The organism is Limibacillus halophilus (genome assembly GCF_014191775.1).
Classification (GTDB): Bacteria; Pseudomonadota; Alphaproteobacteria; order Kiloniellales; family CECT-8803; genus Limibacillus; species Limibacillus halophilus.
This window is the reverse complement of record NZ_JACHXA010000002.1, coordinates 344,315-459,049: the sequence shown is the minus strand read 5'-3', so window position 1 is coordinate 459,049 and position 114,735 is coordinate 344,315. Positions and strand designations below refer to the sequence as shown.

The 114,735-nt window shown below is 58.5% G+C and carries 107 protein-coding genes and 2 tRNA genes (2 of these 109 only partly in view); 69 read left to right on the top strand and 40 right to left on the bottom strand.

Annotated elements, in window-relative coordinates; genetic code table 11:
- The 6 genes from ftsH to FHR98_RS05250 all read left to right on the top strand — a co-directional run.
- Positions 1-1,663 carry the 3' portion of an ATP-dependent zinc metalloprotease FtsH gene (ftsH, locus tag FHR98_RS05275; RefSeq protein WP_183415583.1) on the top strand. 284 nt of this gene lie to the left of the window's left edge, so only the last 1,663 of its 1,947 coding nucleotides appear in the window; the start codon falls outside the window, past its left edge; its stop codon occupies positions 1,661-1,663.
- 112 nt (positions 1,664-1,775) lie between these two features.
- On the top strand, positions 1,776-2,876 hold the full coding sequence (gene folP / locus FHR98_RS05270) for a dihydropteroate synthase (protein WP_183415582.1): 1,101 nt from the start codon (positions 1,776-1,778) through the stop codon (positions 2,874-2,876).
- 104 nt (positions 2,877-2,980) lie between these two features.
- Entirely contained in the window at positions 2,981-4,339 is a 1,359-nt protein-coding gene (gene glmM, locus FHR98_RS05265) for a phosphoglucosamine mutase (protein WP_183415581.1), read from the top strand.
- A 9-nt stretch (positions 4,340-4,348) separates the two neighbouring features.
- Positions 4,349-5,158, top strand: coding sequence for a bifunctional hydroxymethylpyrimidine kinase/phosphomethylpyrimidine kinase (thiD, locus tag FHR98_RS05260; protein WP_183415580.1), 810 nt, complete (start codon positions 4,349-4,351; stop codon positions 5,156-5,158).
- 11 nt (positions 5,159-5,169) lie between these two features.
- Positions 5,170-6,003, top strand: coding sequence for a PhzF family phenazine biosynthesis protein (locus tag FHR98_RS05255; protein ID WP_183415579.1), 834 nt, complete (start codon positions 5,170-5,172; stop codon positions 6,001-6,003).
- 26 nt (positions 6,004-6,029) lie between these two features.
- The gene (locus tag FHR98_RS05250; RefSeq protein ID WP_183415578.1) at positions 6,030-6,476 is read left to right on the top strand and encodes a MaoC family dehydratase; all 447 of its coding nucleotides are present in this window, start codon (positions 6,030-6,032) and stop codon (positions 6,474-6,476) included.
- 14 nt (positions 6,477-6,490) lie between these two features.
- Here FHR98_RS05250 and FHR98_RS05245 read toward each other — a convergent pair whose 3' ends face one another.
- Complete coding sequence (locus FHR98_RS05245; protein WP_183415577.1) at positions 6,491-8,269, bottom strand: SLC13 family permease; 1,779 nt, start codon at positions 8,267-8,269, stop codon at positions 6,491-6,493.
- Positions 8,270-8,480: 211 nt separating this feature from the next.
- Between FHR98_RS05245 and FHR98_RS05240 the strand changes: the two genes are divergently transcribed.
- Positions 8,481-9,668 (top strand): phosphoserine transaminase, encoded by a 1,188-nt coding sequence (locus FHR98_RS05240; protein WP_183415576.1) that lies wholly within the window; start codon positions 8,481-8,483, stop codon positions 9,666-9,668.
- 72 nt (positions 9,669-9,740) lie between these two features.
- Positions 9,741-11,330 (top strand): phosphoglycerate dehydrogenase, encoded by a 1,590-nt coding sequence (gene serA, locus FHR98_RS05235; RefSeq protein WP_183415575.1) that lies wholly within the window; start codon positions 9,741-9,743, stop codon positions 11,328-11,330.
- On the opposite strand, the gene FHR98_RS05230 is transcribed toward serA, so the two are convergent.
- Entirely contained in the window at positions 11,315-11,854 is a 540-nt protein-coding gene (locus FHR98_RS05230; protein WP_183415574.1) for a paraquat-inducible protein A, read from the bottom strand. The two genes, serA and FHR98_RS05230, sit on opposite strands and share 16 nt — an antisense overlap.
- Positions 11,855-12,022: 168 nt before the next feature.
- Between FHR98_RS05230 and FHR98_RS05225 the strand changes: the two genes are divergently transcribed.
- Together FHR98_RS05225 and FHR98_RS05220 are read left to right on the top strand one after the other, a co-directional pair.
- Positions 12,023-13,180 (top strand): ATP phosphoribosyltransferase regulatory subunit, encoded by a 1,158-nt coding sequence (locus tag FHR98_RS05225; RefSeq protein ID WP_183415573.1) that lies wholly within the window; start codon positions 12,023-12,025, stop codon positions 13,178-13,180.
- A gap of 4 nt (positions 13,181-13,184) precedes the next feature.
- Positions 13,185-14,477, top strand: a complete 1,293-nt coding sequence (locus FHR98_RS05220; RefSeq protein ID WP_183415572.1) for an adenylosuccinate synthase — start codon at positions 13,185-13,187, stop codon at positions 14,475-14,477.
- A 72-nt stretch (positions 14,478-14,549) separates the two neighbouring features.
- On the opposite strand, the gene rpoH is transcribed toward FHR98_RS05220, so the two are convergent.
- On the bottom strand, positions 14,550-15,455 hold the full coding sequence (gene rpoH / locus FHR98_RS05215) for an RNA polymerase sigma factor RpoH (RefSeq protein WP_183415571.1): 906 nt from the start codon (positions 15,453-15,455) through the stop codon (positions 14,550-14,552).
- A 109-nt stretch (positions 15,456-15,564) separates the two neighbouring features.
- The gene (locus tag FHR98_RS05210) at positions 15,565-16,542 is read right to left on the bottom strand and encodes an RluA family pseudouridine synthase (RefSeq protein ID WP_183415570.1); all 978 of its coding nucleotides are present in this window, start codon (positions 16,540-16,542) and stop codon (positions 15,565-15,567) included.
- Positions 16,543-16,588: 46 nt separating this feature from the next.
- Between FHR98_RS05210 and FHR98_RS05205 the strand changes: the two genes are divergently transcribed.
- The 7 genes from FHR98_RS05205 (at position 16,589) to FHR98_RS05175 (ending at position 21,667) form a co-directional block, all read left to right on the top strand.
- A complete protein-coding gene (locus FHR98_RS05205) occupies positions 16,589-16,921 on the top strand; it encodes a hypothetical protein (protein WP_183415569.1) in 333 nt (110 codons plus the stop codon).
- 3 nt (positions 16,922-16,924) lie between these two features.
- Complete coding sequence (locus FHR98_RS05200; protein ID WP_183415568.1) at positions 16,925-17,983, top strand: threonine aldolase family protein; 1,059 nt, start codon at positions 16,925-16,927, stop codon at positions 17,981-17,983.
- Between the two features lie 32 nt (positions 17,984-18,015).
- A complete protein-coding gene (locus tag FHR98_RS05195) occupies positions 18,016-18,510 on the top strand; it encodes a tetratricopeptide repeat protein (protein WP_183415567.1) in 495 nt (164 codons plus the stop codon).
- Between the two features lie 126 nt (positions 18,511-18,636).
- A tRNA-Glu gene (locus FHR98_RS05190) sits at positions 18,637-18,712 on the top strand.
- A gap of 390 nt (positions 18,713-19,102) precedes the next feature.
- On the top strand, positions 19,103-19,420 hold the full coding sequence (locus FHR98_RS05185) for a hypothetical protein (protein WP_183415566.1): 318 nt from the start codon (positions 19,103-19,105) through the stop codon (positions 19,418-19,420).
- A 475-nt stretch (positions 19,421-19,895) separates the two neighbouring features.
- Complete coding sequence (locus tag FHR98_RS05180) at positions 19,896-21,251, top strand: glycosyltransferase family 39 protein (protein WP_183415565.1); 1,356 nt, start codon at positions 19,896-19,898, stop codon at positions 21,249-21,251.
- A gap of 182 nt (positions 21,252-21,433) precedes the next feature.
- On the top strand, positions 21,434-21,667 hold the full coding sequence (locus FHR98_RS05175) for a hypothetical protein (RefSeq protein ID WP_183415564.1): 234 nt from the start codon (positions 21,434-21,436) through the stop codon (positions 21,665-21,667).
- Positions 21,668-21,698: 31 nt separating this feature from the next.
- On the opposite strand, the gene FHR98_RS05170 is transcribed toward FHR98_RS05175, so the two are convergent.
- The gene (locus tag FHR98_RS05170; protein ID WP_322091214.1) at positions 21,699-23,435 is read right to left on the bottom strand and encodes an adenylate/guanylate cyclase domain-containing protein; all 1,737 of its coding nucleotides are present in this window, start codon (positions 23,433-23,435) and stop codon (positions 21,699-21,701) included.
- A gap of 207 nt (positions 23,436-23,642) precedes the next feature.
- On the opposite strand from FHR98_RS05170, the gene FHR98_RS05165 reads away from it, so the two are divergent.
- From FHR98_RS05165 to FHR98_RS05140, 6 genes are all read left to right on the top strand, one after another.
- Positions 23,643-24,125, top strand: a complete 483-nt coding sequence (locus FHR98_RS05165; protein WP_221205730.1) for a MarR family winged helix-turn-helix transcriptional regulator — start codon at positions 23,643-23,645, stop codon at positions 24,123-24,125.
- A 71-nt stretch (positions 24,126-24,196) separates the two neighbouring features.
- On the top strand, positions 24,197-24,895 hold the full coding sequence (locus FHR98_RS05160; protein WP_183415562.1) for a DUF8737 domain-containing protein: 699 nt from the start codon (positions 24,197-24,199) through the stop codon (positions 24,893-24,895).
- Positions 24,896-25,154: 259 nt separating this feature from the next.
- A complete protein-coding gene (gene ectA, locus FHR98_RS05155; RefSeq protein WP_183415561.1) occupies positions 25,155-25,793 on the top strand; it encodes a diaminobutyrate acetyltransferase in 639 nt (212 codons plus the stop codon).
- Positions 25,794-25,897: 104 nt separating this feature from the next.
- On the top strand, positions 25,898-27,220 hold the full coding sequence (gene ectB, locus FHR98_RS05150; RefSeq protein WP_183415560.1) for a diaminobutyrate--2-oxoglutarate transaminase: 1,323 nt from the start codon (positions 25,898-25,900) through the stop codon (positions 27,218-27,220).
- Between the two features lie 52 nt (positions 27,221-27,272).
- Positions 27,273-27,677, top strand: a complete 405-nt coding sequence (locus tag FHR98_RS05145) for an ectoine synthase (protein WP_183415559.1) — start codon at positions 27,273-27,275, stop codon at positions 27,675-27,677.
- A gap of 54 nt (positions 27,678-27,731) precedes the next feature.
- Complete coding sequence (locus FHR98_RS05140) at positions 27,732-29,198, top strand: aspartate kinase (RefSeq protein ID WP_183415558.1); 1,467 nt, start codon at positions 27,732-27,734, stop codon at positions 29,196-29,198.
- 11 nt (positions 29,199-29,209) lie between these two features.
- Here the strand turns inward: FHR98_RS05140 and FHR98_RS05135 are convergent, their stop codons facing one another.
- Positions 29,210-30,199 (bottom strand): succinylglutamate desuccinylase/aspartoacylase domain-containing protein, encoded by a 990-nt coding sequence (locus tag FHR98_RS05135; RefSeq protein ID WP_183415557.1) that lies wholly within the window; start codon positions 30,197-30,199, stop codon positions 29,210-29,212.
- A 263-nt stretch (positions 30,200-30,462) separates the two neighbouring features.
- On the opposite strand from FHR98_RS05135, the gene FHR98_RS05130 reads away from it, so the two are divergent.
- From FHR98_RS05130 to FHR98_RS05110, 5 genes are all read left to right on the top strand, one after another.
- Positions 30,463-30,690, top strand: coding sequence for a YMGG-like glycine zipper-containing protein (locus FHR98_RS05130; protein WP_183415556.1), 228 nt, complete (start codon positions 30,463-30,465; stop codon positions 30,688-30,690).
- Positions 30,691-30,743: 53 nt separating this feature from the next.
- Positions 30,744-31,334: an RT0821/Lpp0805 family surface protein gene (locus FHR98_RS05125; RefSeq protein ID WP_183415555.1), complete on the top strand. Its 591-nt coding sequence runs from the start codon at positions 30,744-30,746 to the stop codon at positions 31,332-31,334.
- Between the two features lie 110 nt (positions 31,335-31,444).
- The gene (locus tag FHR98_RS05120) at positions 31,445-31,930 is read left to right on the top strand and encodes a hypothetical protein (RefSeq protein ID WP_183415554.1); all 486 of its coding nucleotides are present in this window, start codon (positions 31,445-31,447) and stop codon (positions 31,928-31,930) included.
- Positions 31,902-32,684 carry a response regulator transcription factor gene (locus FHR98_RS05115; protein ID WP_183415553.1) on the top strand — a complete coding sequence of 261 codons (783 nt, stop codon included), beginning with the start codon at positions 31,902-31,904 and terminating at the stop codon, positions 32,682-32,684. Before FHR98_RS05120 ends, FHR98_RS05115 begins: the two co-directional genes overlap by 29 nt.
- On the top strand, positions 32,684-34,204 hold the full coding sequence (locus FHR98_RS05110) for a sensor histidine kinase (RefSeq protein WP_183415552.1): 1,521 nt from the start codon (positions 32,684-32,686) through the stop codon (positions 34,202-34,204). Before FHR98_RS05115 ends, FHR98_RS05110 begins: the two co-directional genes overlap by 1 nt.
- Before the next feature lie 28 nt (positions 34,205-34,232).
- Here FHR98_RS05110 and FHR98_RS05105 read toward each other — a convergent pair whose 3' ends face one another.
- The 3 genes from FHR98_RS05105 to FHR98_RS05095 form a co-directional block, all read right to left on the bottom strand.
- A complete protein-coding gene (locus FHR98_RS05105) occupies positions 34,233-34,598 on the bottom strand; it encodes a hypothetical protein (RefSeq protein ID WP_183415551.1) in 366 nt (121 codons plus the stop codon).
- A gap of 40 nt (positions 34,599-34,638) precedes the next feature.
- Complete coding sequence (locus tag FHR98_RS05100; RefSeq protein WP_183415550.1) at positions 34,639-34,899, bottom strand: hypothetical protein; 261 nt, start codon at positions 34,897-34,899, stop codon at positions 34,639-34,641.
- 130 nt (positions 34,900-35,029) lie between these two features.
- Positions 35,030-37,405 (bottom strand): mechanosensitive ion channel domain-containing protein, encoded by a 2,376-nt coding sequence (locus tag FHR98_RS05095; RefSeq protein WP_183415549.1) that lies wholly within the window; start codon positions 37,403-37,405, stop codon positions 35,030-35,032.
- Between the two features lie 602 nt (positions 37,406-38,007).
- On the opposite strand from FHR98_RS05095, the gene FHR98_RS05090 reads away from it, so the two are divergent.
- The 3 genes from FHR98_RS05090 (at position 38,008) to FHR98_RS05080 (ending at position 40,326) form a co-directional block, all read left to right on the top strand.
- Positions 38,008-38,784: an alpha/beta fold hydrolase gene (locus tag FHR98_RS05090; protein ID WP_183415548.1), complete on the top strand. Its 777-nt coding sequence runs from the start codon at positions 38,008-38,010 to the stop codon at positions 38,782-38,784.
- 150 nt (positions 38,785-38,934) lie between these two features.
- Complete coding sequence (locus tag FHR98_RS05085) at positions 38,935-39,642, top strand: cyclic nucleotide-binding domain-containing protein (RefSeq protein WP_183415547.1); 708 nt, start codon at positions 38,935-38,937, stop codon at positions 39,640-39,642.
- Between the two features lie 114 nt (positions 39,643-39,756).
- Complete coding sequence (locus FHR98_RS05080) at positions 39,757-40,326, top strand: carboxymuconolactone decarboxylase family protein (protein WP_183415546.1); 570 nt, start codon at positions 39,757-39,759, stop codon at positions 40,324-40,326.
- Positions 40,327-40,618: 292 nt separating this feature from the next.
- Here the strand turns inward: FHR98_RS05080 and FHR98_RS05075 are convergent.
- The 8 genes from FHR98_RS05075 to FHR98_RS05040 all read right to left on the bottom strand — a co-directional run bounded on the left by FHR98_RS05075 (position 40,619) and on the right by FHR98_RS05040 (position 49,845).
- Positions 40,619-40,694: transfer RNA gene (locus FHR98_RS05075), tRNA-Lys, on the bottom strand.
- A gap of 122 nt (positions 40,695-40,816) precedes the next feature.
- Entirely contained in the window at positions 40,817-42,433 is a 1,617-nt protein-coding gene (locus tag FHR98_RS05070; RefSeq protein WP_183415545.1) for a gamma-glutamyltransferase, read from the bottom strand.
- A 5-nt stretch (positions 42,434-42,438) separates the two neighbouring features.
- Entirely contained in the window at positions 42,439-43,596 is a 1,158-nt protein-coding gene (gene rodA, locus FHR98_RS05065) for a rod shape-determining protein RodA (protein ID WP_183415544.1), read from the bottom strand.
- Positions 43,597-43,600: 4 nt separating this feature from the next.
- Positions 43,601-45,481: a penicillin-binding protein 2 gene (gene mrdA / locus FHR98_RS05060; protein WP_183415543.1), complete on the bottom strand. Its 1,881-nt coding sequence runs from the start codon at positions 45,479-45,481 to the stop codon at positions 43,601-43,603.
- Between the two features lie 10 nt (positions 45,482-45,491).
- Entirely contained in the window at positions 45,492-46,001 is a 510-nt protein-coding gene (gene mreD, locus FHR98_RS05055) for a rod shape-determining protein MreD (RefSeq protein WP_183415542.1), read from the bottom strand.
- Positions 46,002-46,018: 17 nt separating this feature from the next.
- A complete protein-coding gene (mreC, locus tag FHR98_RS05050; RefSeq protein WP_183415541.1) occupies positions 46,019-46,969 on the bottom strand; it encodes a rod shape-determining protein MreC in 951 nt (316 codons plus the stop codon).
- Positions 46,970-47,112: 143 nt separating this feature from the next.
- The gene (locus FHR98_RS05045; protein ID WP_183415540.1) at positions 47,113-48,153 is read right to left on the bottom strand and encodes a rod shape-determining protein; all 1,041 of its coding nucleotides are present in this window, start codon (positions 48,151-48,153) and stop codon (positions 47,113-47,115) included.
- 135 nt (positions 48,154-48,288) lie between these two features.
- Complete coding sequence (locus FHR98_RS05040) at positions 48,289-49,845, bottom strand: 2-isopropylmalate synthase (RefSeq protein ID WP_183415539.1); 1,557 nt, start codon at positions 49,843-49,845, stop codon at positions 48,289-48,291.
- A 384-nt stretch (positions 49,846-50,229) separates the two neighbouring features.
- On the opposite strand from FHR98_RS05040, the gene FHR98_RS05030 reads away from it, so the two are divergent.
- The 3 genes from FHR98_RS05030 to FHR98_RS05020 are packed head-to-tail and all read left to right on the top strand — an operon-like array spanning position 50,230 to position 53,969.
- On the top strand, positions 50,230-51,609 hold the full coding sequence (locus tag FHR98_RS05030; protein ID WP_183415537.1) for an MATE family efflux transporter: 1,380 nt from the start codon (positions 50,230-50,232) through the stop codon (positions 51,607-51,609).
- A gap of 24 nt (positions 51,610-51,633) precedes the next feature.
- Complete coding sequence (locus FHR98_RS05025) at positions 51,634-52,713, top strand: DmpA family aminopeptidase (protein WP_183415536.1); 1,080 nt, start codon at positions 51,634-51,636, stop codon at positions 52,711-52,713.
- Positions 52,714-52,757: 44 nt separating this feature from the next.
- The gene (locus tag FHR98_RS05020; protein ID WP_183415535.1) at positions 52,758-53,969 is read left to right on the top strand and encodes an amidase; all 1,212 of its coding nucleotides are present in this window, start codon (positions 52,758-52,760) and stop codon (positions 53,967-53,969) included.
- 12 nt (positions 53,970-53,981) lie between these two features.
- Here FHR98_RS05020 and serB read toward each other — a convergent pair whose 3' ends face one another.
- Positions 53,982-54,857 carry a phosphoserine phosphatase SerB gene (serB, locus tag FHR98_RS05015; RefSeq protein ID WP_183415534.1) on the bottom strand — a complete coding sequence of 292 codons (876 nt, stop codon included), beginning with the start codon at positions 54,855-54,857 and terminating at the stop codon, positions 53,982-53,984.
- A gap of 44 nt (positions 54,858-54,901) precedes the next feature.
- Between serB and miaA the strand changes: the two genes are divergently transcribed.
- From miaA to ilvN, 3 genes are all read left to right on the top strand, one after another.
- The gene (miaA, locus tag FHR98_RS05010) at positions 54,902-55,885 is read left to right on the top strand and encodes a tRNA (adenosine(37)-N6)-dimethylallyltransferase MiaA (protein WP_183415533.1); all 984 of its coding nucleotides are present in this window, start codon (positions 54,902-54,904) and stop codon (positions 55,883-55,885) included.
- Positions 55,886-56,003: 118 nt separating this feature from the next.
- On the top strand, positions 56,004-57,764 hold the full coding sequence (locus FHR98_RS05005) for an acetolactate synthase 3 large subunit (protein ID WP_183415532.1): 1,761 nt from the start codon (positions 56,004-56,006) through the stop codon (positions 57,762-57,764).
- Between the two features lie 67 nt (positions 57,765-57,831).
- On the top strand, positions 57,832-58,371 hold the full coding sequence (gene ilvN / locus FHR98_RS05000) for an acetolactate synthase small subunit (RefSeq protein ID WP_183415531.1): 540 nt from the start codon (positions 57,832-57,834) through the stop codon (positions 58,369-58,371).
- Positions 58,372-58,398: 27 nt separating this feature from the next.
- Here the strand turns inward: ilvN and FHR98_RS04995 are convergent, their stop codons facing one another.
- Positions 58,399-58,680: a TMEM165/GDT1 family protein gene (locus FHR98_RS04995; protein ID WP_183415530.1), complete on the bottom strand. Its 282-nt coding sequence runs from the start codon at positions 58,678-58,680 to the stop codon at positions 58,399-58,401.
- Between the two features lie 205 nt (positions 58,681-58,885).
- Between FHR98_RS04995 and ilvC the strand changes: the two genes are divergently transcribed.
- The 6 genes from ilvC to FHR98_RS04965 all read left to right on the top strand — a co-directional run bounded on the left by ilvC (position 58,886) and on the right by FHR98_RS04965 (position 65,879).
- Positions 58,886-59,905, top strand: coding sequence for a ketol-acid reductoisomerase (gene ilvC / locus FHR98_RS04990; RefSeq protein WP_183415529.1), 1,020 nt, complete (start codon positions 58,886-58,888; stop codon positions 59,903-59,905).
- Between the two features lie 135 nt (positions 59,906-60,040).
- Positions 60,041-60,166 (top strand): type B 50S ribosomal protein L36, encoded by a 126-nt coding sequence (ykgO, locus tag FHR98_RS04985; RefSeq protein ID WP_183415528.1) that lies wholly within the window; start codon positions 60,041-60,043, stop codon positions 60,164-60,166.
- A 242-nt stretch (positions 60,167-60,408) separates the two neighbouring features.
- Positions 60,409-61,896 carry an FAD-linked oxidase C-terminal domain-containing protein gene (locus FHR98_RS04980; RefSeq protein ID WP_183415527.1) on the top strand — a complete coding sequence of 496 codons (1,488 nt, stop codon included), beginning with the start codon at positions 60,409-60,411 and terminating at the stop codon, positions 61,894-61,896.
- A 12-nt stretch (positions 61,897-61,908) separates the two neighbouring features.
- Positions 61,909-63,132 carry an FAD-binding protein gene (locus FHR98_RS04975; RefSeq protein ID WP_183415526.1) on the top strand — a complete coding sequence of 408 codons (1,224 nt, stop codon included), beginning with the start codon at positions 61,909-61,911 and terminating at the stop codon, positions 63,130-63,132.
- Positions 63,133-63,159: 27 nt separating this feature from the next.
- Positions 63,160-64,512, top strand: coding sequence for a glycolate oxidase subunit GlcF (gene glcF / locus FHR98_RS04970; RefSeq protein WP_183415525.1), 1,353 nt, complete (start codon positions 63,160-63,162; stop codon positions 64,510-64,512).
- A 62-nt stretch (positions 64,513-64,574) separates the two neighbouring features.
- Positions 64,575-65,879, top strand: coding sequence for an MFS transporter (locus FHR98_RS04965; protein ID WP_246377462.1), 1,305 nt, complete (start codon positions 64,575-64,577; stop codon positions 65,877-65,879).
- A gap of 36 nt (positions 65,880-65,915) precedes the next feature.
- Here FHR98_RS04965 and FHR98_RS04960 read toward each other — a convergent pair whose 3' ends face one another.
- Entirely contained in the window at positions 65,916-67,007 is a 1,092-nt protein-coding gene (locus tag FHR98_RS04960) for a M14 family metallopeptidase (RefSeq protein ID WP_183415524.1), read from the bottom strand.
- A gap of 44 nt (positions 67,008-67,051) precedes the next feature.
- Between FHR98_RS04960 and FHR98_RS04955 the strand changes: the two genes are divergently transcribed.
- From FHR98_RS04955 to rarD, 3 genes are all read left to right on the top strand, one after another.
- Positions 67,052-67,666, top strand: coding sequence for a tetratricopeptide repeat protein (locus FHR98_RS04955; RefSeq protein ID WP_221205728.1), 615 nt, complete (start codon positions 67,052-67,054; stop codon positions 67,664-67,666).
- A gap of 94 nt (positions 67,667-67,760) precedes the next feature.
- Positions 67,761-68,993, top strand: a complete 1,233-nt coding sequence (locus tag FHR98_RS04950; protein WP_183415523.1) for an MFS transporter — start codon at positions 67,761-67,763, stop codon at positions 68,991-68,993.
- 3 nt (positions 68,994-68,996) lie between these two features.
- Positions 68,997-69,920, top strand: coding sequence for an EamA family transporter RarD (gene rarD, locus FHR98_RS04945; RefSeq protein ID WP_183415522.1), 924 nt, complete (start codon positions 68,997-68,999; stop codon positions 69,918-69,920).
- 4 nt (positions 69,921-69,924) lie between these two features.
- On the opposite strand, the gene pyk is transcribed toward rarD, so the two are convergent.
- From pyk to FHR98_RS04925, 4 genes are all read right to left on the bottom strand, one after another.
- Positions 69,925-71,343: a pyruvate kinase gene (gene pyk / locus FHR98_RS04940; RefSeq protein WP_183415521.1), complete on the bottom strand. Its 1,419-nt coding sequence runs from the start codon at positions 71,341-71,343 to the stop codon at positions 69,925-69,927.
- A gap of 105 nt (positions 71,344-71,448) precedes the next feature.
- Positions 71,449-72,726, bottom strand: a complete 1,278-nt coding sequence (locus tag FHR98_RS04935) for a glycerate kinase type-2 family protein (RefSeq protein ID WP_183415520.1) — start codon at positions 72,724-72,726, stop codon at positions 71,449-71,451.
- Positions 72,716-73,993 carry an MFS transporter gene (locus FHR98_RS04930; RefSeq protein WP_183415519.1) on the bottom strand — a complete coding sequence of 426 codons (1,278 nt, stop codon included), beginning with the start codon at positions 73,991-73,993 and terminating at the stop codon, positions 72,716-72,718. Before FHR98_RS04930 ends, FHR98_RS04935 begins: the two co-directional genes overlap by 11 nt.
- A gap of 6 nt (positions 73,994-73,999) precedes the next feature.
- On the bottom strand, positions 74,000-74,758 hold the full coding sequence (locus tag FHR98_RS04925) for a FadR/GntR family transcriptional regulator (RefSeq protein WP_221205727.1): 759 nt from the start codon (positions 74,756-74,758) through the stop codon (positions 74,000-74,002).
- A gap of 389 nt (positions 74,759-75,147) precedes the next feature.
- On the opposite strand from FHR98_RS04925, the gene FHR98_RS04920 reads away from it, so the two are divergent.
- The gene (locus FHR98_RS04920) at positions 75,148-76,149 is read left to right on the top strand and encodes a hypothetical protein (RefSeq protein ID WP_183415518.1); all 1,002 of its coding nucleotides are present in this window, start codon (positions 75,148-75,150) and stop codon (positions 76,147-76,149) included.
- Between the two features lie 319 nt (positions 76,150-76,468).
- Here FHR98_RS04920 and FHR98_RS04915 read toward each other — a convergent pair whose 3' ends face one another.
- Positions 76,469-77,428: a ribonucleotide-diphosphate reductase subunit beta gene (locus FHR98_RS04915; protein ID WP_183415517.1), complete on the bottom strand. Its 960-nt coding sequence runs from the start codon at positions 77,426-77,428 to the stop codon at positions 76,469-76,471.
- A 57-nt stretch (positions 77,429-77,485) separates the two neighbouring features.
- Positions 77,486-79,300 (bottom strand): ribonucleoside-diphosphate reductase subunit alpha, encoded by a 1,815-nt coding sequence (locus FHR98_RS04910; RefSeq protein WP_437126612.1) that lies wholly within the window; start codon positions 79,298-79,300, stop codon positions 77,486-77,488.
- A 389-nt stretch (positions 79,301-79,689) separates the two neighbouring features.
- Between FHR98_RS04910 and FHR98_RS04905 the strand changes: the two genes are divergently transcribed.
- The 4 genes from FHR98_RS04905 (at position 79,690) to FHR98_RS04890 (ending at position 83,189) form a co-directional block, all read left to right on the top strand.
- Entirely contained in the window at positions 79,690-80,529 is an 840-nt protein-coding gene (locus FHR98_RS04905) for an SOS response-associated peptidase (protein ID WP_221205726.1), read from the top strand.
- Positions 80,530-80,709: 180 nt separating this feature from the next.
- Complete coding sequence (locus FHR98_RS04900; protein WP_183415515.1) at positions 80,710-81,141, top strand: helix-turn-helix domain-containing protein; 432 nt, start codon at positions 80,710-80,712, stop codon at positions 81,139-81,141.
- A gap of 317 nt (positions 81,142-81,458) precedes the next feature.
- Positions 81,459-82,532, top strand: a complete 1,074-nt coding sequence (locus FHR98_RS04895) for a 2OG-Fe(II) oxygenase family protein (protein ID WP_183415514.1) — start codon at positions 81,459-81,461, stop codon at positions 82,530-82,532.
- Positions 82,533-82,589: 57 nt separating this feature from the next.
- A complete protein-coding gene (locus FHR98_RS04890) occupies positions 82,590-83,189 on the top strand; it encodes a hypothetical protein (RefSeq protein ID WP_183415513.1) in 600 nt (199 codons plus the stop codon).
- Between the two features lie 9 nt (positions 83,190-83,198).
- Here the strand turns inward: FHR98_RS04890 and FHR98_RS04885 are convergent, their stop codons facing one another.
- The 11 genes from FHR98_RS04885 to FHR98_RS04835 all read right to left on the bottom strand — a co-directional run bounded on the left by FHR98_RS04885 (position 83,199) and on the right by FHR98_RS04835 (position 92,488).
- Positions 83,199-83,927, bottom strand: a complete 729-nt coding sequence (locus tag FHR98_RS04885) for a hypothetical protein (protein ID WP_183415512.1) — start codon at positions 83,925-83,927, stop codon at positions 83,199-83,201.
- A 142-nt stretch (positions 83,928-84,069) separates the two neighbouring features.
- Positions 84,070-84,684, bottom strand: a complete 615-nt coding sequence (locus FHR98_RS04880) for a hypothetical protein (RefSeq protein ID WP_183415511.1) — start codon at positions 84,682-84,684, stop codon at positions 84,070-84,072.
- Positions 84,677-85,270: a type II secretion system protein GspM gene (gspM, locus tag FHR98_RS04875; protein WP_183415510.1), complete on the bottom strand. Its 594-nt coding sequence runs from the start codon at positions 85,268-85,270 to the stop codon at positions 84,677-84,679. Before gspM ends, FHR98_RS04880 begins: the two co-directional genes overlap by 8 nt.
- Entirely contained in the window at positions 85,267-86,379 is a 1,113-nt protein-coding gene (locus FHR98_RS04870; RefSeq protein WP_183415509.1) for a PilN domain-containing protein, read from the bottom strand. Before FHR98_RS04870 ends, gspM begins: the two co-directional genes overlap by 4 nt.
- 2 nt (positions 86,380-86,381) lie before the next feature.
- Positions 86,382-87,377, bottom strand: coding sequence for a type II secretion system minor pseudopilin (locus FHR98_RS04865; protein WP_183415508.1), 996 nt, complete (start codon positions 87,375-87,377; stop codon positions 86,382-86,384).
- Entirely contained in the window at positions 87,374-88,159 is a 786-nt protein-coding gene (locus FHR98_RS04860) for a prepilin-type N-terminal cleavage/methylation domain-containing protein (RefSeq protein WP_183415507.1), read from the bottom strand. The genes FHR98_RS04865 and FHR98_RS04860 overlap by 4 nt, the downstream gene beginning before the upstream one ends.
- Positions 88,156-88,569 (bottom strand): type IV pilus modification PilV family protein, encoded by a 414-nt coding sequence (locus FHR98_RS04855; RefSeq protein WP_183415506.1) that lies wholly within the window; start codon positions 88,567-88,569, stop codon positions 88,156-88,158. The genes FHR98_RS04860 and FHR98_RS04855 overlap by 4 nt, the downstream gene beginning before the upstream one ends.
- Positions 88,556-89,050, bottom strand: a complete 495-nt coding sequence (locus FHR98_RS04850) for a GspH/FimT family pseudopilin (protein ID WP_183415505.1) — start codon at positions 89,048-89,050, stop codon at positions 88,556-88,558. The genes FHR98_RS04855 and FHR98_RS04850 overlap by 14 nt, the downstream gene beginning before the upstream one ends.
- Positions 89,016-89,480 carry a type II secretion system major pseudopilin GspG gene (gspG, locus tag FHR98_RS04845; protein ID WP_322091213.1) on the bottom strand — a complete coding sequence of 155 codons (465 nt, stop codon included), beginning with the start codon at positions 89,478-89,480 and terminating at the stop codon, positions 89,016-89,018. Before gspG ends, FHR98_RS04850 begins: the two co-directional genes overlap by 35 nt.
- A gap of 26 nt (positions 89,481-89,506) precedes the next feature.
- A complete protein-coding gene (locus FHR98_RS04840) occupies positions 89,507-90,736 on the bottom strand; it encodes a type II secretion system F family protein (protein WP_183415503.1) in 1,230 nt (409 codons plus the stop codon).
- Between the two features lie 51 nt (positions 90,737-90,787).
- Positions 90,788-92,488 carry a GspE/PulE family protein gene (locus FHR98_RS04835; RefSeq protein ID WP_183415502.1) on the bottom strand — a complete coding sequence of 567 codons (1,701 nt, stop codon included), beginning with the start codon at positions 92,486-92,488 and terminating at the stop codon, positions 90,788-90,790.
- 304 nt (positions 92,489-92,792) lie between these two features.
- On the opposite strand from FHR98_RS04835, the gene gspD reads away from it, so the two are divergent.
- Complete coding sequence (gspD, locus tag FHR98_RS04830) at positions 92,793-95,063, top strand: type II secretion system secretin GspD (RefSeq protein ID WP_221205725.1); 2,271 nt, start codon at positions 92,793-92,795, stop codon at positions 95,061-95,063.
- Positions 95,064-95,104: 41 nt separating this feature from the next.
- Positions 95,105-95,908, top strand: coding sequence for a prepilin peptidase (locus FHR98_RS04825; RefSeq protein ID WP_183415500.1), 804 nt, complete (start codon positions 95,105-95,107; stop codon positions 95,906-95,908).
- Positions 95,909-95,919: 11 nt separating this feature from the next.
- Here the strand turns inward: FHR98_RS04825 and FHR98_RS04820 are convergent, their stop codons facing one another.
- Positions 95,920-96,360, bottom strand: a complete 441-nt coding sequence (locus FHR98_RS04820) for a Rap1a/Tai family immunity protein (RefSeq protein WP_183415499.1) — start codon at positions 96,358-96,360, stop codon at positions 95,920-95,922.
- Between the two features lie 191 nt (positions 96,361-96,551).
- On the opposite strand from FHR98_RS04820, the gene FHR98_RS04815 reads away from it, so the two are divergent.
- Both FHR98_RS04815 and FHR98_RS04810 read left to right on the top strand, forming a co-directional pair.
- Complete coding sequence (locus tag FHR98_RS04815; RefSeq protein WP_183415498.1) at positions 96,552-98,474, top strand: methyltransferase domain-containing protein; 1,923 nt, start codon at positions 96,552-96,554, stop codon at positions 98,472-98,474.
- 101 nt (positions 98,475-98,575) lie between these two features.
- On the top strand, positions 98,576-99,616 hold the full coding sequence (locus FHR98_RS04810) for a rhamnan synthesis F family protein (RefSeq protein WP_183415497.1): 1,041 nt from the start codon (positions 98,576-98,578) through the stop codon (positions 99,614-99,616).
- Between the two features lie 22 nt (positions 99,617-99,638).
- Here the strand turns inward: FHR98_RS04810 and FHR98_RS04805 are convergent, their stop codons facing one another.
- Entirely contained in the window at positions 99,639-100,691 is a 1,053-nt protein-coding gene (locus FHR98_RS04805) for a glycosyltransferase family protein (RefSeq protein ID WP_183415496.1), read from the bottom strand.
- Complete coding sequence (locus FHR98_RS04800; RefSeq protein WP_183415495.1) at positions 100,688-101,662, bottom strand: glycosyltransferase family 2 protein; 975 nt, start codon at positions 101,660-101,662, stop codon at positions 100,688-100,690. Before FHR98_RS04800 ends, FHR98_RS04805 begins: the two co-directional genes overlap by 4 nt.
- A gap of 190 nt (positions 101,663-101,852) precedes the next feature.
- Here FHR98_RS04800 and rfbC point away from each other — a divergent pair, with 190 nt between their 5' ends.
- From rfbC to fdh3B, 14 genes are all read left to right on the top strand, one after another.
- Entirely contained in the window at positions 101,853-102,416 is a 564-nt protein-coding gene (gene rfbC, locus FHR98_RS04795) for a dTDP-4-dehydrorhamnose 3,5-epimerase (protein ID WP_183415494.1), read from the top strand.
- Positions 102,417-102,436: 20 nt separating this feature from the next.
- Complete coding sequence (gene rfbB / locus FHR98_RS04790; RefSeq protein WP_183415493.1) at positions 102,437-103,498, top strand: dTDP-glucose 4,6-dehydratase; 1,062 nt, start codon at positions 102,437-102,439, stop codon at positions 103,496-103,498.
- Positions 103,491-104,432 (top strand): dTDP-4-dehydrorhamnose reductase, encoded by a 942-nt coding sequence (gene rfbD / locus FHR98_RS04785; RefSeq protein WP_183415492.1) that lies wholly within the window; start codon positions 103,491-103,493, stop codon positions 104,430-104,432. The genes rfbB and rfbD overlap by 8 nt, the downstream gene beginning before the upstream one ends.
- Positions 104,429-105,334 (top strand): glucose-1-phosphate thymidylyltransferase RfbA, encoded by a 906-nt coding sequence (gene rfbA, locus FHR98_RS04780; RefSeq protein ID WP_183415491.1) that lies wholly within the window; start codon positions 104,429-104,431, stop codon positions 105,332-105,334. The genes rfbD and rfbA overlap by 4 nt, the downstream gene beginning before the upstream one ends.
- Positions 105,335-105,341: 7 nt before the next feature.
- Complete coding sequence (locus FHR98_RS04775) at positions 105,342-106,103, top strand: glycosyltransferase family 2 protein (RefSeq protein ID WP_183415490.1); 762 nt, start codon at positions 105,342-105,344, stop codon at positions 106,101-106,103.
- 26 nt (positions 106,104-106,129) lie between these two features.
- Positions 106,130-106,459: a lipid-A-disaccharide synthase N-terminal domain-containing protein gene (locus FHR98_RS04770; RefSeq protein WP_246377456.1), complete on the top strand. Its 330-nt coding sequence runs from the start codon at positions 106,130-106,132 to the stop codon at positions 106,457-106,459.
- A gap of 6 nt (positions 106,460-106,465) precedes the next feature.
- Positions 106,466-108,163 carry an ArnT family glycosyltransferase gene (locus tag FHR98_RS04765; protein ID WP_183415489.1) on the top strand — a complete coding sequence of 566 codons (1,698 nt, stop codon included), beginning with the start codon at positions 106,466-106,468 and terminating at the stop codon, positions 108,161-108,163.
- Positions 108,160-108,921, top strand: a complete 762-nt coding sequence (locus FHR98_RS04760) for a phosphatase PAP2 family protein (protein ID WP_183415488.1) — start codon at positions 108,160-108,162, stop codon at positions 108,919-108,921. Before FHR98_RS04765 ends, FHR98_RS04760 begins: the two co-directional genes overlap by 4 nt.
- Before the next feature lie 78 nt (positions 108,922-108,999).
- The gene (locus FHR98_RS04755) at positions 109,000-109,527 is read left to right on the top strand and encodes a DUF3305 domain-containing protein (RefSeq protein ID WP_183415487.1); all 528 of its coding nucleotides are present in this window, start codon (positions 109,000-109,002) and stop codon (positions 109,525-109,527) included.
- A gap of 24 nt (positions 109,528-109,551) precedes the next feature.
- Complete coding sequence (locus FHR98_RS04750) at positions 109,552-110,289, top strand: DUF3306 domain-containing protein (RefSeq protein ID WP_183415486.1); 738 nt, start codon at positions 109,552-109,554, stop codon at positions 110,287-110,289.
- Positions 110,290-110,494: 205 nt separating this feature from the next.
- Complete coding sequence (locus FHR98_RS04745) at positions 110,495-111,100, top strand: TorD/DmsD family molecular chaperone (RefSeq protein WP_246377454.1); 606 nt, start codon at positions 110,495-110,497, stop codon at positions 111,098-111,100.
- 123 nt (positions 111,101-111,223) lie between these two features.
- On the top strand, positions 111,224-111,424 hold the full coding sequence (locus tag FHR98_RS04740; RefSeq protein WP_183415484.1) for a formate dehydrogenase: 201 nt from the start codon (positions 111,224-111,226) through the stop codon (positions 111,422-111,424).
- 34 nt (positions 111,425-111,458) lie between these two features.
- Positions 111,459-114,329, top strand: coding sequence for a formate dehydrogenase subunit alpha (locus tag FHR98_RS04735; RefSeq protein ID WP_183415483.1), 2,871 nt, complete (start codon positions 111,459-111,461; stop codon positions 114,327-114,329).
- A gap of 13 nt (positions 114,330-114,342) precedes the next feature.
- A protein-coding gene (fdh3B, locus tag FHR98_RS04730; protein ID WP_183415482.1) for a formate dehydrogenase FDH3 subunit beta crosses the window boundary here: on the top strand, positions 114,343-114,735 show its 5' portion. It continues 204 nt past the right edge of the window; the window shows 393 of its 597 coding nt (coding positions 1-393); it begins with the start codon at positions 114,343-114,345; the stop codon falls past the right edge of the window.

The following is a 114,735-nucleotide window of genomic DNA, read 5'->3' as shown; positions in this document are numbered from 1 at the left end:
GCCGGAAGAAGAACCCAATGCACTGCTTTCGATCCTGGTCTCTTGGTTCCCGATGCTGCTTTTGATCGGCGTTTGGATATTCTTCATGCGGCAGATGCAGTCCGGCAGTGGCAAAGCCATGGGTTTTGGCAAGTCACGCGCGCGCCTGCTGACCGAGAAAACCGGCCGTGTCACGTTCGAGGATGTGGCGGGTATCGAGGAGGCCAAGCAGGAGCTGGAGGAGATCGTCGAGTTTTTGCGCGATCCGCATAAGTTCCAGCGGTTGGGCGGGCGCATCCCCAAGGGTGTGCTGCTTGTTGGCCCGCCGGGGACTGGCAAGACGCTTCTGGCCCGCGCCATCGCAGGTGAGGCGAATGTGCCTTTCTTCACCATTTCGGGCTCCGATTTCGTTGAGATGTTTGTGGGTGTTGGCGCAAGCCGCGTCCGCGACATGTTCGAGCAGGGTAAGAAAAATGCACCCTGCATCATCTTCATCGACGAGATCGATGCGGTTGGCCGTCATCGCGGCGCCGGCCTTGGCGGCGGCAATGACGAGCGCGAACAGACCCTCAACCAGCTGCTGGTCGAAATGGACGGTTTTGAGTCCAATGAGGGCGTTATTCTGATCGCTGCGACCAACCGCCCCGATGTTCTCGACCCGGCCTTGCTGCGCCCGGGCCGCTTTGACCGTCAGGTGGTGGTTCCCAACCCCGATGTTTTAGGCCGCGAGCAGATTTTGCGGGTGCACATGCGCAAGGTCCCGCTTGCACCAGATGTCGAGGCCAGGGTTCTGGCCCGGGGTACACCGGGCTTCTCCGGCGCCGACCTCGCTAACCTGGTAAACGAGGCGGCTTTGATCGCCGCCCGTTCCGGTAAGCGCGTGGTGACGCAGTCGGATTTCGAATCCGCTAAAGACAAGGTTCTGATGGGGGCCGAGCGGCGCTCGATGGTGATGACCGAGGACGAAAAGGAACTGACCGCCTACCACGAGGCGGGCCATGCGTTGGTCGGGCTCTTCGTGCCGGGCAACGATCCTCTGCATAAGGTAACCATCATACCGCGCGGACGGGCGCTGGGCGTGACCATGAATCTGCCTGAGCGTGATCGCTACGGCTTCAAGAAGAACGAGATCATGGCCAAGCTCGCGATGATGTTCGGCGGTCGTGTCGCAGAAGAACTGATCTACGGCAATGCAAACATTACCACGGGCGCGGGCAACGATATTCAGCAAGCAACCAATCTCGCGCGGCGCATGGTAACGGAATGGGGTATGAGCGAGAAGCTCGGTCCGTTGCGTTACGAGGACAATCAAGAGGAAGTCTTCCTTGGTCATTCGGTGGCGCGCGCGCAACACATTTCAGAGGCGACAGCCAAGCTGATCGACGAAGAAATACGCCGTATCATCGACACCTCAGAAGTCAAGGCGACGGAAGTCTTGAAGGAGCACATCGACGATCTGCACAAGATCGCCAAGGGATTGCTGGAGTTCGAAACGCTTTCCGGGGCGGATGTCCAGGCTCTCCTGCGGGGCGAGACCATCGATCGGTCGGACCCAGGTGCCGGCGATGCTGCCGCGGGTGGCAGTGCGGGGCGACGCGCCTCGGTTCCCAGCAGCGGCCATCCCAAGGGTAGCGACAAGGGCGCCCCCGGGGGGCTTTCGCCTGAGCCGCAGCCCGGTAGCTGACGTACAAGGCCACCGGTTTCGAGCGTGTTGAAGAGCATTGTTTTGTGAAAGAAGCGACTGATTGTGTGTCAGTCGCTTCTTTGCTTTCGGGGAGGCCTGTTAGGTGGGGGAGATGACTGAACGATCGGGGGGCGCAACGCTTGCGCGAACAGTTCTACTGCTGCCGCTTGGTCTGGCCAGGGGCGACCACCAACGCGCCGGCGCCCTACCGCTGGTCGGTGGTCCGATGGCGTTTACCCATTGCGAGGTCACGGTGCGCCAGGGCAAAGCAGAGATTGCGCGCGCCATCCTGCCAACGGATGAATTGCTTGCTTGGGCCACGCTGCAGTGTCCGTTGGAGAAGGATACCATCGCGGCGTTGCTGCGGAACCTGACCCAACCGCGTGCAGCTTTTGCGGATCTCGACCTCGGTCGCCCGAAGATCATGGGTATCATCAATGTGACGCCGGATAGCTTTTCCGATGGCGGTGATCGCTATGATGGCGGCGTGGCGATCGAGGCTGGCTTGGCGATGCTGGAGGCCGGCGCGGATATACTGGATATCGGCGGTGAGTCGACGCGGCCCGGTGCGGCCCCGGTTTCCGTCGAGGAAGAGTTGCGTCGGGTACTGCCTGTCGTGCGCGGCTTAGCTGAACGGGGGGCAGCGGTGTCCATCGACACCCGCCGGGCTATGGTCATGCGCGAGGCGGCTGCGGCTGGGGCAAGTATTATCAACGACGTTACTGCATTGAGCTACGACCCGGACAGTCTTTCTGTTGCGGCGGAGCTGGCTCTGCCGGTCATTCTGATGCACATTCAGGGTAAGCCTGAAACCATGCAGAAAGATCCGCGGTACGACGATGTAACGGCCGAGGTCTTCGATTATCTCTGCCAGCGGGTGGCGGCCTGCGAGGCAGCCGGAATCAGCAAGGATAAAATCGCCGTAGACCCGGGTATCGGTTTTGGCAAGACGGTGGGCCATAACTTGACGTTACTTGACCGGCTGGCGGCTTTTCACGGCACAGGTTGTGCCGTGCTGTTGGGTGCTAGTCGGAAGCGCTTCATCGGCGGTTTGAGTCGTGACGAAGCACCCAAGGACCGCTTGGCCGGGTCGCTGGCCTGTGCTCTTGCTGGGGTGGAGCGCGCCGTGCAGATGGTTCGGGTGCATGATGTGGCTCAAACCCGCCAGGCTTTGACCCTTCAGCAAGCCATTGCATCTGCGCCTAGCTCTTAATCGCGATCCGGGCTTGCCTTGCAGTGGCCTTATTGCTGCTATAGGGCTTCATTCAATCTCTTGTCGATTGAGCTTTTCCGGATGACGGGTCCATAGGGCGGACGATGACCAAGACGCGAAATCTTTTTGGAACCGACGGAGTGCGAGGGCGCGCCAACAGCGAGCCGGTGACCGCCGAGATGGCGCTTTCCCTTGCCATGGCAACAGGCTCGCGGTTTCGGCGTGAAAGACACGCGCTGGCGGTGATCGGCAAGGATACGCGTCTATCCGGCTACATGCTCGAACCAGCGCTGACCGCGGGGTTCATCTCTGTGGGTATGGACGTTGTGCTGTTGGGTCCAGTGCCGACGCCAGCGGTGGGTATGCTGACACGCACGCTGCGCGCGGACCTGGGCGTTGTGATCTCTGCCTCCCACAACCCCTTCGCCGATAACGGGATCAAGTTCTTCGGTCCCGATGGCTTCAAGTTGTCCGATGCCGAGGAGAGCGCCATAGAAAACCGCATCGCGCAGGGCACAGCCGACCTGCGCGTTCCGGCGGAAGACCTAGGGCGTGCCCGTCGGTTGGATGACGCCAGAGGCCGTTACATCGAGTTCGTCAAACAATCCTTTCCGCGTCAGATGACTCTCCAGGGCCTCAAGGTCGTCGTCGATTGCGCTCATGGTGCCGCTTACGCCGTAGCGCCGCGCGTCTTCTACGAATTGGGCGCAGAAGTGGTGGCAATCGGTGTGACACCGGATGGCATCAACATCAATGCCGGATGTGGTGCGACTGCGCCGCAAGCCCTGGCAGAACGGGTGGTTGCCGAAAAGGCCGACCTTGGCGTCGCGTTGGATGGCGATGCGGACCGGGTGATTCTGGTGGACGAACGCGGTCAGGTGATCGATGGCGATCAGGTGATGGGCTTGATCGCAGCCCTATGGCAGCGCCAGCAGCGATTGCGTGGCAGTGCCGTTGTGGCGACGGTAATGTCCAATCTGGGTCTTGAGCGCTTCCTGGCAACGGAAGGTATCGCGCTGGAGCGCACGCCCGTGGGTGATCGCTATGTCGTGGAGCGTATGCGCGGCGGCGGTTTTAATCTGGGCGGCGAGCAGTCGGGCCATATCGTTATGACCGACTACACGACGACCGGCGACGGTCTGATCGCGGCGCTGCAAGTTCTGGCTGCCCTGGTCGAACGGCAACGACCGGCCAGCGAGGTTGTGCATGTTTTCGAGCCTTTGCCTCAACTCCTTCGTTCGGTCAGAGTCGTGGACCGTTCCGTCTTGAATGCCCCGTCAGTGAAGGCTGCGATTGCAGAGGCCGAGGCGAGCTTGGGAAAAACCGGACGTTTGGTGATCCGTCCCTCGGGCACCGAACCGGTGATCCGCGTCATGGCCGAAGGCGATGACATGATTAGTGTGGAAAAGGTTGTGATCGGGCTTTCCGAGATGATTGCCGCTGCAGGCGTTAGCAAGGGATAAAGAGATAACATGCACTGTAATGGACGCGTCCTGATCGTAGCAGGGTCGGACTCGGGCGGTGGCGCGGGCATACAGGCCGATATCAAGACTGTGACGGCGCTGGGTGGATTTGCGGCGACAGCCATAACGGCTTTGACGGCTCAGAATACCCAGGGTGTTTTCGGTGTTGAAGCTATCTCGCCGACCTTCATCCAGCAGCAGATGCAGGTTGTACTGGAAGATATCGGCGCCGATGTCATCAAGACCGGCATGCTGCATGATGTGGCGACCATAGAAGCGGTCGCTGAAGTCCTGGAGACGGCAGGCGCCGGTATTCCGCTCGTTGTCGATCCGGTGATGATTGCCCAAAGCGGTGCCTCATTGCTGGCGGATTCCGCGGTTGCGACCCTGGCAGCACGGATGCTGCCGCTGGCGGCGCTCATCACACCGAACATTCCAGAAGCCGAAGCATTGACCGGGCTTTCCATCGGTGATCCGGATGCAATGGAGCGCGCCGGTCTGCAGTTGCATGCCATGGGCGCGGCGGCGGTACTGGTCAAAGGCGGTCACATGAAAGGCGACGTTCTGACCGACGTACTTGTAACCCGATCAGGTGTGGAACGCTTTACGGACAGCCGGATCGACACGCAGGAGAATCATGGAACCGGCTGTACCTTGGCCTCGGCGATAGCAACGGGTCTGGCGCAGGGTATGACCCTGTCCGACGCGGTGGCCCGCGGACGGCGATATCTGCGTGCAGCCCTGGCCAGTGCGCCTGGGCTGGGACGTGGCAGCGGGCCGGTCAATCATTGTGTCACCGTTAGACCGGATGATCTCTAGGGAGCAGTGTCATGGCGGAAAGGCAGCTTGATCTCTACCAGATAGACGCTTTCGCCGAGCGCAGTTTTTCAGGTAATCCAGCCGCTGTCGTGCCTTTGAAACATTGGTTGAGCGACGAGCAGATGCTGGCTATCGCGGCAGAGAACAACCTCTCCGAAACGGCTTATTTCGTGCGCCAGGAAACCGGCCGGTATGCCCTGCGTTGGTTTACGCCAGCCCACGAGGTGGATCTTTGCGGCCACGCAACCCTTGCCAGCGCCTATGTCATCGGCCGTTTCCTCGATCGTGACGCTAAGCGGATAGCATTCGATACGCTTGCCGGTGAATTGCTTGTCACATTGGAGGGTGACAACCTGACGCTCGACTTTCCAAGTCGGCCACCGTTGCCCGCGAGCGCTGAACGGCGTCAGCAGGTGGAGCAGGCCCTGGGCAGCGCCCCGCTGGCCGTCTTACAGGCGCTGAACGGCACGGGTAAGTTGATGGCTGTTCTTGCCGACCCCGCTGCGGTGGCGGCGGTGGCCCCTGATTTCCGCCAGGTCGCTGGCTTTGCAAGTGACGGCTTGATCGTGACCGCGTCGGGCGTTGATCCGTCGAGCGCGGTGCACTGCGATTTCGTATCGCGATATTTCGCGCCGCATGCGGGCATCGACGAAGATCCGGTTACGGGCTCCGCGCACTGTGTGCTTGTGCCTTACTGGGCGCAAGAGTTGGGTAAATCCCGTTTGGTGGCGCGACAGATATCGAAGCGCGGCGGCACGCTTGCTTGTGTCCTGTCGGGTGACCGTGTGCTGCTGACCGGCAAAGCCGCGCTCTACATGACCGGCAAGATCCATTTGTCGGACTGATGACAGGCTCGGAGGACGTAAAATCGATGACCGCACTCTACTTCGAAGATTTCACGCCGGGGCGCAGTTTCACAGCGCCGCGTTGCAGCCTGAGCGAGGCTCAGATTCTGGATTTTGCCTTCACCTACGACCCGCAACCTTTCCACATCGATACGACGTGCCTGGATAACCCCTATGGCGGCCTGATCGCCAGTGGGTTTCAGACCCTGCTGGTCGCCTTTCGGATGTTTTACCAGGCCAATGTGATCAACCACTGCTCAATGGGTTCACCCGGCATGGACGAACTGCGTTGGCTGAGGCCGGTTCGGCCCGGCGATACACTCGGTCTCACCGCGGAGGTCGTTGAACAGCGTGCGAGCCGGAGCAAACCCGACCGCGGCATCGTGGTCATGAAGTATAGGGTCGATAATCAGCATGGCGAGACGGTGATGACCTATAACATCACGCACATGTTTCGCTGCCGTACGGTCTAAGCCGGGCGCTGGTGCTACAGCGGCCAGACCAGCAGGATCAAGGGCACTGAGACCACCAGAATCAGCAAGTCAAGCAACAGACCCATGCGCCAGTAGTCGCTGAAGCGATAGCCGCCCGGGCCCATGACAAGCAGATTGGATTGGTGCCCGATTGGCGTCAGGTAGGTTGAAGAGGCACCAACGGCCACGGTCATTAGAAGGGGGTCGGCGCTGACCCCTAGGCCGCTCGCCAAAGTGATTGCGATGGGGGCCATCAGAACGGCAGTGGCGGCATTGTTCATGATGTCGGTCATCAACATCGTGACTGCCATCAGCAACATCAGGATCAACCAAATTGGCGCACTATCCTGTAGGGCAAGAATGGGCGCGGTGATGCTGGCTGCGGCACCACTGGTCTCCATGGCTAGCCCAACGGGGATCATTGCTCCCAGCAAGACGACGATCGGCCAGTCGATCGCTTCGTAAACTTCACGCAAAGTGATGTCGCCGAGCAGCACCAAGGCGACGACCGCCAGGACGAAGGCAACTTGTGGCGGCAGCAATCCTGTCAGAAGCAAGACAATCGAGGCCGCGAACACCGCCAGGCTTCGCCAAGCGAGTCCATCCGGCCGCCGTACCGGCAGCTCGCGCTGTGCGAGAGGCAAGACACCCAGCAATGCAAAGGTTGCCGACAGGGCCTCGATCTCGCCTTGGAGCAGGAGCACGTCACCGGCGTGAAAGCGTACTTGTCCCAAACGGTCGGTGATGCGCTCGCCGCGCCTCGAGACGCCGAGCAGGTTGAGCCCGTAGCTGGTATGCAGACGCAAGTTGCGGACGGTACGGCCCTCGAAACGCGATCCTGGCGTGACCACGACTTCCACCAGCCCGACACGGTCGCTGCGGAGCGATTTGGCAGTCGACTCCGGCGCACCCATCAATTCCAGGCCCGCCGATTCCATTGTGCGTTTCAATGTGGCGGGGTCGGTCTCCAGCACCAAAACATCACCGACTTGCAGACGTAGATAGGGCGAGGGGGCAAGCATCCGGTCCTTACGGCGTTCCAGCGCCACCACCGCCAAGTCGGATTGCGCCATCGTTTCCAAGTCCACAAGTCGACGCCCGGCCAGGGTCGAACCTTCGGTAATCCGTACTTCCGTGATGTAGTCTTCTATTTCAAAACGCTCCGCTGCCGGGGCGCTTTCGTTCTCCCGGCCCGGCAGCAATCGCCACCCAAGGAACGCGATGTAAAGCAAGCCCAACCCGGCAATTCCCAAGCCGACCGGTGAAAAGTCAAACAATCCGAAGGCCACGCCGGTTTCGCGCTCCCGGTACGCCGCTATGATGATATTGGGTGGTGTGCCGATCAGCGTTAGCGTGCCACCCAGAAGTGACCCGAAGGATATGGGCATCAGGAGCTGGCTGGGCGGGCGTCCGCTGATATGTGCCGCGTTGATAGCGACCGGCAACATCAAAGCCAGAGCGCCGACATTGTTCATGAAGGCCGAAAGCAGCATCGTTGTCCCGGTCAAGACAAAGACCTGACCGACAGGGTAGCGCCCCGCTGGATTTAGAATGCGGCCGATGCCGGCAACCACGCCTGAGTTCTGGAGGCTGTGGGAGATCACCAAAATGGCGGCTACCGTTATTACCGCCGGGTGGCCAAAGCCGGAAAAGGCGTCTTCTCCTGGCACCAATCCAAGCGTGACACTGGCCATGAGTGCTACGACCGCAACAAGATCATATCGCCAGCGGCCCCAGGCGAAGAGGAGCAGAGTCGCAGCTATGATGCCTAGCAGCAGTATCTGTTGCGTCATGTATGGATTCTTCCCTGTTCCAACCTAGTGTCCCCTAGTCCGATACCTCTTAGGAAGGTAAATTTATTTTGCAACGCAGCAAAATTATGAGATTGCTCCGCTGCTGCCCAAGATAAAATTTGGTTCGGCTGCGTTGACGCGCCGCAACATGGCTCCTAAACTCCGCGCCGAAACTGTCAGATAGCGACCATCTAATGCAAGGGAACGACAGATGAATCCGACGGCACGACCCCTGACATCCGTGCAACCGCCCGCGGTTAAGCCGCAGAACCCGAACTTCTCCTCGGGTCCCTGTGCAAAGCGGCCGGGCTGGTCGACGGAGGTGCTGTCCAATGCCTTTCTGGGACGGTCGCACCGCGCCAGGGAAGGGAAGGCCAGATTGGCCGAGGTAATCGAGCTATCCAAGCGGTTGCTCGGGTTGCCCGAAGGCTGGCGTTTGGCGATCGTTCCAGCCTCCGACACCGGCGCCATCGAGATGGCCTTGTGGAACCTGCTGGGCCCAAGAGGGGTGGATATGCTCGCTTGGGAATCCTTCGGCAGCGCCTGGGTGACGGATGTGGTCAAGCAACTCAAGCTTTCCGATGTTCGCGTATTGAAGGCCGATTACGGGTCCTTGCCGGATCTCTCTGCCGTTGATGGTGAGCGTGATCTTGTCTTCACCTGGAATGGCACGACATCCGGTGTCCGATTGCCCGACGGCGATTGGATTCCCGATGGACCGGGCCTCAAGATTTGCGATGCGACCTCGGCGGTCTTCGCGATGGATTTGCCGTATGATCGCTTGGATGTCGTGACCTGGTCCTGGCAGAAGGTTATGGGGGGCGAAGCGGCGCACGGCATGCTGGCCTTGAGCCCACGCGCGGTCGAGCGCATGGAGAGCTATCAACCCGAGTGGCCGATGCCGAAGATTTTCCGGCTTTCCAAAGGCGGTAAATTGGATGAGGCGGTGTTCGAGGGCGCCACGATAAACACTCCCTCGATGCTTTGCGTCGAGGATCAGTTGGATAGCCTGCGTTGGGGGGTGGAGATCGGCGGACTCCCGGCTTTAAAAGCGCGCGCGGAGGCCAACCTGTCTGCAGTCGCCCGTTGGGTATCGACAAGCGACTGGGCCGATTTCCTGGCAACCGAGCCCTCTCAGCGCTCCTGCACGTCGATTTGCATCAAAATCGTATCGCCCTGGTTTGCGGCGCTGTCTGAAAAGGAACAGGCATCCGTTCCCAAGAAGATTGCGGCCCTGCTGGAGGCCGAAGGCGTCGCATACGACATCAACGGCTACCGCGACGCACCTCCGGGGCTGCGGCTGTGGGGTGGTGCTACGGTCGATAGCGGCGATATGACACGGCTCCTTCCCTGGTTGGATTGGGCTTATGCCGCCGTTAAGGGTGAGATGTCCGCCTGAACGCACCCATGTAGTACACAAGGTACCTGAGCCCCGCTTAATTCATAGCTTGGAGAGGATTGAACAAGCACAATGCCTAAGGTTCTGATCAGCGATAAAATGAGCCCCCTTGCGGCCGAGATTTTTGAAGCGCGCGGCATCGAGACGGTGGTGGCCACCGATCTGACGCCAGCAGCACTCAAGGAGAAAATCGCGGCGTTTGATGGGCTGGCCGTGCGCTCGGCGACCAAGGCGACCGCCGAGATTATTGCCGCTGGGACGAACCTGAAGGTGATCGGGCGCGCTGGTATTGGTGTCGATAACGTCGATATTGCCGCCGCCACCGGACGCGGCATTGTCGTGATGAACACGCCGGACGGAAACTCCATCACCACCGCCGAGCATGCATTGGCCCTTCTCTTCACGCTGGCGCGCCAGATTGCTGAAGCCAACAGTTCGACGAAGGCCGGAAAGTGGGAAAAATCCCGCTTCATGGGCGTCGAGTTAACCGGCAAAACGATCGGCATTGTGGGGTGCGGAAATATCGGCTCCATCGTCGCCGAGCGGGCACTGGGCTTGCGAATGAAGGTGGTTGCCTATGACCCCTTCCTGAGCAACGAGCGCGCCGACGACCTGGGGGTCAGAAAGGTTGAGCTGGATGAACTTCTAGGGGCGGCGGATTTCATCACCCTTCATGTTCCCTTGACCGAACAGACGCGCGGTATCTTGAATGAGGAATCACTCGCCAAGACCAAACCTGGTGTTCGCATCATTAACTGCGCGCGCGGTGGGCTGGTCGACGAAGCCGCGCTCTACAACGCCATCCAGTCGGGACAGGTGGCGGGCGCTGCCCTTGACGTATTCGAGACGGAACCGGCGCGCGAAAGCCCGTTATTTGGATTGGAACAGGTGGTGTGCACGCCGCATCTGGGCGCCTCGACCAGCGAAGCACAGGAAAAGGTGGCCTTGCAAATCGCCGAACAGATGGCGGATTTTCTGCTCACCGGCGCGGTACGCAACGCTCTCAATACGCCGTCGTTGAGCGCGGAGGACGCCAAACGCCTGAAGCCCTACATGCAGCTCGCCGAACAGATGGGTTCCTTTGCCGGGCAATTGACCAGAACCGGCCTGACTTCAGTCAACATCGAGTACGAAGGCCACGTGGCTGAACTCAATTGCCGGCCCCTGACGCAAACCGTCCTAACGGGCTTGCTACGTCCCATGTTGGACAGTGTCAACATGGTCAACGCACCGGTCCTTGCGCGCGAGCGCGACATCGCTTTGTCGGAAACCAAGCGTGACGGTGATTGCGACTATCAGACACTAATCCGTGTGACGGTCAAGACTGACCGTGGGCAACGGTCGGTCGCGGGAACCCTGTTCGGTGGAACCAAGCCCCGGGTCGTGGAAATCAAAGGCATTCAGGTCGAGGCCGAGTTGGGCCCGCATATGCTCTACATCACCAACAAGGATAAGCCCGGTCTGATCGGGCGCCTGGGCACCATCCTATCGGACGCGGGTGTCAACATCGCCACGTTCCATCTGGGACGCAGCAGTCCCGGCGGTGACGCCATCGCACTTCTCGAGTTGGATCAAAGTCTAAGCGCTGAGACCTTGAAGAAAGTGCGGGCATTGGATTTGGTGGAACGGGCGGAACCCTTGAGCTTTCAACCCTTGCTTTGAGTCCTGTCCAAGCGTTGGGCGAGGGTTTCCATGCGGCGTAGTACCAGCATCGATAGCAGGATTGCGGCGGTGAAGACGTAGAGTCCGGCGTGCAGGGCGACATCGTCGATCAGCGATATCTGGATGGCGACTACGATCAATGCCACCACGAAGACATCCAGCATCGACCAGCGCCCTAGCATTTCCAGACCGGCAAGCCAGCGGCGCCTGCGAATGGCGTGTCGCGAGCGATACCAAAGGAGCAAGCCTATACCGACCTTCAACGCGGGAAAGACCACAGAGAAGGTTGCAATGACCAGGAAGAGAAATATCTCATCGGCATCCCAAAGCTGGCCGATGGCACGGAGAATTGAGACCTCTTCCGATAGGAAAACGAAGCGGGATACCGTCATCATTGGCAGAGTCCAGCCGAACGCGAGCAGAACCCCGGATAACAGCAGCACCGGGCCTAGAAGTTTGTCCAAACCCAAGGCACAGCTAGCCAGTGAGGGCGGATCATCAGGGGGACTAACCTTATCGGTCATGATCTCTCCGGTTGGTTTCGCGACCGAAGCTAGCGGGTTTTCCTGGCTGGCTCCATCGTGGAAAGGCATTTTCCCTTTCAGCCGCCCAACAAAAAGGCTAGTACAACGCGGGTTTGTGGCTACGCCCGCTAGGGGCCTAGTACCGTTTAATTGGATAATGCCGATAGCATGACGGAAAAAGGCGAAAAAGCTCTGTTGCCAGCAGGCATGGTGGATTTGTTGCCGCCGGAAGCCGCTCAGGAGTCGGCGGCCATTTCGCGTATCCTCGATCTCTTTTCAGCCTGTGGCTACCAACGCGTCAAACCGCCGATGCTTGAGTTCGAGGAAACACTGTTCGACGGTGCGGGCGCGGCTTTATCGCAGCAGACCTTCAGATTGATGGACCCGCTCAGCCAGCGAATGATGGGTCTGCGTGCCGACATGACCACCCAGGTCGTACGCATCGCCGCCACGCGGCTTTCCGGTGAGCCGAGGCCGTTGCGTCTCTGTTATGCTGGTCAGGTACTGCGGGTGAAGGGCAATCAGCTCCGCAACGACCGTCAGATTGCTCAGGTCGGAGCCGAATTAATCGGTAGCGAAAGCAGCGGCGCCGACGCCGAGATAATCGCATTGGCGGCCTCGGCATTGGAAAAGATCGGCGTCACGCGGCTTAGCGTTGATATAGCGCTGCCGACGCTGGTTCCTGCCATAGCGCGCACGCTAGGATTGTCGCCATCGGAAAGCGCCGACTTGCGTGAAGCGTTGGATCGCAAGGATGCTGCGGCCGTCAAGGCCATTTCGAAAGAGCACGGAAAGCTTCTGAGTGCGCTTTTGCGCGCTGCTGGACCGGTAGAACGGGCGGTTGCGGCGCTGTCGCGCCTGACAGTGCCGGAAGATGCGCAGGAAGAGCTTGAACGGCTGCTGGCGGTTGTCGAGCGGCTGCGGGAATTGAAGCCGGATTTGCGCATCACCGTCGACCCGACGGAACATCGCGGATTCGAGTATCAGACGGGTGTGTCGTTTGCGTTCTTTGCGCGCGGTGTACGCGGCGAATTGGGACGCGGCGGCCGCTACGCGGCGCGCGCGGCGGGCGGCTGCTTTGAGCCTGCGACGGGTGTCACCCTGTATATGGATAGTCTGCTCAGGGCCCTGCCAGAACCGGATGCGCCATCGCGCGTCTACCTGCCGGCGGGTCATGACCCTAAAATTGCGACTGCGCTGCGTGAAAAAGGCTTTGTCACCCTGGCCGGACACGATCCGGTAGAGGAAGATCGCAAGGAGGCCCGCAGGATGGCCTGCGATTACTGGCTGTCCGGCGAAACGCTCCGAAAAGTGGAGGAAAACTGAAATCATGGCCAATGTCGTCGTCGTCGGCTCCCAATGGGGCGATGAAGGGAAGGGCAAGATTGTCGACTGGTTGTCGGAGCGCGCTGACGTGGTGGTACGTTTCCAGGGAGGCCACAATGCCGGCCATACCCTGGTAATCGGTGGCCAGACCTACAAATTGTCGCTGCTCCCGTCCGGCGTGGTGCGCCCGAACAAGCTGGCGATCATCGGCAATGGTGTCGTGGTCGATCCCTGGGCCCTGATGGATGAGATTGAACGGATCAAAAAGCAGGGTGTCGATATCTCCCCCGACAATCTCAAGATTTCCGATACCTGCGCCTTGATTTTACCGATGCACGGGGCCGTGGACCGGGCTCGCGAAGCTGCGCGCGGCAAAGAGAAGATCGGCACGACCGGCCGGGGTATCGGGCCCGCCTACGAGGACAAGGTCGGACGCCGGGCCATTCGCATCTGCGATATCGCCGACAAAGAGAATCTGCTGCGCCGGATCGAAGGCATGCTGCTGCATCACAATGCCTTGCTGCGGGGCCTGGGCGAACCTGAGGTGGACGGCGACCAACTGGTAAAGGACCTGCTGGAGCTGGCACCGCGTATCCTGCCTTATGCCCAGCCGGTCTGGCGGACGCTTGATACGGCCGTGCGTCAGGGTAAGCGCATCCTTTTCGAAGGCGCACAGGGCGCCATGTTGGATGTCGACCACGGGACCTATCCTTATGTGACTTCCTCCAACACGGTTTCCGGCCAGGCAGCCGCCGGTTCGGGCGTCGGACCGAAAGCCATCGGTACCGTGCTGGGAATCACCAAGGCTTACACGACGCGGGTCGGTTCGGGACCTTTCCCGACCGAGCTGAGCGACGAGATCGGCCGCACGCTTGGTGAGCGCGGTCGCGAGTTCGGAACCGTGACCGGGCGCCAGCGCCGCTGCGGCTGGTTCGATGCCGTGATGGTGAAGCAGGCCGTGAAGGTTGGCGGTATCGACGGGATTGCCTTTACAAAGCTGGACGTATTGGACGGCTTGAAGGAATTGAAGGTCTGTGTTGCCTATGAGTTGGACGGCAAGCGGATCGACTATTTACCGGCCATGACCGAGTATCAGGCAAAGGTGACGCCGGTCTACGAAACGATGGAAGGCTGGCAGGAGAGTACCTACGGCGCGCGAAGCTGGGCCGATCTGCCCGCAACCGCAATCAAGTATGTTCGCCGGGTCGAGGAGTTGATCAAGGCGCCGGTTTCCTTGCTGTCCACCAGCCCTGAGCGTGACGATACAATCCTCATGAAGGATCCTTTCGCCGGATAAGAAAGAGGCGGCGCTGCTTGTACAGCAGGCCGCCGCTTACTTGACTCAGGTATCTTGCGTCGCTTGCCGGGATCAGGAGTCCGCTTCGGCCAATTGTTGTTCGCTGGCGAGCCGTTCCTCAATCGCAGCATTACGGATCGATTTCTGCAGCTTTTCGAAAGCGCGCACCTCGATCTGGCGCACACGTTCGCGGCTGATACCGTAAACCTGACTTAGGTCTTCCAGCGTCGTGGGTTCGTCCTGTAAGCGTCGTTCCGTCAGGATATGCCTTTCGCGTTCATTCAGCGTGGCCATGGCGTGCTTGAGCAGCGCACGTCGCTTGCCAAGTTCCTCGCTTTCGGCGAGCTGGGATTCCTGGCTCTCGCTTTCGTCCTCCAGCCAATCCATCCACTCTCCGTCGCCGTCCTGGCGCAGCGGCGCGTTCAGCGAATGGTCCGGGGCAGCGAGGCGGCGGTTCATCGAGACCACGTCAGCCTCGGGAACGCCTAGCTCGGTCGCGATATAGGTTACCTGTTCAGGATGCAGGTCGCCCTCGTCAATGGCCTGGATCTTGCCCTTCATCTTACGCAGATTGAAGAACAGCTTCTTCTGCGCGGCGGTCGTACCCATCTTCACCAAGGACCAGGAATGCAAAATGTATTCCTGGATGGCGGCGCGGATCCACCACATCGCATAGGTTGCCAGGCGGAAACCGCGCTCCGGGTCGAAGCGCTTGACCGCCTGCATCATGCCGACATTACCCTCGGAGATCAATTCGGAGACCGGCAAGCCATAGCCGCGATAACCCATGGCGATCTTGGCCACCAACCGAAGGTGGCTGGTCACCAGCTTGTGGGCAGCCTCGACGTCGTCATGCTCACGCCAGCTTTTGGCGAGCATGTACTCCTCGTTCTGCTCCAGCATCGGAAATTTACGGATTTCCTGCAGGTAGCGGGTCAGGTTGCTCTCGGATACCGACGGCATTCTGGGCGCGGCCATGATGTCGCTGCTCCCCTTTCGAACAGATGTTTCTTGTACTGGGAACCTGAAGCCGAGAGCCACCTTGCCATCTTGGCGTCAGCCCCCACCGTATCAAGTTCCTACTATATTAAAGTGCTTCTAAACTATCTTTCAAGGCTTGGATATCGGATGGCAATTCTGTGGCAAATTCAAGGCATTCGCAGCTCGCCGGGTGCCGAAATCCAAGGCTGGCTGCATGCAGGGCCTGACGCGGAAATGCTTTGACGGCGCTCTGAGCCGCCGCGGTGAGCGCCCGCATCCGGGCTTGCGATGCGCGTCCATATAGCGGATCGCCGATCAGGGGGTAACCCGCTTCGGTCATGTGCACGCGAATTTGATGCGTTCTCCCGGTCTCTAGCTTGCACTCCACCAGCGCCGCCGTCCCTTGAGCGAGGCTCTCCAGGACCCGGTAGCGCGTGGCGGCTTCGCGCCCGCCACTGGTCACGACGGCCATTTTCTTGCGATTGCGCGGGCTGCGGCCGATGTTGCCTTCGATGCGCCCGCTGGAGGGGGCAGGCAAGCCCCAGACCAAAGCGAGATAGCGACGCTCCAGGTCGCGCTTGGCGAAGGCGTCGACCAGCGCCTTGTGGACCGCTTCGGTCTTGGCGACCACCATGACCCCGCTGGTGTCCTTGTCCAGACGATGAACGATCCCGGGCCGTTTGATTCCGCCGATGCCCTTCAGGCTGTCGCCGCAATGAGCGATCAGCGCGTTTACCAGGGTGCCCGTCATGTTGCCGGGCGCAGGGTGGACGACCAGCCCGGCGGGCTTGTTTAGCACCAGCAGGTGTTCGTCCTCGAAAAGGATATCCAGGGGGATGGCCTCGCCCTCGGGCAGAGCCGGTGCGGCCTCGGGAACGTGGAGTTCCAGACGCTGACCCTGTTTGACCCTGGCGGAGGGCTGCATTATCGTCGCGCCGTCCACCTGCAGGTGGCCGTCTTCGATCAGCGCCTTCAAGCGCGAGCGGCTGAGGTCGGGGAGATGGGCGGTCAGGAATCGGTCCAGACGTTGGCCGGCTTCCTCGGCGCTCACTTCCAGTTTCTGCCGTGTGTCGTCTACGGTCATGCTGGCCAGGTTCCAGTTGATTGTCGAGCGTAATGGATAGCATAGCGTGAAGGCTCTGAAAGTCCTTGTTATTGGAATGGCTGTGCTGATCGTGGTCGGCTTTGCCGTAATCGTGTTCACCATCGCAGGCCGTGTAAGCACACCCAAGGACGGTGACGGGACCGCAGTCATCGTCACGCCGGGGCTGGATACCGCTTCATGGCAAGCCGATTTGCCACTGCCCAAGGGTTGCCGCCTTGGCGATGTTCAGCTTGACGGAGGCCTCTTGCTGGTGCGCCTGGAGGGGCCGTCAAGCCTGGGCTGCGACGACCTGTTGCTGGTCAGTCCGGACAATGGCCGGATAGTCGGCCGCATCAGCCCGCAGTTACAGGAGCCCTGAGCGATGAACCAGAACTTCGCGTCGGACAACACAGCCGGGGCCGCCCCGGAAATCCTGGAGGCTCTGGCCGAGGCCGCGACCGGTCGCGCCATGCCTTATGGTGGCGATGACTGGACGGCTCGTGTCGAGCGGCGACTGGCCGAGGTGTTCGAGGCCGACTGTGCCGTCTTTCCGGTGGCGACCGGGACGGCTGCCAACACCCTGGGGCTGTCGATCATCACGCCGCCCTGGGGGGCGATCTACTGTCACGAGCATGCACATATCATTCTGGACGAAAGCAGCGCGCCCGAGCTGTTCACCGGTGGTGCGCGCCAGATCGGCTTGCCCGGCGCTGTCGGCAAGCTTGATCCGGAGACGCTGGCCCGCAAGCTCGCCAATTCAGGTCAGGGCGATGTACACCACGTGCAGCCCGCCGTACTGGCACTGACGCAGCTCACCGAGTGGGGCACGGCCTATAGTCCTTCCGAGATCGCCGCCCTTACCGAGGTGGCCCGGCATGCCGGAATGCGGGTGCAGATGGACGGTGCGCGCTTCGCCAACGCCTTGGTCGGCCTGGGCTGCAGCCCCGCCGAGATGACCTGGAAGGCGGGAGTCGATGTGCTTTCTTTCGGCGCCACCAAGAATGGCTGTCTGGCCGCCGAGGCTGTGGTGGTTTTTGATCGCGGCCTGGCGGAAAGTCTGCCTTTCCGTCGCAAGCGGGCGGCGCAGCTTTACTCCAAGATGCGTTTCATATCCGCTCAGCTCGAAGCCTATCTGGCCGACGATCTGTGGCTCCGTTTGGCTGCCCGCGCCAACGATACCGCCAGTCTGCTGGCTGACGGCTTGCAGGCCCTGGAGGGGATCGAACTGGTAGCCCCGGTGCAGGGTAACGAGATATTCCTGCGCCTGTCCGATGCCGTTGCTGCCGGCCTGGCCGAGCGCGGCTTCATTTTCTACCCCTGGACCTTTGGCGGGGCCGGGGTCTATCGTTTGGTGACAGCCTTCGACAGCGAGGTCTCCGAGATCGAGGCCTTCGTCGCGGCGGCGCGGGACCTGACCGGGAAACGGAGCCAGGCATCCTAGCGCCCATGCGTTGGTGAGAGGAGCGGAGCAACATGCATCTCCAAGAAAGAGCCTTTTCTGTAGGCGCTCTGGCGTCGGCGGTTCTCCTGGCCTTGCTTATCGCATTGCCGGGGGCCGGGGGAGGCGCACGCGCCGATTTGGGCGGCGACAGCGGGACGAACGATCCCTTCAAGGAGGTTCGCGCCCTGATCGTCAATGAGCAGTACGAGGCGGCGCTGGTCAAGCTGGATGGCCTGCAGCAGAGTCAGGCCAAGAACGCCGATCTTTATAGTTTGAAGGGTTTTGCCACCCGCAAGCTCGGACGGTACCAGGAGGCGGAGGGTTACTACGATCAGGCTCTGGCGATCGACGACGAGCATATCTACGCCCTGGAGTATCTGGGTGAGCTTTATCTGGAGACCAACCGTCTGGCGGAAGCCGAGAAGGTTCTTGAACGCCTGGACGACGCCTGTGGCTTCTTCGGTTGCGAGGAAGAAGAGGAACTCAAGCAGGCCATTGCCGCCTACAAGGCCAAGAAGGGTGGGTAAGGGCGTACGGCGGGGCTCAACAGTCGCGCCGCCGCGTTATGGCCGCCGCGCAATATTCGTCGGCGCGGTGGATTGCCCTTGTCAGGGCCGCGGTCTTTGGTTATATCACCGCCCTGCGCCGGCCACGTCCCCTTCGTCTAGTGGCCCAGGACGCCGCCCTCTCACGGCGGAAACAGGGGTTCGACTCCCCTAGGGGACGCCAACGGTTCCGCCGACCGGCGATTTCAGATTTTCCATGACGACCGAGCCGCCCCTTGGGCGGCTTTTTGGTCTCCGCCCTGTCGTGCGGTACGCGGACCGCGCACCACTATTACGAGAGGGGGCGTCCATAGCTTCTGAAAGATGCCCGCAAAAATAGTAAAAAATATAAGTAACTATCGTTTTTCTTGACCTCCACGGAAAAAATTTGTCCCATACGCAATGATAGGTGGCAGGACGCCGCGCTCAATGTAGGGAAAAGGTACGGTACAGATTTCTAACGGCTGTCTCCTTCTGTACGACCGAAGCGGCACTGGGGCCGGAGCTTTTCATCTGCATAGAGGCCTTGCGTAGGCCTGCGAGTTAGTAATGGAACGGCACTAAAAGGCGTGTGATGAGACTTGTACAGGCACTGTTGATCCTTCTATCTGTTGCATTGATTTCCGAGAGCGCGGGCGCAGAGCAGATTCGCATATCCGCCGACTGCTATGCCTTTTTCAAGCAGTACAAAAATGACCCCCAGGCCACTTACTTTGCCCTGTCGGAAGACGGCCGATCCTGTGGTTATTCCTATTGCCCAAAAACACCTTGTGCATCGAGCGGCATGAGCGCTGTGGCAATCAAAGCCTGTCAGAAGGAGTCCAATGGTTCAACGTGTCACGCGATCAGTAATGGCGTCACCGAGACCGACTTTGCCGTGGTCCCAAACTAGATACGTTTAGCCGCCTCATGTGAGCTCAATAACCAAGACCGCCTGGCGAGATCCCGGCACGACTTACCGCCGTTGACACAAAAACTCCCACGACGACCAAGCCGCTTCCGGGTCACTTTTATGAGGTTGTTAAAACCTGCTTCATTCGCCGCGACAAAGTAACCCAATTAGCTGTTTTAGCGCAGTTTCACACGTATTTCTGATCAAGCAGTGAATGCCATTTCAGATCGGAAAAACACGATTTTTAATTGTAAAATTTTCAGACAAATTTAATAATAATATACGTTATAAAATAAACCACACGTAAAAAGAGGTTAATTATGTTTTTAAACCGCCATAAGGCGGTCATACAATTGCTTGCCCTGCTGATCTAACGCAAATTGATGGAAGCATTTTTGTTTCTGGCAGCGGTCTTTGCCGGGTTCTGGCTGGTGGGAGGTCAACTCCGCCGAGCTGCGACGTGGATGGCAATTGGGTGGCTCGCGATCTCTGCTGTCGTGGCAGCTGTCGTTCGATTGGTGAATTGAGGAAGATAGAAACAGAGCCCACAAGTGAGGCAGGAAAATCAAACTGGAAAAATGCCATTAATGTCGTTGGGGTTTTTTCCGTTCTACTTAAAATCTCTCTAATATTTCAAACATTGGGGACAAATGACGTCCTTTATTGGGCGCAGTTCAGCGATTTTACGCGCAATAATTCAATCGTCAGCATTTATTCGGATATCTGGTACTTCAATCACCCGCCATTGATGGCGGTCGTCATATGGTTTCTTGGCGCTGTTTCCGGTGAGAGTCTGTGGCTGTTTTCGGCGCTGCTCAGGATGATGTCGGTGATCGCCGACTTTGGCAGCCTCTGGCTTGTTTGGGCTTTGGGCTCGCTCCTATTAGGGCCAATCCGAGGCGTGCTTACGGCTGCGCTTTTTGCCCTGTCGCCAGTGATGCTGCTCGTGAGCGGCGTGCATGGAAACACCGATCCAATTTTCATGTTTTTGGTATTCTTGGCGGTCTATGTCGTAGTGTTCAAGCGAGCCTATTTTCTGGCGGGACTGGCGCTCGGTTTGGCTTTGAATATCAAAATCGTTCCTTTGATAGTGCTGCCTGCTTTTATCTTTTGCTTGCCAAGTTGGCGGGCGCGTTTCAGGTTTGTGCTTGGCACGTTATGGCCGCTGGCGGTTGGGTATTTGCTCCCCGTTTACCTTGCGGGCCCTGATCTCATTCGGAACATTTTTGTGTATAAAGGTACAAGCGGGTTTTGGGGAATCGGTTGGTTCTTCCCCGCGTGGCGTGAAGCCCTGTTGCCAATTCTTTTGATTGCGATCGTTTCTCTTTCCTGGTTATCAAGTTTTCGGCCTGGACAGCCCAGCCGATCCGAGAGCGGCAGCACACTTGTAAAGGCTGTTAATCTGACGTTTCTAATCTTCATGGTATTGTCGCCAGCCTCTGCTGCACAATACCTCACATGGTTGGCGATACCTATGGCGCTTTCGGGGCCAGTAATACAAGTGGGATATTCACTCGTCGCCGGCCTTTATCTCCTGTCATTCTATGCCCACTATCTTGGGACAGGTTTAGTGCCGGTTTTCTTCCATCACCTTGGGGAGAATACAGACCTGGCAGTGAAGTATGCCGCGCTGCAGTCAGAATTTTCCTGGACCACTTGGGATCAATTCTTGGTGCTTGAGGAATTGCCGTTGGCCCCCGTTCTTTGGGGATTTCTCATGGTCCTAATGATCTTGAACTGTTCCCGTATCGTCTATGATCTCGTGTTCAAGAACCCGGAGTCGCGAACCTACGTGATGTCGCGGTTGGGGAAGTTCCTCAAACCATCTTGATTCAGAGGTTTTTTATTGCTGGAATCGGCAGGAATTCGGATCTTTCTGACCAGGATACATCTAAATTTATTTAATCAATATGCAGTGTGGTGGAAGCCTCTATTCGCAATATGCATATCAGTCAGCGAATGTTTTATGAGAGGGTCTCCCTTCCGCAGAATCAATAATAAAAGGTCGACAGGGTGCATCTGGAAGCGCTTTCAATTTTTTCTATTTCCGCCGCAACTGCTTTGAACATTTACGTTGCCGTCAGCAAGAAACGATCCTCCGCCGATCATCCTACCTGCCGGGAGGCGTTGGAAGCGCTCAAGGAAGAAACCACCGCGACCGTCTATCTCAATGTAACCGCCTCCGTCTTTGCGGGAGGCGCCGCCGTGCTACTGCTGATGGATGCCTTCCTCGGCGTCAGTCACTGAGCCCCATTGAGCCGGGTACAGGCATGACAGGTCAGGCCGGGATACCGGCCTCCGCCAGTGCCTTGAGGTGTTCGTCGCGTTCCTCCTGGCTGGCGTAATGAAGCTGGGCGGCGCAAGTTTCCAGGGTCATTTTAGGGTCACATTTCAGCGCCTCCGCGGCGTGCGCCTTGGCGGCCACGGTTTCGCCCATGCGCGCGTAGGCGGCGGCATAGAGGGCATGGGCCTGAGCGTCGCAGCCGGTGATGTGCTTCAAGGAGGCGATGGCGTCGCCGTAGCGCTCTGCGGCGAACTGTGCCCGTGCCAGATGACCCCAGAATCGCTCGGGGTGATAGGGGCTGATGCGCATGGCCTTGAGAATCCACTCGATGCCGTCCTCGGGCTTTCCCGCCCAGGTCAGCAACTCGCCCTGTTGAACGACGACGAGATCGTAGTTGGGGTTGAGGCTGAGCGCCCGGTCCTGGTGAAACCGGGCTTTTTCCAGGTCGTCGGAAGCAACGGCGACCGCCGCCAGGATCCGGTGAACGTCGCCGTCGTTGTCGTCCAGTGACAAGGCGGTCCTAAGCTCGTCCTGAACGGCGTTCCAGGTCGCATCACGGTCCTCGCACCAATCATGGACCCAGGACTGTCCCAGAATGCAGGCACGCCAGGAATGCGCGTGGGCGTAGCCGGGGTCCAGTCCGATGGCGCGGTTTATCAATTCCTGCGCCGCCAGGTTATCCGCTCGCGTCGAACGGTGGTGCAGCACCTTTGCGCCCAGGACGCACTCGTAGGCTTGCATATTTTCCGTTGGTTTGACCTTCGCGCGCCGCTGGGTGGCGTCTTCGACCCGCCGGAAAAGCGTGGAGACGATGGCGGTGGTGATTTCGTCCTGGATCGCGAACACGTCCTCCAGCTTGCGGTCGTAGCGCTCCGCCCAAATATGCCGGTCCTCGTCTGCTTCAATCAGCTGCACGGTCACGCGGATCCGGTCGCCTGCCTTGCGTACGCTCCCTTCCAGGATGTAGTCGACGTTCAGTTCCTTAGCCACGGTCTTCAAGTTTGAAGCCTTGCCTTTATAGGTGAAGGTCGAGTTGCGCGAGATCACCAGAAGCTCGTGGAACCGGGCCAGTTCCGTGATGATGTCTTCGGTCAGGCCATCGGTGAAGAATTCCTGTTCCGGGTCGCCGCTCATGTTCTCCAGCGGCAGCACGGCGATGGAGGGCTTGCTGACGGAGGTGTCTTCACCCCGAGGTTTCTCAGGCTTGCCGGGGCTGCTGCTGGCGGGCGCATCCAGCACCACACGATACATGCGGAGCGGCCGGGAGATATTCTTGACGGTGCGCTCGCCCATGTCCTCGAAAGCAACTTCGATCCGCCCCTGCACCTGGTCGTAGACAACCTGGCTGACGCAGATGCCGCCCGGGTCGGCGCACTGCTCCAGGCGGGCGGCGAGGTTCACGCCGTCACCGAAGATGTCGTCCTCGTCGACGATCACATCACCGAGGTTAATGCCTATTCGGAACTCAATTCGCGAGGTCTCCGGCAGGTCGCTGTTGCGCCGTGCCATGCGGGTCTGGATCTCCACGGCACAGGCCAGAGCGTCGACGACGCTGGGGAATTCAATCAGCATGCCGTCGCCGGTGGTCTTGATGATATTGCCGCCGGTTCTGTCGATGACGGGGTTGATCAGCTCTATGCGATGCGCCTTCAGGCGCGCATGCGTTCCCGCCTCATCGTGCTCCATGAGCTTGCTGTAGCCCACCATGTCAGCGGCGACGATAGCGGCCAACCTTCGCTTTTGCATAGGTGACTTCATTTTCGAGAGTCCTGGTTGAGCGCTTGGAACTCTCTCCTGCGGCCTCGGCATTGGCCGGGCCTATCGCGCTGGCCGATAGCATGCCTCGGGCGAGGCGGAGCGCCAAGCACTTCCGTATTGTGCCAGAATACTTCCATGGGGGACTTGACTGCAAATTGAAAAGAGTGCATATACACTCGTATGCAGAAGCGAGACGGCAAATCGACGGGAAGCAAGGGCGAATCACCCGCAGAAATCATGGCTTGCACCTGCGCCAATTTTCGCCGTGTGGCCCGGGTGGTTACCCAGTCCTATGATGCGGCGCTGCGGCCGGTGAAGCTGAAAGCGACACAGTTCACGCTGTTGGGGACCCTGAGCCTCGCGGGAGAGGTGCCGATCACGCGTTTGGCCGCGTTGATGGTCATGGATCGCACGACCTTGACCCGCAATCTGCAGCCATTGGTGCGGCGCGGTTTGATTGAAGTCGAACAAGGCCAGGGTAGCGATCAGCGCGTGCACAAGGTGCGCCTAACCGATGACGGAAGGGCGTTGTTCGAAGAAGCAAAGCCGCTGTGGCGGACGGTGCAGAATCGCTTCTCGGAGGGATTCGGGCCAGAACGTTGGAACGGACTGCTTGGTGATCTCAAAGACGTAATCTCGATGGCGAAACAACCCCGAGTCTGAACATCGACAGGAAATTGACGGGCGCGTTAGGCTAACAAAAAGCGTGTAGATACACTATAAAAGGCAAGTTGATGACCGACGGAAGCGACAACACGGCCGATTCATACGAAGTGACCGGAGGCGACGGCCGTTGGTGCGCCAAAAGAGCGACATTGGGGCTGGCTGTCGTGGCGTTCTTCTTTCTTCTGGCCTACTTGGTCGGTTCCAAGGGCTGGTTGGCCAGCGCAGAGCCAAGCTTGATGTCACCGATTGCGCTGACAGTCGTCGGACCGATTCTATTGTTTCTGCTCGCATTTGCGTTCTTGGCCCGGTTCCGCCGCTTCATGCTTGCTCAGGATCTTCGGATGCTGACGGCGCTGCAGCTTTGGCGGGTCATAGGATTTGCGTTTCTGCTGGTGCTCGCCCTGGATGGATTGCCGCCAATCTTTGCCTGGCCGGCGGGGTTGGGCGATTTGGCGATCGGCTTTGCAGCTGCGGTCGTGTTGAGCAGGCTTTTGGCAAACCCAAGGTTTGCGGGGCATGGTGGATTTCTCGCGTTTCATCTCCTCGGGTTGATGGATTTCGTCGTAGCCATCGTCGCCGCCAACCTGACCAGTGGCGTGCTGCCTGGGCTGGTTTCAGGCGGGATCACCAGTGCGCCGCTGGAGGTTTGGCCCTTGAACGTTTTCCCGAGCTTTCTGGTGCCGTTCTTCGTCATCGCGCATCTGATCGCTCTGTTTCAGTTCATACAAATTAGACGTTCTACGATCCGGCATCAGCCAACGGCGTAGAAGTTTCGAAGGGGGCCGGGGCTACTGTCCGGGTACGGTTTGCCCCATAAATAAAAAGAAGGACGACAGGGGGTGTGATACCCGGATTAGGCGCCCCCTGATCGTCCCGAAAGAAATAGATGTCCTTTTTGCGACTTATAGAAAGCTCAAGAAATAATTGAAAATAAACATTTTTTAGACGGACCCTTGATGTAGAAGGTCGCGATTGTTACATTCTGCCCGTTCACCCGCCCTGGGAACAACGCAGAAGAAGGAGACAATGACCCTCCAACGTGACAAGAAGGCACCCGAGCTTTCGGATGCCCGCCCATCCCTAGACTCCTCAAACCAGACTGCCCTCCATAGATCGCTTCAAAGCCAGATAGTCTTGAGATCGCCAACGGCCGGCGATGGCGCTGCTGTCAACGACTTGATCGAGCGCTGCGCGCCATTGGACGAGAACTCCATCTACTGCAATCTTCTGCAGTGCTCTCACTTCAATGAAACCTGCGTGCTTGCCGAAGCGGAGGACAAGGTGCTGGGCTTCGTGTCCGGCTATCTCCTGCCTCGCGATGACGAAACCTTGTTTATCTGGCAGGTGGCGGTGGATAAGCGCGCACGGGGCCGCAAACTGGCACAGTCCATGATTCTGGAGCTATTGCACCGTCCGGCCTGTTTGAACGTTTCCGGTTTGCAGACCACCATCACGCCCACGAACAAAGCGTCGCAGGCGCTATTCTCCACGCTTGCAGAGCAGCTTGACGCTCCAGTCGAGCAACGGATTCTTTTTGATCGCGAGCGGCATTTCGGCGGCGATCAGCAGAGTGAGGTCTTGTGGGATATCGGACCTTTCGATCCAGAGGCTGTTGTGTTGCCATCTGACACCTTGGGCGCTCAGTCAGTCGGGCGTGCTGCCTGAACGCAGGCCTTCGCCGCTTCAATCCATTGAACCCATTCATAGCGACCTGCCCGGGTTTACCGGGTGGCAGGTTGCCGTCCTTTATTCTCGAAGGGAGACATTCCATGTCCACACTCGAAGAAACCTCGATCCAGAACTCGAAATCGATCTTCAAGCGACGCGAGTCGGAGGTCCAATCCTATGCACGGTCCTTTCCGACGGTGTTTGATAAAGCACAAGGCGCTTGGCTTACAGATACCGACGGCAAACGTTACCTGGATTTCCTCTGCGGTGCCGGCAGCTTGAACTATGGCCACAATGACCCTGATATGACCGAGGCGCTGGTCCACTATATCCAGGCTAACGGCATCACGCAGGGGCTGGATATGCATACCCGCGCCAAGCGTCGGTTTCTGGAAAGCTTTGAGCAGCTGATCCTCCAGCCGCGTGGTTTGGATTACGTGGTGCAGTTCACCGGCCCGACCGGCGCGAACGCCGTGGAGGCGGCCTTGAAACTGGCGCGCCGGATCAAGGGGCGCGAAGGCGTCATTAGTTTTACGAACGGTTTCCACGGCGTAACGCTCGGCGCGCTCGCAGTGACCGGGAACGAGCATCATCGGGCAGCCGCGGGCGTGCCGCTTGGAAACTCCCCAACCGTGCCGTTTGACGGGTACTTAGGGGAGGGCGTCGATACGACCGAATATCTCGACCAGGTTCTGAGCGATGGCTCCAGCGGCGTGACATTGCCTGCCGCCGTGATCGTCGAGTGCCTGCAAGGCGAAGGCGGGTTGAATGTTGCTGGTAGCGAATGGTTGCGCAACCTGGAACGGGTTTGCCGCAAGCACGACATGCTGCTGATCGTCGATGACATCCAGGCCGGATGTGGCAGGACGGGCGATTTCTTCAGCTTCGAGGAAGCTCGGATCGAGCCGGACATTATAACGCTATCCAAATCGTTGTCGGGCATGGGTTTGCCGATGGCAGTCACGCTGATCCGACGCGCGCTCGATGTATGGGAGCCTGGCGAGCACAATGGCACTTTCCGGGGCAACAACCATGCCTTCGTAACCGGCGCGGCGGCTTTGGAAAAATTCTGGGGCGGCAATAGCTTCGCACCGGAGGTGCGCCGCAAGGGCGCGCTCGTCCGGGATCGCTTCACCGCCATAGCGGATGCTTGGCCGCAAGCCTGTGTGGAAGTGCGCGGTCGGGGTATGATGCAGGGCGTCGCGATGACGTCCGGCAGCCAGGCAGCCGACATTTGCTCGGCTGCATTCCGCAATGGCTTGGTGATCGAAACCAGCGGTGCAGACGGCGAAGTGGTCAAGTGTCTGGCGGCTCTGACGACATCGGAGGACGAGCTGAATCAGGGCTTCGACATTCTGGAAGCGGCCTTCACCGAGGTGCTGGGCCAAAGAGAATGTCACCGGGAAACGACCGCGGCGGCTTGACCGCCTACCAACCGCGCGCCTGGAAATCACACAATTAGGAAGGAACAGAAAAATGATCGTACGTACCCTCAAGGAAGCCGAAGCCAGCGATCGCCGGGTCACCACCGAGACTTGGGAATCCACTCGGTTGCTTTTGGCCAACGATAAGATGGGGTTCTCATTTCATGTGACGACGATCTTCGCGGGCACCGAGACGCCTATCTGGTACAAGAACCACCTGGAAGCCGTTTACTGCATCGAAGGCGAAGGGGAGATCGAAACGACTTCCGATGGTCAAATCTATCCGATCCAACCGGGCACCATCTACGCGCTCGACAAAAACGACAAGCACCTCCTGAGGGCGACCAGCGAGTTGAAGCTGGCTTGTGTGTTTAACCCGCCCATCAACGGCCGGGAAGTGCACGACGCCGATGGCGCTTACGCACTAGGTGCCGAACCGCTTGCCGAGGATGCCTGAGGTTTGGTCAATGCACCGGCGCCTGTAACCCTAAACCAAATTGAAGGACAGACGATGCACTCCGATAACGCGTCACCCGGACGCGGGTACCACAGTGTTCACAAAATTGGCGGCACCTCGATGGCCGATACGAAAGCGGTGCTTGAGAACATCTTTCTCGGGAAGCGCTCTCGGCAGCAGATTTATGGGCGAATCTTCGTGGTTTCAGCTTACAGCGGCTTCACCGACTTGCTGCTTGAAAACAAAAAGACCGGCGAGCCGGGTGTCTTTCACCTCTACGCCGGATCCGACTCGGATTGGGCGTGGGGTGATGCGCTCACAGCCGTAGCCGATCAGATGTATCGCCGTAACCGTGAAATTTTTGGATCGAGCCCGGAACAGAAAATTGCGGACGCTTTTATCCGGGAGCGCATCGAGGGTACGCGTTCCTGTTTAATGGACCTTCACCGGCTTTGTGCATTTGGTCACTTCAAGTTGCAGGAGCACTTGGACACCGTGCGGGAAATGTTGAGTGCTCTGGGCGAGCTTCATAGCGCACACAACACGGTGCTGCTGCTGAAGAAGGAGGGCGTCAATGCCGTGCTGGTCGATCTCTCGGGATGGCGTGACCCCGACTCCTTGAACCTGGATGAACGAATCACACAGGCACTGGCGGGGCGCGATCTTGCACGCGAGCTTCCTATCGTGACCGGGTACGCGCAGGCCCAAGATGGGATGATGCGCCGCTATGGCCGGGGCTACAGCGAGGTGACGTTCTCGCGGATCGCTTATGTCACCAAGGCACGAGAAGCGGTCATTCACAAAGAATATCACTTAAGCAGCGGCGACCCGAAAATCATTGGCGCCGACCGTGTCCGACCCATCGGGCGCACCAACTACGACGTAGCCGACCAACTCTCCAACATGGGAATGGAAGCGATTCATCCGCGTGCCGCCAAGGCCTTGCGCCAACGTGGTATCCCGTTGCGTGTGGTCAACACCTTCGAGCCGGATCACCCCGGCACCGCTATCGAGGACGGCTGGTTACCCGATACCACCGGCCCAGAGATCATCACCGGAATATCTTCCGCAATGGAAATTGAGGTCTTCGACCAGGATCATGTCGGACAACCGGGGTCAGAAGAACCGATCGTGACGGCGCTCAGTCGATTCAAAATTCCTACCGTTACCAAGTCCATCAACGCGAACTGCGTCACTCACTACGTAACAGCACCGTTGAAGCAGGTACGTCGCGCGATTGCTGTCATTGAGGCCGCACGGCCGGAGGCGAAGATAAGAACCCAGAAGGTAGCAATCGTCTCGGTCATAGGCGCCAGACTCGATGCGGCTCCGTTGTTCAGTGAAGCCGTCGCCGCCCTTCAGAAAGGCGGCGTGCGGCCACTGGCCAGCATCTGTCCCAGCCGCGCCGTCGATCTACAGTTCGTGCTGTCGGAAGAAGACTATGAAAAAGCCATCCGCCTTTTGCACCATGCGCTCATGGAAGAGCGGGCCGCGCGAAGCGCGTCCACGCTCGCAGCCTGAACAAGGATGGTTCAAGGGGTGCCTACGTGAAACAGGCAATCGCCGCGCAGGCATCTGGCGGGCACACGTTTGGCCAGAACGATTCCCGCCTCTTCGAAGGCCAGTTCAATCGGATCGCGCCCGGGTGTCTCGGTTTGGTGGAGACGGGCAGCGGGTTGCCCCGCCGTCACCTTATCACCCGGTTCGACCAGCAGCTCGACCAGTCCCGCTTCATTCGCAAAGACATAGGAATCACTCTGGAAGATCTGCGGCGTTTCTCGAAAATCCCGGTCGGGTTGAGGGCCGTGGTACAGGCCCATCTCCTCTAGGACGCGCAATAGGCCCGCACGTCCCAAACGAAGCGCTTCCTGCCCAACGAAACCGCCGCCGCCGAGTTCGGTCGTGAGCGAGAGCGTGTCCTGGCGTAGCGCCGCAGAGGAGGAATACCAACCTTCAGAATTGCGGCGGAGCAACAAAGTCTGAGGCAAGCCGAAGGCTTCAATGAGTGCTTTCTTCCTGTTGTTGATCTCGTCGCCGTCGTTCCAGGGAAGGAGCAACGACGGGCGATAGAGCAGGGAGCTACCGCCCGAATGCAGGTCGACCATGAAATCGGCGCGTGCAATCAGTTCGGATTCGATGAAGTGGGCAATGATCTCTGTAACCGTACCGCGTGGGTTACCGGGAAAACTACGGTTTAAGTTTCCGTCATCGATCGGCGAGGTGCGTAGTCCGGCCGCCGCCGCGGGGAAGTTTGCCATGGGCAGGAGCAGCAACTGACCGGTGATGTCCTCCAGGTCGAGGGTGCGGATCAACTCCGAAATCAGAACCTGACCTTCGTATTCATCACCATGGTTGCCAGCCATCAAAAGCACGGTCGGGCCCGGTCCGTTCTTCAGCGAGGCGATGGGGATCGGAATATAACCGTAAGCCGAGCGGTGGACCGAATGAGTCAAAGCCAGATAGCCCGACTGCCGCCCGTTACCGTCAAGGTCGATTTCGCTGAAGATGGGGTTCTTTGGCATGCGACGGAAACCTTGGAATCTAGGAGTACAACAACACCGACGTTGCCCCTTTCAGGGCTGGTCCGCGAGGAAGCCGTCAGTGTTGTCCCGGCACTATCGACCGTGCAAGCGGATTCACTTTCCCCGCCCGTGATGGAACACCAAATTTACGATCACAGTTTTATCACAATCTTGATGCCCCCATGACACCTGGCTCGATCCATATTGTGCTGGACAAGCCGACCTGACCCATGGCGGCCAGACAGGAACAGGAGAAAAAGAAGATGAAACGCATTGCGACTGTAGGATTGATGGTTGCGGCCCTCGGCCTTAGCGCCTGTTCTGGGCTAAACACCAAGGAGCAGCGGATGCTGAGCGGTGGTGCTATCGGCGCCGGCACAGGTGCTGCGGCGACAGTAATTACCGGCGGTTGTGTGGCTTGCGGCGCGGTTGTTGGTGGCGCCATCGGTACGGCGGCGGGCTACCTCTACCACGAAGGAAAATCCAACTAGGGGATGCCAGACAGCGTTGCCTTTTACCTTCAACACATGAGGAGCAGAAAAGAATGTCTGAGGCTGGAATGCATAGTAAACGCACCGCGACGCGCCGGGTTTGCGCAGCGGTGGCGGTGCTTGTCATCGGCTTCACAACTGTCCCGCCGACGCTGGCCGACCCGCCCCCCTGGGCGCCGGCACACGGTTGGCGCGCCAAACACGACAAGCACCATCACGATGTGGCCTATATCGACCGGGTCGACGGCAATATTTTCCGCTGCAACAGCGATGCCGTTGGCGCCGCCATAGGCGCGGTCGCAGGCGGTGCGATTGGCTCGACGGTCAAGGGTTCCGGGCGAACGGCTGCGATCATCGGCGGTGCCGTGCTAGGCGCAATAATCGGTGGGCATCTCGGTCGCGAAGTGGATAAGGTTGACCGTGCCTGCACGGCGCAGGGTCTGACGCGCCTCAAAGATGGCGAGATGATCCGCTGGGAGAATACGCAAACGCGACGCAGTTACGCACTTCGGCCAATTTCAACCTACTCGGCCGATGATGGGCGAGTCTGCCGACGTTACGTCATCCAGGCGGGTGGCGACGACGAGCGATACGAGCGTCTGGCTTGCCGGGGTGATGACGATGTTTGGCATGTCCCTGGGTGATAAACGGCGCTTGCTGAAGCACTCGGGGTGAAAGAGTTGACCTAAAAGCCTTTCTCGGCGCCACAGGACTGAAGTAGCATTGCAGCTTCTGATCCTTGTGGTGCCGAGGTATGACCGTAGCCAGATCTGGTATTGTGAAACTTTTGCCGTGCCTGGGCCTGATAGCGGTCCTGGCAGGATGCGACAAAAGCCGTATCGATGATCTGGTGTCGCGTCTGCCGTCGGGCAGCAGCAAGGTACAGTCGACGGCCGGTACGGGGTCTGCGGGTGCCAAGGTAACGACGCCGCCACCTGAAAAGCCAACCAAGAGTGAGCAGTCCACTGGTCAGACACAAACTGTCAACGAGGCAAGCCTTATTGGTCTTTCCGAGGCGCAGACCGAAAAGCTCTTCGGCAAGCCGGCGTCAGTATCCCAAGACCCGCCAGCAGTCATCTGGCGTTATGCGGGTCGCGACTGTGGGTTGGCTCTGTTCTTTTATATGGACGTCAACGCGAACGCCTATCGGGTGTTGACCTACGAGGCCGAGCCGAAAGAGCGTGATGTTTCAAGTTGTGCGGGAGCGCTCCATGAAGAGAAAATCGCCAGATCTGGATGACCAGGACCAAAGTCACAGGTCATGCATAGCGATCGTTGACGATGATCCTCTGTTCAGAGAGTCCATCGCTCAAAACCTGATCGAATCCGGTTATGAAGTAACGGACTATGATGCCGGGAAGGCTTTTCTTTCTGCTCTTTCGGACGGCGCCTCGGCCGATTTGGTTCTCCTGGATTGGAAGATGCCGGAGATGAATGGCATCGAGGTGCTGCGTCAACTGCGGACGCAGCGACCTGAACTGCCGGTCATTTTTCTGACAGTGCTGAGTGACCAAATCTATGAGGAAGCGGCTCTGTTGGGAGGGGCGGTCGATTTCGTCGAAAAATCACGAAGTTTCTCCATAATTCTAAGACGTGTTGAAAATATACTGGATCGGCGTGAAGCCGCAGCCGGTGCCGACGCGCCTAAAAAGACCAACGTCGCTAGTGAGTTTAATCTCGGTGCCTTGCGGCTCGACAGCGCCTCGCGCCGGGGGTATTGGCGTGATCAGGAACTGGAACTGACGCTGACCGAGTTTGCCATCATCGAAGCCCTCGCCGGCCGTCGCGGCAAGGATGTTTCATACCGTGAGATCTATGATGTGGTGCGTGGCCGAGGCTTTCAAGCTGGCTTCGGCGGCGAAGGATACCGTGCCAACGTGCGGTCGGCGATCAAGCGCGTGCGCCAGAAATTCCGCGACCTGGATCCGGATTTTGACTGTATCGAGAATTACCCCGGATTTGGCTACCGTTGGAACACCGTGGACAATACCTAATGCAGACAATCAGGCAGCTAGGCAGCGGTTGGTGGTCTCATGTCAGACGCTCTTTTGCCAGCAAGATGATTGTCACGCTTGTCATCTTCGCCACGGTCCCCTTGCTGATTTTCAGCCTGTTGCGGTCGGTGGATGACGAGCGCAACGCACTGTTGCTGCAGTCCGTGCAGGATAAAGGCCGTTTGATCGCCGAGGCCCTGTTTCCGCTTCTCACGGACTTCTCCCCAAAGAAAGCAGAGCAGATCAATGCACTATTACCGCGTTTGGCTGCCGAAGGGGCCAAGATCAAATTGTTGTTTCGCCCAGCGCCCAAGGAGGATGCGCCAGACGCTGGCTTTTTTCTGGTGGCGATGCATCCGCCTGTTGCCGGTGCGGCCTTCGAGGAGGAGCGCGCGGAGATTGTCGGTACTGGCTTGCTGGCTGAGTTTGCACGCTCTTGCGGTGGCGAACAGTCCTTGGCGGTACGGTACGTAAATGCAGCCGGCGGCAGTGAAGTGCTGACCTTCGTTCGTTCGAGGCTGGTTGAAAACGGTTGTTGGGTTGTCCTGACTTCGCAGGCGCCAAACCAGGTTTTGGATGCGTCGATCGAGGAAAGCTACTGGGGCCGTACCGAGATCAAGCTGGCCTTGGCGATCTACCTGTTGATGGCCGTGATCGTGCTGGTCACGTTGGCCGATGTCTGGCGCAATCTGCATCGTTTCCGGCGAACCGCACGCGCCATTCGGGCCGGTAGGGGGCAGAACCTGTCCTTTGCCGAACGTAACCAAATTCCAGAACTGCAGAGCGTGGTACAGGAGTTCGATGACCTGGTTGCCACTTTGCGACGATCCGAAGATCTGATCCGGCAGGCAGCGGAGGAAAATGCACATGCGTTCAAAGGCCCGCTGGCCGTGATCTCGCAGGCCAATGAGCGCGTCAGGCGCGCAATGGCCGAAGATAATGAAAGCGGCCAAAGGGCGGTGCGCTTGATCGAGCAGTCTGTCGACCGGCTCGATTCTCTCATCAGCGCGGCACGAAAAATTGAGGAGGCGACCGCCGAGATCATGGATCGCTCGCTGCAGCCCATTGACGTAGCGCCCTTGCTGGTCAATCTGGCTGACGATTTCCGCGAGGTGCTGGGAGCGCGCGGCATCAAGCTGGAAACCAAGATTGCGAGCTCACTTCGCATCAAGGCCAACAGCGATCTGCTGGAAGTCTGCATGGAAAATTTACTAGAGAATGCTGGCGATTTCACAGCCGAAGGAGGTGGGGTTCTTCTCTCGGCGAAAACAGTCGGCGGCGAAGCCGTTGTAGCCGTGATTGACGAAGGCCCAGGCGTGCCTCCAGAAGACTTGGACCGTATTTTCGAGCGATACTACAGCAGCCGGGAGGAGCGAACCTCCACGCATGGAAACTTCGGTATCGGGCTGTGGGTGGTGCGGCGGAACGTCGAGGTTATGGGCGGGCGGGTTGTCGCACGCAACCGCCCAGAAGGGGGCTTTGCCGTCGAGCTGCGTTTTCCTTTGGTCCGCCGGGGTTAACCGGCCGGACTAAAGCGCGGGTGCCGGATTACTGTTCAACAGCTTTAGAGGTTTTAGCGGTTTCCGACGTGGCGCTGGTTTCGGCGTCCCAGTTTTTCTCAAACGACGACCAAGCATCATCCATCTTTTTTTGCGCTTCCTGCCAGTTCTCTTCGGTAGCCTCGACAAGATTGCCCCAGTCCCGCTGGACGGCCCCCCAGGCATTCGCGAGGTCCGACGAGAAACTGCGGCCACTTGATGCAGCGCGATACTGCTCAAGCTGGCGGCTCATGCGTTGTTCGTACGCGTCGCGCGACACTTTATCTGCTTCATGATCGCTGGCGGACGCGCTTTGCGACGTTAAAGCGGTAAGCATGACCGAGAGCGCGAGAGCCTTCAGGTGTCTGCGGTACATTCTTTAGACTCCGGGTAAATGCGGCGAGCTTTTGGTTCCCTTAATTGTTCCAGGTGACGAGGCGTGTGAAGGTTTTGCGCCGCCACTTCACATTTGCTGCGACGTCAGCCAGGGTTAGGCCGTCAATGGCTCTGGCGTTTCGCGCCGTCGGCAACACGGCAACAGATGTGCTGGTTTCCTGTGCCGCGTCCTCGTCTGCTTGCGCTGCTTTGATCGGCAAGGATGAATCAGTGTGGCTTGCCTCGGCTAAGCCCACCCCCGCCAGGGTTATGAATGCCGTGAGCGCCAGGGTTCTGTACATTGTGCTTCTCCTTCGTTTCTTCTCAGCGCCAAGCGGGCGCCTCCGTAGCTTCAATGTGGCAGTTACGCCGTGACAGCGGGGAAGGATCGCTGTGACCATTCTGTGGCCCGACACATGAATTGACGGGTGGTTAGAAACCGGGTTTCGCCAGCGACGGGCTTTGCGTCCAAGCAGCGTTGGTGTGGGTGACGTGGACATCCCGTTGTGCCACAGGCCAGGGAACCTGATGGCTGTTGAAGGCGCAGATGATGCGCTTGCGAATATCGCTCTCGACCATCGTTTTGCGGGTTACTTCAGCCGTATCGATGTAAGCCCATAGCTCGAATTCCAACGCGTTCTCACCGAAATTAAATAGCACGGCACGCGGGGGAGGCTCGCTTAAGGTGTCGGGGTGACTGCCCGCACAATCGAGCAGGAGGCGCTCGACCAGTTCCACGTCGCAGTCAAAGGAAACACCGATACGGATTTCGATTCGGGTCGTGCGGTCCTTCAAGGTCCAGTTGGTGACAGTGCCGGATACAAGATCCGAATTGGGAACCAGAACGGAGGCCTTTTGGAATGTTTGGATCTCCGTGGCACGCACACGAATACGGCGGACCATACCTTCCTGGCCGTTGACGACGACCCAATCACCGACATTGACCGGGCGCTCGATCAGCATGATGAGGCCGGAAATGAAATTGTTCGCTACGTGCTGTAAGCCAAAGCCGATACCCACCGACAGGGCCCCGGCAACAACCACGATCTTGCTGAAATCGATCTGTAAGGTAGCCAAACCGGCAACGAGCGCCAGCCCAACGCCCAGATATCCCGTCATGCTGACCATAGCGCTGCGCGGCCCTTCCGACACATCCAGTGAGGGTAGAATCCGCTGCTCCAGCACTTTCTGCACAACTTTGGTGATCAGCAGGAGAATAACGGCTAACGCCAATGCCCAGGCAACGTCTTGCAACGTCAGTACCATGCTGCCGATGCGGATCTCCTCGCCCAAGGCCTGCAGCCACTCGACGGGCCTATACAGATCAAAACCCCAGATCATCGCCAGCAACGCGATCGCCGCGGGCAGCATCAGGAGGTCAAGCATGGTGATCGTCCAGAACCGCAGGAGGCGGCTTCGCTTAAAGCCGAGACGACGCCCCATGTGCGTCAGCATGAAAGGGCGTAGGACGCGCATGACGAAGCGATCACAAGCGAGGCGGTAGGCAAGAGCGAGGTACAGGCAGGTAATGACGGCAAGCAAGGTTCCGCTGGTGCCGAACAACAGCCAGTCAGACAGATTCCTGTAGCCGAGCGCGAACAAAACGGGGTAGGTGATCCAGACCGTTAAGACAACCCAGGTGGCAAGGCGTAGCAGGGTGAGCCAAGGCCGCGCCCGGCTATGCCTGGCGGCAGCCAGCAGGCTGGTGCCGCTGCGGGAACTTTGCTGTCCGGATTCCAAAAGGCGGCGCTGTGCCACTGCCAGCGCCAACAGCGATATCAGACACCCAAGCAGAAACTGCCCTGCGGGGAACAGACCTGGCGCGTGGAGAACCGCCCCGTTCATTCGGCTGAGGAAGAAGATCAGGCCGATGGTTGAGGCGATGGCGACGAACAGGCGCCAGCTCCGGCGAGACGGATTTAATGTAAAGGATTCGGCAGCACCTTGCGCCAGGGCGGTCGCGAACATTACAAGGCCGAGACTGGTCGCGCCAATCACCAGAATATCGCCAAGTGTAACCGAGATCAGGGCGGCTTGGCGCAAACCATCGATTACGATAGTCAGCAGAACGGCCGGCAACGCTGCGGCAATTGCCCGCAGGAATCTCCTGGCTTCGCTACTTGAATCGCTCGCGAATCCCGAGCGTGATACAGCCCTTGCAATGGCGCAGGCCAACAAGAGACCGACCAGAATCAAAGCAAAAGCCCTGGGAGAGAACTCTGGGAGACTGCGACTGGGTCGTTCGTCGCTCGCCGCGTGATCGGACAGTTTGCGCAGCGATTCCCCCGTATCGAGCCAGAAACTAGGCTCGAGTATGTTTCGCTCGCGATCCAGCAAGCTGCGGGCTCGGGCTTGGGCGATCATATCATCTATGGTGTCACGAAGTTCGCCAGCGCGAGCCTTAAGCAGGCGCCCGCGTTTAGTATCCGCCTCATGCAGCGACAGCTTTTCTTCGATCATGGCACGCCGATTGACGATATCCTCGGCCTCCTTTGCGCCTTCCTCCGGCTTTGGGCCCAAAGCCTCAAGGAGTTGCTTTTGAGTTACGGCCAGTTCTTGCGCTGCCAGTTGCAAGCGATCAGCCTCTGTGATGATTGCGGTGACCTCTTTGCGGGCATTAGGAAGAGCGCCACGCCATGCCCAGGGGCGCTCGATACGGGTCTGCGCCTCTTGGAGAGATTGCTCAAGCTGATCTAGTTGGGGAGCTAACGCATCGGGAGTTTGTGCCAGTGTGACGCTCGCCAAAAGGGGCAGTTGAATGGCCAACACCAGAACCGCCAGCAATGAAGTCGCTTTCGTTTTGAACATTCCAACCTCTGATCAAGTGCTGTGGGGATTTGGGGAGAAACTAACGGCGTGATCCGAGGCTGTGTGCGTCAAGATTGTAGTTTTGCGGTGTCCATCCTGTGTCTGAGTATTCGGCGGAAGGCTGTAAATTGAAGAGCAGGTGGAATATTGAATGAACGAGAGAACATCAAGAAAACCAGATGCGGATATTGCCCAATTATACTCACAAAAAGTCTAAATTTCCTTCAGTGCGTTTGGTTTCTTAGTCGCCTACATTACATTCAGTCATTCTATAAACTAGCTTATGCGGTTTTCGTAATTCATTAAAAGTATCGGTGGTTTTGATGCCCAATCTCTCGCTCCACGGCCATTCGAAAGAGTCGCTTCGCAAAAGCGGGCGTTGCCTGCCTACACCCCCGGACTTTACGGCCCTAGGCCGCGCAGTAGAAGCTTTTGGAAGCGGTCGATACCAGTTCAAGCATATGACGGAGGGTTTAAGATGCTGACCATTTCGGTGCTAAAGAGAACATTTTCTGGCGCGCTGGCGTCGGGGATATCCACTGCTGTCTCGCCAAAGACCTTGTTGATCGAATAGCCTTCTGACTTTGCAGCAGGGAAATCGGATGGTTGAAGACTACATGGTCATCGACGGCACCCGTCTCGAATACCGCTGGGTCGGTGAGGCGGAGGCCGAGGGACCGGTGCTGGTGTTTTTGCACGAGGGTTTGGGTTGCGTTGCGCTGTGGCGGGGCTTTCCTGAGGTACTGTGCCAGGCGCTTGGGCTGCGTGGCATCGTCTACAGTCGGGCGGGTTATGGCCGCTCCGACGCCTGCGCTTTACCGCGACCTCCGACTTATCTACACGCCGAGGCGCTGGAGGTGCTGCCCAGGGTGTTGGACAGAGCAGGTGTCCAAGAGGCTGTTCTTATCGGGCATAGCGACGGCGGTTCCATTGCGCTCATTCATGCGAGCGCCGATGCCGCCGGGCGCGTCAAAGCGATCGTTACCCTGGCTGCGCATGTATTCAACGAAGAGCTGAGCATCCAAGGCATTCGGGAAGCCCGCGAAGCCTTTGAAACCGGCGATTTGCGCGATCGTTTGGAAAAGTATCATGGCGCAAATGTGGACTGTGCCTTTTACGGCTGGAACGATACTTGGCTCAGTGCGGGTTTCCGAGACTGGAACCTGGAGGCCTTCTTGCCGGATATCGAGGTTCCCGCGCTTATCCTTCAGGGTGCGGAAGACCAGTATGGGACGCCGTTTCAGGTCGCCGCCATCGTTGCGGGTATCGGTTTTTCCGCCAGTAGCGCCTTGATACCTGATTGCGGCCACGCTCCCCATCTCGAACAACCAGAGGTCACCGTCGCATTGATCCGGGAGTTCCTACAGCCGCTCATCTGAAACAAGGCTAGACCGACTGCGGAAAGCTCACCGTTTATTGATGCCTTTACATTATACCGTGATCCTACATTGGAACCGTGAAACCCTCATAGATACACCTGAGCTCCTGAAGCGCGCGTGTTCCAAGTCGATTGTCGGGATATCATCGCCATGGCTGAGTTTTTGGAAGGTTTCTTGTTGCACATTGGCTTTGCCGTTGCCGGGCTTGCCTACCTGTTTCGCGACATCCTCTGGCTGCGGCTTGTCGCTGTCGGCTCCTATCTTATCTTCAGCGTCGTAGCGATCAGTCGTGGGCCCGAGGTGATGTGGGAGTTCCTGCCCTGGTATCTGGGCTTTACCGTCATCAACCTGGGACACGCGCTTTTATTGATCTATCAGCGGCGGTTGTGGAAGTTTACGCCGGAAGAAGCGGCACTCCATGCCTGCGCCTTTCCGGCTCTGTCGCGCCAGCCCGCAAAGCGGCTCATGCGTCAGGGGCGATGGAAAACACTCGAGCCGGGCTTTCGGCTGACCCGAGAGGAGCATTTCGCTGGGTGCGTTTATGTCGTGGCGGACGGATGTGTCCAGGTCACGTTGAAGAACCAACCGATAGCCCAACTGGGGTGCGGCCAGTTCGTGGGAGAGGTTGGCTTCATCGCAGGTCGTCCCGCCAGCGCCACCACGATTGCCCTTTCGAACGAGGACAGCGCCGGACCCCGCGTGCTGTGTTGGAGCGTCAAGAAATTGCGGAAGCTTTTCGAGAAGGATTCCGATTTTCGATTGGCCATGGAAAGTGCCCTCGGTTCCGATCTGGCGCGAAAGATCGGCGACAACAACATTGCAATTCAGCGCAGGTCCGAGTTTGCAACCCCCCTGTGAGACAGTGACGTTTCCCATCATCTCTTGAAAAAAAGAACGATCGTCACAAAATGGCACGGACAGTTGGGCGCCGGGAGTGGCGCTTGTAGGAAACTTAATGGATTGGAGAGAGATATGGTTGATTTCACGCTACACACCAAAGAGACGGCGCCAGCCGATGCAAAGCGTTTGTTGGAAGCGTCGGAGAAGAGCTTCGGGCGAATTCCAAACCTTCATGCCGTGATGGCTGAATCGCCGGAGCATCTGGAGGCCTACCAGCAGCTGCATGGGCTGTTCCAGAAAACCAGCCTGAGCACGGCCGAGCGCAACGTCGTGTGGCTTGCAATCAATGTAGAGCATGAATGCACCTATTGTGTCCCTGCGCACAGCGCGATCGCCAAGATGCAGGGTGTTGACGACGAAACAGTGAAAGCCTTGCGTGACAACACGCCGCTGGCCGATCCAAAGCTTGAAGCCCTGCGGACCTTCACTCTCCAAGTCGTTCGTGAACGCGGCCATGTCAGTCAACAGGATGTACAGGCCTTCCTGGACGCTGGATACACCCAGCGTCATGTGTTGGATGTAATCCTCGGTCTGGCTCAGAAGGTCATGTCGAACTACGTCAATCATATTGCCAACACGCCGACCGACGCAGCATTCGCCGCTTTCGGCTGGACTCCGCCCAGTCGCGCCGCAGCGGAATAAGAGCCTGCAATAACCTACCAGGAGCCGCAGCCCCGGATCCCGCAACAAACCCCTCCGGGTGTTGCATTCCGGGCTGGCGGCTCCGATGGGGCGGTGGTTAAGCAAATACCTCTATCAGCTTTGCCAGCAAGAACAGAAACGGCCCCACATCGGGGCCGTCATTCTTTGCGCAGCACATAACCGCCGTCTAGCGCGATCCGCCTTTCCGCTGCTTTACAGTTTCTTCCCGCGGCAACACGGTTGGCAGCGGCTCAGCACGCGATTCATCATCTATTGTATTTGCTGATTTAATTGGTGGGCGCACAAGGACTCGAACCTTGGACCCGCTGATTAAGAGTCAGCTGCTCTACCAACTGAGCTATGCGCCCACCGAGGTGTCGTCCGCGACGGTGTCGGGAACAACGGGCGCTTAGATAGCAATTCGCGGGCGCTTTGCAAAGGGTTTCTGTACGCGGCGCCGATAAAAGCCCTGAAGCGTCTTTCCGCTACGTCAGAATGCCATTGCTTCGGCCCAGGGATGATAGGGGTCGGCGGCGGCTTTGGCGCCTTGGTCGCTGCTCTCGGCGCAGCCTAGAATCGCGAAATTGTTGGGCGCTGGCCCCCAGCGGAGTACCTGCGTGGAAATGCCAGCGTTGTTCAGTGCCTCAATTGTATCCTGACCGATACGAGGGTCGAGCCCGACGCTCTCCGGGCTGCTTACATCCAGGCGTGGCTGTGCCATGGCCGTGTCGAGCTCCAAGCCGTAGCCCAATCGCCAGGCGGCTAGCTGCGCGACGGCCGGGATAATTTTCCGCCCTCCCGAACCGCCGACCGCGAAGCGCCCATCAACATCCTCGCCGATCAATGGCACATAGTTGCAAAGTGGCCGTTTGCCGGGCGCCAGTGCGTTGGGGCGCGGGTCGTCGTCTTCGCTGGGACGTGGATCGAACCAGTTGATGGCGTTGTTCATGAGCAGGCCGCTGCCGGGAAGCAAGACCCTGGAGCCGAACACCGATAGCAGTGTTTGCGTCATCGCGACCATGTTGCCCTCGCCATCGACGGTCGAGAGGTGTGTGGTGCAACTCTCGACGCCCCTGCGGCCCTCCTGGTCGCCAAGCTCACCCAGACGGTAGCGAAAGGACTCCTGCATTGCCTTGGCAAAAGCTACGAAGAACGCCGGGTCAGGCGCCGCGCCCTTGAAGGGGTCCTCCTTTGATTGCAGTGACTGCAGGGCGCGCAGGATCGTCGGGCCGCCGTTCAACTCAGGAAGCACCCAGACCCGGCCGCAGCCAAGGGGCGCTTGCACCGGTTGATAAGTATGCGGTTTCGTATCCGCCAGGTCCTGCAGAGTCATGCGGCTGCCCAACGCCTGAAGGTCGGCGATGACGGACTGGGCAAGCGGACCCTCGTGCAGAGCGGCGGCCCCTTGATCCGCCAAAGTCCGCAGGGTTGCCGCCAGCGCCACGTTACGGCAGCGCGGACGGTCGGTGACCGGGGCAGGGGGCAGACCTTCCGGTGTCAGGAAGATGGCTCGGCATCCCGGGTCGCGAACCAGGCCGCTCGCATTGTTCGCGATGTGGTGCTGTGCAAACCAATCGACCAGCAATCCTTCGTCGGCAAGCGCGATAGCGCTCTCGAACAGGCTGGCCCAGGAGCGGCTGCCAAAGCGTTCGTGCAGCAGTCCCAAGCCCGCTGTCATGCCCGGCACGGCAACTGCTGTTGCGCCATGCAAGTTGCGGTCCTCAACCACCTTTGGCCAACCGAAGAGATCACCAGCCATGCCGCCGTCGGGGTCCAGTGGGTAATCGGCAGGGTCGAGGGCCCGCGGCGCGCGCATGCCGAAGTCAAAGCCGAATACCTTCTGATCGCGTGCGCGGTAGATCAGGCAGAGGCCGCCGCCGCCCAGACCGCTCATCCAAGGCTCTGCGACGCCCACGGCCAAACTGGTAGCAATCGCCGCGTCCACGGCATTGCCTCCTGCGCGCAAGACCTTGAGTCCAGCCTCCGTCGCCACCCGGCTTTGCGACACAACGGCACCGTTGCGGCCTTGGGCGCTGGCTTTCCGGACGGTTTGGTTGTTGGAGAAACGGTCGTTGTAATGGGCGGTTGTTTGGGTCAGTTCAGGCACGTCGTTCAATCCATACTACCGGGGCCCTGGCGCGGTATACGGATGTCCCTGTGAACAAATACCGAAAGCATCAGACCAAAGCCTGCCATTACGGTAATCATTGCCGTGCCACCATAGGAAATGAGCGGCAGGGGGACACCGACCACAGGGATCAATCCCATGACCATGGCCGTGTTGATAAAGACATAGAGGAACAAATTCAGGGTCAGGCCCATCGCGAGGATGCGTCCGAAGTGGTTATGGGACCGAAGGGCGATGGCGAAGCCGTAAATGATCAAAGCCAGATAGACGCTCAACAACAAAAGGCTTCCAACCATGCCGAATTCTTCGGCGAGCATGGTGAAGATGAAGTCAGTTTGCTTCTCGGGGAGAAAATTGAGGTGGCTCTGCGTGCCTTGGAGAAAGCCTTTGCCGACCACGCCCCCCGACCCGAGGGCGATCTTGGACTGGGTAATATGATACCCGGCACCCAAGGGATCGGTCTCCGGGTTCAAGAAGGTGAGGACGCGGTTCTTTTGATAAGTGTGCAGGAACTGCCACGCCACGGGGATAGCCGCCAGCGCGCCCGCTACAACCAGTGCGAACTTCCAAAGACGCACTCCGACAATGAAGAAAACCCCGCCGCCGATCGCCAGCAAGGTCAGGGCGGTTCCCAGGTCGGGTTGCTTGAGTACGAGAGCGACCGGCGCCAGGACCATTACCAAGGGAATAAGCAGGCGGGTTGGGCGGCCGATATCCTCCAGGTTAAGGCCATGAAAGTACCGCGCCAGCGCCATGACCAGGGCGACCTTCATCATTTCAGAGGGCTGAAGTTGGATAACCTTCAAGTCGATCCAACGCTGCGCGCCCATACCGATCTCGCCGAATAGTTCCACCGAGATCAGCAGCGCCACCACGCCGAAGTATCCCAGGTAACTGATCGCGTACCACTTGCGCACATCGATCAAGGCAATGACGATCATCAGCAGGAAGGCGCCACCGAAGCGCAATGCCTGGCGCGAGGCCCAGGGATCAAAGCTCCCATTGGCTGCGGAATAGAGCATTCCGCCACCGATCACCGCCAGCAAAAGGATCAGGAGTACCAAACCCCAGCTTATGTTCCAGACCTTTTGAACCAGTGTCAGGCGCGGGTTCGGGCGCAGGGAGGTAAAACTGAGCGACATGGCCTCAACTATCCTCCTTGGAGGCGCGGGCCAGTTGTTCGGCGGTGCTCTTCCCGAGTGGATCACGGCGTTGCGCCTCGATCAGGATGTCACGAGCGATGGGCGCCGCCGTCGTCGAACCGCCGCCGCCGTGCTCCACCACCACCGAGCAGCAATAGCGGGGCTTCTCGACTGGGGCGTAAGCGACGAAAAGTGCGTGATCGCGTCGGCGCCAGGGCAGGTCTTCATTCTTGACCACACCGGCCTCGCGTTCGGCCATGGAAATTCGTCGAACCTGGCTGGTGCCGGTCTTTCCGGCCATTTCCTGTCCTTCAATGGCAATGCGGGCGCGGTAAGCAGTACCGCGCTGGTCGTTGGTCACGGCGTCCATCGCTTGACGCACGATCTCCAGATGGCGTTCCGGGATGTTTAGGCTGGCTGATGCCGGTGGCGCGTCGCCCTCAAAATCCGGATTGGCAGGCTCTTGCAGCAGCCTTGGCTTGATCTCCAGCCCGCTGGCGAGCCGCGCGGTCATGACGGCAAGCTGCAAGGGTGTCGCCGTCACGAAACCTTGTCCGATTGCGGTGATCAGCGTTTCGCCCATCTGCCAGGGTTCGCCGATCGTGCTGACTTTCCATCCGCGCGTAGGAATCAGGCCGCTTTTCTCGCCGGGCAGATCAATGCCTGTTTCGAGGCCGAGCCCAAGACGCTTGGCCATATCGGAAATGCGATCAATGCCGACTTTCTTCGAGAGCTCGTAAAAATAAACGTCACAGGAATGGCGGATGGCGCGATGCATGTCCATCTTGCCGTGGCCCCAACGCTTCCAGCAGTGAAATCGCGCATTTCCAAGCGTAACATAGCCGGGGCAAAAGGCTTCCTGCTTGGCGTCGATTCCCATTTCCAAGGCGGCAAGCGCGACGATCATCTTGAAGGTTGAGCCGGGGGCGTAGGCGCCGCGGGTCGCCTTGTTCGAAAGTGGATTGCTGGGGTCCTTGACGAGGTTGTCCCACTCTAGCTGGGTCAAGCCGCGGGTGAAGGGCGTGGGATCGAAAGAAGGATAGTTCGCGAGGGCTAGAACGTCGCCGGTTTCGACGTCGAGCACCACGGAAGACGCGCTGCGCTCACCGCTGAGGCGGCCATAGGCATAGGCCTGTAATCCGGCGTCGATCGTCAGCCGGGTCGCTTTTCCGGCAACGCCCTCCTGGCGTGAGAGTTCCCGAATGACCCGCCCAACGGCATTGACCTCGACCTGCCGATTGCCTGGACTGCCACGGAGCACGGTGTCGTAATTTTTCTCGATACCGCTTTTGCCGATCCGAAAGCCGGGGAGTTCCAGCAGGGGGTCGCCCGTCAGCTCTTCCTCGGAAACCGCCGAGACATAACCGACGATATGCGACATGGAAACACCGTAAGGATAGCTTCGTGTTTCCCCGGCCTCGATGGTGACACCGGGTAGATCGGGTGCGTTGACCTCGATGCGGCTGACTTCTTCCCAAGTCAGGTTCTCTTTCACCGTAATCGGGAGGAATGATCTCTTTCGGTGGGCTTCGCGCAACACCCGATCACGTTCCGCCTCGGATATCTCCGAATAGCGGCTCATCTCATCCAACAAAGCGTTCAGATCGTTGGTTTGCTCCGGAACGACAATGGCACGGTAGGTAGGTTCGTTACTGGCAAGTTCGCGACCGAAGCGATCTAGGATAAGACCGCGTGGCGGGGCGAGCAGGCGTACGTTGATCCGGTTGTCTTCGGCCAACATCACATAGCGGTCGGATTCGACCACCTGCAGGTAATAGAGACGCCCTGCGAGTAACGAGAACAACCCGAGCTGCCCCAAGCCCAACATCGCCGCCCGGCGGGTGAAGCTACGGTATCTGTCCTGGTCGTTGCTGTTTCTGGCCATGGCAAACAGTCTATCGGATCAAGCTCTGTTGTGTACGCGCTAAGATCCAGGCGAACAAGGGGTAGACGGCGACCGACATGGAAAACTGAAAGATCTGTTGGCTGGGGCTTAAAAGGCGCCACATCAATAGGATTGAAGCGAGCCAGGCTATCGTCATCACGATGAAGGCGGTAACCGCGAAGGACAGCCATAGAAGCGGCACGCCGAAGCTGACGAGGAAACGGCGCTGGGAAACGATGATCCCGTAACCGAACAACAGGGTAAAACTACCCACGCCCAGAGGGCCGCCGGTCAAGAGGTCCTGGAAAAGGCCCAGCAAGAACACCCCCCAAGCAGGCATCAGGTCGGGCCGGTGAACCGCCCAATAGAAAACACAAATCAACGCCAGATGCGGTGCCAGCACGGCACCGCCGCTCATGCCGAAGGGGACCTGCCCGACCAGCACGAGAAAGAAGCTGAATCCCAAAGGGACGGCACTACGAAGCGCCAGGTCGACTCGTTGGAGAAAAGGTCCCTTCACCTCTCGCCCCGCAGGGATCACGGGTGCGAGAGTACGGCCCCGCCCGCTGAAGCTTTTTCAAACCCCCGGGTGCCGTCGTCAGGCCCATTGACGATGGCCTGCATGCTGGCCGCAAAGCCAAGCGGTAGCAGGCTATCGTCCGGGCGGTAGCTGATCAGCTTGAGGTACTCGAGGTGTCCCCAATCAACGAAAGGCTCGACGGCGATCTGCTCGCCTTCGATCTTTGCGACCCGACCGATGGGGATGCCCGGTGGAAAAATCCCGCCGTTACCCGAGGTCACGATCCTCTCGCCGATAAGCAGAGGTTTGCTGGGATCGAGATAAAGCAACTTCAGGCGGTCGCCGTTGGTGCCCGAAAGCACGGCTCGATCGCCGCCGCTCTGGCGCATTACCGGAATGCGGCTGTTGATGTCCGTGATCAGCAATAGGCGCGCGGAGCGACGGCCGACTTCCACGACCCGTCCTACGAGACCGGCCTCGGTGACTGCTGCTTGGTTCTTCTCCACACCCTGCTGATATCCGGCATCTACCAGCAAGGTGCGTGCGAAGGCGCCGCGGTTGTCGGCGATGATTCGGGCGGTCATGCTGTTCATGAACGGCCGCGGCGCGACATTCAACAACGTGCGGAGCTTTTCGTTCTCGCTCGTCAGATGCCGCGCGACACCCTGCCATTCCATGAGTTGCCGGTTCTGCGCGATGAGGCGCGCATTTTCCTGCTGTAAGCTGCGATAGGAATCAATCTGGGAGATCGTGTCGCGCACCGTGGCGATAGGTTCGGCGATCAAGCTGAGAACGGGTGCCGACAGATCGGCAACAGTGCTTCGCAAGCGCTCGACCGCAACAGTGTCGGCTTTGCCGAGTAGCATCAGCGAAAAAGATAATGCGATGAATGCGCCGAAGGCGAAGCGGTTCGTCCAACCCTTGAAGGGAGAACTAGCTTTGGAAATAGGGCTTTCTCGCCGTTTCACGGACATCCCCTCGGTTAGGCGCTTAACCCTGCAATCTTTCCACTACACCACCATCATCTGGTAGTATCAGTGTCATAAAAGCAGCCTATATAGTATTTTATAAACCAAATGCCTTAACAAAGGCAAAAGATTATCGCGATTTCTTAGTACATTTGGATAAGAACGTTCTTCAGAGTCTTCATCTCTTCCAAACAACGTCCCGTGCCCAGCGCCACGCAGGAGAGCGGATCATCGGCGATAGAGACCGGTAGACCGGTCGAGGCGCGGAGTACGAAATCGAGATTATGAAGCATTGCGCCGCCGCCGGTCAGCACAATGCCCTTGTCGACGATATCGGCCGCCAGTTCCGGGGCGGTGTGTTCAAGTGCCACTTTAACGGCCTCGATGATCGCGCTGATCGGCTCAGCGAGACTCTCGGCGATTTGGCGTTCGGAAATGATGAGTTCCTTGGGAACACCATTCATCAAATCGCGTCCCTTGATCTCCATCGTCTGGCCTTCGCCATCCTCGGGCGGGCAGGCGGAGCCGATAACCTTCTTGATCCGCTCGGCTGAGCTTTCGCCGACCAGCAAATTATTGTTGCGACGGATATAGGCGATGATGGCCTCGTCCATCTTGTCACCACCGACACGCACCGAGCGGGCGTAGACGATGCCGCCCAGCGACAGGACGGCGACTTCGGTGGTGCCACCGCCGATGTCTACGACCATGGAACCGGTAGGCTCCGTCACGGGAAGTCCCGCGCCGATGGCCGCCGCCATAGGCTCCTCGATCAAGAAGACCCGGCGCGCGCCTGCTGCCTCGGCCGATTCCTGAATGGCCCGCCGTTCCACGGCAGTGGAGCCGGACGGCACGCACACGATAATCTGCGGGCTGGCGAAACTGCGGCGATTGTGCACCTTGCGAATGAAATGCTTGATCATTTCTTCGGCGACTTCGAAGTCGGCGATGACGCCGTCGCGCAAGGGGCGGATGGCCTGAATGTTGCCAGGCGTGCGACCCAGCATCAGCTTGGCTTCGTCGCCGACGGCAAGCACGTGTTTCTTACCTTTGACCTCAGCGATTGCTACGACTGAGGGTTCATTGAGTACGATCCCGCGACCCTTCACGTAAACAAGGGTGTTAGCCGTACCAAGGTCTATGGCCATGTCGGCCGACAGCATGCCAAGGATTCGAGAAAGCATTTAGACTAAATACCCTATGAAAGGTTGCGTCACGGCGGTGCGTTGACGCTTAACGCTCCGCCGTGACGATTTCAAGGCAGTCTTTCGTTTTTTTGTCTTTTACCAATCGTAACGAAATCCTCCACAGCGGCTATTTCACGCTGTCATGGCTTCCGGCAGTCCCTTTTCGCGCTTAACCAACAGCTTGTTCAATGCATTGACATAGGCACGCGCAGAGGCGACCAGCGTGTCATGGTCGGCTCCTTGGCCGATGACGGTTTTGCCGTCTTCTTCCAACCGAACCGTAACCTGAGCTTGCGCGTCGGTGCCGCCGGTCACGGCATGCACTTGATAGAGTTGCAACTTGGCCTCATGCGGGACAATGCTGCGAATTGCAGCGAAAGTCGCGTCGACGGGGCCGTTTCCTTCCGCCTTGTTGGCCTTGCTCTCACCTTCTACGGTCAAAGCCAACTCGGCGGTTTGCGGACCGGTCGAACCGCAGACGACCTGAAGGGAGACAAACCGGATGTGATCGTTGGTGCGTACCACCGCATCATCGACCAAGGCAACGATATCCTCGTCGTAGATGTCTTTCTTGTGGTCCGCCAAATCCTTGAAGCGGACGAAAGCATCCTGGAACTCGTTCTCCGCCAACTCGAAACCCAACTCCTCTAGCTTCGCCTTGAAGGCATGGCGGCCCGAATGCTTGCCCATCACCAAGTTCGAGCGGGTCAACCCGACCGACTCCGGCGTCATGATCTCGTACGTTTGGGCATTCTTGAGCATGCCGTCCTGATGGATGCCGCTTTCATGGGCGAAGGCATTGGCGCCGACGATGGCCTTGTTGGGCTGGACGGAAAAGCCAGTGACCGTCGATACCAGGCGGGACGCACGCATAATCTGGGTTGTGTCGACGCCGCTCTCGTAGGGCATCGCATCGCTACGGGTGCGCAAGGCCATGACAACTTCTTCCATGGCGCAGTTACCGGCCCGTTCGCCAATACCGTTGATCGTGCATTCGATCTGCCGGGCACCAGCTTTCAAAGCTGCCAGGGAGTTGGCGACCGCCAGGCCCAGATCGTTGTGGCAGTGTACCGAGATGATCGCCTTGTCGATGTTGGGCACCCGATTCATCAGCATCTCGATCAGGGCATGGAATTCCTCAGGCACCGTGTATCCGACCGTGTCTGGAATGTTGATCGTGCTGGCGCCGGCCTTGATGGCGGTCTCGACACAGCGACACAGGAAATCATGCTCGGTTCGGGTGCCGTCTTCGGGTGACCACTCGACGTTGTCACAGAGGTTGCGGGCGTAGGAAATGCTGTCGGCCACCGCTTGATGTACGGCTTCCGGCTCCATTTGCAGCTTGTACTTCATGTGCAGAGGCGACGTGGACAGGAAGCTGTGAATGCGTGGGTTAACAGCAGGCTGCAAAGCTTCCCACGCACGGTCTATATCCTTGCGCGTGGCGCGGGCCAAACCGGCCACTTGAGCATTCTTGACCCGCTTCGAGACTTCCTGAACCGACTGGAAATCGCCGTTGGAGGCGATGGGGAAGCCAGCTTCGATAACGTCCACACCCATTTCGTCGAGCACCTGGGCGACCTGAATTTTTTCTTCCAGGTTCATCGAACAGCCCGGTGCCTGCTCGCCGTCGCGCAAGGTGGTGTCGAAAATGATGACGCGATTGGATTTGTTTGTCTTGGTACTCATGATCTCGTTCCTCGTGATAAGCGGTCGGTAAGACCCTACGTTGCTCGCCGTTTCAATCCCCTGACCACTTGCAGCCGCTAACGGGCCGCTCGGGCGATCAGGGGCGAATAAGGAGCAGGGCCTCTAGGCCGAGGCCGAGGTCGCAAGCTGAAAGGAGGGTCGAGCGGGCAGCAGTACGCGCGGCCGCCTGGGCCGAGATCGTCGTGCTGTCGTGGTGACGCGTCGTTTGCATCATTCGCTCGCTCTTCGAGAGTGCGGGTATGTCCCGCACGATCCTGTCTTATTTACCCTTACCGGCGCTTGCGCACAACCCACAATTACAAAGAGCTGAGTTGAGGCCACCAATCCTTTCCCCCGGCGTTTGCTTGCATTAGCGTCTTCGCCATGTTCAGTGGACGCGAGCCGGATAATCAGTTTCACCAGATCGGATACAATGTCCGACGAACCCTGACGCTTTCGATTCCAGTGACTTTATCGCGTGCGGGAACGGTAGCCTTCATTACCGTCGATACGGTCATGGTCGGCCAGACCGGTTCGGAGGAGTTGGCATTTTACGGCCTGGCATTCGCTCCGCACATGCCGCTCTTCGTAATCAGCCTGGGATTGCTTAGCGGGGTCCCTGTGCTGATAGCCCAAGCGGACGGCGCAGGGCGTTTTGCGCGCTGCGGGCCGATTTGGCGCACGGGTCTGATCTTGGCGACGGTTCTGGGATTGATCACCGGAATCATGACTCTGTTCGGCCAAAGCTTCTTCACGGCAATCGGACAGTCCGCGCATTTGTCTGCCGGCGGTGCGCGCGTGTTGGAGATGTTTGGTTACGGCATGCCGGGGTTGCTTATCTTCATAACCACAAGCTTCATGTTAGAGACCATCGGTCGAGAGCGCTTCGTGACCTTGGTCACTTTTCTAGCGAATTTCCTCAATTTTGGCCTCAACTGGCTCCTGATCGAGGGCAATCTCGGCGCGCCGGCGATGGGAGCGGCTGGCGCCGCGCTGGGGACCTCGATTACCCGTTGGGCAATGGCGGCGGCCTTATTGCTGTTCGCCTTCAATCTTCCCGAGGTCGGCAAGTATGCCCTTCGACCGGGGCGCGGCGACCCTGCCGGTGCGCGCTTTACCGACCTCCTTAGGATTGGCGTCCCCTATAGCTTGGCGATCGGCTCAGAGACCCTGGCTTTTTCGACCGTTGCAATGTTCGCGGGCCTCATGGGCGAGACGAGCCTGGCCGGTTATCAAGCGGCGATGAACGTGAATGCACTGATCTTCATGGTCGGCTTGGGCCTGATGGTCGCCGCCTCCGTGCGGGTCGGAAACGCGGTCGGCAGAGGGGATCGCATCGGCTTAGCCCTGGCCGGCTGGACAGGCATGGGGCTGGTGCTGTTCTGTATGTTAGTGATCTCGATCTTGCTCAATCTCGACCTCGAATGGGTCGCGGGACTCTACACGGATGATGCCGCCGTTATGGCGGTCGCTGCTTCAGCCTTGAGTATCATCGCTCTCTACATCCTGATCGATGGCGCACAGGCCGTGATGTTGGGGGCCTTGCGGGGGGCGGGAGATGTGCTCTTTCCGACGTTGTTCCATTTCACGTCCTTCTGGATCGTGGCGGTGCCGCTGGCCTGGTTTCTGGGCTTGCATCAGGAAATGGGTGTGAAGGGCCTGTTCCTGGGTATGTCCGCCGGACTCATGACCGCAGCCATCTTGCTTTCACTCCGCTTCCATTTAGTCTCCCGTCGGGAGATAAGAGCCTTTGTGGACCGTTGAACGAAGCCTCAGCGAGGTAGAATCATGACGAAGCGTGCGCGGGAGTGGGGTTTGCCGCTCCCCGGAACTCCCGGTTCCTTTAACGCCATCACCGACGTGCCCGGCGTGGCGGTCGGCTATAGCACGTTGATCCAGGGCGACGGGCCGCTGGTGATTGGACAGGGGCCGGTGCGCAGCGGCGTCACCGCCATCCTGCCGCGCGGTCTGAAGGCTGTTGGGACGCCCGTCTTCGCAGCCTACCATTCGCTGAACGGCAACGGTGAGTTAAGCGGCTGCCACTGGATTGCTGAAGGCGGGCTGTTGGAAGGGCCGATCGCCATCACCAATACGCATTCCGTGGGTGCCGTCCACGAAGGGGTGCTGCGCTGGGGATTGCAGCAGGGACACAAACGCCTGACCGCTTGGGGTCTACCAGTAGTGGGCGAGACCTATGATGGCGAGTTGAATGATATCAACGGTTTTCATGTCCGCCCGGAGCATGCGATGGCGGCTCTGGACGCAGCTTCCTCAGGCGTCTTGCCGATGGGCAGCCTAGGGGGCGGCACAGGCATGATTTGTTACGGCTACAAGGGCGGTAGCGGCAGCGCATCGCGCCGGGTGCGGGTTTGTGGCGCCGACTACAACCTGGGCGTCTTCGTGCAAGCGAACTTCGGTCGTCGTCGTGAGCTTGTGGTTTGTGGGGTGCCGATCGGTTTGGAACTGGATTGCAGCGACGAGCTCCGTGGAAAGCCCGCGGGTTCTATCATCGGCGTCGTCGCGACGGATGCGCCTTTGTTGCCCCATCAGTTACGCCGTCTGGCTCAGCGCGTCGGGCTTGGTATGGCGCGCTCGGGCAGTATTTCGCACAACGGTTCTGGTGATATTTTCCTGGCGTTTTCGACCGCCAATGCCCAAGCGGCCGCGGTTAGAGACGGCTTTGCGACGGCAACCTATTTGGCAAACGACAGCCTCGACCCGTTGTTCGAAGCGGTGGTCGAGGCCAGTGACGAAGCAATCCTGGACAGCATCTTCGTCAACGAGGACATGACTGGACGAGACAGCAACTTCGTCCCTGCATTGCCGGATTCCGTCGTGCAAAGGGTTCTGGCTCGTGTGGCCCGCTAGACACTGCTGGTGCGGCCGCGTTTAGGATTGAAGAAAGAGTTGTGATGCAAGATCCCCTGGGCGCCTTTATGCCGGACGGCTTGTTCAGTCTGCAGGAAACCGAGGTCGGGCCGCTTGCCGGTTTGACTTTTGCCGTCAAGGACCTGTTTGACGTCGCCGGGCAGGCGACCAGTGCAGGAAATCCGGCTTTTCGTCGTGATCATCCGGAGGCATCCGCACACGCCGCGTCTGTTGCACGTCTCCTGTCGGCCGGCGCGCGATTAATCGGCAAAACCATCACCGATGAATTCGCTTATGGCATGAATGGGATCAATGGCCATTACGGTGCGCCAACTAATTCGGAAGCGCCGGGCCGAGTGACTGGCGGTTCCTCCAGCGGATCGGCAGCGGCTGTCGCCGGTGGCCTCTGCGATTTTGCCTTGGGCAGCGATACAGGCGGCTCAGTCAGGGTGCCGGCCAGCTATTGCGGTCTTTTCGGTCTGCGCCCGACGCATGGCCGCGTGCCTCTAGTAGGCGTCGTACCGCTCGCCCCCAGCTTCGATACAGTAGGCTGGTTCGCCCGTGACGCCGCCCTGCTGGCGCGTATCGCCGCCTTGCTCTTGAATCGCGAGGCAGTCGCGTCCTTTGAACCACGCCGCCTGCTGTTGGCCGAAGATGCCTTTGCCTTGTTGGACCCGGCGGTACGGACCGCGCTCGACCCTCAGGTAAAACGCTTGAAGGACCGCTTCGGGAGTGTGACGGCGATAAATCTCGCGGGACCAATGGGCAACCTGGAGAACCTTCGGGAGGTCTTCCGCCTTATTCAGGCGCGCGAGGCCTGGACGGCGCAGGGAGGTTGGGTCACCCGGCACTGGGAGGATATCAGCCCCGACGTCGCCGAACGTTTCCACCAAGCCGCCGCGGTAACCGATGTGCAAGTCCAGGCAGCTGAAAAGCAACGTGTTGTTTATACCGAATGGTTGAGCGAGCTGCTTCACGAGGGTGCGTTGCTTTGCCTACCCAGCGCCCTGGGTCCGGCTCCGCGCTTGGATCAACCGATAGACTCACTGGGCGAATGGCGATTGAACACCTTGCGCATCTCCTGTGCGTCTCCCTTGGCCCGTACACCGCAGATCAGCCTGCCGGTGGCGCAAGTTGGCGGTTTGCCGATGGGGCTCTCGCTGATGGCACAACAGGGAGGCGACGAGACACTGCTGGCATTTGCCGGGCGCTTCACCCAAACGCCCGAGCCAGGCAGCCAGCTTGATGTTTTCTGATCGGGGCCTCTGTTAATCCCGAATATCCGACGCCTTGTAGCCTTGATAGTAGAGAAGCCCGGTCAAATCGAAATGGTCGAGTTTGAATCTTGCCGCTTCGCGCAAAATCGCCTTGCCGCGGTAGGCAACGCCCATGCCCGCTGAGGTTACCATCGCCAGATCGTTCGCGCCGTCACCGACCGCAACCGCCTCGGAAAGTTGCAGATGATGTTCGCTACAGGCTTCACGCATTGCGGTTAACTTCGCGTTGCGATCCAAAACGGGGTCGCGCACGCTGCCGGTCAGAAGCGCGCCGCTGTGCAGCAAATCGTTGGCGCGCGACTCGTGAAAACCCAAAGCCTCGTGGACTCGATCGGTGAATACTTTGAACCCGCCGGAGACCAACATTGTGTAAGCACCGTGCTGACGCATAGTTTGCACGAGTCGACGGCCGCCCGGATTAACCGTCATCAGCTCTGCCGCCTCTTCCAACAGCGATAGCGGCAAACCTTCCAGCAGCGCAACACGCTGCTTCAATGATTGCTCGAAATCCAACTCTCCGCTCATGGACCGCGCCGTAATTTCGGCGATGGCATCGCCAAGCCCCGCCATTTCCGCGAGTTCGTCGAGCATTTCCTCTTCGATGATGGTCGATTCCATATCGGCAATCAGCAGCCGCTTCCGGCGTCCCGGCACCGGTTGGGCGGCCATATCAACCTCGGAATCCTCCAGTATTCTTCGGGCGTCGGCCTCCGCCTCTTCGGGCTCGATGTGCTCGAAGAAAAGATCGGCCGCTTGCCCTTCGGCCAGCCAGACGATTTGATCGTTGTTGATTTCAAGCGCCTCGGCCACGGCGGAGACTTGCCATTCGGCCAGTGGCGTTCCAAGAAGGGTCAGTACATTGTCCATGGCCGCGCTAGATAGCCGCTGCCGGGTTCTGGAGCAAGTGAGAGATGACGGCTAAGCAGCCGAAAAAGCCAACGCAGGATCGCCGCCCGCCCGCGCTCATTGTGGCCGGCCCGACCGCAAGCGGTAAGTCGGCGCTCGCGCTTGATCTGGCGGAAGCCCTCGACGGTACGGTCATCAACGCGGATGCCTTGCAGCTTTACCGTGACCTGCGCGTGCTATCAGCGCGACCGGATGCCGCCGATGAATCGCGCGCGCCGCATCGGCTATATGGTGTGCTGGAAGCGCGACAAGCCGCTTCGGCGGGCCTGTGGCGCGGTTTGGCGCTTGAGCAGATGGCGGAGGCCAGGGCGCAGGGCCGACTGCCGATCCTCTGCGGCGGCAGCGGCCTTTATATCAAGGCTCTAGTAGAAGGGCTCGCCCCTGTTCCGACGGTGCCTATCGCGGTTCGGGAGGCGGCGGCGGGGGAACTGACGCGGCTCGGCAACGCGGCCTTTCACGCAGCCCTGACTGAAAAGGACCCGGAAATGGGCGCGCGCCTTCGTGCTAGCGACCCGCAACGTATGCTGCGTGCCTGGTCCGTGCTGGAGGCTACAGGGCGCTCCCTGGCAGCATGGCAGGCTCTGCCATCTGGCGATCCGGCACCCTACCGATTCATGATCGTGGTGCTCATGCCGCCGCGCGAAGTCCTTCGGACGCGCTGCGATGAGCGCTTTGAGATGATGCTCGCCCACGGCGCACTTGAGGAGGTCGGTGCACTATTGGCGCGGAACTTGCCGGCCAATCTACCGGTCATGAAAGCCATCGGGGTCCGCGAGCTTGGTGCGTACCTGGGCGGGGCATTGTCGCTGAGTGATGCGACGACGCAAGCACAGGCGGCAACAAGGCGCTACGCAAAGCGTCAAGCGACCTGGTTGCGGACCCAGGTGGGCCTGGAGGGTGAGGGGCGCCTTTTGCTAACTGAGCAATATTCAGAAAGCCACACGCAAAAAATCTTTACGAAAATTCGCGAGTCCCTATTGACCGAATAAACATCTTGGGACTAGTTTGGCGGCTCCCCGCAGGATCGGGGTCGATGACTCAATCTTTGCTTGAGGTTAGCGCCCGGCCACGTGGCCGGGTTCACTTTGTCACATAGGGAACGGAACGATGGCGCAGGAACGAATGACGGGAGCAGCAATGGTGCTGAAAGCCTTGGCGGATCAAGGTGTTGAGCACGTATTTGGCTATCCTGGCGGCGCTGTCCTGCCGATCTATGACGAGTTCTTCAAGCAAAATGCCGTGCGCCATATCCTCTGCCGTCACGAGCAAGGCTGCGTCCATGCAGCCGAAGGGTATGCCCGCTCGAGCGACAAAGTCGGTGTTGTGTTGGTGACCTCAGGTCCCGGTGCAACCAATGCAGTGACCGGCTTGACCGATGCATTGATGGATTCCGTGCCGCTGGTTTGTTTGACGGGGCAGGTGCCGACGCACCTGATTGGCAATGATGCGTTCCAGGAGGCCGATACCACCGGCATCACGCGCCCCTGCACCAAACACAATTACTTGGTGAAAACGATCGAGGATCTGCCGCGCGTTCTGCATGAGGCCTTTTATGTGGCACAAGCCGGTCGTCCCGGCCCGGTGGTCGTCGATCTGCCGAAAGATATCCTTCAGACTCTCGGCAATTACATCGGCCCGGAGAATGTTGAGCGCCGTAGTTATCGCCCGCAGATGGAACCCGATGCCGCACGAGTGGCAGCGGCCATTGAGGCCATTTCAAAGGCAAAACGTCCGATCGTTTATGCAGGCGGCGGCGTCATTAATTCCGGACCGCGCGCCTGTGAACTGCTGGCTCGCTTCGTCAAGATGACCGGCATGCCGATTACCAATACCCTAATGGGCCTTGGTTCTTTCCCGGGCAACGACGAACAGTTCCTGGGCATGCTGGGCATGCACGGCACATATGAAGCCAATCTGGCGATGCATTCCTGTGACGTCATGATTGCCGTCGGTGCGCGTTTCGATGACCGGGTGACGGGACGACTGGACGAGTTCTCGCCCAACTCCATCAAGATTCACATTGATATCGATCCAAGCTCCATCAACAAGAACGTGATGGTGGATATTCCGGTGGTGGGTGATGTGGGCCGCACCCTGGAAGCAATGCTGACCGCTTGGAATGCCGGCAATCACAAACTCGATGCGAAGGCGTCTAAGGTCTGGTGGAAGCAGATTGCGGAGTGGCGCGCCCGGGACTGCCTGCGCTATGAGCAGAAGGGGCCGATTATCAAGCCACAGTACGCCATCCAGCGTCTGCATGAGCTGACGAAAGACCGTGACGTCTACATCACCACCGAGGTCGGACAACACCAGATGTGGGCGGCGCAGTTCTTCCGCTTCGACGAGCCGAACCGTTGGATGACATCCGGCGGTTTGGGTACGATGGGTTACGGCTTCCCCGCCGCCATTGGCGTGCAGGTGGCCCATCCGGAATCCCTGGTGATCGATGTGGCAGGCGAGGCGTCGTTCCTGATGAATATTCAGGAGCTGTCCACCGTCATGCAGTACGGTCTGCCCGTGAAGGTCTTTGTCGTCAACAACCAGTACATGGGCATGGTGCGCCAGTGGCAGGAATTGCTGCACGGCGAGCGCTATTCGGAAAGCTATATGGAATCGCTGCCCGATTTCGTGAAGTTAGCCGAAGCCTTTGGAGCCGTCGGCATCCGTTGCGAGAAACCGGAGGAACTGGACGGTAAAATCTTGGAAATGCTCGCCTGTGATAAGCCGGTCATTTTCGATTGCCTGGTGGCGCGCGACGAGAACTGCTTCCCGATGATCCCCTCCGGCGCCGCGCATTACGAGATGCTGCTGGGGCCGGACGATAAGGCGAGCAAGCCTATTTCCGAGGAAGGTATGGTTCTGGTCTAAGCCTCGCTCGGGCACACAGATTTTCGGAACGGCGTAATAAGCGAGTACAAGAAGGAACCTACAGGCGATGGCGCCGAAGGAAACGACGATTGAATATCGCATAATGGCTGTCCTGGTGGATAACGAGCCAGGCGTTCTTGCGCGGGTGATCGGCCTGTTCTCAGGTCGCGGCTATAATATTGAAAGTCTGACGGTGACCGTCGTCGATCGCGACAAGGGTTTGTCACGCATTAACGTCGTCACGTCGGGAACGCCCATGGTGCTGGCGCAGATCAAAGCGCAGCTTGATCGGTTGGTTCCGGTCCACGAGGTTCGCGACCTTACCAAGGAAGGCCCCTACATTGAGCGGGAATTGGCGCTGGTCAAGGTTCGCTCTACAGGCGAAAAGCGTGTCGAATGCCTGCGGATCGCGGATATTTTTAAAGCTGAGGTCGTGGACGCTGGTTTGGATCACTTCGTCTTTCAGGTGCATCACAGGAGCGATAAGATCGACCGCTTTATCGACCTGATGACCTCGTTGGGTAGCATTGAGATCGCCCGGACCGGTGTGGTCGCCATGGCGCGGGGCCCTGAAATCCTGCACGGCAGGCAAGGGCCGCAGAGCTAGTTCCAGGTCTTGCTGTCGATATCTGGTTCAGGCGCTTTGGAAATGCCCCCAGAGCGTCCAGGCGCCGATCACCATGAAGCCGACACCAGCGATCAGCTTGAGGGGTAGTGCGCTTAGATGCCGCTCCGCCATGCTACCGAGAAGGACCGCCAATCCGGTGGATGCGACCAGCGCCAGGGCGGCGGCGGCGAACACCAACCAGGGCGATCGGTTTTCTTCTGTTGCAAACAGGAGGGTCGCAAGCTGGGTCTTGTCGCCAAGTTCGGCCAGGAATACCGTTAGAAAAATCGTGAGAAAAGCGGGCAGCATGGGACAGATTTCTCCTTGGTGTTTTGCTAATTCGTGAGGGACTCGAATACAAACTTAAAGCCGCGGGCAAGGCACCTTTCTTTCGCGAATGGCAGCTATCGCATAACTTCTGTTGCCTTAGGGGCCCGCATTCCTTAGAACAACAGCGCTTTTCGTGAAGGCATCGGGCCTCACGTTCATATTCCGGGAGGGAAAGGAAAGGGTCATGCGCGTTTTCTACGACCGCGACGCCGATGTGAATTTGATCAAAGACAAGAAGGTCGCCGTTGTAGGTTACGGCAGCCAGGGGCACGCTCATGCCATGAACCTGCGCGATAGCGGCGTTAAGGATGTCCGGGTTTCCTTGCGCGCCGGCTCGGCGACTGCCAAGAAGGCTGAAGCCGCTGGTTTTAAGGTCATGCCGCCCGCTGAGGCTGCAGCCTGGGCCGACGTCATGATGATTCTGACGCCGGATGAGATGCAGGCCGATCTCTACCGCGACGACCTGGAAGCCAATATGAAGAAGGGTGCCGCGCTGCTTTTCGCGCACGGGCTCAACATTCATTTCAAGCTGATTGAGGCGCGCAGCGACCTTGACGTGCTGATGATCGCACCCAAGGGCCCCGGCCACACGGTTCGTTCCGAGTATCTGCGCGGCGGCGGCGTACCTTGCCTGATCGCAGTCGATCAGGACTCCAGCGGCAATGCCCATGATCTGGGTCTGTCCTACGCCTCTGCTATCGGCGGTGGCCGCGCAGGCATCATCGAAACGAGCTTCCGCGAAGAATGCGAAACCGACCTGTTCGGCGAGCAGGTTGTGCTCTGCGGTGGCCTTTCGGCGCTGATCACGGCTGGTTATGAGACGCTTGTGGACGCCGGTTACGCGCCCGAGATGGCTTATTTCGAGTGTCTGCACGAAGTGAAGCTGATCGTCGACCTGATGTATGAGGGCGGCCTCGCCAACATGCGTTATTCGATCTCCAATACGGCCGAGTACGGTGACTACAAGACCGGGCCTCGCATCATCACTGACGAGACCAAGGCTGAAATGAAGCGCGTTCTGAATGATATTCAGGAAGGCCGCTTCACCCGTGACTGGGTGCAGGAGTGCAAAGCCGGTCAGCCTTCCTTCAAGGCGATTCGTCGTCGCAATGCCGAGCATTCGGTAGAGCAGGTGGGTGCCAAGCTGCGTGCGATGATGCCTTGGATTGCGGCCAACAAGCTGGTGGACAAGGAAAAGAACTAAAAGCGAGCCAAGTGCGTGCGGGCCGGTTGACAAGGCCGGGCCGCACGCCTATTTTCCCGGCTCGCTACAGAGGCCTTGGATTCAAGCGTAGGTCCCCGACAGTGGGGCCTTGCACATTTGATTGAGGATCGGACGATGAAGATTCGTAACTCGCTCCGGACCGCGAAGCTGCGGGAAAAGGGCTGCCGTACCGTTCGGCGCCGTGGACGCATCTACGTGATCAACAAGAAGCACCCGCGCTTCAAAGCCCGCCAGGGCTGAGGCGAGAGTTACCGCGCCTCCGGGTTCGCCCCGGATGTGTGGGAGAGTTTTGAAAACCGCGCTGCCCCTAAACGGGCGGCGCGGTTTTCGTTTGTCTGGCCCAACTTGCCCGATTCTTGCCGGTTTCCCGGTGGCTCAAGGATTGACCTAAGCCTTTCCTTCGCACATAGTTATACAAAGTGGTAATACCAATTTGTCGGCCATCAAGAGTCCGCAGGTTGTGACTAGCGAGGAGACGCGCGATGCAGATGCCAGAGGCAGATCAGGCCGTTATTGCCCGTCGGCGGGAGATCGTTTCTGCCTTGCAGAAAATTTTGCCGGGCGAGTGCGTCATCACGGCGGAAGAAGAGTTGCGCGCTTACGAGAGCGACGGCTTGACGGCTTATCGGCAACTACCCTTGATCGTCGCGTTGCCGGAGACCACGGAGCAGGTCAGCAAAGTGATGGCCTATTGCCACCGGGAGGGCATCAAGATTGTGCCGCGCGGTGCCGGCACGGGGTTGTCCGGCGGCGCTTTGCCGTTGGCTGACGCCATTACCCTGGGTCTGGGTAAGTTCAATCGGATACTGGAGATCGATACCGACAATCGAGCGGTGCGGGCGCAACCGGGAGTCACTAACCTCGGCATCACCAAAGCGGTCGAACATGCGGGCTTCTACTATGCGCCAGACCCGTCAAGCCAGATCGCCTGCACGATTGGTGGCAACGTCGCGGAAAACTCCGGCGGTGTTCACTGCCTCAAGTACGGGGTCACGACGAATAACCTGCTGGGCCTTGAGGTGGTGTTGATCGATGGCACCGTACTTCGCCTCGGTGGCAAGCATCTGGATTCTGATGGCTATGATCTTTTGGGCTTGTTAACCGGGTCAGAGGGCCTGCTCTGCGTCATCACCGAAGTGACCGTGCGAATCCTGAAGAAGCCGGAGACGGCGCGCGCCGTGCTGCTCGGGTTCCAGAGTAACGATGCCGCCGGTAACTGCGTCGGTCGGGTCATCGCCGAGGGTATCATACCCGGCGGCATGGAGATGATGGATAAGCCCGCTATTCATGCGGTCGAAGCTTTCGTCAAGGCTGGCTACCCCCTGGATGTCGAAGCTTTAGTGTTGATCGAACTCGACGGCCCTGAGACCGAGGTCGATGAGTTGATCGGCCGGGTGTCCGCCATTGCCCAAGCCGCGGGATCGGTCACTATGCGGGTCTCCGAGAGTGAGGCGGAACGCTTGCTGCTTTGGGCCGGGCGCAAGAATGCTTTTCCCGCCGTGGGGCGTATCTCGCCGGACTATTATTGTATGGATGGCACCATTCCCCGGCACCAATTGCCGGTCGTATTGAATCGCATGGGTGAACTCAGCAAGGAGTACGGCCTGGCCGTGGCTAATGTTTTCCACGCCGGGGATGGCAACCTCCATCCGCTTATTCTCTATGATGCCAACAAGCCGGGAGAGCTCGAACGCTGCGAAGAGATGGGCGCTGAGATTCTGAAGCTCTGCGTCGAGGTTGGCGGCGTGCTGACGGGCGAGCACGGAGTTGGCGTCGAGAAGCGTGACTTGATGGGCACGATGTTCAGCGAAGAGGATCTCAAACAGCAGCAGCGGGTCAAATGCGCCTTTGATCCGGATTCGTTGCTCAATCCCGGAAAAGTATTTCCCCAGTTGCACCGCTGTGCGGAGCTTGGCCGTGTACACATTAGCAGAGGTCAGGTTCGATTCCCCGACCTGCCGCGTTTCTAGGAGAACGGCGGTATGACCGAAACCTTTCGTCCCGAAAGCGATACACAGGTCGCGGAGCTTTTGTCCTGGGCCTTGGCCGAGGAACAGCCGGTTGAGGTTATCGGGCGGGGTAGCAAGCGCAAGCTCGGCCGCGTCACGCAGGCCGCCCACAGCCTTGATCTTTCCGCGTTGTCGGGCATCACGCTGTACGAGCCAGAGGAGTTGGTCTTACAAGCAAGGGCCGGGACCTCACTGGCGGAAATCCAAGCTGCGATTGCTGAGAAAAAACAGGAGCTGGCTTTCGAGCCTTGCGATCTTGGGCCTCTTTTGGGTGGTGAAGAGGGACAGGCCAGCATAGGTGGGGTTCTAGCCTGCAACCTGTCTGGACCCCGTCGCATTAAGGCTGGTGCCGCTCGTGATCACTTCCTGGGCGCCAGCGCCTATTCCGGGCGGGGAACACTCTTTAAGACTGGCGGACGCGTGGTCAAGAACGTCACCGGTTACGATCTCTGTAAGGTTTTGGCAGGGTCTTACGGGACCCTCGCCGTCATGACCGATGTCACGGTGAAAGTCCTCCCAGTCCCCGAGAAGACAAGAACAGTGCTGGTCCGGGGCCTTGACGATGCTGCGGGGTTGCTGGCGATGACACGGGCCCTGACCTCGTCGCATGAGGTCTCCGCCGCTGCCCATCTGCCGCAGGTTATCGCGGCTTGCTCCGGCGTGGGCTATGTTCGTGACAGCGACGGCGGCGTGGCGGCGGTTCGCGTGGAAGGGCCTGCGGGTTCGGTCGCGCACCGCTGCCAGGCGCTGCGAGACCTCTTGGCCGACCTTGGTTCGACCGAAGAGCTGCACAGTCATAACAGCAATAGCTTTTGGCGCGAGGTAAGAGATATCAAGCCCTTCGTCGGTGACGAGCGGGCAGTTTGGCGAATTTCCGTCGCGCCGCAAGCCGGTCCGGCAGTAGCCGCGGCAATAACTGCGCAAGTCGCTGCCGAGCATTTCTTCGATTGGGGTGGTGGCTTGCTGTTGCTGGCAACGCCTGCCGAGGGCGACTGTGCGGCTGCGGTGATTCGTTCGGCGATTGCGGCAGCCGGAGGCGGTCACGCAACGTTGCTGCGCGCACCCGATAACTTGCGTGCCGGGATAGAGGTCTTCCAACCTCAGGATCCGGCGATGGCGGCGCTGTCCCACCGGGTCAAGGAAGCTTTTGATCCAGTGGGTATTCTCAATCCTGGCCGTATGCGCGCCGGAAGCTGAACGACAGGCGTCCAAGGAGAAGCCGCCATGCAAACGAACTTTACTCTGGCACAGCTAGCCGACCCGGATATCGCCGAGGCGAACAGCATTCTGCGATCCTGCGTACATTGCGGTTTCTGCACGGCAACCTGTCCGACCTACGTGCTGCTGGGGGATGAACTGGACAGTCCGCGCGGCCGCATTTACCTGATCAAGGACATGCTGGAAAAGGACCGGCCCGCCGACGAAAAGACCGTCAAGCACATCGATCGCTGCCTCTCCTGTTTGTCCTGCATGACCACCTGTCCCTCGGGTGTGCATTACATGCACCTTGTCGATCAAGCCCGCGGTCATATTGAGGAAACCTATCGGCGGCCTCTGATGGATCGTTTGTTGCGTGACCTGTTGGCCAAGCTTCTGCCTTACCCCAGTCGTTTTCGGTTAGCGCTGAAAGCGGCGTCGCTAGCCCGGCCGCTTGCGCGTCCCTTGGCAAAGCTCCTACCTCAGCGTCTCGGCGCGATGCTGGCGCTTGCGCCGGCCCGTGTTCCTGCGGCTTCTCCAGTTGACCGGCCTCAGGTCTTCCCGGCCGAGGGGACGCGCCGGGCGCGTGTGGCGATGCTGAGCGGCTGCGCCCAGCAGGTGTTGGCTCCGGGGATCAATGAGGCGACGGTTCGTCTTTTGCGCCGTCATGGAGTCGAGGTGGTGATCGCCAATGGTGCCGGTTGCTGCGGCGCGCTGACCCATCATATGGGCAAGGAAGAGCAAGCTTTCGCTTCGGTGAAAGCGAACGTCGCCGCCTGGTCTCGGGAAATGGCGGGCGATGGGCTGGACGCAATTATCATCAACGCGTCAGGTTGTGGCACCACCGTCAAAGACTACGGCTTCATGTTGCGCTCCGATCCCGCGTGGGCAGAGCGGGGGGCAAAAGTCTCGGCGATCACGAAGGATATCACCGAGTTTCTTCATGAGTTCGGCTTGATGGCGCCGGTGATCGATACCGGGTCTTTGACACTGGCCTATCACTCGGCTTGTTCCATGCAACACGGCCAGCAACTAAGCGAACCGCCACGAGCGTTGCTCAGGTCGGCCGGCTTTGCCGTGAAGGAAGTACCGGAAAGCCATCTGTGCTGTGGGTCCGCGGGAACCTACAACATATTGCAGCCCGAACTTGCCGGGAAGCTCAAGGCGCGCAAGATCGCGAACATCGAAAGTACCGGCGCCGACTTAGTGGCTGCCGGAAACATCGGATGCATGACTCAGATCGCCAGCGGATCGGTCCTGCCCATCGTTCATACCGCTGTTCTTCTTGATTGGGCGACCGGCGGACCGCTGCCGGAGGAATTGCGAAACAACCTTTCTGGCAAGATTGAACCTGCTGCCCCTTTACACGCTGCGGAGTAAGGGTTTTAAGATGAGCGCAGGAAGCCGGACCCGTCGGTCCGCCGTGCTCAAAGGTGGCTGGTTTGGAGCCTACGGTTAGACCACTCGGTGTATTGAGCCGAGCGTGGAATTTTGCACCGCTTCTGTTCTCTGCCGGCATACTTTTGGGCGGCAACGGGCTCTTTGGCACCCTCGTGGCCGTGCGCGCGAACCTGGAGGGTTTCGGGCCCTCTTTTGTTGGCTATGTGGGCACCGCCTATTTCATCGGCTTTGGCGCCGGCTGCCTCTTTGTTCCCTGGCTGATACGCCGCGCGGGGCATATCAGAGTTTTCGCGGCCTTCTGCGCCCTTTGCGCCATCGGCGCATTGCTGATGGTATTGGTCATTCACCCCGTTGTCTGGCTCGTGGTCCGCATGATCATGGGCATCTGTTTTTCCGGCCTGCTATCGATCGTGGAGTCCTGGTTGAACGCACAATCCGAAAGGGGTGATCGGGGTCGGATCCTGAGCATATACCGGATTGTCGATTTGCTGTTCGTGACCAGCGGACAGTTTGTTTTGCCGTGGGTTGGCGCCGTTGGATTCGATATCTTCGCCGTGGTGGCAATGATCTACTGCCTCTCGCTTTTGCCACTTACGTTGTCGCGGCAGAAAACGCCACCGGTACCAACCTCAGCGACGCTCAATATCCGCCGCAGCTATATGATTTCGCCGCTCGCGTCGATCGGCTGCGTGACGATTGGCCTGACCAATTCGGCCTTTCGCATGGTGGGCCCGCTTTATGCCCAGGAGATGGGGCTAGCTGTAGCCCAGGTCGCTACTTTCATGAGTCTTGGGATCGTCGGGGGCGCTGTTACTCAGTATCCTTTGGGTTGGCTGTCAGACCGCATGAACCGACGCGGCGTGCTGATGCTGACCACGGGCTTGGCAGCGTTGTCCGGGCTTTACATGACGGTCTTTGCGGATAGCAGCGAAATGGCGCTGATGGTCGGCGCATTCATGTTCGGTGCTTTTTCCAGTCCGCTCTATTCCTTGTCCGTTGCCCATGCCAACGATTTCGCGGAGCCCGAAGACTTTATCGATCTCTCGGCGACCTTAATGCTATTCTATTCAGCCGGGGCAATTGTCGGGCCGACCCTGGCCGCCTGGGTGCTGGAGGTGGCGGCGCCTTCCTATTTCTTCCTGTACATGACGGTCCTGCATGGCTCGCTCATTCTGTTCATCATCTACCGCATGGGCCGCCGTGCGACGGTTCCGATGTCTGCAAAGAAACGCTTTGTCGGTTTGCTGCGCACCTCGCCCATGCTGATGCGCTGGGCGACCGGGCACACCGCGCCAGGTGCCGCTCAAACAGAAAGCGTCAGCTCTTCGCAGGCGAGCGGGCGGTAGAAGCGTGAACGTCGGCTAAGCAGCACAAAAAAACCGTCAAGACCAAAGGCCTTTGAGGGCCATGCGCTGTGTTTCCACCCCACGTTCCCAGATCATGGTTTTCCAGTCATCGGCGTCTTGATAGAAGGCCGCACGGATGTCTTCCTTGATGGCCTGGCCCTTCTTGCTATCGATCTCTCCATGGAGATGCAGCCAGTTATCGGCGCGCAGGGCGTGCTTGACCTCAAGAGTCGGTCGCGTGCCGTACTCCAAGGCGACCGCGGTTAACTCAGCGTGCGGAAGGGTCGCTTCGATCCCCAGCAAGTTAACGCCATGCAAGGGAACCGACGATGAACTGCCCAGGTAGGGTGAGGTGATATCCCTGTCATAGAAGGCTTCGGCGCGCTGAATTCCGGGCGACCCGGGCTTATGAACGCAGATGCGTTCGCCGTAGCCGCGCGGCCCCAGACCGGTATGGTAATCGATCAAGGCCACGCGTTTGGCTTTGCCGAGATAGCGATCCAGAATTCTGTTCAGGGTGACTTTCGACCAGGTATCATGCCGCCCGCCGTAAAAAATGCCGTCCGCATGATTATACTGACCGCCGGAGATCGCGCTTTGCAGGGCGGTTGCGCCATGCTCATCGGCATAGGCCAGCAACACGGCATTGGCGCTGGCAATGGTGGCGTCGTCCCACTCCTTTGGGCAGATGACTTCTGCCAGTTCATTGTACCCTGGGTTTTCCGGCCAGTTTCCGGCGGCATGATCCAAAAAGTTTCGGTTGAGATCGACGTTGTCTTCCGTCACCCGGCGAATCCATGAAAAGCCGTAAGGGTTGATGGCATGAATCTGCAGCAATGCCGTATCCGCCGGCATCTCTTCAATCAGCCCGCTCTCAAGCCAGCCAATCTGAACACCGGACCCGCAGAAGCCCTCCGCGCCATGCGTTCCCGAGATGGTTACAAGCACCGCTTCGGCATCTTTAGGTCCATGCCAAGCAACATCGGTCGAAAGCTCTTCGCCCTTCAGACCCCGCTCGGCCTCGTTCAAAAAGCGCTCCATCGTGCCGCCCGCCGCCTTGGTCGCATCCTTGAACTTGGCTCGGGCCTCATCGTAATCCTGCGAGAAATAGGGAGTGGCCTTCGGCATATGTTGTCCTCTTGTCACGGAGTTATGATCTCTTGAAGGTAGCGATGGCGCGCTCGAACTTGAAGCGGCCTTTTACCTTTTTTCAAAGCTGCGCCATACTTGACGCCATGCGAAAGGTGTTTTTGCTGCTTGCATTCGTGATGTTTTGGACGACCGGGCCGCTTCAAGCGGACCAGACAGATTCGCGTCTTGTCGGCTTGTTCGAGGAACTGCAGGCGAAGCTGGACGCGAATCAAGCCAAACAGATCGAGTTTGAAATCTGGCGTATCTGGTCCGACAGCAATAATGGTGCCGTCTCTATCCTCATGCGAACCGGGAGCCAAGCCATTGCGCGTGAAGACTATGCGGGCGCCCTAATAGCATTCCAGAAGATCGTAGAACTGGAGCCCAGTTTCGCGGAGGGATGGAACAAGCGTGCAACCGTGCTTTACCTGTTGGGCGATTACGAAGGCTCATTGTCGGATATCCGGCGAACCCTGGCGCTGGAGCCCCGGCATTTCGGAGCTTTGTCCGGCCAGGGGCTAGTTTACCTGCAGCTCGACAGGCCCGACCTGGCGCTTGAGGCTTTCAAGGCGGCACTGGCGGTGAACCCGCACATGGAAGGCGTGAAGTACAATATTGAAACGCTCGCCAAGCAGCTCGACAAGAACCGTATCTAGCGAGGCATGATTTGCCTTAGCCCTGTTCTTCCTGCAGCCCCCCTATGCTGATGAAACAGGTGGCGCGCATCCATTTGCATTCTAGAATGCGGCGATGAACATAGTAGATGGCAGCAAGTCTTCCTGGCGGACACCACTTGTCGTGATTCTTTGCGCAGGCGTTGTCCTGAGCCTCAACATGGGTATCCGCCAGACATTCGGTTTGTTCATCACACCGATGAACGAGTCGATTGGTATTTCCGTTGGCAGTTTCTCTCTGGCGGTGGCGGTCCAGAATCTTCTTTGGGGTCTGGCAACACCGATCATGGCGGCCATGTCGGATCGCTTCGGCACCGCGCGTATGCTGGTTGGCGGCGGTCTGCTTTATGCTGTCGGCTTGGCGACGATGGCCTTCATGGGTAACGAAGCCGGCGTACATTTCGGTGGCGGCATCCTCGTCGGAATGGCTGTCGCCGCCTGCGGGTTCCCAATGGTGCTGGGTGCCGTGGCACGTTTGACGCCGCCGGAAACGCGCGCGAGAGCACTGGGATTTGCCTCTGCCGGCGGATCGGCCGGTCAGTTTGTGCTGCTGCCATTTACCCAGCAGTTGATCGGCAGCCTGGAATGGTTTGGGGCGCTTTTGGTGCTTGCTGCATTGGCGCTATTGATTGTGCCGATGGCTGCGGCTTTGAAGGGGCGCGCGGGAAGCCACCAGGCTGAGCACGGCCCATCCTCATTGAAGGCTGCGATCAGCGAGGCCGGACGGCATCGAGGTTATCAGCTTCTCACCATTGGCTTTTTTGTGTGCGGTTTTCACGTTGCCTTCGTCGCCACTCATCTACCGGGATATCTGTTGACTTGTAATCTGACCGGCATGATCGGCGCGACCGCGTTGGGGTTGATTGGCTTCTTTAATATCATCGGCGGGCTGCTGGCGGGTGTTCTGGGGGGTAAGTATCGGAAAAAGAACCTTTTATCGGGTATCTATCTCGCTCGGGCCGTCGTGATAGCCCTCTTCATACTGGGACCCAAGACCGAGATCGCAGTTTGGCTGTTCTCCGCCAGTTTCGGTCTGCTGTGGTTGTCCACCGTGCCGCTGACAGGGGGGGTAGTAAGTGACATTTTTGGGTCGCGCTACATGAGCACGTTGTTTGGGCTAGTGATGTTGAGTCACCAGATCGGCGCTTTCCTTGGTGCGTGGCTGGGCGGCATCTCTTTTGATTTTTACGGCAGTTACGAACCGGTCTGGTGGATTTCAGTTGGCTTGGGTGTTTTTGCGGCCCTGATTCACTTCCCGATTTCCGATAAGGCACTGCAACGACAGCCTGCACCTGCAACCGGAATCTAAGTGATGGAAAGCGAAGGTAAGACCGGCGTGGCGTTCGCCCTTTGCGCTTTCCTGTTTTGGGGGCTGGTGACACCGCTTTACTTCAAATGGGCATCGGCAATACCGCCGTTGGAGATATTGGCGCACCGGATAGTATGGTCGCTGGTGCTGGTCGGTATTCTGCTTTACTTCTGGCGACGATACGCGGGCTTGCGGCGATCCCTCGGGCAGCGCCGCACGCTCCTTGTACTGCTTGCAGCGGCAATCTTCGTATCGCTGAACTGGATCACGTACATCTGGGCGATCTCCAGCGGACAGGCAGTCGAGGCCGCGCTAGGGTACTATATCAATCCGTTGGTCAACGTGATGCTGGGGTTTATCGTTCTAAGGGAGCGCCTGAACCGTGCCCAAATGGTCGCGGTCGCCATCGCGGCGACAGGGGTGATCAACTTGACCCTTCAGCTTGGTAGCGTACCCTGGTTGGCGCTCACACTCGCTTGCACTTTTGGCATCTACGGATTGATTCGAAAGACTGCGCCCTTGGCGTCGATGGAGGGGCTGTTTATGGAAACCGTCCTGCTTACGCCCTTTGCGTTGGGGTATATTTTCTTTCTCGAAATCGGCGGCCAGGGCACGGTCGGCGAGACCGGCTGGTCCGGTTTGTTCCTGTTGATTCTATCGGGCCCGGTAACTGCATTGCCGCTGATTTGGTACGCATCGGGCGCCCGGCGGTTGCGGTTCAGCACGATTGGACTGTTTCAGTATCTGGCACCGACCTGCATCGTACTTGTCGCGGTTTTCCTGTTTGGCGAGCCATTCACCACCGCACATCTGATTACCTTTGCATGCATCTGGACCGCCCTGGCGATCTACAGTTTCGACAGTCTGCGGGCGTCGCGCACAAGGCGTGCCGCCGCGATTGCCGCAGCGGCCAATCAGGCCGGGTGACGCTTTAGCCTTCGACCCAGGCGATGCGTAGGATGTTTGTGGCGCCTGGAGTTCCAAAGGGGACCCCCGCGGTGATCACCAACTTGTCGCCCTTTCGGGCAAAGCCTTCGGAAACCGCAAGCCGTGTGGCTTTTTGCACCATCTCCGAGAAGCTGCGTGCGTCGGCTGTGTGAACGCAATGCAGGCCCCAGGCAACCGCCAGACGCCTGGCGGTTTCCAGGCTGGCTGTGACGGTTAGGATCGGGACCCGCGGGCGTTCGCGACCGGCACGCAGCGATGTCGAGCCGGATGTCGTGTAGCAGACGATAGCCGATGCTCCCAATGTCGCAGCAACCTGGGCAGCCGCATGAGAGATCGCGTCGGGTGCCGTTGGTTCCGGTTGAGGGTGCAACGCATCGATGATCTTGCGGTAATAGCTGGAATGCTCGGTGCGCTTGATGATGCGATCCATCATCTCCACAGCCAGCTTCGGATAGTTGCCTGCTGCAGACTCCGCCGACAGCATCACGGCGTCGGCGCCGTCATAGACCGCGGTCGCCACGTCAGAGGCTTCGGCGCGTGTGGGGGCGGGCGATTCCACCATCGAATCGAGCATCTGTGTCGCGACCACCACCGGTTTTCCTGCTAGGCGGCAGGCCTCGATGATCTCCTTCTGACGATCAGGCACGTCTTCGGGCGGCAACTCGACGCCAAGATCGCCGCGGGCCACCATGACGGCGTCTGCGACCTCAACCAGTTCTTCAAGGCGTTCGACAGCCTGCGGCTTTTCGATCTTGATCATGATGGCGGCGCGCCCGGCAATCAGACGCCGCGCTTCCGCAACATCTTCGGGGCGCTGGACAAACGAGAGCGCAATCCAATCGACACCGATTTGCAGCGCGAACCGCAAATCCTTGCGGTCTTTCGTCGTGATCGGGCTGATCGGCATAACGACACCGGGGACATTGACACCCTTGTGGTTCGACAGGGGGCCACCCGTTATCACCTTTGCCATCGCATGGGTGTTGTCGCAGGAAATGACCTCCAGCCGTAGGTTGCCGTCGTCCATCAAGACCGGAGCCTTAGGTGCTAGGGCTGCGAAAATTTCCTTGTGGGGGAGGGGAATTACACCGTCCTCGCCAAGCTTTGCCTTCAGGTCGAGACGAACCTTGTCGCCGCGCTTCAAGGTCATGGAACCATCCTTGATCTTGCCGACGCGGAGTTTCGGGCCCTGTAGGTCAGCCAGGATCGCAATGGGCCGACCGGTCTCCTTCTCAAGGCTTCGAATGATGTCAAAGCGTGCCTTGTGTTCTTCGTGACTGCCGTGGCTGAAGTTCAGCCGAAAGACATCGACGCCGGCCATAAAGAGTTTCCGGATCATGGCCTCATCGGACGAGGCTGGTCCAAGGGTCGCGACAATTTTGGCTTTGCGGTTTCGACGCATGGTCTGTGCAGCCTCTTTCTCAGTTTCGCGACACCAGGACGTCAATCGCGGTGGTGATTCGACATCCCTGCGAACGCTTGCGGTGAATAACCCTACTTTAGCCTATTATTCTGGCAGAATAAGGACAGCGCGAAAATCGTTCACATTCGTAAGAGTTGGCCCGGTCACTATCAGGTCGCCAAGCGTCTCGAAAAAACCGTAACCATCGTTGTTGGCCAATAGGGCTTTGGCGCTAAGCCCCATCGCGTCGGCGCGGGACAAACTGTCGGGGCCAAAGACCGCACCTGCGTTGTCCTCGGTCCCATCAATGCCGTCCGTATCGCCCGCGAAGCCATAGATGCCAGGCGTTGATTGGGTTGCAACCGCCAAGGCCAGCAGGAATTCCGCATTGCGGCCGCCACGACCGCTGCCGCGCAGGGTCACAGTCGTTTCTCCCCCTGAAAGCAGGACGCTGGGGGCTGCGGCTGGCTGACCGTGTTTGCGTACCTGCATCGCAATTCCTGCCATGACCTTTGCAACCTCGCGCGCCTCCCCTTCGATAGAGTCACCGAGGATGACGGGGGTTACGCCCATTTTGCGCGCAAAGGCAGCCGCCGCTTCGAGGGAAGCCTGCGGCGCCGCAATCATGCGAACTTCAGAGTCGGCAAGCCGCGGGTCGCCCGGCTTTGGCGTCTCGTCTTGTCCTGATGCCATGTGTTTGGCCACGGCGGTTGGCGGCGTGATGCCGTATTTTTCCAGAACTATGCGGGCGTCGGAAAAACTCGTCGGATCCGCGACGGTTGGGCCGCTGGCAATGGTTGCGGGGTCGTCACCGGGCACATCCGAGATGATCAGGGAGACGACTTTTGCCGGATGCGCGGCTGCGGCCAGACGCCCGCCCTTGATCGCGGAGAGGTGCTTGCGCAGACAGTTCATTTCGGAAATATCCGCGCCGCAGCGAAGGAGCGCCTTGTTGACCGCCTGTTTATCTTCCAGCGTCAAACCCTCGGCAGGCAGTGAGAGTAGGGCGGAGCCACCGCCGGATATGAGACAGAGCAAAAGGTCATCGGCGCCCAGGCCTTGCGCAAGATCTAGAATGCGCCGCGCGGCCTCGCGCCCAGCGGCATCGGGTACGGGGTGCGAGGCTTCGACGACCTCAATGTGGCGACAGGGGACGGCATGACCATAGCGCGTTACAACAAGACCCTCGAGCGGGCCTGGCCAAGCATCCTCAACCGCTTTCCCCATTGCCGCGGCGGCCTTGCCCGCGCCCACGACGACGGTGCGTCCCTTGGGTTTAGACGGCAGGTGTGCGGGCACGACCTTCCCTGGATCGGCCGCCGCCAATGCTTCGGCGAACAGCTGTCGCAGAAACGTCCTGGGTTCGGATAGGTCAGGATTCATCGATCCGATCCTCCTTGATCCACAGGGTAGCAAGCAATCCCATGAGCAAGAAGGCAGGTAACACCGAAAACCCGAGCGTGTAGCCCGTGGCATCATAAATCCGGACGCCTTCGTGCATCACCCCATCCCAGCTGAGATCAAGCAACCAGCCAATTAACGGCAGGAATAACGCACCGGTCGCGGTGACCGCCATGTTTACAAAGGCGTAAGCTGCGCCGGTCACCGAGACAGGGTTGCTGTACCGCGCCATCGCAAAGCCCGTAACCATGCCACCCAGGGTAAAGCCGGAGATTGCCAGCAGAACCAGTATGGCCGCCGTCGGTATCGGCAGATAGAGCATGGCCGAAAGACTGACGAGCGCTATCCCGATAAAGCACTGCATGATGATCTTGGGCCGCCCAAAGCGGTCGGAAAGCCAGCCGGCGGTCGGTGAACCAAAGCCCCAACCAATAAACATCATGGAACTGACGGCGGAGGCTTCCGCCCGTGTGAGGTCGTGTATCTGCATCAACCAAGCGACACCCCAGAATCCAGCCAGCGCCAGCAATGGCGCCGTCATGGCAGCCGACGTCAGAGCGAGCAGCCAGTTCTGGCGTTTGGATAGAATAATTCCGAGACCTTTGAGAGGGCTGGGGCCCGGTTCGGTTGAAGCGCTGTACTCGCGTATCGGGTTGTCGCGTACCACTAACCAGAAGATCACGGCGAGTATTGCAGCGATGATGCCCAGGATAAGCATGCTTTGCCGCCAACTCGTGAACTCGACCAAAGCGGCCACCGGGCTTTGTCCGAGAATGCCGCCAAGCATGCCAAAGGCCATTGTGAGGCCGGATAACAAAGCAAACCGCCTGGGCGGAAACCAGTTCGTCGCGAGCTTGAGCGACCCAACGTAGCCAAAAGCAACACCGATGCCGACCAAGAGTCGGCCCAGGTATGCAGCCTCCACGGTCGTCGCTTGACTGAAGATCACGCTGCCGCCCGCAGCCAGCAACAAGGCTGCGGCGATCATGCGCCTTGGCCCAAAACGGTCGAGCATCATGCCGACGGGCACCTGCAATCCCGCATAGGCATAGAAGTAGAATGCCGTGAGGTTGCCCAGGACGGCGCCGCTGACCATCAGGTCGGCCATCAATTGGTCGATCATCACGCTAGGGCTGACCCTCTGCACGAAGGCGTAGGTGAAGGTGAGGGCGCCCATCCCCCAGACGATCCAAGCTCGCGTGCTACCCAACGCGCCGCGCTGCGGCGGCCTCGAAGTTTCGATGTTCATGTTCTATCAGCCTGCCAGGCGCCGGGAGGAGGGTTTGCCGTCTTTCTGCTCTTCCTGTGCGTAGCAACTAATGATGTGATCCAAGTGTTCGGCCATCGCGGCGGCGGCGGCCTGCGGATCGCCTTGCTCTATCGAGGTGCAGATTTTGCGGTGCTGCTCCAAGAGAAGGTTATCCTCTTCGTCAGTACCCAAGAGAGTGAAGCGGTGAAACTCCAGCATCGATTCCATTACGTCGCCCAAGACTGTCATCAGATGCAGATAGACCGCGCTTCCTGCTGCCTTGGCGATGGACAAGTGAAACTGATAGTCGTCTTCCGCCTTGTGATGAGGTTCCCGGGTAGGGTCACACATGACTTCCAGCGCATCGTGCATGCGTGCCAGATCCTCGGGATCGGCACGCTCTGCCGCTTTGGCGGCGGCCCAGACTTCCAGATGACTGCGGATTTCCATCAGATCTCGCAGATTGGATAGATCGGCCTGGACAAGGTGGGTGAGAGCACTATCCAACTCTTCGGCGGAGGCGATGATCCGTGTGCCACCGCCTTGCACGGCAAAGACAAGGCCCTGTGTTTTTAATTGCTGCAAGGCCGCGCGGACAGAGACCCGAGACACGCCCATCATATCAGCTAGCTGACGTTCTCCAGGCAGGCGCTCACCCGGTGCAAGCTTGCCTCCTGTGATCAGGCGTTTGAGCTCCTCGGCAACGCGATCGGCGACGCGCTCGCGCTCGATCGTGGTGAAGCGTGGGTCTGGTCTTATCGTCATGGTCTTTGTCGTTCCTGCCGTTGTCTTGGATAGGTTGCCGAGCCCGCAGGTCCAGTAAGGCGCTAGGCTCCGCTTATCCTGCTGTCTCAGCAGGGATTTTTCAATTGGTATGACCAGCTTAGCAAGAAGCCCCACTGCTTTCATAGAGCTTGCATCACGTGATGAATGACAGGCTCGCCGGAAAAATTCGGGATTGGCGGAAAACCATCATCTACCGGGAGGATGTTTCATGAGCGGTATCGATGGGGAGGGGGTGCGCCAAATATCAATGCGCTAGGTGGTTTGCCGGAGGTAAGTACAAAAAAGTACAAATAACCCGTTCTTGATCATCCACCGATTATAATAAAATAATAAAATATAGATAAAAAAAGTAATAACTGGGGGCCAAGATGAGACGTTTGTTGGCACTAATTGCAATTCCCGTGATTTCTCTGTTCGCAGGGCAAGCAACGGCTTTTCATACTGGGGCACCAGATGACGATTATAGCGTCCAAGTCGACGCAGGTGCCGGGTTCGGTTGGGTCTGGCGCCCGAGTTCCCAATTTTTGCGCTTGGAGCTGGGCGGTACGGTCACGGATCGCAGTTTTGGCGTACCCGACATCGACGATGAGTACAGCAAGTTCCACTTTGGGCTGGCTGCATGGCTGAATCTTTGGGGTATTCACACCCTGGGGCATTTCGGAATCATAACGAGCGATCATAAGTATAATTTCGAGGCGCAGAATATCTCGGCAATGGGATACCAGCTTGGGATCATTAGCCCCATCGGAAATGGATTTATCACGGCGCCGGGCTTCGGTGATCTTTACAACGTAAATTACATGTCCGAAATGGATTATTACGATTTTACGTTGGGATTATCGACTTACTTGGGATTCGACTTCATGCCGTCGGCCCATGGATCGCCAGATGGACTCGTCAAGCCTTCGATAAATCTGAGCTATGGAAACATCAAAGTGCAGGAGATGTTTTCCGCCTATACGAACGGTATGACCTTCCCGTTCCAATACGATAGCAAGCTGGACACTATGAGTTGGGGCGTTGATTTGGGCGTGCAGGTCTTGAGTCCCGACATCGTTCCCGGGTTGAAGGTATTCGCCGACGCCAATACCCAGTTTAATTATGATGAGACAGACGGCTTCGCCCGTCTTACCCCCGGTACGATGGGCCCTTACGATCAAGTTAAGTTCGATGACAGCAAATTAAATGTTGGCTTCACATTGGGCGCCGGGATCCATTACGAGGTTGGATCCTTCACAACCGAATTCAGCTACTCCTACAGCAACTTCGGAATGCCGGACATTAAGCTGTCAGGAACAGGGCCTGCCGAGCTTGACACGCAGCGAGCGCAATCTCATGCCATAATGGTGGAAGGGCGGGTGCGCTTCTAAAACTATCAGGTGCATCTTGTCGCTTAAGGTCGCAGCGCTTAGCCGCGCACCGATGAAGGCCTCGTTGCAACAGCGGAGTAGCAGGGTGTTACAAATCTATACAAAGATTCCGAGTATCTTGGCAGCTGCCCGCGTTACAATAACCGCTGGTCGTTGATGCCGTGATCTGAAGGTATTCCCCCGGAAACGGATTCCATCGAAAAGCATCTGGCTCATTGACCAGCTTTGGGGCTCTCACGTTCACCAAAAACTCAGGGCCGGCTCCTATCAGGGGTCGGCCCTTTTTGCTTTCTCTGGTTAATAAGAAACCACGAAGCGATCAGGCGAAAGCCTCTTCCCAGCTCCCTTGCGTTGCGGCCTTGGAGTACTCGGTGGCGCGATTCTCGAAGAAGTTGGTGTGTTCAACGCCGTTGAGAATTGCGTCCAGCCAGGGGAGGGGATTTTTCTCTGCATGAAAAAGCGGCTGCAGGCCGAGCTGACCTAGGCGCCGGTCGGCAATATGGCGAATGTAGCGTTTAACTTCTTCGCCGGTCAGCCCTTCGATGGCGCCCTGCTCGAAGGCGAGATCGATAAAGGCGTCCTCGTGGGTCACGATGGTCTCGCAGCATTTGTAAAGATCGCTTTCGAGGGCTTCGCTCCAGACCTCCGGATTCTCGCTCATGAAGGTGCGGAAAAGTCGGATGATGGAGTGGGTGTGCAGTGTCTCGTCACGCACCGACCAGGAGATGATTTGACCCATGCCCTTCATTTTGTTGAAGCGTGGGAAGTTCATCAGGATGGCAAAGGAAGCGAAGAGCTGAAGCCCCTCGGTGAAAGCACCGAACACAGCCAGTGTCTTGGCGATGTCTTCCTTGGTTTCAACACCGAACTGCTGGAAGTAGTCGTACTTATCCTTCATTTCTTTGTATTTCAGGAAGGAAGAGTACTCCGTTTCTGGCATACCGATGGTGTCGAGAAGGTGGGAGTAGGCCGCGATGTGAACCGTTTCCATGTTCGAGAAAGCCGCTAGCATCATTTGCACTTCGGTGGGTTTGAAGACCCGCGCGTAATGCTTCATGTAGCAGTTGTTCACCTCGACATCGGACTGGGTGAAGAAACGAAATATCTGGCTGAGCAGATTGCGTTCCGCATCATTCAGCGTGTATTGCCAGTCCTTTACGTCGTCGGCCAGCGGCACTTCCTCGGGCAGCCAGTGAATGCGCTGTTGCTGGAGCCAGGCCTCGTAGGCCCAGGGATAGTTGAAAGGCTTATAAATCGGATCGGCGTCAAGCAGCGACATTGTCGGTCTTCTCTTCAAATAGGTGATCTAAGGTCCGCGCCGTAGGGCGCGCGATCTTCACTGACAGCTCAGGCATTCCTCGTAATCGGTACTGGCGGCGACGGTCTCAACAACCGGCCGGTCGGCGCTGTTGACCTTGCCCAAGAACGGCAGCGCGGTCTTGTCGCCCGCCTTGTCGCCCATCGAGCTTTCCGCCCGCTGCAACGACTTGGAGCGGCAGTAGTAGAGCGACTTCACACCCTTCTTCCAGGCCTGGAAGTGGATCTGGTGCAGATCGCGCTTATGCACGTCGGCGGGAAGGAACACGTTCAGGGACTGCGCCTGGCATACGAAGGGTGCCCGGTCCGCAGCCAATTCAATGAGCCATCGCTGATCCAACTCGAAGGCGGTCTTGAAGCAGTCCTTCTCGTCTTGCGTCAGGAAATCGAGGTGCTGCACGGACCCTTCGTTAATGGTGATCGAGCTCCAGGTCTGGTCGTCGTTATGACCTTTTTCCTCCAGCAACTCTTCGAGATGCTTGTTCCGCACGGCGAATGACCCGGACAGGGTTTTGTGTGTAAAGGCATTGGCGGCAAAAGGTTCTATACCCGGAGACGCCCCTCCGCAAATGATCGAGATCGAAGCGGTGGGTGCAATCGCCATTTTGTTGGAGAAGCGTTCCTTGATGCCAAACTCCGCAGCGTCGGGGCAAGCGCCGCGCTCATCTGCGAGCTTTATGCTGGCGGCATCGGCTTCCTTGCGAACTTTCTCGAAAACCTTCTTGTTCCAGACCTTTGCCATCACGCCTTCCAGAGGAATCCGACGTGCCTGCAGGAAGGAGTGGAAGCCCATCACGCCTAGCCCGACGGAGCGTTCGCGCATCGCTGAATAGCGGGCGCGGGCCATCGATTCGGGCGCGCGGGCGATGAAGTCTGAAAGCACATTGTCGAGGAACCGCATGACATCCTCGATCAAGCCTTCTTCGTTTTCCCACTCATCATAAGTCTCCAGATTGAGCGACGACAGGCAGCAAACCGCCGTGCGCTGCTCACCCCTGTGGTCGAGGCCGGTGGGTAGCGTGATTTCGCTACAGAGGTTCGACATTTTCACGGACAGGCCAGCCAGCTTCTGATGTTCGGGAATGGCCCGATTCACGTGGTCGCCGTAAAGAATGTAGGGCTCGCCGGTTTCGATGCGGGCTGTCAGCAACCGAACCCATAAAGCGCGCGCCTTGACCTTGCGAACAACGTGGTTGTCGGCGGGGCTGGTTAGCGCCCATTCCTCGTCGTTCTCGACTGCGCGCATGAAGGCGTCGGAAATGACAATTCCATGGTGCAGGTTCAACGCCTTACGATTCGGGTCACCGCCGGTCGGACGGCGCATCTCGATGAACTCCTCAATCTCTGGATGCGAGATGGGGATGTAACAAGCCGCGGAGCCGCGCCGTAGCGATCCTTGAGAAATGGCCAGTGTCAGCGAATCCATGACCCGGATGAAAGGAATCACGCCGGAGGTTTTCCCGTTGCGCCCGACCTTTTCGCCGATGGAGCGCAGATTGCCCCAATAGCTGCCGATGCCGCCGCCGCGCGCTGCTAGCCAAACGTTCTCGTTCCAAAGACCAACGATACCTTCCAGCGAATCGTTCGCTTCATTGAGGAAACAGGAGATCGGCAGGCCCCGGTTCGTGCCGCCGTTAGACAGCACCGGCGTTGCAGGCATGAACCAAAGATTCGACATGTAGTCGTAGACACGTTGCGCATGCGCGCTGTCGTCTGCGAAGTGAGCGGAGACTCGTGCAAAAAGATCCTGATAGGATTCGCCGGGCATAAGATAACGGTCGGTCAGCGTCGCCTTTCCAAAGGCCGTCAACTTGGCATCACGGCTTCGGTCCATGCGCACGACGATGCCGCGCTCGTTCTGGAATACGTCCCGGATTCGGGTTTCATGGAATAGGTCGCCTTCCGGCGCAACAAATCCGTTTTGCAACTCCTCAGAAGCATCGACCGGGGATTCGGCGCGGGATTCGACAGGCGCTTTGGAGGGGGATTCGGTTCCAGGCAGACCGCCGGATTTGTGGTTTTCCACAGGCGCATCTGCGCCTTCAAAGCCGTCGTTTTGCCGGTAAACTGCCGAATTCTCCATCGCTCGTCTCCCCTCGTCCACAGCTGTGGAATGGATGGATTGTGCACAATATATTGCGATCACAAAACCGTATGACCCTAAATGTAGCGGATATGACCGTTTTTTGTCGATGCGAACATATCATGAACATTGAACTTTGATTGGCAGCCGGCGTCAAGGGCTTGCGGATTACCGCAGTTTCTCTAGCCTTCAGACTTATGTGCGGTCGTTTTCTTCTTACTTCGCCGGTCGAAAGCCTGGGTCGTCTGTTCGGGTTTCCCGAGCGCCCTAATCTTGCACCTCGTTACAACATCGCGCCAACCCAGTCCGTTGCGGTCGTCCGATCCGATCCGGAGCTTGCGGGACATCACCTGGCTTTGTTGCGTTGGGGGTTGGTACCGTTTTGGGCGAAGAGCCGTGATATAGGCGCGCGCATGATCAATGCCCGCGCCGAAACCTTGGCAGAGAAGCCTGCATTCCGTGCGGCTTTTCGGTATCGCCGTTGCCTCATTCTTGCAGATGGCTTTTATGAATGGCAGAAGCGCGAAGACGGCACGAAACAACCCTACGTCATCCAGCGCCGCGATCTAGCACCCTTCGCCTTCGCTGGACTTTGGGAAAGCTGGGAAGAAAAAGAGCAAGCGGCTACTTTGGAAACCTGCAGCATCGTGACCACCGGGGCTAACGACGTCCTGCGTCCGGTCCATCATCGGATGCCGGTGATTTTGGAAGGGCAGGAAGCTTGTGATCAGTGGTTGCGGCCGACCAGCGGTTCAGCCGATCTGCAACAACTCCTTCGTCCGGCGGCGGAGGAGGCTTGGGTCGCACGCCCTGTTTCCAGCCGCGTGAACAAAGTGACGAACGACGGGGCAGGGCTGTTGGATGCACCCGAAGATGTCGCTGCCGAAGTGAGCGATGAGGACCCGGATGGAGGCGAGGGGTCGCCGCACAAAGCAATAGGCAGATCAACCGACGATCCCGACCAAGGGTCTCTTTTCTGATATTCGTGCCCTGTGATTTGCAGTTTGCCGAGCCACGCCATTGAAGGGCTCGACCATGCGATTTGGCTTTTTACGGTAATTAATTGCAAAATTAGGATTCTTACGCTGTTGCTGGCTTGTCGGTACATCGCGACCTGCTATAGTACCGCTATTGTTAAATGATATTAAAATGGGGAAAACATGCGAGATAACGGAGAGTCCGAGAATACCGAGGTTTCAGATGATGTAATATATAGAAGCCCCGATGACGCCCAGCGACTCTTGCTTTCTCGACTTTGGCTGCGGACCCGCGCGCTCTTCGAAGAACAGTTCGGCGATCTTGAGACCACCTATGTTTTGATGGCTGTCGGGCTCGGCCGCATGAACAATGCGCCGGTAGATATTTCAACCATCGCGGCTATCACCGGAATCTCCCGCCCTACCGTGCGCCGCAAGGTTTTGGCATTGCAAGAGCAAGGTACTGTAGTCGTGGAGCGGGTCGGCAATCGCACGTCGGTCTGCTCTTCGGCGACAGGCGTGCGTGATACCGTTGCTATGACAGATCGCTGGGCGCGCATGGTCATGCAGACGGCCAGGGAGTTGGCTGAAGTCCGCAACAGCAGTTGCGATTGACTCGTTGAGATTTCTTACCTTTCCAAACAGTTTTCCCTGGATTTTGCCATAGGAAAAGTGGTTTATTTTTCAGGCCAGTTTGCTTTCCTATCCTCCCGATTGAGAAAGCAAGTAGTCGATCTTGGGTCGTGCGTTACCTGGCACGCGATTCCAGTACTCTGGGTCCGTTTTGACGGAAAGAGGGCTGATCGTGAGAAGAGCATCGGAACTTCAGCGGCTGCCTTAAACGGCAGCCGCTTTTTTTGTCCTTCTCCGATCAGGGTACATTTGCTCTATTGTGCATTCATGTTTCAGCCCGTTAAGAGGCCCCATTGACTATGACTCGCAGCAATAGAAAAACCGCACCCGGGACCAAGCTTGAGCCTGGAGACTTGATGCCGCGCTGGCGTCTACAACGTGGCGACGGCAGCTCTTTCGACCCGCATGGCGATGCGGATGCGGGCAGATTTTACCTGTTGGTTTTAAGCGGCGACCCTTCCCGGCCAAAGGTACAGCCGGTCCTCGCCGAGTTGGCAGCGTTGCGAGATCGGCTTCTCGCTTTGTCGGTGCTGTCCTTCAACGTTGTTCCCGGCTCAAAGGCACACGCGGATTTGCCGTTCGAACGTCTGCACGATCCGGAGAGTAAGGCTTTTCAGGCGGCGGGCTTCGACTTAGCAGGGGACAAGATCAAGGGAGACAGTGTCTTGGTGCTGGTGATAGGTCCCAACCAACGGATACTTGCATCCTGGTGGGCGGGGCATGCGACCGACACGCTGTCTGATGTCATTGCGGAAATCGAAGGCCGCGTGGATCTGCGGCGCTCAAGCGTGGCTTTGCAGATCCACCCCCCCGCGTTGATTGTTCCAGATGTTCTCAGCAGGGCTGACTGTCGGAAGCTCATTGGCATCTACGAGAACGATGGGCATGAGTATGTGGAGCCAGGACACAACCGGCTGCAGGGCAGAACAACCGACTGTAAGATGAAAGTACCCGATTATGGGCGTTCGGATCGGACGGATCACTGGATCTGTTCACCCAAGAGCAATGCTTTCATCGACGAGCGTATCGCTCGCCGATTACTGCCGGAAATCAAAAAGGCCTACCACTACAAAGTTACCGGGCACGAGCGCTATCGCATCGCTTGTTATGAAGGGCCAGGTCAGGCTTCGCGTCATGGACACCGGGACAATACATTGCCCATGGTGGCGCATAGGCGCTTTGCCGTAACGATCAATCTGAACGCGGAAGATTATGAAGGGGCGGAGCTTCGTTTCGCCGAGTTTGGGGAGGCGACCTACAAGACACCTACAGGGGCGGCGATCGTGTTCTCCTGCTCGCTACTGCATGAAGTGATGGCCATGCGCAAAGGTCGCCGCTTTGCTCTCTTGGCCTTTCTCTTTGGGGAAGCTTAGCCCCGCAAAGGCGCAAGTTCCGTGACCGGAGGGCCTTCCTCCTGCTAAACTCATCGGATGATGAACCTTGGACCGATAGCGTTGCTCAAGACATTGGGCGCCGGTTGCGCACTGATGGTTCTGACGTTTTCCGCCGGGTTGGCAAGCGAACGGATCGAAATCGAGAGCTTGGAAGCGGATCGCCTGTCGGTGAGTGCGGAAGCGGCAACGCCGCTTGAGGTTCTCCGCGCCTTATCGGAACAGGTCGGGTTCGACTTAAGCTTACCGGAGTCACCGCCAGTCGAAGAGCCGGTCAATCTACGCATGACGGGTCGGATCGGCGACCTGCTGCCGAGACTTTTGCCAAGCTACAATCTGATGCTGAGAAGTCGTCGGGACGACAGTGGGCAATCCCGGCTCTATAAGGTTATCGTGTTGAATGGCGGCGTTGGTGCCGGTCAGGACCCTTTGCCTGCGGTCAACGATTCGGCGCCAGTGACAGCCAGTGTTCGTGAAGCTGGGGCAAGATCGCAGATCATTGGCGGCCCGACGGACAGCCGCGGCGGTCCGACGAATGTACGGGGTGGTCCAGCAACGCCGTTGACGCCCGAAATGCTTCAGCGCGCCGAGCAGCAGCGTGAAGACATTCTTCGCCGTTTGGGACGAAGCAATAACTGACCTCGTATCTCATTTTTCCGGCACTTTGTCGCAGCGCCCCGATGCGACACATACCTGGTGCATCCGATCGGCAATCCGGTTGACTTGCTCTCGCGCTTGTTGGACGAGAGCTTGTGCCTGTTCTTCTTCCGAGGCGTAAGAGTTTGTGCGGTTGGGATCGCCTGCGTTCTCCGGACTTAATCCCGTTTCGAAAGCGTGCTGCAGGTCGCCGCTTGGGGCCGAGGGGCGATCCTTGCTTGCCGTTTCCGCTCCGCTAGTGGCTGTCGCCGTTTGTGCTGGTACCAGAGGGTTGAGACTTCGCACTGCGTCACCGGGTCGTTGTGCTTGCGACGTTCGAGAAATCAATCCGGCATTGTTACCCTTTGCCGACTTCAACAGCACGATGCGCTCTATGCCATCCGACCCGGGTAAACCCTGCTGACCGCGCACGAGCAGGTAATCATGGCCGCGCAGGATACGAGGCAACAACTCGGACAAGCGGCCATTGAAGGCGCCGTTCAAATTGCCCGCAGAGAGCGCGCTCCTAATTTGAACATCGATCCCGAATCGCTCGGTTAGGCTGGTTAGGAACTCATCCAGCTTGGCGTCCTTGAGTTTGATTGCGATGGCTGTGTTACGCGCCTCCGGGACGGCGAACTGAACTTCGCCGCGCACCTCGGCAACCTGGGCTAGCGTGAAGAACACTGCGCCACAGGCAAGGAGTCGCCAACAGCCCACTGATCGTGTGAAGTCACCCATTCCGGCCCCCAAAAAGCGACAAGGTTGCAAGGTCCTGGGATGGTTGCCCTTGTTCGTTGTTTTGTTTGTGTCTCGCTTATGTAAACAGAGCCTAACCCAGAATCGGCAAAATCTCCAGGTTTAGGCCTGTGCGACGCTGGTATCAGCCTGACTCGTCCTCCTGAAACAGGACGATGACCTCCTGCAAGCCGCCCTTGCTCAGGTGCACTCTGTCGCTTTCCAGGGAATCCAGTGACCAGCCGTCGAAGATATCGCCTTCACGCAAACGCAATAGCTCGCCCGTTGCTTTGTGGCGCAGCAGCGCCAGTCGCTCGCTATCGCCTTTGACAACGCCCATCAAAACGAACTGACCGGCTTTGGTCGCTTCCTCCGGGTCCGGCGTTTGCTTGGTTTCAGGGCCGGCAGGCTGGGTTGACGATGACGCCGAATTGTTGGCATTGGCGTTTGTGGCGGGACGAGGGGCCCGGCGGGAAGGCGTAAAAAGAGGTCTATTTCGGGTGGCTTGCAAATCTGACAGCTTGAGCCCGGCCAAGGGGTTTCCCGTGAGCGGTGGCAATAGGGCATCGTCGACCGCTAGGCCCGGCAAGGTTTTGGTTGTCGGAGCGCTGTCCTCCGTTATCGAGATGGTCTCCGACGATGGTCGGTCGGAGTGAACGGCGCGGATTATCTCGTCGTCACGGGTTTGGATGTCCCAGTAGTAGAGAAGGGCCAAAACCGAAGCCACGGCGCCAAGAAGCAACAGACGGCGATTACCCATCACTAGCCTCCAACGCGCTGATAAAACCGTGAACCGTCAGCGAGACCTGTAGATTGGGGCGCTGGTTGCGGGCTTGTTGATCACGCCGGGTCTTCGTCGGCTGGATTGCCATTTCCTCGACAAAGAGCAGCGGTTCGCCGCTTTCGATCTCCCATAAAACGCCTTGTAGTTGGGCGACATCCAAGGCTGCGTTGACGCGCACGGTAATTCGCTGGAACCGACCGTCATCGTTCTGGGCAAGGACGAGCGAAGTATCGACGCGTCCGCCCCTGTTCTCGATGATCGTGTTGAGACGCTGCTGCAGTTCGGCGCCAGCGAGGTTCGGGCTGCGTGCCAACAGTAGACTGGCTTTATCGCTACCGTCCGTTTCCAGTGTCTGGCGCAGGTCCTCCAGCGCTTGGCGCGAGTCGATAAAGTGCTCGACCTTGGGGATCGATCGGCCTGTGGCATCCGCCTTGGCTCGTAAGTCCCTTGTGGTATCGCGCAGTTCAAGAAAGGCCGCGGCAAAACCGGCAAGCAACACACCAAGTAACAGCAGCGCTAACAGGTCTTGCTGCCAACCGGGCAAGCGGCCAAGGCTGCTCATGGCTTGCTCCCCATGCGCTCGTCGAACCCCGCTTCGATCTGGAAACGCTCCTTGCCGCTTTTTGCATCTCTACGGGTTGAGGCGGTGAAGCCCGCGCGTGTGAATGAGGGTGAGCTTTCGATCAGTGCGATCAGGTCCGAGGCCCGGTCGGCATTGCCGACCAGATATACCTTTTCACCTTCAACCCGCATCTGTTCGAGCCAAACATCCTTGGGCAACAACGCGCTCAGGCGTTCAAGCAACAGGGTCGAGGATGGCGCTTGGAGCTTTCGATTGTAGAGAAACGATCGCTGTTCACGCAGCTTGATGACTTGATCCGCAACATCGCGGGTTGCGATGCGCTGTGGTTCAAGCGCTTCCAACCGAGCCTGTATTGTGTCGAGGCGCTCTTGTTGTTCGTAGAGCAGATAAGCTTGGAACCCCAGCAAACCCACGCCGGTTAGCAGCGCAAGCAGGCCAAGGGTGTTCAGAAGTCGTCGGGGATGCTGAAAGGCTTCCAGATCATGGGGCAGGAGATTGATCTGGTGACCGCCGTTGGAAACGAGCCCTTCAGCGTCTATTGCGTTCGGGCGCAACCCCCATGATGTCAGCTTTTGATGGAGCGTTGTCACCGCTGGTTTAGAGGCTGCGGTAAGGCGTAGGCGGAGGCTTCGGCCGTCCTCGCTGTAGCCGAGCGATTCGACATCAAAGCTACAGTGATTGGCAGGCCAGGGCGTCAGGCGGTCGATCTGGTGGTGCAAAACCGCGCGGGGATTCGCCTCAGCGGCGCGCGGCAATTCTACGATCCGCTGTATCGCGTGGTCAGCACTGAGCCGCCCGACGATAACCGACTGCGAAGCACGTAGCGCCTTTAGATGCTGGCGCAACTCGGAAGCAATGGCCTGCGGCTGTTGGCGAAGTGATATCTGTTTCGGATCGCCGGTCTTGCCGCCTTCGGCAACGATCACCAGTTGGTCGTCGGCCTCCTGCAGGATCACGCGCTGTTGGTGTCGGCCCGGCAGAGCCCTTTGCAGCAGGCCCGCAAGCCTGTCCCACCACCAGGCAGCCAACCCGGAAGATGAACCATCCCGTCGACTGGCATTACGTTCCATGTGGCTGCTTGCGGTCATGTTCATCCGCTTTCCTTGGTGCCCCCAGTGGATTCTGCGGTCGGGTTTAAATCCCGCGCCCGTTCTTCGCGGAGTGTCGCCCAGTCCTCCAGCAGCGAGGCTGGAATCTGCGGCTCCCTCCATTCCACTATACGATAGGCGGCCTTGTCGTCAGGTTGAAGCCAAATCACGGCTTCACGGCTGAAGTTAAGTCCACTCTCCAACTCGCCCATGATCGTCACGGTGAAGATCGGTCCGCTGTTGAAATCCAACAGGGCGGTATCGCCTGCGAGCGTGGCGCGTACCGCCGCAACATCGACCGGCACCTCTGCGCGGAGGGCAAAGAGCGTTTCCAGAACTCCCGCATCGACTCCAGGCAGAAGGTTCAGGGTGTCGCGTGTGGCGGTAATGGGGTTCAATCGACCGCTTCGACTGTTGATCGTGATTACCGGCAGCATTGCATCATAAACATCTTCGGTCACACCCAGGACGTTGCGGAGCTGGCTAACATGGACGAAAGGAGCGTCACCGGCGCCGTGTGGCGCGCCCTCGCGTTTGTAATCGCGGTCTTCCGCGCCAAGCACCAGCTTCGCATCATCGCTGTCCCGCCAATCAAGGATAGCGGCCAGAAGGGCGTCGCGTTCCTCCTGTTCGATGTCAACTCGGGCAATCAGGCTTTGCAGCAGCGGTTCGTTGGCCTTGTTAAGGTCGATGCGTCCGTTTTCGTCGAGGATGGATATAGTTACTTCAAGACCGTCGACCGTGAAGTCGTATTGGCGACCATCGGCAACCCAGCGATCCTCCTCCAGGTTCTCCAGCAGACCCAGGGACGCGCGGGTCACGCCCGCTTCGGCCAACGCCTGAACGCGAACAAGATCGGCGCGATTGGCGACTTCTCTGGCGTCTCCCAGGACCGCGGAGGTGAAGCCCGCTACCAGCAATGCCAGCAAGGTCGTGATCCAGAGGACGGCGATCAGAATAACGCCCGACTGCGAATTGTTTGTGGAACTTCGGGTCATCTTTCGCCCCCCTCGACGATGCCACCGCCATCGGGGGCACGGTCCGGGTCGCTGGCAGGACTGGTTTCCGTGACTTCAGGTCCTTTGCAAACGCCCGCCGCTGCTTCCGCTAATTCACAACCGCCGGCGATTTCGGCGGCGGGGCGCAGCCAAAGCGGTGGCCAGAACAGGTCGTCCCCAGCGCTGGCGCCGGGCGCCAGGGAAACAAGCCTGGGAAGCCTTTCGCCGTCAGACCACTGGCCGCGCCAAGTCGTGCCGTTGTTTTCCGGAGCGAAGGCGAATTGCAGACCGAGCGCATCTTCCAGAAGAACCACGTCGTCCGTGAATTCCAGATCGTCGAAATCACGTTCTTCGGGATGGAAGCGCGCCCGTCTGCGAAGCAGGCGCTCGCCGCCGCCCGGCGCCCTGACCAACGCCAACTCAATGGCATACAGACCCGGCAGGTCGGGATAGGGCGGCTCGGCAACGATGTAACGCAAACGTCGTCGCTCACCTTCAAAGGCCAAGCGTCGCTCATCGCCAGCGCCCCAGTATAGCCACTGCAAACGGCTGAATTCGCGACGCAGAAAATCCTGCGTCATACCGATAGTTTCATGCCGCTCCGCGAGGGCTGCGCCGCGATCCCAGGAGCTGCTAACAATACGCAAGCCCGCCCCCAAACCAGCCAAAATCAAACCGGAAAGCGTCAAGGCGATTAGCAGCTCAAGCAGTGTAAAACCGGCGCTTCTGTCATTGCTCTGCGCCAATTGCCGTACCGAATTTTGCTTCCTCCTGTCGTTCATCGCGCCACTCCCAGACGCAATGTCTCCAGGCGCACAGGCGGCCGGTCATCCTTCGTAACGGTAATGATCACGCTGAAAGGCTGCCAATCGGTTTCTGCTCTGGAAAACCATCCTTCCGGGGTTACCTCCGCGACCTCGCGCTCCCAGGCATAACCCATGATTTTTCCGCTTTCTTGCCCGGGCTTCAGTTCGATGGTCGCGGATTCGTCCAGCAGGGAAGCCGCTATCAATGCAGCGGTTTGACGGTAGTCGGCTCCGCTCAGCGTTCTGAGGCCGGAGGCATAGGCCTGCATCAGGCTGGCGAGAACCAATCCCGTCACGGCCAATGCTACCAGCACCTCGACGAGCGTGAAGCCGCCCTCGTGTCGTTTTGCCGGTTTGTGCAGGGGCATTGGCTTACTCGGGGCCATGGATAGCCACCCTGCCAGTCAGCCAATCGACAGTAACGGAAAGACTTCTATCGGCCTGCTTGACGAGAATGCTGCCGCCGGTCGAAGCCCCAGTGGGAAAAAACCGAATACCCATTAAGGATTCTTCCAACTGCTCGCTGCCTGCGGCCTCCACTGTTATATCGCTATTTGCGGGAAAGTCCCGTTGCAGACTACCGGAATCCGTCCGATAGGTGCCGCTTGATAGGTCCATTAACAGTACGCGTTCGGAAACGGTGGTAACGGCCTCACGCCGCGTTTGCCGTAGGGCCGACGCCAGCTCCAGCCCGCCGCGCTCCAAACCCAGGCCCCGGCTGCCAGCACCCAACATCGGGCTGAGCACGGCCAATGAAAGGCCCAAAATCGTCAGAACCAAAAGCAGTTCGAGCAGCGTGAAGCCGCGTTGTCCGTCCCTGTGACGCCGGGGTTTACTGCTGCAGCGTGATATCCGCGTTCTCGCCATCGCCGCCTTCCTGATTGTCGGCGCCCAGCGAATAGAGGTCGAAAGGTGCATTCTCCCCCGGTTGGTTGTACTGGAATGGGTTCTTCCAGGGATCCAAGGGAACCTCAGCCTTACTCAGGTAAGGGCCGTTCCAGCCGTCCACGCCGCCGGGCGCGCGAACCAATGCCTCCAGGCCTTGGTCCGTCGTGGGGTAGCTGCCGATATCCAAACGATAGAGGTCGAGGGCCGTTGCAAAATTCTCGATCTGGACCTTCGCGGTTTTCGATTTCGCGCCGCCGAGCTGTGCCAGGATACGGGGGCCGACAAGACCGGCGAGCAAACCGAGAATGACCAGCACCACGAGCAGTTCGATCAGGGTAAAACCTGCTTGGAGGCCGAGTTTGCGGCGGTGTGCCGTGTGGTCGTTTTGGTTTCTTCTTCTTCTAAACACCTTCATGGCCCCTCTGCCAGTTCGAATCAGAATGCGAGGTCGTTGACGCTTACGACGGCTAGCAAGATTGAAACGATAATGCCAGCAATGAGCAATCCAACACCAATGATCAGTGCCGGTTCCAAGATGGTGAACAAGCGCCGGAGAGATTGCTCCACTTTTCGTTCGTAGACGTCGGCAACGTGCAATGCAGTGGGTGCGAGGTTACCGGTCTCCTCGCCTACGCGAAGCATCTGTACAGCCATCCCCGGTAATATGTCCGCTTCATGCATCGGTTGCGCCAAGCCCTGGCCCTGGCGCACCGCGAGAATTACCTCGTCGATGACCTCCACTGCATGGCGGTTGCTGGCAACGTCGCGTGACAACTCCAAGGCCAGCGGCAGATCGACGCCGTTCGCCAGCAACGTGCCGAAGGTTCTGCAAAAGCGCGCCGCCAGCAACTGGCGTAAGAGCGCGCCCAGAAGCGGCAGACGTAGCAGGTTCTGATCCCACCACAGGTGAAAACCGGGAAGCCGCAGTGCTTGATTCAACGCCAGCAAGGCGCCGAGCAACACGAGCAGCATCACCAAGCCTTGGGATTCCAGTGTGCGGGCAATACCGATGACGACGCGCGTCGCCAGCGGGAGTGCCGCGCCTGCATTCTCGAAGATCTGCTCGAATTGAGGCACCACCAGAACCAACAACAAAATCAAGGACACTATCGAGGCGGTAATCAAAATTGCCGGGTAAAGCATCGCGCCGATCACGGTCTCACGGAGCCGTTCGGCCCGTTCCCGGTAGTCCGCCAGACGGTCCAGCACCAGTTCCAGGGTCCCGGAAGCCTCGGCCGCAGTCACCATGTTCACGAAGATCGGTGGGAAGCTCCGCGGATTGTTGGCAAGCGCTTCGCTAAAGGAATCGCCTTCGGTAATGTCTCTACGCAAACCTTGTACGAGGCGTCCCAAGCTTGCGCCGCCAACGTCTTGGGAAAGGATCGCCAGGGCACGTTCCAGCGCAACGCCGGCTTTGAGAAGCATGGCCAACTCGCGAGTGAACAGGGTCACATCTTGACGCTTCACCCGGCCGCGCCGGAAGGGAAGGGACAGCCCAAGGCCGCCGGAGCGCGGGCTGTCCGGCTGAAGCACCTGTTCCGCCTCGACCGGCATGTGGCCCTGGTCTTGGAGCCGCTGGATCACCGTGCCGCCGTCACGTGCCTCCATCTCACCCTTTATGAGGGCGCCCGTGGGGTCGATGGCTTGATAACGGAACAGCGGCACGTCTCGGTTTCTCCCAAAATTCTGTACTTGCTTATCCGGCCTTTCCGGCGGCTACATGTCTTCCGTGACGCGCCGGACTTCTTCAATCGTCGTGACACCCTGGCGGCATTTTTCCAGGCCGTCCTGCAGCATCGTCGTCATGCCATTGTCGCGGGCGGCACGCTGCAAAGCGTTGGTGGTGACGCCCGGCGTGATCAGGCGCTGAATGGTTTCATCAACCTCCAGAAGTTCAAAAATGGCTTTGCGCCCGATGAAGCCGTTACCTTGACAGCTATCGCAACCGACCGGCTCGAAAATGGCAAAGCCGTCCGGAGCGACTGTCAGCCCGGCACGACGAAACTCTTCCAATATTTGCGGCCCCGCTTTGACGGATCTGCTGCACTCCGGGCATAGGACTCGCACCAACCGCTGACCGATCAACAGGCGGAGCGTCGAGGCAATGAGGAAGGAATCGACACCCATGTCCACCAGTCGGGTGATCGCGCCCGCTGCGTTGTTGGTATGAAGCGTGGTCAGCAGAAGGTGACCGGTCAGTGCCGCGTGAACGGCCATCTCCGCCGTTTCGCCGTCGCGCATCTCACCGACCATGATCACGTCGGGGTCCTGGCGTACGAAGGCTCGAAGGGCATTTGCGAAGGTCATTCCGATCGCCGGTTTTACCTGAACCTGATTGATGCCGGGTATCTGATACTCGATGGGGTCTTCGGCGGTCAGAATCTTGCGGTGTGGCTCGTTGAGCAGCCGCAATGCCGCACCGAGCGTCGTGGTTTTGCCGCTTCCCGTCGGGCCGGTCACGATGATCATGCCATAAGGCGCTTTCAGGTTCCGGCGGAAGATGCCTTCATCGTGAGGCAAGAGGCCAAGGCTGGGGAGCTCCTGGGTCGCACTGCTGTCGTCCAACAGGCGGATGACGACGCTTTCGCCATGAGTCGTCGGCAGGCTGGATACGCGTAGATCGAGCTGGCGGCCGGACACCCGTAGCCTGACACGACCATCCTGCGGTAAGCGCCGCTCCGCGATGTTCAACCCCGCAAGGATCTTGATTCTGGAGATGATAACCCGCGCCAGACGCAGGGGCGGCGGTGAAATTTCCTGCAACAAGCCATCGATGCGGTAACGCACCTTCAAGCTGTCGCGGAAAGGCTCGATATGAATATCCGATGCGCGTTGTTGTACCGCGTCACTGATAATCTGGTTGACCAGACGGATGACGGGCGCTTCGAGCGCGGCATCCTTGAGATGTTCGATGTCGTCTTCGGCGGCGCTTCCGTTGTCTGGTTCAGCGCCCCCGATATCCTCAACGATGCGTTCGAGCGCCGACTTTCCCGGGCCGTACAGGCGTTCCAGTCCGGTTTCAATATCCTCCAGGGCTGAAACGGCGAGGGCTACAGGGAGGCCGCTGGCAATGCGCACGGCCTCAACCACGAACCTGTCACCCGGGTCCGCAACGGCCAATCGCAGCCCGTCCTTACCTTCAGACAACGGCAGTACGCTGTTTTCCTTAAGGAAGTTAGCGGAAAGCCGGTCCGGCAAGACCGGTAGATTAGGTTGGTCGTCAAGACTGGCTAGCGGCAGGTCGAAAGCACGCGATACGGCGGCGGCAATCCTAGAACCTCCAACGCCCGCACGGCGCAGTGCTAAGATTAGAGACGTTCCAGAACGCCTTGTTTTATTGCCATTTTCACAGGCCTTTTCGAGCACCTCTAGAGGCACGACCTTGTCGTCGGCAAGAATCTGTTCAAGTGGTTTCATAGCCGCAAGCCCCCTGCACGCAATCGGCCGCCCGATACCGGGTAACCCTAGCGTATCCGACCCCTCCTTTATAACCAAACGCTTATGAATTCTTGATATTGTAGGCGTCGGAAGGCACTCATATTGCCCAATTCTTTTCGGATAAGAAATCAAAAAGGCTGGTTAAGCCTTAGTGAAGAATGTAGTTTCTTTCTAATGGGACCTGGTATGAAGCCCGAAACAACGGGCGGTCTGGGGTAAGTAATTGGGGGGTAGGGCTCACGCAATGAAAAGTGACTGTCATATGCAGGGGACGTCGCTTGCGATGGAGGCTCTGATAGGTCGGCGTTGGATCGCCGCGCTGTTCGCGGCCTTGTTTTTGGTATCGGCCTGTGCGGATGGTTCTTCTGGAGGCACCCAGCAGAGCGATATACTGGACCCGTTACGCACGGCTGATTTTTCGCCGCCGCCCCAGGAGCAAGCCTCACTGAAACCGGAATCGGTTAGTGAAGATCCTGCAACGGTCAGCGGCCCGCAGCGGCAAGTTTTCCTTGGGAATGACAATTACTTACAAGACGCTTCTATGACGATGGGTCAAGGGGCGCAACGAACCGAGGCCGGCGTCCAGGTAAATTTCGATAAGGCTGATCTGCGCGAAGTTGTACGTGCCATCATGGGCGACATTTTGGGGTTGGATTTTGTGTTGGACCCCAGAGTGCAGGGCAGTGTCACCATCACGACAGGTGGTCCCATTGCCGAGGACGATCTGCTTGCCACGCTTGAGATGCTGCTGCGCATGAACAATGCCGCGTTGCTTCTCGATCAGGGTCTATATCGCGTCATTCCTGCCGCGGAAGCGGTGGCCGAGCCCTCGGTGCGGCAGTTGGGTGATAGGGACGAACCGCCGCTCGCCGGATATGGCTTGACCATAGTGCCTTTGCGTTTCGTATCCGCCGGTACCATGGTCCAGTTGCTCGACAACGTTGTGGCGCGCCAGGGCGCGTTGCGCGCTGATCTGCTGCGAAACATCATGATTATTTCCGGCACAGGGCGTGAGCGGCAATCAATTCTGAGTGCGGTACGGTCATTCGATGTGGATTGGCTTGCTGGACAATCGGCAGGGATTTTCCCCCTGACCAACAGCACGCCGGACGTGGTGATACCGGAACTCGAACAGGTTTTCCAAGCATCCGGCGATGGGCTGGGTGCGGGGCTCATAGCCTTCCAGCCGGTCGAGCGGCTGAACGCCGTGCTGGTTGTTTCAAAGCGGTCGGCGATGCTCCGTGACGCCGAGAAGTGGATCGACCGTTTGGACCAGGCCAACGCGCTGGGCACCAATCTGTTCGTCTACTATGTGGAGAACGGTAAAGCCGAAGACCTTGCGAACATTCTCAACGATGCCTTTTCCGACATCAGCGCCGATAGCGAGCAGCAGCGCCGCGTGGCACCCAGCCTCGATCCGGTGGTTGCGTCGGCTTCGCAGAGTGCATCGGTCGCCGGAAGCGACGCACAGGCGGCGCCTCTGGCGCCCGCGCGCAATGTGACCGTGACCACGACGCAGGCAACGGTTCGCCGCGGTGCGCGTAGCGAGTCACGTAACGACGGCCGGGTCGGCGGCGGTTCGTTGTCGGGTGTCGGACCTATTCGGGTCATCGCCGACCCAGTCAACAACGCACTGCTGATCTTGGCGACGCGAGGCGGTTATGATCTGGTACGCGCCGCCCTGCGGCAAATCGATGTGCGGCCGTTGCAGGTGCTGATCGACGCCACCATCGCAGAGGTAACCCTGAACGACCAGTTGCGGTTTGGGGTGCAATGGTTCCTTGAGAGTGGGAATTTCAGCGGTGGATTCTCGAGTGGATCGGCGTTGAGTCCGGCCGCGACCCTGCCGGGGTTCAACTTCATTTTTGATAACAGCAATGCGCGCGTCGTCATCGACGCCCTTTCCAGCGTCAGCGACGTCAAGGTGCTATCGGCGCCCTCCGTCGTCGTTTTGGATAATCAATCGGCAACCCTTGAAGTCGGTGACGAAGTGCCAGTCACGACCCGGCAACAGCAAGGAACCGATTCCGATTCCAATATCATCAACAGCATCGAGTTTCGAAACACGGGCGTCATCCTGAATGTCATGCCGCGCATCAATTCCAGCGGTTTGGTAACCATGGAAATCGAACAGGAGGTCTCCAGCGTTGCCAATCAAGTCGAGGAAGGAACCCTCACACCGACAATTTCTCAGCGCCGGGTGCAGAGTTCTATAGCGGTGCGCAGCGGCCAGACGGTTGTCCTTGGCGGCCTGATCAACGAGCGCCAATCGAAGTCCGATAGCGGCATACCGGTGCTTCGCGAGATACCGCTGGTCGGTAATCTCTTCGGTACCAAGGATGATGAGATTTCCCGTACCGAGCTGATTATTTTTATCACGCCGCGGGTAATCCGGGACGAAGACGATGCACAGGCTATTGCCGAAGAGCTACGCCGCCGCATGCGATCCTTGTCGCCGGTCGACGGCAGCGACGATCCGGCGGTGCCTGACGAGGTGCTTCCGCAAAAGACATCGGAGCTTTCCGGAACCAGTCCCAAGCTTGTGGCGCAGTAGGCCAATGACCGGCAAACGGGCGTAAGCGACGAGGTCGAAGCGTGGCGCCGGGAATCAATATCATAGCGATACTTCTGGTTGGAGCGGCTATCGGCTCCTTCATATCCGCATTGGTCGAACGCTTGCCGGACTGTAAGGGCTTGGTAGCGGGGCGGTCGCGTTGTCCCGATTGCGGAGAAACCTTGAAGGTGCGCGATTTGATTCCGCTGGTGTCCTATCTATTGCTGGGAGGTGCCTGCCGGGCCTGTGGTAAAGCCATTGCTTGGGTTTATCCCGTCGCCGAGTTGGGCGCTCTCTTCCTCGCATTAACCGTGATCGTGGTATTTCGTGATCCGGCGACAGCGCCTGGAACGCTCTGGCTTGCAGCTGGTTTGGGTTGGTGTCTGCTGGCGTTGATCCTGGCTGACGTTCGCCGATTCCTGCTCCCCGACATGCTCGTGCTGCCGCTCATGGCTGCGGGGATCGCCAGCGTGTTTCTCGAGCCACAGGCGCAATGGCAGTCGATTGGCATGGCGAGAATATTTGGTGCCGCTCTTGGCTTTGTTTTGATGGAAGCCGTGCGCCGCCTTTATTTTTGGATACGCGGTCGCGATGGTCTGGGCTTTGGCGATGTGAAGCTGATGGCAGCGGGCGGCGCTTGGCTCGGTTGGCCGTTGTTACCTCACAGTTTGGCTTTGGCGGGCATTTTGGGACTCGTCACGGTGTTCATTCTCAGGCTTACCGGGCGCGTACTGGGGCCGAGCGACGCCCTGCCATTCGGTGCATTTCTCGCGCCTGCCATCTGGATTCTCTGGATTCTGGGGAAAACCGCCCCGGATTTCATCGGCATTCTGGTTGGTTTCTAACTTCCCCACCGTCAATTGCAGATGAGGCCTTCTGAGAAAGCTTGGGTTACCGCATGGGCGGCAGGAAGAGGATCGACTTCGGGGTGATTGTCGAGATAGTCGAGGACAACCTCTTGCAGGGTGCTGGAGGTAAATCCGTCCACCGGACACCAGGGAGGTTCCTGGTCATTACGCCAATAAACCATTTCCGCCGAATCATGTACGCCGGCGATGTAAAAACGGCAGACCGCCTGTTCTTCGTCATTGCCGACGCAAAGGTCATAGAGTGAGGCAGCGGTAACGAAACGCCGCACGGAGGTCAAAGTGCTAGGCGCGATCAAACCCTGCAGTTCATCTTGCTGACAGGTGTCCAGCAGTTCGCATGGAACCACCGGTTCCTGCGCATTGACCGGGTCATGCCATGCTAGGAATCCACCCAGCAAGGCTATCATCAGAATAGTCTTTTGGGCCATATGGCCGTTTCCCCCAGGTTTTAACACACAAATTTTTATGTAGCGGTTGAGCCATCATACTGCAAATCTAGGGAGCAGATAAGAAAAGATGGACAGAGATGGCATCCCGGCGCTGCGGTGATCGGGTTTGTCATGAAACTGGGGGGACCCATCCAGTTCCTGTTTCGGGGGAGCGGGAGTGGGTTGAGACGGTGACGCAGCAGCAACAGAACAACCCGCCGCCGCCGGATTGGAATGCGGAGGTTCGCTGGACACTCGGCGAGGATCGTAGCTTTGCCTGTCCGGTTTGCAGGACGACCGCAAAGCAAGCTTTCCATCTCAGCTTAGAGGTGTGGCCCGGTCGCTATTGGGATCTCTTCCGTTGCCGAAGCTGCGCATCGCTTTCTTTCCCCGACGGGTGCGCTGGCGACTATGAAGCCGAATGGGTCAGCCCGTCGTTCCAGGCCTTTCGCGAGCGGCGGTACATCGAAGTCGGTGCCGCGCTGGATGTGATCCTCCAGCCGCTCTACCGGGTCGCACACACGGCGGTAGGGCGCTATCTGGAGGTGGGGGCGGGCTACGGGTTCTCGGTAGATTTCGCACGGGCACAATTGGGATGGGATGCCTACGGTATCGATCCGGCGCCGGAAGCTAAACGAGGGGCCGAAGCATTGGGTTGGCGCTTGCTTCCGGAGTATTTGGGTCCCGATCTTGAGTTGCCGGGAGGCTGTGTCGATCTGGTGTTGGCTTCGGAGGTGATCGAACACCTGGCAGATCCTCATCGATTTTTGGAAGATATCAAACTGGCCGTGGCATCAAACGGCGTGCTGATTATCACGACGCCCGATGCCGATGCCGTTACGCCGGATGCGGCGCATCCCGACCTGACGGGACTGTTGGCGCCCGGTTGGCACCTCGTTCTTTTCAACCAGGACAGCCTTACCGATCTGCTAGCCGAGCATGGTTTCGAACACAGGGAAGTTCACCGCGATGGCCAAAGTTTAATTGCCGTTGCATCCATGACCAAACAGGATCAGCCACCAGCAGGTGGTTTGGATCGCCACGCCTATCAAGCTTACCTCGATCGCCGGCGGGTCGATCTTAAGGATCATGCATCCTTGAGCGTCAGCTTGAACTACCGGCTCTACAAGGACCTGGTGAACCAAGGGCGTTTCGACGAGGCCGGGACAATCCTTGTTGACCTGAACGATGCTTTTAACAGGCATTTTTCTATCGGTTTCGATGTTCCCGATAGCGTCGAACCGGCTTACCCATCGCCCACCGACAACGCGGCGTTGTCGCGTTTAAGTCCCATGAATCTTCCTGGCGCGGCTTATTTCCGTGGTATCCATGCGTTCTTGGGTGAACGCGACAATGCCGCGGCGCTGGCTTACTATCGTCTGGCGGTTCGCGGCTTCGTGCAGCTTCACCGCTTGTTCGATTCAACGGCCTTGCCGGACGCAGAAGCAGGCCAGTTGCTGGAGCGTCTCGGTCACAATATCGCAATGGTATGCAGTCCGGGGGATGCTTCGGAGGTATTCAATGCCTTGACGGCCGTGGAGGGCTGTAATCGGAATTTGGAGGCAGCGCAGCGTCAGGCTCTCGAAGTTTTATTGAATCGAGGGATGTTGGACGCGGCCGATCTTTTGCTGGAGCGTTTTCGAAGCGACTTGCATGCTGGCCGGTATGCCGATCTGAAGCGCTATCATCGCAAGGTTCAAACCTTTGTAGCGGCCGTTAATGGCGGCGATATGAAAGCTGCTAGCGGCGCCGTTGATGAGCTTCGATCCGATGCCGTAACCCTTGATCTCGCGAACGGTTTTGCTTGGGTTTTGCTGCAGTATCATGCCGCCATCCTTGCAAGCCTTCAGGGGAGCCCCGACCCGGCATTGTTCCGCCAAAGCGCCGCCGCCGCCGCCGAGCTTGCGGGTCGTTTACGAGATGGAGGTATCTCCGCCGATTGGGCGGAAGATTACTACGCCGCGGCGGTCTTTCAGGAACTGAAGGCGGGCGGTCAAGACGGTGAGCATCACGCGACCGGCACTCTGGCGAATCGCATCCAGGAAGCCAAGGCTCTCATGGGAGAGCAAGTAGCAGCGAAACTGCAGCAGAAAATGAAAGTAAGCAAAATGTGACTGGCCATATAAGGCCGTGGCGATGATAACATGTACAAACTAGGACGAAAGAAAGCGCCGACAAAGGCGCCTTGTCCGGTGAACCAAGGGGGGCAGATCACATGGGCATTTACCATGCTTACAAGCTTGTGATTCGGAGAATCTACAAGCTCTACAAACACGTCGGCATCATCCTTTCGATCCTCAGGGGCTATCTGAGGTTCAAGCAGAGTTTCATCCGCCGCGACATTGAGGGGACCGGCGCTCTCGCACAGCAACATTCCGTTGCTGTCTTCATACACTGGGAAGCGAAAGGTTTCGTGCATCCCTACGTCGTGCATTATCTGGAAGCGTTGCGCGAGGCCGGATTCTCCATCCTTTTCGTAACCAACGCGCCAAAACTTCCGGAGCGATCTATTGAAATTCTCAAGCCGCTTTGCATGCGAATCCTCTGGCGTAAGAACGTCGGATATGATTTCGGCGCATACAAGGAAGCGGTGCTCTATCTGGAAGACCAGCTGCCGCACTTGGATCGCTTGATGCTTGCCAACGATAGCGTCTATGGGCCGCTTATGCCTTTGAACCGCTCGTTGCAACGCGCGGATCCGGCTTTGGCTGACGTCTGGTCGATGACCGACAGCTGGGAACGCCGCTATCACCTGCAATCCTATTTTCTGCTGCTTTATCCCAGGGCTTTGAAGTCACAAGAATTTCTGAGTTTTTGGAAGCAGATTCGCTATGTGAACAACAAGGCTTTCGTTATTTCCAAGTATGAATTGGGTTTCACGCGGGCCATGCTAAGAGGCGGCCTGAATGTACATGCGCTTTATCCTTATGAGGAAATCGTTGCAAAGGTGGTTGAGGCTTGGGGAAGCGGCGCTCGCAACACGCGGGAACTCCGCAAACTGCATGAGCGCACCCGCGCTTTCGTCGATCAGATTCTCGACTTCATCATTACCGGAATGCCGGTCAATCCCACGCACTTCCTTTGGGATCAACTCGTTTTGAGGATGGGCTTTCCCTTCGTGAAGCGCGAGCTACTCACACAGAACCCCGGGAATGTTCCCTGGTTGACGTTATGGGAAGGTATTATACGGCAAGCGAGCGAGTACGACACGCGGATGATCCGCGACCACCTCAAGGCCCACTCGCAACAGCGATAAGTCAGTCGTGTAAAGCCGCGTATCACAGCGCCCCGATGATTGTTGCCAACCGGTCCGCGGCGAGACTGCGATCATAGGTCGCTCGGGCTTTGGTTCTGGCGGCGCGGCCCATGGCTAGGCGCCACTCAGCCGATTGTGCAAGCGCTGCAAGGGCGGTTTTCCATTCAGCGGGGCTGGAAGCGAGAATACCAAGCGACGGGTCGGCAAGAATCGAGCGATTCTCCCCGACCGGCGAGGCTATCGCCGCGCGGCCCGCAGCCATGTACTGTACCAGTTTAAAGCCAGATTTGCCGCGCTCCCAGGGGCTGTCGGGGAGTGGCATGATGCCGATGTCGAAGCGCCCGATAGAGGCGATTTCGGTAGTCTCGTTCCAGGGTTCGAAATCGAAATCCAACCCTCCCAGGTCTGGCTTGCTCGCGCTCACCACACGCAAACGCAGGCCCTCTTTGGCCTGGAGCGTTTTTAGTGCCGGTACGAGGGGTGTCAGATAAGCACAATTCTGAGGTGCACCGATCCAACCGACCGTTGCCGGTGTGCGGTCTGGCGGCGGTAGATTGTCATAGGCTCCGACATCCAGCGTCGTGGGCAAAATTTCAACGGAAGCCGCACCGCTGGCTCTGGCGCGCTCGGCAACGTAGTGATTGCCGGCGAGAACACAGGCGGAGCCTGCCATAAGACGATCGATCTTGCGTCCCAGCAGTCCGCGTACCAGTGGGTTGTGATGTTGGTCGTAGCGGTGAAACCAAGCATCGTCGCAGTCCAGTAGATAAGGGCGACCGTCAAGCAGCCGCCGCTCAACCGTATAGGGTAAAAATGGTAATGCCTCGACCTGCAACAACACGGGGGCCTTCGCAGGCAATTGCCGGAGCGCTTGCCAACGGTCGGCGTAATGGCCCGTCACCTTTGCTGCACCATAACGCCGTCCTTGATAGAGCGCCTCCACGTAAGAATCAGGGAACAAAACCTGCGTGCGGCACGCTACACCCCTGCTTTCTAGCAGCGGAACGAGATCATGGCAGCGTAGACGGCTGCTGGCGCCCAGGCGGCCATAGCGGGCAAGGAGCGTGATCTTCATGACGTTCCGATCTTATCCGGCGGGGGAACGTCACGCCCACGGTTTCTGGTAAAGAAAATCCAGTAACCTTCGAACACTGAAATCAGCCGATCGGCAGAGCCTTTGCGAAGAGCCCAAACCAACCGCGCCAGGGGCTCGGCCAGAAACAAGGCCGACCAGGTTACGGCGCGCCCTGCAAGGTTAAAATGTTTGCGAGCGTAAGTCAGGCGTGCATCGAGCCAGAATGCGAGCCGGTGGCCTTGCGACAAGCGTCGGGTCGTTCCGCCGCCTATGTGTTGCGCGCTGGTGGTGGCGATGAAACGACTTGCGAGACCGGCGGCCCGGGCGCGATAGCTGAAATCCACATCCTCCAAGTACATAAAGAAGGTCTCGTCGAAACCGCCCAACCTTTCGAAGTCGGCGCGCCGCATGAGCCAGAAAGCGCCCATCACATGGTCTACTTCACGGTTTTCAGAATGTTCCCACTCCGTCATGAAAAGCGACTTGAACCGGTTTGGCCATAGCTTTGGCAAACCCAAGGCTTCTGCGAGCAAGCCACCTGGCGTGGGAAAGCGTGCGCAACTGCGGGTAACGTCCCCCTTACCATCTTTGAGCGCGATACCGACGATACCACAACGATGATCGCTATCCTGTCGGAGGAGATCCAGGGCGGCAGTCAGATTTTGCTCGGTCAAGTAAACATCGGGATTGAGGAAAAGAAGATAGTCGGCCGATCCGGCACGCGCGCCTTTATTGGCCCCTGCGCCATAGCCGGGATTACTGTGATCCGTCAGGACCGTCAGCGGAAGCTGTAGCGCGGCCTCGGCATTGACTGCCCGGTCGAGCGGGCCGTCTTCAGAGCCGTGATCGACGATGATCACCCGACTTAAGGAAACGCCACCGCTACTCGCACGCTTCAAGGAAGTCAGGCACTGCGTCAGCAGCGGTCCTGCGAACCAGTTGACGACAATGACATCCAGCTCTTGGGTCAAACTTTCCCCCGCGGTTCAATCCGACCGGATGACCGGCCGCTTCCCGCACTTAACAGACGTAAAGATGGAAAGCCACCAGAGTTCCAGGTTGGTTCGGCCAGGCCCTGTCAGCTTATAGCCTTTGCGGTCGTGGGGCGGAACCTTCTATAAGGGGGGCGGCTATCGGCAAAAGCGAAGGAAAACATTTCGCATGAAAACAATAAAAACGGAACTGGAGGGCGTGGTTATCGTCGAACCACAACGGTTCGGCGACCACCGGGGTTTTTTCTCTGAAACCTACAACAAGGCGCGGTTCGAAGCGGCTGGGCTTACCCTGGATTTCGTTCAGGACAATCACTCCTTGTCGCAGGAGGTTCATACGGTCAGGGGGTTGCATTATCAGTCGCCACCCTTTGCTCAGGACAAATTGGTTCGGGTGATCCGTGGCAGCATACTCGATGTCGCGGTGGATATTCGTCGTGGCTCTCCCACTTACGGGCGGCATGTAGCGGTTGAACTGAGCGCCGATAACTGGCGCCAGCTTCTCGTGCCCGTTGGTTTTGCTCACGGATTTTGCACGCTGGAGCAAGATTGCGAGGTGATATACAAGGTAACGAATTATTATGCGCCTGAATGCGATGCTGGCATTCATTGGTGCGATCCGGACATTGGCATTGCTTGGCCGGTGACCACGGGGCAGGCAATCGTCTCACAGAAAGATGCCGGACTGCCTCTGTTTGGAGATATCGTCAGTCCATTCGACTACGACGAATAAAATGCCGGAAGGGGGGCAGTATGCGATTTTTGGTTACAGGTGGGGCTGGGTTTATTGGCTCGGCGTTGGTGCGTGATCTGATTGCTAACGGTGAAGAGGTCGTCACGCTCGACAGCCTCACTTATGCCGGTCATGTAGAATCGCTGGTCGATGCGCTGCAGTCATCAAAGCATTGTTTCGAACGCGCTGATATCCGCGACCGAGCGACGGTAGAAGAGGTGTTCCAGCGGCACCAGCCTGATATCGTCTTGCATCTGGCCGCCGAATCTCATGTCGACCGTTCCATTGACAGTCCAATGGACTTCGTCACAACGAATGTAGTGGGAACGGTCAACATGCTGGACGCCGCGACGCATCATTGGCGCGGATTATCCGGCGCCAAGAAAGCCGCGTTTCGGTTTCTTCACGTTTCCACCGACGAGGTCTATGGCTCACTTGGTCCTACGGGCGTCTTTACGGAAGACACTCCCTACCAGCCGAATTCGCCCTATTCGGCAAGCAAAGCATCTTCGGATCACTTTGCGCGTGCTTGGAATCGGACGTTTGGTCTGCCGGTTCTTATTAGCCATTGCTCGAATAACTATGGGCCGTTTCAAATGCCCGAGAAACTGATTCCCGTGATTGTCCTGGCGGCAATGGAAGGGCGGCCGATCCCGATCTACGGCACCGGCACGAACGTTCGTGACTGGCTGTTCGTGGATGATCATGTCAGCGCGCTGATCGCCATTGCGACGAAAGGGCAGCCGGGGGGAATCTATAATGTGGGTGCGGACCAGGAGATAACGAACATCGATATGGCGCGTCGCATCTGTGCCTGGATGGACCGCTTGTTGCCGGATTCGCCGCATGCCCCCCATGCCAATCTCATTGAGTTCGTGGCTGACCGGCCCGGACATGACCTGCGCTATGCGATTGATTCAACGCGGGTGCGCAACGAGCTGGGGTGGGCGCCACGGCAAGGCTTGGAGGAGGGCCTGGGCCGAACCGTGCGTTGGTATGTCGAGAACGATTGGTGGTGGCGAGGAATTCGTGACGGGGGTTTTGAGGATTCCGCACGGCAAGGGTTGTCCGGCGGTGTCTGAGCGCCCGAAAATTCTTGTCCTTGGGGTGCAGGGACAACTGGCCAGCGCTTTGCGGCCGCTTTTGGCCGGTCAATCTGACAGGCGGGCTATCTTCCTGGGGCGTCCTGAACTGGATGTCGCAGATAGCGTTCGTCTGCGGGCGGAGATACTGGCGCATTCTCCGGCGGTTATCGTCAACGCGACGGCCTATACGGCGGTCGACCGGGCAGAAAGCGAACCTGCGGCCGCATACGCTGTTAACCGCGACGCCGTGGCGGTCATGGGTGAAACGGCAGAGCGTCTTGGCGCAGCCGTTGTTCATGTCTCGACGGACTATGTTTTCGACGGCCGAGCGACACGGCCCTACCGCGAGTCCGATATCACCAATCCGCAAGGCGTTTATGGCGCCAGCAAACTGGCGGGCGAGGAAGCGCTGGCGGCGAGCTGCGCGCGCCATGTCATTCTCCGCACAGCTTGGCTCTATGGAGCCAGCGGATCTAATTTTTTGCGCACGATGCTGCGATTGGCGAATGAACGCGATAGCCTAGCGGTCGTGGACGACCAGCAGGGCTGTCCGACCGCGGTTCGGGAACTGGCGGCGGCCATCGGCATCATAATCGAACGTATTATCGGCCAGGACGCCGCGTTCGGACTCTATCACTTCTGCGGGGCAGGGGGCCCTGTGACTTGGTTTGACTTTGCATCTGAGATTTTCTGTCAGACGGCAGGCTATGGTTTGCCGACACCTAGATTGGAACGCACAACGACGGCGGCCTTTGGCGCGCCTGCGCCCAGACCTGCATACTCATTGCTGGATTGCAGGCGGATAGAGAGTGTGTTCGGTGTCACTCGAAACGATTGGCGCGAAGCGCTGGCCACCGTGCTGGCCGAGCTTGCCGCTGCGCAGGCTGGGCCTGCGACGGGTTTGGATATATCCAAGGAGACATTGGGATGAAGGGCATCATTCTGGCAGGCGGCGCAGGGACGCGGCTACATCCGTTAACTCAGGTTGTCAGCAAACAGCTCCTACCGGTTTACGACAAGCCGATGATCTATTATCCGCTGTCGACACTAATGCTGGCTGGGGTGCGCGATATTCTGATTATTACGACACCGCACGAACAGCACGCCTTTCAACATCTCCTGGGGGACGGTAGCCAGTTTGGCATTGCGCTTAGCTATGCGGTTCAGCCGGAGCCCAAAGGTCTTGCGCAGGCCTACCATATCGGCGCCGACTTTGTTGGGAGCGATAGCAGCATCCTCATTCTGGGCGACAACATCTTTTTCGGGCATGGGCTATCGGCAATGCTGGAGAACGCCGCCCAGGGGCGAAGGGGCGCAACGGTATTCGCCTACCGGGTCAGTGATCCAGAGCGCTACGGCGTCGTTGCTTTCGACAAGGAGGGATGTGCGACCTCGATTGAGGAGAAACCGGCGCGTCCCAAATCCCATTGGGCCGTTACTGGGCTCTACCTTTATGATGAGCAGGTGATTGATATCGCACGTGATGTCCGCCCATCGGCGCGTGGGGAATTGGAGATCACCGATATCAATAGGCGCTATCTTGAAAGGGGAGAGTTGCAGGTTGAACGCATGGGACGGGGCTTTGCCTGGCTGGACGCAGGCACCCACGATTCTCTGCTGGATGCCGGGAGCTTCATCCGGTCGCTGGAAGAACGTCAGGGTTTGAAGATTGCCTGTCTTGAGGAGATCGCTCTCGACCGAAAATACATTACCGAAGAGGATGTCGAGCGCATTGCGGAAAGCTACGGTAAAAGCTCCTATGGGCGTTATCTCATCGAGATTCTGGAGGAGCGCAGGGGAGGCTGGGCACTAGGGTCCGGTACCGGGCGCTGACGGACCCATGCCAGGAACGTCCAAGGAGCCTGATTTTTCGGTCGTTATTTCACTCTACAATGAGATCGATAACCTTGCTCCGGTTGTGGAAGAGATTCACGCAGTCCTGACTGGCAATCCTGGCTTCAAGGGTATCCTTCTCGTAGATGACGGTTCCACCGATGGCAGTTCGGCGAGGCTTCAGGCCTTGATGCAGCGTTTCGATGGGTTGACCTGTTTGCGGCACGAGCGGTGCTGCGGAAAGAGTCGAGGCGTTTTGACGGGCGCAAAGGCGGCCGACACGCCTTGGCTGCTCCTCATGGATGGTGATGGCCAGAATGACCCCCGGGACGCGGCCTTGCTATTCCAGGCATTGGAAGAGGGCGGGTCCGAAAAGGCTATTGGGATGGTGGCCGGGCTTCGCCGCAATCGCCGGGATAGTCTTTGGAAGCGCTTCGGTTCACGTATCGGAAACGGCGTTCGGCGGCTGTTGCTGAAGGACGGTTGCCCCGATACCGGTTGCGGTTTGAAACTTGTGCGCAGGGACGCATTCCTCGCGCTGCCCTTCTTCGACGGTCAACATCGTTACATGGGCGCCCTTATGAATGCTCAAGGGTGGTCGACGCTCTATTGCTGGGTTGGCGACCGCCCTCGCTTGCACGGGGCATCAAAAGTTACCAACCTTGGCCGCGCCTTTCGCGGAATGCGAGATCTGTTGGGTGTTCTCTGGTTGCTGCAGCGTTCTCGAAATCCGAAGATAGAGCGACTGTCGGACGGCAAAGACGCCTGATAGAAACATCAAGGGAGCCTTAATCGTTGCTTTCCGGCTTCGCAGAATGGTGGAACGACTTGACGGCGGTAGAGCTTGGCTGGGTCCTCATTGGCTTCGCCGGGCAGGCGCTTTTCATGATGCGTTTCGTCTTTCAGTGGCTGCATTCTGAACGGGCGCGCCGCTCGATCGTACCGGAGATATTCTGGTACTTTTCGCTGGGCGGAGGCCTGACGTTGCTGGCATACGCAATACATCGCGCCGATCCGGTGTTCATTGCCGGACAAGCCACCGGATTGTTCATCTACAGCCGGAACATCTACTTCATCTGGCGTGAAAAGCGGCAGTCGAAATCTCTCCAGGGTCGGGAGCCTTAAGCGTTCGTGGAGCAAGTTCAGACGAACTCGGAACTTCGTGACCATCGACTGAATGCCAGGTCGTACCTGCTGCTGGCCATGTTCGCATTGGCTGTTTTCCTACCCGGGCTTTTCGATCTGCCGCCCATCGATCGCGATGAGGCCCGTTTCGTGCAGGCATCGCGTCAGATGATGGAAAGCGGTGATTACGTCGATATCCGCTTTCAAGAGGAGTCCCGCTACAAAAAACCGGTTGGTATCTACTGGTTACAAGTCGCCGTTGCTCAGGTTCACGGCGGTGGCGCGGATGCGCCTATTTGGGTGTTCCGATTGGTGTCCCTTACAGGTGCTGTCGTGGCAGTATTGCTGACAGCCTGGGCAGCAGCCGGTCTGTTCGGTGCTCGTGCCGGGTTTTTGGCCGCGCTCTTGCTGCTTGGTTGCCTGTTGCTGGGGGTGGAGGCGCGGCTGGCTAAAACGGATGCGGTCCTGTTGGCTTGTGTCGTTCTGGCCCAGGGATCGCTTGCACGGCTTTACCTGGCTGCCAGAAGTGGAGCCGGCATTGGCTATGGAAATGCACTGCTGTTTTGGCTGGCCATGGGTGTCGCTCTTCTTGTAAAGGGCCCGATAGCGCCGCTGATTTGTGGATTGACCCTCGTCACCCTGGGGTTTTGGGAGCGTCGCTGGCGATGGATGCTGGCTTTGCGTCCATTGATTGGAGGGCTGCTCGCATCGGTTATCGTGCTCCCTTGGCTGTTGGCGGTCTCCCTACAAAGCGGCGGCGCCTTTCTGGAAGAATCGTTGGGCGGCGACCTGCTGGCAAAGCTGTTTCAAGGACAGGAATCCCACGGAGCGCCGCCCGGGTATTACCTGCTCAGCTTTTGGATTGCAGCTTGGCCGTTCGGATTTCTGGCACTTGTCGGCCTTCTTGCCGCTTGGCAAAGGCGCAGCGATCCCGCCGTTCGATTTTGCCTCGCATGGCTTTTGCCTAGTTGGGTCGTGTTCGAACTGGTGATGACAAAGCTGCCGCATTACACCCTGCCCCTGTACCCAGCGATATTCTTGTTGTTAGCCGGCTATCTCAGAGGAACCATAGCCGCACCGGAAAAAACACGATGGCGGCCGGCCGTGAAGGTTGGGTGGATTCTCCAAGCGGTTTTAAGTTTGTTGCTGATTGCGGCGGTCATTGTCGTGCCGCCGATCGCCGGCGGCGGCGGCTTCAACGGTTGGTCCCTAATGGCCGCAGCTGCCGTAGCGGTGGCCGGGATTCTGAGTTGCGGGCCATTCACGGACCAAGCAAAACTACGTACCCGACCGGAGCGCCGCGTGGGTATTTTATTGGCGGCGGGGTTTCTTTTCTATCTTGGCGCCTATCAGGGAATGCTGCCCAGGATGTCCGCGCTCTGGCTATCTCCGCAGATTGCGCGGGCTGTCGAGTCCTTGCGACCCTGCCCGGACTCTCGCCTCGCGGCGGCGGGCTACACGGAGCCGAGCCTGGCAATACTCGTTGGGACGAACACGCTGCTGGGCAGCGCCGAGGCCGCGGCGGCCTATCTGATCGAATCACCGAAATGCGGTATCGCTGTGGTGGAGAGCCGCGCCGAGGCATCCTTCATGGCGGCGCTGTCAGAAAATGGCGTTAACGTCGACGCGCTCACGAGCTTGTCGGGCATCAACTATTCCCGTGGGCAGCAAGTTACGCTCACGTTCTACAGGATTCGGCAATGAATTGGCTCGCAATGCAAAAAGGCTTCCGGGTGGCGGGCGGGCGGCAGATGCCTTGGCTGTGGCTTTTAGTCGCGGTTTTTATGATTCTTGTATCTATGGCCTTCCTGGACGCTCCTCTAGCCAAGTGGCTCTCCAATAGGCCGGAGTGGCTGCGCGCAGGGTTTAGCATAGTCAACGGCCTTGGGAAGTCGGACTGGTACCTGTGGCCGGGCGCCCTGGTGGCGTTGGCGGCAGGGGCCGCTTCTCTTCGGCAAAGGAAGACGTCTTCGCGCCGCCTACTTCGTTGGTTATCGACTGCAGGCGCGTATCTGTTCTTGGCGGTTGCCATCCCAGGTTTGCTGGTCAATCTGATCAAAATCACCGCCGGACGGGCACGGCCGAAACTCTTGACGACGGAAGGGTTTTACGGGTTTGAGCCGTTCAACGTTCTGCCCGATTTTCATTCCTTTCCGTCGGGGCACAGCCAGACGGCTTTTTGTGCGGCCCTAGCGTTGGCGGCTTTTTGGCCCAGCGGGCGTCGTGCGTTGCTAATCCTCGCGGGATACGTGGCGGCTGCGCGGATGGTGTTGGGTGCGCATTTCTTGTCGGATGTCGTAACATCTGCGTTACTTTCCTTCATCATCATTGGCTGGTTGGAAAGGCTTTGCCGAGATCAAAAGCTTATTTTCACGACGGGTCGAGAGGGCGAATTGCGCTTGAGAGCGGAGGGTCGTTGGTGGCGCCGCCGGATCAGGAAGGCACTTTGCAAGCAACGATGAGGGGCTTACATCTAGTTCGTAAGAAAAAACGATCCGCAAAAAGATGGATTCACAGCTAGGGTAGGGACACGGTCGGGAATGAAGCAGAATGACGAACGCCTTCCACTGGGAATAGTTGTCGAGAAACGTAAGGTAGATAACCCCTGGATCGACCACGCCTGGAAACCCGTGGCCGTGGTGGCAGGCGCCGCTGAACAGAATCCGCGCGGGCACTGGAAGGAAATGGGCCACGGCGATGGTTGGACTCAGTATTTGGCCGGTACGCTGCACATGGGGTTGTTTCGTAAAGAGACGGAAGCCTATAAGGTGAATCTCTCGCAGCATCCACCGCGCGTGTTTGTAGTGCTGCGCCGCCGAGAAGATCCGACGACGCCGAACGAGGTCTATCCTTTCTTTGTGACGGCGAGTCCGTACGAAGCACAAGATTTCCTGGATGCGGGAGACGACATTGTTGAAGGCGTACCGATGCCTGATTCCGTCATCGCGTTTGTGGAGACCTTCATTTCCGAGTTCCATGTCGAGGAAGAGTTTCATAAGCGCAAGCGAAAGCGTTATGAAGTCGACAAACTGGGATTTGGTAAGAAGGGGCCAGAAACGATCAATTGATAATAGGGGAACCAGGGTCGCCATATGAGCAAGGATAGCGAAAACGGTTTTCTACAACGCTGGTCCCGGCGCAAACAGTCCGAGGGGCAATCTGGTTCCGTTGATCAGGAGGCCGCGCCTGCGCCTGAAACGCCATTGCTAACCCCGGAGGAGGAGGAAGCGCGGCGATTGGAGCTGGAAGAGTATGTGAACAATCTTCCCGACCCGGACACCCTGGATTACGAAGCGGACTACACACCTTTCCTGAAGGACGGTGTACCTGAGGAACTGAAAGGCCGTGCTTTGCAGCGCTTGTGGCGCAGTCACCCAACTCTGGCGAACCTTGATGGTTTGATCGAGTACGGTGAAGACTACACCGATGCCGCGATGGTCGGTAAGTCAATACGGACCATCTACAAAGTTGGCATCGGGATGATATCCGACGAGGATCTGGCGCTCGAAAATCTGGCTAAGCAGCGGAAGGCCGAGGCAGAGATGGCCGCTGCGGATCCCGCCAGCGAAGATGAGGGGCAGGGGGAAACCGAGCAGCAACCGATGGACTCCGGCGACGAAGAATCCACCAGCGCGGAAGATTTGACTGCAGCCGAGGTTGACGGCGACGTTCATGAAGACTCCGGCCCTGCGACAAAAGAACCCAAGGCCGTGCTGACGGCATCACAAGTTGGCGAGCCTATGAGTGTTCCGGTTCAATCGCCTAAAGCCGAAGTAAAGGCGGGAAACAAGCCAGGAACGGCGCACTCCCGGCGATGGGGCTTGGGTTAAAGGGGCAATGCTAAAAGCCTAAAATTCCTAAGGACTTTCGCGGGTGCAGCAACGCTTTCGTTTGACATCGTTCGCACCATGACCGTCTAATTAAATCTGCCATTGACCGGACTTAACCCACAGATTTCTTCAGGCGTTAAATCGGTTGAAAGGCCAAAGCGACGAAAGATCGCAAATCACGATGCTTATAGGGGAGGTGCTTCATTTGACGGAGCCATCGTCGGCTATCGACATAGCGGAAGAGGATGAGTTGCGAGCTAACCTCTATGTGTTGCTCGGACGAATGCTTGCCAGTGCGCCGGATTCCGAAACGCTGGAGATGGTCGCTGGACTGAAGGGCGACGACAGCGAATTAGGCCAGGCGATTTCGGTCCTGGCGTCGGCTGCACGGAACTGCAACCCCAAAATGCTGGAACGAGAGTACTTCGACCTTTTCATAGGGATCGGACACGGTGAACTGACCCCCTACGGTTCCTATTACCTCACGGGCTTCTTGAATGAGAAGCCGCTCGCCAATCTGCGTGAAGACATGGGACGGTTGGGTGTTGCGCGCGTCAAGGGCGTGCATGAGCCAGAGGATCATATAGCAGCGCTTTGCGAGATGATGGCCGGTTTGATCGGTGGCGCTTTTGGGGAGCCCCTCCCGCTCGACGAGCAGAGGGCGTTTTTTGATCGGCATATCGGTTGTTGGGCGCCGCGGTTCTTCCAGGACCTGCAGGCAGCCCGTGCGGCTTCCTTCTATATGCCGGTGGGCAAGATTGGACAGATATTCATGGAGATCGAGAGCGAGGCGTTTGCGATGGCGGCTTGAAGCCGGACCCATGGCGGCCTCGGATTGAGGAATTGCGAAGAACCTTTCGGGAAATGGGCGTGCCCGAGCGTTGAGACTGAACCACAACTCGCCCTTGGTTCACCAATTTAGAAAGGTGAGCGTATGACCAAGAAAGACGAAAAGGCGATGGATCGCCGCGATTTCTTTCGCAAGGCGGGGCTTGGTGCCGGCGTAGCCGGTGTTGCAGCAGCTAGCCTTACGAAGGGCGCGACGGCCGCCGTTCCGGAGACGCGAAGTGCATCTTCGGTCGGTTATCGTGAAACGGACCACGTAAAGAAGTTTTACGAATTGGCCCGCTTTTAAGAATTAGAACAACCAGACTCTTTAGGAGAGGACGATGCTCACAAGAAAGACGAATGGGGTTGCGACTGGCCCCCGTTTGTCAAAGGCGTTGGCGGCGACCGTCGGCAGTGCCATTGACCGTCGTACCTTCCTGAAGCGATCGGGGCTGACCGTCGGTGGTATCGCCGCGGCCTCGTCCATGTCGTTCGGGATGGTAAAGAAAGCCGAGGCTGCGGAAGCAGGCTCCGGTGAAATCAAGCTGGTGAAATCGGTTTGCACCCACTGCTCTGTGGGCTGCTCTGTGATCGCTGAAGTCAAAGGCGGTGTCTGGATCGGGCAGGAGCCCGGTTGGGACAGCCCCTTTAACCTGGGTGCCCATTGCGCAAAAGGCGCTTCAGTGCGCGAGCACGCTCACGGCGAGCGGCGCCTGAAATATCCGGTCAAACTTGTCGATGGCAAGTGGGAACGGCAGTCCTGGGATCAGGCGATCGACGAGATCGGCGGCAAGATTCTGGATATTTGGGGCTCCAGCGGGCCGGACTCGGTCTATTGGCTCGGATCGGCGAAGCACAGCAACGAACAGGCCTACCTGTTCCGTAAACTCGCCGCCTTTGCTGGAACGAACAACGTCGATCACCAGGCGCGTATCTGCCACTCGACGACGGTGGCCGGTGTCGCAAACACCTGGGGCTACGGCGCCATGTCGAACAGTGTTAACGACATGCACAATTCGCGTGCGATCTTCTTCATCGGCAGCAATCCTGCCGAGGCGCACCCGGTCGCGTTGCAGCACATTTTGAAGACCAAGGAGCAAAATAACGCCCCCTTGATCGTCTGCGATCCACGCTTCACGCGTACTGCAGCGCACGCAGATGAGTTCGTCCGTTTCCGTCCAGGTACGGACGTGGCTTTGATTTGGGGTATTCTCTGGCACGTCTTCCAGAATGGTTGGGAAGACAAGGAGTTCATCCGCCAGCGTGTTTACGGTATGGATGAAATCCGTGCCGAAGTCGCGAAGTGGACCCCAGAGGAAACCGAAAGAGTGACCGGCGTTCCCGGTTCGCAGTTGAAGCGCGTCGCACGGACGCTGGCGAACAACCGGCCGTTCCCGATCGTCTGGTGCATGGGTGGTACCCAGCACTCCAATGGCAACAACAACACACGCGCTTACTGCGTGTTGGGTCTAGCCATGGGAACGATCGGCACCAGTGGTGGTGGCGCCAACATCTTCCGCGGCCACGACAACGTGCAGGGAGCCACCGACCTTGGTGTTCTTTGCAACACCCTGCCGGGATACTACGGCCTAGCAGCCGGGTCCTGGAAGCACTGGGCACGGGTGTGGGAGGTCGATTTCGACTGGTTGTCGGCCAAGTTTGCCTCCAAGGATCTTATGGAAGCCTCCGGCGTTCCAGTGTCACGTTGGTTCGATTTGGCACTCGAAGCTAAGGAGAACATCGAGCAGCCTGATACGCTGAAGGCCATGATCTTCTGGGGCCACGCGCCGAACTCGCAGACTCGTATGCCGGACATGCGCCGGGCGATGAGCAAGCTCGACATGTTGGTGGTGGTCGATCCTTATCCGACCATGACGGCGGTCATGCATGAACGTACGGATGGCGTCTATTTGCTTCCGGCGGCCACGCAGTTCGAGACTTACGGTTCGGTCACGGCCACCAATCGTGCTCTACAGTGGCGTGACAAAATCGTGGAGCCTCTGTTCGAATCGCTTCCCGACCAGACGATCATGTACAAGCTGGCTAAGAAGCTCGGCCTCGCTGACGAGATGTTCAAGAACATCCAAGTCAACGATGACGAGCCGTTGGTCGAAGACCTCACCCGTGAGTTCAATCGCGGTATGTGGACGGTCGGCTACACTGGCCAGTCGCCTGAGCGGCTGAAAATGCACATGGCCAACCAACACACCTTCGATAAGACCAGCCTGCAAGCCAGGGGTGGACCTGCCGATGGTGACTTCTATGGCTTGCCATGGCCGTGCTGGGGTACGCCAGAAATGGGGCATCCGGGCACACCGGTGCTTTACGACACCTCCAAGCCGGTTGCTGAAGGCGGCCTTTGCTTCCGTGCCCGTTTCGGCGTGGAACGCGATGGCGTCAATCTGCTGGCCGAGGGTTCGTATCCCGTGGGATCGGAAATCAAGGACGGCTATCCCGAATTCACCATGGCCATGCTGAAGAAGCTTGGCTGGGATGGCGACTTGACCGCTGATGAAGTCTCGGCGATCGAGGCGGTGGCCGGTGACGACACGAACTGGAAGACCGACCTTTCCGGCGGTATCCAGCGCGTGGCGATCAAGCATGGCTGCGCGCCATACGGTAATGCCAAAGCGCGAACGATCGTGTGGAACTTCCCGGATCCGGTACCGACACACCGCGAACCACTCTACACATCGCGTCGTGATCTTGTGGCTGACTATCCGACCTATGAGGACCGCAGGATGTATCGCCTGCCGATCCTTTACAAATCGATCCAGGATCAGGATTTCTCCAAAGATTTCCCGATGATCCTGACATCGGGTCGATTGGTCGAATACGAGGGTGGTGGTGAGGAAACTCGCTCCAATCCGTGGTTGGCAGAACTCCAGCAGGACATGTTCGTGGAGATCAACCCCGTCGACGCCAATAACCTGGGTATCCGGGACGGTGCGATGGTTTGGCTCCATGGTCCTGAAGGCGGCAAGCTGCTGATCAAGGCCCTCGTCACGGATCGTGTCGGTCTCAATACAGCCTTCATGCCCTTCCACTTCGGTGGGCATTGGCAGGGTGAATCCCTCAGGGACAAGTATCCCGCAGGGGCGGATCCCTATGTGTTGGGTGAGGCCAGCAACGCCGCACAGACTTACGGGTATGACTCGGTCACCAATATGCAGGAGACCAAGGCCACCCTCTGTCGGATCGAGCCAGCTTAAGGAGACCTAATCGATGGCACGTATGAAGTTCCTTTGCGACGCTGAGCGCTGTATCGAGTGCAACGCCTGCGTCACCGCGTGCAAGAACGAGCACGAGGTCCCTTGGGGCGTTAACCGTCGGCGGGTGGTCACCATCAATGATGGTAAGCCCGGCGAGCGCTCCATATCGGTGGCCTGCATGCACTGCTCAGACGCACCCTGCATGGCAGTTTGTCCGGTGGACTGCTTCTATCAGTCCGATGAGGGCGTCGTTCTGCACTCCAAAGACCTTTGCATCGGCTGTGGTTACTGCTTCTACGCCTGTCCTTTTGGCGCGCCGCAGTATCCCCAGGCGGGCAACTTCGGAAGCCGAGGCAAGATGGATAAGTGTACCTTCTGCTCCGGCGGTCCTGAGGAGGATAACTCC

Excerpts from the sequence above, each read along its gene's own strand:
- FHR98_RS04880 (WP_183415511.1), bottom strand. The coding sequence starts at position 84,684 with ATGGGTAATCGCCGTCTGTTGCTTCTTGGCGCCGTGGCTTCGGTTTTG.
- FHR98_RS04950 (WP_183415523.1), top strand. The coding sequence starts at position 67,761 with ATGAACATAGTAGATGGCAGCAAGTCTTCCTGGCGGACACCACTTGTC.
- FHR98_RS05100 (WP_183415550.1), bottom strand. The coding sequence starts at position 34,899 with ATGTACAGAACCCTGGCGCTCACGGCATTCATAACCCTGGCGGGGGTG.
- FHR98_RS04805 (WP_183415496.1), bottom strand. The coding sequence starts at position 100,691 with ATGAAGATCACGCTCCTTGCCCGCTATGGCCGCCTGGGCGCCAGCAGC.
- FHR98_RS05225 (WP_183415573.1), top strand. The coding sequence starts at position 12,023 with ATGACGGAAAAAGGCGAAAAAGCTCTGTTGCCAGCAGGCATGGTGGAT.
- gspD (WP_221205725.1), top strand. The coding sequence starts at position 92,793 with ATGGAGGCTCTGATAGGTCGGCGTTGGATCGCCGCGCTGTTCGCGGCC.
- pyk (WP_183415521.1), bottom strand. The coding sequence starts at position 71,343 with ATGCGTCGAAACCGCAAAGCCAAAATTGTCGCGACCCTTGGACCAGCC.
- FHR98_RS05095 (WP_183415549.1), bottom strand. The coding sequence starts at position 37,405 with ATGTTCAAAACGAAAGCGACTTCATTGCTGGCGGTTCTGGTGTTGGCC.
- FHR98_RS04865 (WP_183415508.1), bottom strand. The coding sequence starts at position 87,377 with ATGACCCGAAGTTCCACAAACAATTCGCAGTCGGGCGTTATTCTGATC.
- mrdA (WP_183415543.1), bottom strand. The coding sequence starts at position 45,481 with ATGGCCAGAAACAGCAACGACCAGGACAGATACCGTAGCTTCACCCGC.
- FHR98_RS05080 (WP_183415546.1), top strand. The coding sequence starts at position 39,757 with ATGGTTGATTTCACGCTACACACCAAAGAGACGGCGCCAGCCGATGCA.
- FHR98_RS04915 (WP_183415517.1), bottom strand. The coding sequence starts at position 77,428 with ATGTCGCTGCTTGACGCCGATCCGATTTATAAGCCTTTCAACTATCCC.
- miaA (WP_183415533.1), top strand. The coding sequence starts at position 54,902 with ATGACGGCTAAGCAGCCGAAAAAGCCAACGCAGGATCGCCGCCCGCCC.
- FHR98_RS05160 (WP_183415562.1), top strand. The coding sequence starts at position 24,197 with ATGACCGACGGAAGCGACAACACGGCCGATTCATACGAAGTGACCGGA.
- FHR98_RS05220 (WP_183415572.1), top strand. The coding sequence starts at position 13,185 with ATGGCCAATGTCGTCGTCGTCGGCTCCCAATGGGGCGATGAAGGGAAG.
- FHR98_RS05120 (WP_183415554.1), top strand. The coding sequence starts at position 31,445 with ATGACCGTAGCCAGATCTGGTATTGTGAAACTTTTGCCGTGCCTGGGC.
- FHR98_RS05105 (WP_183415551.1), bottom strand. The coding sequence starts at position 34,598 with ATGTACCGCAGACACCTGAAGGCTCTCGCGCTCTCGGTCATGCTTACC.
- FHR98_RS05020 (WP_183415535.1), top strand. The coding sequence starts at position 52,758 with ATGCAAGATCCCCTGGGCGCCTTTATGCCGGACGGCTTGTTCAGTCTG.
- FHR98_RS04835 (WP_183415502.1), bottom strand. The coding sequence starts at position 92,488 with ATGAAACCACTTGAACAGATTCTTGCCGACGACAAGGTCGTGCCTCTA.
- FHR98_RS05240 (WP_183415576.1), top strand. The coding sequence starts at position 8,481 with ATGAATCCGACGGCACGACCCCTGACATCCGTGCAACCGCCCGCGGTT.
- FHR98_RS05145 (WP_183415559.1), top strand. The coding sequence starts at position 27,273 with ATGATCGTACGTACCCTCAAGGAAGCCGAAGCCAGCGATCGCCGGGTC.
- FHR98_RS05125 (WP_183415555.1), top strand. The coding sequence starts at position 30,744 with ATGTCTGAGGCTGGAATGCATAGTAAACGCACCGCGACGCGCCGGGTT.
- FHR98_RS04900 (WP_183415515.1), top strand. The coding sequence starts at position 80,710 with ATGCGAGATAACGGAGAGTCCGAGAATACCGAGGTTTCAGATGATGTA.
- FHR98_RS05135 (WP_183415557.1), bottom strand. The coding sequence starts at position 30,199 with ATGCCAAAGAACCCCATCTTCAGCGAAATCGACCTTGACGGTAACGGG.
- glmM (WP_183415581.1), top strand. The coding sequence starts at position 2,981 with ATGACCAAGACGCGAAATCTTTTTGGAACCGACGGAGTGCGAGGGCGC.
- ykgO (WP_183415528.1), top strand. The coding sequence starts at position 60,041 with ATGAAGATTCGTAACTCGCTCCGGACCGCGAAGCTGCGGGAAAAGGGC.
- rodA (WP_183415544.1), bottom strand. The coding sequence starts at position 43,596 with ATGTCGCTCAGTTTTACCTCCCTGCGCCCGAACCCGCGCCTGACACTG.
- ilvN (WP_183415531.1), top strand. The coding sequence starts at position 57,832 with ATGGCGCCGAAGGAAACGACGATTGAATATCGCATAATGGCTGTCCTG.
- FHR98_RS04955 (WP_221205728.1), top strand. The coding sequence starts at position 67,052 with ATGGCGCGCTCGAACTTGAAGCGGCCTTTTACCTTTTTTCAAAGCTGC.
- rarD (WP_183415522.1), top strand. The coding sequence starts at position 68,997 with ATGGAAAGCGAAGGTAAGACCGGCGTGGCGTTCGCCCTTTGCGCTTTC.
- FHR98_RS05165 (WP_221205730.1), top strand. The coding sequence starts at position 23,643 with ATGCAGAAGCGAGACGGCAAATCGACGGGAAGCAAGGGCGAATCACCC.
- FHR98_RS04810 (WP_183415497.1), top strand. The coding sequence starts at position 98,576 with ATGGGCATTTACCATGCTTACAAGCTTGTGATTCGGAGAATCTACAAG.
- FHR98_RS04895 (WP_183415514.1), top strand. The coding sequence starts at position 81,459 with ATGACTCGCAGCAATAGAAAAACCGCACCCGGGACCAAGCTTGAGCCT.
- FHR98_RS05130 (WP_183415556.1), top strand. The coding sequence starts at position 30,463 with ATGAAACGCATTGCGACTGTAGGATTGATGGTTGCGGCCCTCGGCCTT.
- FHR98_RS05030 (WP_183415537.1), top strand. The coding sequence starts at position 50,230 with ATGTTCAGTGGACGCGAGCCGGATAATCAGTTTCACCAGATCGGATAC.
- FHR98_RS05250 (WP_183415578.1), top strand. The coding sequence starts at position 6,030 with ATGACCGCACTCTACTTCGAAGATTTCACGCCGGGGCGCAGTTTCACA.
- folP (WP_183415582.1), top strand. The coding sequence starts at position 1,776 with ATGACTGAACGATCGGGGGGCGCAACGCTTGCGCGAACAGTTCTACTG.
- FHR98_RS04885 (WP_183415512.1), bottom strand. The coding sequence starts at position 83,927 with ATGGGTGACTTCACACGATCAGTGGGCTGTTGGCGACTCCTTGCCTGT.
- rfbA (WP_183415491.1), top strand. The coding sequence starts at position 104,429 with ATGAAGGGCATCATTCTGGCAGGCGGCGCAGGGACGCGGCTACATCCG.
- FHR98_RS05090 (WP_183415548.1), top strand. The coding sequence starts at position 38,008 with ATGGTTGAAGACTACATGGTCATCGACGGCACCCGTCTCGAATACCGC.
- FHR98_RS04920 (WP_183415518.1), top strand. The coding sequence starts at position 75,148 with ATGAGACGTTTGTTGGCACTAATTGCAATTCCCGTGATTTCTCTGTTC.
- FHR98_RS04750 (WP_183415486.1), top strand. The coding sequence starts at position 109,552 with ATGAGCAAGGATAGCGAAAACGGTTTTCTACAACGCTGGTCCCGGCGC.
- FHR98_RS04860 (WP_183415507.1), bottom strand. The coding sequence starts at position 88,159 with ATGAACGACAGGAGGAAGCAAAATTCGGTACGGCAATTGGCGCAGAGC.
- ilvC (WP_183415529.1), top strand. The coding sequence starts at position 58,886 with ATGCGCGTTTTCTACGACCGCGACGCCGATGTGAATTTGATCAAAGAC.
- FHR98_RS05110 (WP_183415552.1), top strand. The coding sequence starts at position 32,684 with ATGCAGACAATCAGGCAGCTAGGCAGCGGTTGGTGGTCTCATGTCAGA.
- FHR98_RS05185 (WP_183415566.1), top strand. The coding sequence starts at position 19,103 with ATGAGACTTGTACAGGCACTGTTGATCCTTCTATCTGTTGCATTGATT.
- FHR98_RS05140 (WP_183415558.1), top strand. The coding sequence starts at position 27,732 with ATGCACTCCGATAACGCGTCACCCGGACGCGGGTACCACAGTGTTCAC.
- FHR98_RS05115 (WP_183415553.1), top strand. The coding sequence starts at position 31,902 with ATGAAGAGAAAATCGCCAGATCTGGATGACCAGGACCAAAGTCACAGG.
- rfbC (WP_183415494.1), top strand. The coding sequence starts at position 101,853 with ATGAAAACAATAAAAACGGAACTGGAGGGCGTGGTTATCGTCGAACCA.
- ectA (WP_183415561.1), top strand. The coding sequence starts at position 25,155 with ATGACCCTCCAACGTGACAAGAAGGCACCCGAGCTTTCGGATGCCCGC.
- FHR98_RS05230 (WP_183415574.1), bottom strand. The coding sequence starts at position 11,854 with ATGACCGATAAGGTTAGTCCCCCTGATGATCCGCCCTCACTGGCTAGC.
- FHR98_RS05200 (WP_183415568.1), top strand. The coding sequence starts at position 16,925 with ATGAACCAGAACTTCGCGTCGGACAACACAGCCGGGGCCGCCCCGGAA.
- FHR98_RS05210 (WP_183415570.1), bottom strand. The coding sequence starts at position 16,542 with ATGACCGTAGACGACACACGGCAGAAACTGGAAGTGAGCGCCGAGGAA.
- FHR98_RS04870 (WP_183415509.1), bottom strand. The coding sequence starts at position 86,379 with ATGACCGCAAGCAGCCACATGGAACGTAATGCCAGTCGACGGGATGGT.
- FHR98_RS05255 (WP_183415579.1), top strand. The coding sequence starts at position 5,170 with ATGGCGGAAAGGCAGCTTGATCTCTACCAGATAGACGCTTTCGCCGAG.
- FHR98_RS04975 (WP_183415526.1), top strand. The coding sequence starts at position 61,909 with ATGACCGAAACCTTTCGTCCCGAAAGCGATACACAGGTCGCGGAGCTT.
- FHR98_RS04980 (WP_183415527.1), top strand. The coding sequence starts at position 60,409 with ATGCAGATGCCAGAGGCAGATCAGGCCGTTATTGCCCGTCGGCGGGAG.
- FHR98_RS05045 (WP_183415540.1), bottom strand. The coding sequence starts at position 48,153 with ATGCTTTCTCGAATCCTTGGCATGCTGTCGGCCGACATGGCCATAGAC.
- FHR98_RS04735 (WP_183415483.1), top strand. The coding sequence starts at position 111,459 with ATGCTCACAAGAAAGACGAATGGGGTTGCGACTGGCCCCCGTTTGTCA.
- FHR98_RS04995 (WP_183415530.1), bottom strand. The coding sequence starts at position 58,680 with ATGCTGCCCGCTTTTCTCACGATTTTTCTAACGGTATTCCTGGCCGAA.
- FHR98_RS04740 (WP_183415484.1), top strand. The coding sequence starts at position 111,224 with ATGACCAAGAAAGACGAAAAGGCGATGGATCGCCGCGATTTCTTTCGC.
- rpoH (WP_183415571.1), bottom strand. The coding sequence starts at position 15,455 with ATGGCCGCGCCCAGAATGCCGTCGGTATCCGAGAGCAACCTGACCCGC.
- ectB (WP_183415560.1), top strand. The coding sequence starts at position 25,898 with ATGTCCACACTCGAAGAAACCTCGATCCAGAACTCGAAATCGATCTTC.
- FHR98_RS04775 (WP_183415490.1), top strand. The coding sequence starts at position 105,342 with ATGCCAGGAACGTCCAAGGAGCCTGATTTTTCGGTCGTTATTTCACTC.
- FHR98_RS04820 (WP_183415499.1), bottom strand. The coding sequence starts at position 96,360 with ATGGCCCAAAAGACTATTCTGATGATAGCCTTGCTGGGTGGATTCCTA.
- FHR98_RS04925 (WP_221205727.1), bottom strand. The coding sequence starts at position 74,758 with ATGACGATAAGACCAGACCCACGCTTCACCACGATCGAGCGCGAGCGC.
- rfbB (WP_183415493.1), top strand. The coding sequence starts at position 102,437 with ATGCGATTTTTGGTTACAGGTGGGGCTGGGTTTATTGGCTCGGCGTTG.
- FHR98_RS04755 (WP_183415487.1), top strand. The coding sequence starts at position 109,000 with ATGAAGCAGAATGACGAACGCCTTCCACTGGGAATAGTTGTCGAGAAA.
- FHR98_RS04930 (WP_183415519.1), bottom strand. The coding sequence starts at position 73,993 with ATGAACATCGAAACTTCGAGGCCGCCGCAGCGCGGCGCGTTGGGTAGC.
- gspM (WP_183415510.1), bottom strand. The coding sequence starts at position 85,270 with ATGAGCAGCCTTGGCCGCTTGCCCGGTTGGCAGCAAGACCTGTTAGCG.
- FHR98_RS05040 (WP_183415539.1), bottom strand. The coding sequence starts at position 49,845 with ATGAGTACCAAGACAAACAAATCCAATCGCGTCATCATTTTCGACACC.
- FHR98_RS04890 (WP_183415513.1), top strand. The coding sequence starts at position 82,590 with ATGATGAACCTTGGACCGATAGCGTTGCTCAAGACATTGGGCGCCGGT.
- FHR98_RS05245 (WP_183415577.1), bottom strand. The coding sequence starts at position 8,269 with ATGACGCAACAGATACTGCTGCTAGGCATCATAGCTGCGACTCTGCTC.
- FHR98_RS04935 (WP_183415520.1), bottom strand. The coding sequence starts at position 72,726 with ATGAATCCTGACCTATCCGAACCCAGGACGTTTCTGCGACAGCTGTTC.
- glcF (WP_183415525.1), top strand. The coding sequence starts at position 63,160 with ATGCAAACGAACTTTACTCTGGCACAGCTAGCCGACCCGGATATCGCC.
- FHR98_RS05005 (WP_183415532.1), top strand. The coding sequence starts at position 56,004 with ATGGCGCAGGAACGAATGACGGGAGCAGCAATGGTGCTGAAAGCCTTG.
- FHR98_RS05085 (WP_183415547.1), top strand. The coding sequence starts at position 38,935 with ATGGCTGAGTTTTTGGAAGGTTTCTTGTTGCACATTGGCTTTGCCGTT.
- FHR98_RS04850 (WP_183415505.1), bottom strand. The coding sequence starts at position 89,050 with ATGGCGAGAACGCGGATATCACGCTGCAGCAGTAAACCCCGGCGTCAC.
- FHR98_RS04855 (WP_183415506.1), bottom strand. The coding sequence starts at position 88,569 with ATGGCCCCGAGTAAGCCAATGCCCCTGCACAAACCGGCAAAACGACAC.
- FHR98_RS05195 (WP_183415567.1), top strand. The coding sequence starts at position 18,016 with ATGCATCTCCAAGAAAGAGCCTTTTCTGTAGGCGCTCTGGCGTCGGCG.
- FHR98_RS05025 (WP_183415536.1), top strand. The coding sequence starts at position 51,634 with ATGACGAAGCGTGCGCGGGAGTGGGGTTTGCCGCTCCCCGGAACTCCC.
- FHR98_RS04760 (WP_183415488.1), top strand. The coding sequence starts at position 108,160 with ATGAATTGGCTCGCAATGCAAAAAGGCTTCCGGGTGGCGGGCGGGCGG.
- serA (WP_183415575.1), top strand. The coding sequence starts at position 9,741 with ATGCCTAAGGTTCTGATCAGCGATAAAATGAGCCCCCTTGCGGCCGAG.
- serB (WP_183415534.1), bottom strand. The coding sequence starts at position 54,857 with ATGGACAATGTACTGACCCTTCTTGGAACGCCACTGGCCGAATGGCAA.
- FHR98_RS04960 (WP_183415524.1), bottom strand. The coding sequence starts at position 67,007 with ATGCCGAAGGCCACTCCCTATTTCTCGCAGGATTACGATGAGGCCCGA.
- thiD (WP_183415580.1), top strand. The coding sequence starts at position 4,349 with ATGCACTGTAATGGACGCGTCCTGATCGTAGCAGGGTCGGACTCGGGC.
- FHR98_RS04910 (WP_437126612.1), bottom strand. The coding sequence starts at position 79,300 with ATGGACCGAAGCCGTGATGCCAAGTTGACGGCCTTTGGAAAGGCGACG.